99 protein-coding genes (1 of these 99 cut by a window edge) are annotated in these 112,312 nt (G+C 75.3%); 56 read left to right on the top strand and 43 right to left on the bottom strand.

The window, feature by feature from the left end:
• Positions 1-249, top strand: the 3' end of a protein-coding gene (locus ACH4TG_RS37950) for a DUF6986 family protein (RefSeq protein ID WP_398247335.1). Its footprint begins 1,029 nt before the window's first position; 249 of the gene's 1,278 nt are visible here — the last part of the coding sequence; its start codon lies beyond the left edge, outside the window; the stop codon is at positions 247-249.
• Between the two features lie 34 nt (positions 250-283).
• A complete protein-coding gene (locus tag ACH4TG_RS37945) occupies positions 284-784 on the top strand; it encodes a GNAT family N-acetyltransferase (protein WP_398247333.1) in 501 nt (166 codons plus the stop codon).
• 65 nt (positions 785-849) lie between these two features.
• Here ACH4TG_RS37945 and ACH4TG_RS37940 read toward each other — a convergent pair whose 3' ends face one another.
• A complete protein-coding gene (locus ACH4TG_RS37940; RefSeq protein WP_398247331.1) occupies positions 850-1,839 on the bottom strand; it encodes a LacI family DNA-binding transcriptional regulator in 990 nt (329 codons plus the stop codon).
• Between the two features lie 195 nt (positions 1,840-2,034).
• Here ACH4TG_RS37940 and ACH4TG_RS37935 point away from each other — a divergent pair, with 195 nt between their 5' ends.
• Positions 2,035-3,024, top strand: a complete 990-nt coding sequence (locus tag ACH4TG_RS37935; RefSeq protein ID WP_398247329.1) for an ROK family protein — start codon at positions 2,035-2,037, stop codon at positions 3,022-3,024.
• 365 nt (positions 3,025-3,389) lie between these two features.
• Positions 3,390-4,424 (top strand): NUDIX domain-containing protein, encoded by a 1,035-nt coding sequence (locus tag ACH4TG_RS37930; RefSeq protein ID WP_398247327.1) that lies wholly within the window; start codon positions 3,390-3,392, stop codon positions 4,422-4,424.
• Between the two features lie 101 nt (positions 4,425-4,525).
• On the opposite strand, the gene ACH4TG_RS37925 is transcribed toward ACH4TG_RS37930, so the two are convergent.
• Positions 4,526-5,899, bottom strand: a complete 1,374-nt coding sequence (locus ACH4TG_RS37925; protein WP_398247325.1) for a dipeptidase — start codon at positions 5,897-5,899, stop codon at positions 4,526-4,528.
• A 219-nt stretch (positions 5,900-6,118) separates the two neighbouring features.
• On the opposite strand from ACH4TG_RS37925, the gene ACH4TG_RS37920 reads away from it, so the two are divergent.
• Positions 6,119-7,366 (top strand): geranylgeranyl reductase family protein, encoded by a 1,248-nt coding sequence (locus ACH4TG_RS37920; RefSeq protein WP_398247323.1) that lies wholly within the window; start codon positions 6,119-6,121, stop codon positions 7,364-7,366.
• Positions 7,367-7,399: 33 nt separating this feature from the next.
• Here the strand turns inward: ACH4TG_RS37920 and ACH4TG_RS37915 are convergent, their stop codons facing one another.
• A complete protein-coding gene (locus tag ACH4TG_RS37915; RefSeq protein WP_398247321.1) occupies positions 7,400-7,867 on the bottom strand; it encodes a nitroreductase family deazaflavin-dependent oxidoreductase in 468 nt (155 codons plus the stop codon).
• Positions 7,868-8,051: 184 nt separating this feature from the next.
• Here ACH4TG_RS37915 and ACH4TG_RS37910 point away from each other — a divergent pair, with 184 nt between their 5' ends.
• From ACH4TG_RS37910 to ACH4TG_RS37900, 3 genes are read left to right on the top strand one after another with little or no spacing between them, the layout of a single operon-like run.
• A complete protein-coding gene (locus ACH4TG_RS37910; protein ID WP_398247319.1) occupies positions 8,052-8,780 on the top strand; it encodes a TetR/AcrR family transcriptional regulator in 729 nt (242 codons plus the stop codon).
• Between the two features lie 59 nt (positions 8,781-8,839).
• Positions 8,840-10,246 (top strand): histidine kinase, encoded by a 1,407-nt coding sequence (locus ACH4TG_RS37905; protein ID WP_398247317.1) that lies wholly within the window; start codon positions 8,840-8,842, stop codon positions 10,244-10,246.
• Positions 10,243-10,908 carry a response regulator gene (locus ACH4TG_RS37900; RefSeq protein ID WP_398247315.1) on the top strand — a complete coding sequence of 222 codons (666 nt, stop codon included), beginning with the start codon at positions 10,243-10,245 and terminating at the stop codon, positions 10,906-10,908. The genes ACH4TG_RS37905 and ACH4TG_RS37900 overlap by 4 nt, the downstream gene beginning before the upstream one ends.
• On the opposite strand, the gene ACH4TG_RS37895 is transcribed toward ACH4TG_RS37900, so the two are convergent.
• Both ACH4TG_RS37895 and ACH4TG_RS37890 read right to left on the bottom strand, forming a co-directional pair.
• Positions 10,869-11,321, bottom strand: a complete 453-nt coding sequence (locus ACH4TG_RS37895) for a DUF6332 family protein (RefSeq protein ID WP_398247313.1) — start codon at positions 11,319-11,321, stop codon at positions 10,869-10,871. The two genes, ACH4TG_RS37900 and ACH4TG_RS37895, sit on opposite strands and share 40 nt — an antisense overlap.
• A gap of 143 nt (positions 11,322-11,464) precedes the next feature.
• On the bottom strand, positions 11,465-13,015 hold the full coding sequence (locus ACH4TG_RS37890; protein ID WP_398247311.1) for an MFS transporter: 1,551 nt from the start codon (positions 13,013-13,015) through the stop codon (positions 11,465-11,467).
• A gap of 85 nt (positions 13,016-13,100) precedes the next feature.
• On the opposite strand from ACH4TG_RS37890, the gene ACH4TG_RS37885 reads away from it, so the two are divergent.
• The gene (locus tag ACH4TG_RS37885) at positions 13,101-13,508 is read left to right on the top strand and encodes a MarR family winged helix-turn-helix transcriptional regulator (protein ID WP_398247309.1); all 408 of its coding nucleotides are present in this window, start codon (positions 13,101-13,103) and stop codon (positions 13,506-13,508) included.
• A 39-nt stretch (positions 13,509-13,547) separates the two neighbouring features.
• Here ACH4TG_RS37885 and ACH4TG_RS37880 read toward each other — a convergent pair whose 3' ends face one another.
• From ACH4TG_RS37880 to ACH4TG_RS37870, 3 genes are all read right to left on the bottom strand, one after another.
• Complete coding sequence (locus ACH4TG_RS37880) at positions 13,548-14,285, bottom strand: maleylpyruvate isomerase family mycothiol-dependent enzyme (protein ID WP_398247308.1); 738 nt, start codon at positions 14,283-14,285, stop codon at positions 13,548-13,550.
• 38 nt (positions 14,286-14,323) lie between these two features.
• A complete protein-coding gene (locus tag ACH4TG_RS37875) occupies positions 14,324-14,680 on the bottom strand; it encodes an SCO4225 family membrane protein (protein WP_398247306.1) in 357 nt (118 codons plus the stop codon).
• A gap of 146 nt (positions 14,681-14,826) precedes the next feature.
• Entirely contained in the window at positions 14,827-16,143 is a 1,317-nt protein-coding gene (locus ACH4TG_RS37870) for an MFS transporter (protein WP_398247304.1), read from the bottom strand.
• Positions 16,144-16,160: 17 nt separating this feature from the next.
• On the opposite strand from ACH4TG_RS37870, the gene ACH4TG_RS37865 reads away from it, so the two are divergent.
• The 4 genes from ACH4TG_RS37865 to ACH4TG_RS37850 all read left to right on the top strand — a co-directional run bounded on the left by ACH4TG_RS37865 (position 16,161) and on the right by ACH4TG_RS37850 (position 21,490).
• Entirely contained in the window at positions 16,161-17,396 is a 1,236-nt protein-coding gene (locus tag ACH4TG_RS37865; protein ID WP_398247302.1) for an ROK family protein, read from the top strand.
• Positions 17,397-17,670: 274 nt separating this feature from the next.
• Positions 17,671-17,979, top strand: a complete 309-nt coding sequence (locus tag ACH4TG_RS37860; RefSeq protein WP_398247300.1) for an SHOCT domain-containing protein — start codon at positions 17,671-17,673, stop codon at positions 17,977-17,979.
• Between the two features lie 122 nt (positions 17,980-18,101).
• Positions 18,102-18,878 (top strand): ABC transporter ATP-binding protein, encoded by a 777-nt coding sequence (locus ACH4TG_RS37855; RefSeq protein ID WP_398247346.1) that lies wholly within the window; start codon positions 18,102-18,104, stop codon positions 18,876-18,878.
• Complete coding sequence (locus ACH4TG_RS37850) at positions 18,875-21,490, top strand: ABC transporter permease (protein WP_398247298.1); 2,616 nt, start codon at positions 18,875-18,877, stop codon at positions 21,488-21,490. The genes ACH4TG_RS37855 and ACH4TG_RS37850 overlap by 4 nt, the downstream gene beginning before the upstream one ends.
• Before the next feature lie 182 nt (positions 21,491-21,672).
• Here ACH4TG_RS37850 and ACH4TG_RS37845 read toward each other — a convergent pair whose 3' ends face one another.
• On the bottom strand, positions 21,673-22,176 hold the full coding sequence (locus tag ACH4TG_RS37845; protein WP_398247344.1) for an ATP-binding protein: 504 nt from the start codon (positions 22,174-22,176) through the stop codon (positions 21,673-21,675).
• A 207-nt stretch (positions 22,177-22,383) separates the two neighbouring features.
• Positions 22,384-23,724, bottom strand: coding sequence for a PLP-dependent aminotransferase family protein (locus ACH4TG_RS37840; protein WP_398247297.1), 1,341 nt, complete (start codon positions 23,722-23,724; stop codon positions 22,384-22,386).
• A gap of 132 nt (positions 23,725-23,856) precedes the next feature.
• Here ACH4TG_RS37840 and ACH4TG_RS37835 point away from each other — a divergent pair, with 132 nt between their 5' ends.
• The 5 genes from ACH4TG_RS37835 to ACH4TG_RS37815 all read left to right on the top strand — a co-directional run bounded on the left by ACH4TG_RS37835 (position 23,857) and on the right by ACH4TG_RS37815 (position 28,347).
• Positions 23,857-24,690, top strand: a complete 834-nt coding sequence (locus ACH4TG_RS37835; RefSeq protein WP_398247295.1) for an alpha/beta fold hydrolase — start codon at positions 23,857-23,859, stop codon at positions 24,688-24,690.
• A 52-nt stretch (positions 24,691-24,742) separates the two neighbouring features.
• Complete coding sequence (locus ACH4TG_RS37830) at positions 24,743-25,501, top strand: molybdopterin-dependent oxidoreductase (protein WP_398247293.1); 759 nt, start codon at positions 24,743-24,745, stop codon at positions 25,499-25,501.
• Complete coding sequence (locus ACH4TG_RS37825; protein WP_398247291.1) at positions 25,482-26,135, top strand: cytochrome b/b6 domain-containing protein; 654 nt, start codon at positions 25,482-25,484, stop codon at positions 26,133-26,135. The genes ACH4TG_RS37830 and ACH4TG_RS37825 overlap by 20 nt, the downstream gene beginning before the upstream one ends.
• Positions 26,136-26,259: 124 nt before the next feature.
• Positions 26,260-27,675 (top strand): hypothetical protein, encoded by a 1,416-nt coding sequence (locus tag ACH4TG_RS37820; protein WP_398247289.1) that lies wholly within the window; start codon positions 26,260-26,262, stop codon positions 27,673-27,675.
• Positions 27,676-27,873: 198 nt separating this feature from the next.
• On the top strand, positions 27,874-28,347 hold the full coding sequence (locus tag ACH4TG_RS37815; RefSeq protein ID WP_398247287.1) for a hypothetical protein: 474 nt from the start codon (positions 27,874-27,876) through the stop codon (positions 28,345-28,347).
• 449 nt (positions 28,348-28,796) lie between these two features.
• On the opposite strand, the gene ACH4TG_RS37810 is transcribed toward ACH4TG_RS37815, so the two are convergent.
• Positions 28,797-29,648 carry a DeoR/GlpR family DNA-binding transcription regulator gene (locus ACH4TG_RS37810; protein ID WP_398247285.1) on the bottom strand — a complete coding sequence of 284 codons (852 nt, stop codon included), beginning with the start codon at positions 29,646-29,648 and terminating at the stop codon, positions 28,797-28,799.
• 253 nt (positions 29,649-29,901) lie between these two features.
• Between ACH4TG_RS37810 and ACH4TG_RS37805 the strand changes: the two genes are divergently transcribed.
• Complete coding sequence (locus ACH4TG_RS37805) at positions 29,902-32,226, top strand: hypothetical protein (RefSeq protein ID WP_398247283.1); 2,325 nt, start codon at positions 29,902-29,904, stop codon at positions 32,224-32,226.
• On the opposite strand, the gene ACH4TG_RS37800 is transcribed toward ACH4TG_RS37805, so the two are convergent.
• The 4 genes from ACH4TG_RS37800 to ACH4TG_RS37785 all read right to left on the bottom strand — a co-directional run bounded on the left by ACH4TG_RS37800 (position 32,196) and on the right by ACH4TG_RS37785 (position 36,932).
• Positions 32,196-34,607 carry a right-handed parallel beta-helix repeat-containing protein gene (locus tag ACH4TG_RS37800; protein WP_398247281.1) on the bottom strand — a complete coding sequence of 804 codons (2,412 nt, stop codon included), beginning with the start codon at positions 34,605-34,607 and terminating at the stop codon, positions 32,196-32,198. The genes ACH4TG_RS37805 and ACH4TG_RS37800 overlap by 31 nt on opposite strands.
• A 195-nt stretch (positions 34,608-34,802) precedes the next feature.
• Entirely contained in the window at positions 34,803-35,453 is a 651-nt protein-coding gene (locus ACH4TG_RS37795; protein ID WP_398247279.1) for a hypothetical protein, read from the bottom strand.
• 90 nt (positions 35,454-35,543) lie between these two features.
• The gene (locus ACH4TG_RS37790; protein WP_398247277.1) at positions 35,544-36,371 is read right to left on the bottom strand and encodes an MOSC domain-containing protein; all 828 of its coding nucleotides are present in this window, start codon (positions 36,369-36,371) and stop codon (positions 35,544-35,546) included.
• Between the two features lie 30 nt (positions 36,372-36,401).
• Positions 36,402-36,932, bottom strand: a complete 531-nt coding sequence (locus ACH4TG_RS37785) for a DUF6643 family protein (RefSeq protein ID WP_398247275.1) — start codon at positions 36,930-36,932, stop codon at positions 36,402-36,404.
• 202 nt (positions 36,933-37,134) lie between these two features.
• Between ACH4TG_RS37785 and ACH4TG_RS37780 the strand changes: the two genes are divergently transcribed.
• Positions 37,135-38,478: a TerD family protein gene (locus ACH4TG_RS37780; protein WP_398247273.1), complete on the top strand. Its 1,344-nt coding sequence runs from the start codon at positions 37,135-37,137 to the stop codon at positions 38,476-38,478.
• 76 nt (positions 38,479-38,554) lie between these two features.
• On the opposite strand, the gene ACH4TG_RS37775 is transcribed toward ACH4TG_RS37780, so the two are convergent.
• Positions 38,555-39,733: a glycosyltransferase gene (locus ACH4TG_RS37775; RefSeq protein ID WP_398247342.1), complete on the bottom strand. Its 1,179-nt coding sequence runs from the start codon at positions 39,731-39,733 to the stop codon at positions 38,555-38,557.
• A 247-nt stretch (positions 39,734-39,980) separates the two neighbouring features.
• Here ACH4TG_RS37775 and ACH4TG_RS37770 point away from each other — a divergent pair, with 247 nt between their 5' ends.
• Positions 39,981-40,757 carry a glutamate racemase gene (locus ACH4TG_RS37770; protein WP_398247271.1) on the top strand — a complete coding sequence of 259 codons (777 nt, stop codon included), beginning with the start codon at positions 39,981-39,983 and terminating at the stop codon, positions 40,755-40,757.
• Positions 40,758-40,802: 45 nt separating this feature from the next.
• Positions 40,803-41,351, top strand: coding sequence for a hypothetical protein (locus tag ACH4TG_RS37765; protein ID WP_398247269.1), 549 nt, complete (start codon positions 40,803-40,805; stop codon positions 41,349-41,351).
• 95 nt (positions 41,352-41,446) lie between these two features.
• Here ACH4TG_RS37765 and ACH4TG_RS37760 read toward each other — a convergent pair whose 3' ends face one another.
• Positions 41,447-42,523, bottom strand: coding sequence for an O-antigen ligase family protein (locus ACH4TG_RS37760; RefSeq protein WP_398247267.1), 1,077 nt, complete (start codon positions 42,521-42,523; stop codon positions 41,447-41,449).
• Positions 42,524-42,716: 193 nt separating this feature from the next.
• Between ACH4TG_RS37760 and ACH4TG_RS37755 the strand changes: the two genes are divergently transcribed.
• The 5 genes from ACH4TG_RS37755 (at position 42,717) to ACH4TG_RS37735 (ending at position 46,488) form a co-directional block, all read left to right on the top strand.
• Positions 42,717-43,223 carry an NUDIX hydrolase gene (locus ACH4TG_RS37755; protein ID WP_398247265.1) on the top strand — a complete coding sequence of 169 codons (507 nt, stop codon included), beginning with the start codon at positions 42,717-42,719 and terminating at the stop codon, positions 43,221-43,223.
• 162 nt (positions 43,224-43,385) lie between these two features.
• On the top strand, positions 43,386-44,345 hold the full coding sequence (locus tag ACH4TG_RS37750; RefSeq protein WP_398247263.1) for an ABC transporter ATP-binding protein: 960 nt from the start codon (positions 43,386-43,388) through the stop codon (positions 44,343-44,345).
• A gap of 1 nt (position 44,346) precedes the next feature.
• Positions 44,347-45,222 carry an ABC transporter permease gene (locus ACH4TG_RS37745; protein WP_398247261.1) on the top strand — a complete coding sequence of 292 codons (876 nt, stop codon included), beginning with the start codon at positions 44,347-44,349 and terminating at the stop codon, positions 45,220-45,222.
• A 10-nt stretch (positions 45,223-45,232) separates the two neighbouring features.
• The gene (locus ACH4TG_RS37740) at positions 45,233-46,024 is read left to right on the top strand and encodes an ABC transporter permease (protein ID WP_398247259.1); all 792 of its coding nucleotides are present in this window, start codon (positions 45,233-45,235) and stop codon (positions 46,022-46,024) included.
• Between the two features lie 179 nt (positions 46,025-46,203).
• On the top strand, positions 46,204-46,488 hold the full coding sequence (locus ACH4TG_RS37735; protein WP_398247257.1) for a hypothetical protein: 285 nt from the start codon (positions 46,204-46,206) through the stop codon (positions 46,486-46,488).
• A 131-nt stretch (positions 46,489-46,619) separates the two neighbouring features.
• Here ACH4TG_RS37735 and ACH4TG_RS37730 read toward each other — a convergent pair whose 3' ends face one another.
• The 3 genes from ACH4TG_RS37730 to dhaK form a co-directional block, all read right to left on the bottom strand.
• Entirely contained in the window at positions 46,620-47,084 is a 465-nt protein-coding gene (locus ACH4TG_RS37730) for a PTS-dependent dihydroxyacetone kinase phosphotransferase subunit DhaM (protein WP_398247255.1), read from the bottom strand.
• The gene (gene dhaL / locus ACH4TG_RS37725; protein ID WP_398247253.1) at positions 47,081-47,746 is read right to left on the bottom strand and encodes a dihydroxyacetone kinase subunit DhaL; all 666 of its coding nucleotides are present in this window, start codon (positions 47,744-47,746) and stop codon (positions 47,081-47,083) included. The genes ACH4TG_RS37730 and dhaL overlap by 4 nt, the downstream gene beginning before the upstream one ends.
• A 147-nt stretch (positions 47,747-47,893) precedes the next feature.
• Complete coding sequence (gene dhaK, locus ACH4TG_RS37720; protein ID WP_398247252.1) at positions 47,894-48,886, bottom strand: dihydroxyacetone kinase subunit DhaK; 993 nt, start codon at positions 48,884-48,886, stop codon at positions 47,894-47,896.
• A 287-nt stretch (positions 48,887-49,173) separates the two neighbouring features.
• Between dhaK and ACH4TG_RS37715 the strand changes: the two genes are divergently transcribed.
• From ACH4TG_RS37715 to crcB, 3 genes are read left to right on the top strand one after another with little or no spacing between them, the layout of a single operon-like run.
• Complete coding sequence (locus ACH4TG_RS37715) at positions 49,174-49,632, top strand: fluoride efflux transporter FluC (protein ID WP_398247340.1); 459 nt, start codon at positions 49,174-49,176, stop codon at positions 49,630-49,632.
• Between the two features lie 17 nt (positions 49,633-49,649).
• Entirely contained in the window at positions 49,650-50,012 is a 363-nt protein-coding gene (locus ACH4TG_RS37710) for a DUF190 domain-containing protein (protein ID WP_398247338.1), read from the top strand.
• Positions 50,009-50,383, top strand: a complete 375-nt coding sequence (gene crcB / locus ACH4TG_RS37705; RefSeq protein ID WP_398247250.1) for a fluoride efflux transporter CrcB — start codon at positions 50,009-50,011, stop codon at positions 50,381-50,383. The genes ACH4TG_RS37710 and crcB overlap by 4 nt, the downstream gene beginning before the upstream one ends.
• Positions 50,384-50,456: 73 nt before the next feature.
• Here the strand turns inward: crcB and ACH4TG_RS37700 are convergent, their stop codons facing one another.
• The gene (locus ACH4TG_RS37700) at positions 50,457-51,200 is read right to left on the bottom strand and encodes an SDR family oxidoreductase (RefSeq protein WP_398247248.1); all 744 of its coding nucleotides are present in this window, start codon (positions 51,198-51,200) and stop codon (positions 50,457-50,459) included.
• A gap of 1,021 nt (positions 51,201-52,221) precedes the next feature.
• On the opposite strand from ACH4TG_RS37700, the gene ACH4TG_RS37695 reads away from it, so the two are divergent.
• The 3 genes from ACH4TG_RS37695 to ACH4TG_RS37685 all read left to right on the top strand — a co-directional run bounded on the left by ACH4TG_RS37695 (position 52,222) and on the right by ACH4TG_RS37685 (position 56,905).
• Complete coding sequence (locus ACH4TG_RS37695; protein ID WP_398247246.1) at positions 52,222-53,088, top strand: oxygenase MpaB family protein; 867 nt, start codon at positions 52,222-52,224, stop codon at positions 53,086-53,088.
• A gap of 203 nt (positions 53,089-53,291) precedes the next feature.
• Positions 53,292-55,499, top strand: a complete 2,208-nt coding sequence (locus ACH4TG_RS37690) for a tetratricopeptide repeat protein (RefSeq protein ID WP_398247337.1) — start codon at positions 53,292-53,294, stop codon at positions 55,497-55,499.
• A 152-nt stretch (positions 55,500-55,651) separates the two neighbouring features.
• Positions 55,652-56,905 (top strand): alpha/beta fold hydrolase, encoded by a 1,254-nt coding sequence (locus ACH4TG_RS37685; RefSeq protein WP_398247244.1) that lies wholly within the window; start codon positions 55,652-55,654, stop codon positions 56,903-56,905.
• Positions 56,906-56,956: 51 nt separating this feature from the next.
• On the opposite strand, the gene cpt is transcribed toward ACH4TG_RS37685, so the two are convergent.
• The 6 genes from cpt to ACH4TG_RS37655 form a co-directional block, all read right to left on the bottom strand.
• Entirely contained in the window at positions 56,957-57,511 is a 555-nt protein-coding gene (gene cpt, locus ACH4TG_RS37680; protein ID WP_398247243.1) for a chloramphenicol phosphotransferase CPT, read from the bottom strand.
• Positions 57,512-57,612: 101 nt separating this feature from the next.
• Positions 57,613-58,602: a phosphotriesterase gene (locus ACH4TG_RS37675; RefSeq protein ID WP_398247241.1), complete on the bottom strand. Its 990-nt coding sequence runs from the start codon at positions 58,600-58,602 to the stop codon at positions 57,613-57,615.
• On the bottom strand, positions 58,599-59,045 hold the full coding sequence (locus ACH4TG_RS37670; RefSeq protein WP_398247239.1) for a carboxymuconolactone decarboxylase family protein: 447 nt from the start codon (positions 59,043-59,045) through the stop codon (positions 58,599-58,601). Before ACH4TG_RS37670 ends, ACH4TG_RS37675 begins: the two co-directional genes overlap by 4 nt.
• Positions 59,042-59,629, bottom strand: coding sequence for a DUF4865 family protein (locus tag ACH4TG_RS37665; RefSeq protein ID WP_398247237.1), 588 nt, complete (start codon positions 59,627-59,629; stop codon positions 59,042-59,044). The genes ACH4TG_RS37670 and ACH4TG_RS37665 overlap by 4 nt, the downstream gene beginning before the upstream one ends.
• Before the next feature lie 111 nt (positions 59,630-59,740).
• On the bottom strand, positions 59,741-60,319 hold the full coding sequence (locus ACH4TG_RS37660) for a TetR/AcrR family transcriptional regulator (protein WP_398247235.1): 579 nt from the start codon (positions 60,317-60,319) through the stop codon (positions 59,741-59,743).
• A 75-nt stretch (positions 60,320-60,394) separates the two neighbouring features.
• A complete protein-coding gene (locus ACH4TG_RS37655) occupies positions 60,395-60,967 on the bottom strand; it encodes an isochorismatase family protein (protein ID WP_398247233.1) in 573 nt (190 codons plus the stop codon).
• Positions 60,968-61,183: 216 nt separating this feature from the next.
• On the opposite strand from ACH4TG_RS37655, the gene ACH4TG_RS37650 reads away from it, so the two are divergent.
• Positions 61,184-61,423 (top strand): DUF397 domain-containing protein, encoded by a 240-nt coding sequence (locus tag ACH4TG_RS37650; protein ID WP_398247231.1) that lies wholly within the window; start codon positions 61,184-61,186, stop codon positions 61,421-61,423.
• A gap of 126 nt (positions 61,424-61,549) precedes the next feature.
• Here the strand turns inward: ACH4TG_RS37650 and ACH4TG_RS37645 are convergent, their stop codons facing one another.
• The gene (locus tag ACH4TG_RS37645; protein WP_398247229.1) at positions 61,550-62,245 is read right to left on the bottom strand and encodes a maleylpyruvate isomerase family mycothiol-dependent enzyme; all 696 of its coding nucleotides are present in this window, start codon (positions 62,243-62,245) and stop codon (positions 61,550-61,552) included.
• Positions 62,242-62,895, bottom strand: a complete 654-nt coding sequence (locus tag ACH4TG_RS37640; protein ID WP_398247227.1) for a pyridoxal 5'-phosphate synthase — start codon at positions 62,893-62,895, stop codon at positions 62,242-62,244. The genes ACH4TG_RS37645 and ACH4TG_RS37640 overlap by 4 nt, the downstream gene beginning before the upstream one ends.
• A gap of 48 nt (positions 62,896-62,943) precedes the next feature.
• Here ACH4TG_RS37640 and ACH4TG_RS37635 point away from each other — a divergent pair, with 48 nt between their 5' ends.
• The 3 genes from ACH4TG_RS37635 (at position 62,944) to ACH4TG_RS37625 (ending at position 67,269) form a co-directional block, all read left to right on the top strand.
• Complete coding sequence (locus ACH4TG_RS37635; protein ID WP_398247226.1) at positions 62,944-63,540, top strand: ABATE domain-containing protein; 597 nt, start codon at positions 62,944-62,946, stop codon at positions 63,538-63,540.
• A 364-nt stretch (positions 63,541-63,904) separates the two neighbouring features.
• Positions 63,905-66,610: an ATP-binding protein gene (locus tag ACH4TG_RS37630; RefSeq protein ID WP_398247224.1), complete on the top strand. Its 2,706-nt coding sequence runs from the start codon at positions 63,905-63,907 to the stop codon at positions 66,608-66,610.
• A gap of 158 nt (positions 66,611-66,768) precedes the next feature.
• On the top strand, positions 66,769-67,269 hold the full coding sequence (locus ACH4TG_RS37625) for a hypothetical protein (RefSeq protein ID WP_398247222.1): 501 nt from the start codon (positions 66,769-66,771) through the stop codon (positions 67,267-67,269).
• A gap of 92 nt (positions 67,270-67,361) precedes the next feature.
• Here the strand turns inward: ACH4TG_RS37625 and ACH4TG_RS37620 are convergent, their stop codons facing one another.
• Positions 67,362-69,371, bottom strand: coding sequence for an N-acetylmuramoyl-L-alanine amidase (locus ACH4TG_RS37620; protein WP_398247220.1), 2,010 nt, complete (start codon positions 69,369-69,371; stop codon positions 67,362-67,364).
• 258 nt (positions 69,372-69,629) lie between these two features.
• Positions 69,630-70,721 carry an aminoglycoside phosphotransferase family protein gene (locus ACH4TG_RS37615; RefSeq protein WP_398247218.1) on the bottom strand — a complete coding sequence of 364 codons (1,092 nt, stop codon included), beginning with the start codon at positions 70,719-70,721 and terminating at the stop codon, positions 69,630-69,632.
• Between the two features lie 227 nt (positions 70,722-70,948).
• On the opposite strand from ACH4TG_RS37615, the gene ACH4TG_RS37610 reads away from it, so the two are divergent.
• A complete protein-coding gene (locus tag ACH4TG_RS37610; RefSeq protein WP_398247216.1) occupies positions 70,949-72,448 on the top strand; it encodes a hypothetical protein in 1,500 nt (499 codons plus the stop codon).
• A 156-nt stretch (positions 72,449-72,604) separates the two neighbouring features.
• Here the strand turns inward: ACH4TG_RS37610 and ACH4TG_RS37605 are convergent, their stop codons facing one another.
• On the bottom strand, positions 72,605-74,053 hold the full coding sequence (locus tag ACH4TG_RS37605; RefSeq protein ID WP_398247214.1) for a PP2C family protein-serine/threonine phosphatase: 1,449 nt from the start codon (positions 74,051-74,053) through the stop codon (positions 72,605-72,607).
• Between the two features lie 449 nt (positions 74,054-74,502).
• Here ACH4TG_RS37605 and ACH4TG_RS37600 point away from each other — a divergent pair, with 449 nt between their 5' ends.
• The 4 genes from ACH4TG_RS37600 (at position 74,503) to ACH4TG_RS37585 (ending at position 79,551) form a co-directional block, all read left to right on the top strand.
• The gene (locus tag ACH4TG_RS37600; RefSeq protein ID WP_398247213.1) at positions 74,503-75,975 is read left to right on the top strand and encodes a HEAT repeat domain-containing protein; all 1,473 of its coding nucleotides are present in this window, start codon (positions 74,503-74,505) and stop codon (positions 75,973-75,975) included.
• Between the two features lie 102 nt (positions 75,976-76,077).
• On the top strand, positions 76,078-77,199 hold the full coding sequence (locus ACH4TG_RS37595) for a glycosyltransferase family 4 protein (RefSeq protein ID WP_398247211.1): 1,122 nt from the start codon (positions 76,078-76,080) through the stop codon (positions 77,197-77,199).
• Positions 77,196-78,377 carry a glycosyltransferase gene (locus ACH4TG_RS37590; RefSeq protein WP_398247209.1) on the top strand — a complete coding sequence of 394 codons (1,182 nt, stop codon included), beginning with the start codon at positions 77,196-77,198 and terminating at the stop codon, positions 78,375-78,377. The genes ACH4TG_RS37595 and ACH4TG_RS37590 overlap by 4 nt, the downstream gene beginning before the upstream one ends.
• A 208-nt stretch (positions 78,378-78,585) precedes the next feature.
• Positions 78,586-79,551, top strand: coding sequence for an SGNH/GDSL hydrolase family protein (locus tag ACH4TG_RS37585; RefSeq protein WP_398247207.1), 966 nt, complete (start codon positions 78,586-78,588; stop codon positions 79,549-79,551).
• Here ACH4TG_RS37585 and ACH4TG_RS37580 read toward each other — a convergent pair.
• From ACH4TG_RS37580 to ACH4TG_RS37570, 3 genes are all read right to left on the bottom strand, one after another.
• The gene (locus tag ACH4TG_RS37580) at positions 79,443-80,330 is read right to left on the bottom strand and encodes a biotin-dependent carboxyltransferase family protein (protein WP_398247205.1); all 888 of its coding nucleotides are present in this window, start codon (positions 80,328-80,330) and stop codon (positions 79,443-79,445) included. The two genes, ACH4TG_RS37585 and ACH4TG_RS37580, sit on opposite strands and share 109 nt — an antisense overlap.
• Positions 80,327-80,959, bottom strand: a complete 633-nt coding sequence (locus ACH4TG_RS37575; protein ID WP_398247203.1) for an allophanate hydrolase subunit 1 — start codon at positions 80,957-80,959, stop codon at positions 80,327-80,329. Before ACH4TG_RS37575 ends, ACH4TG_RS37580 begins: the two co-directional genes overlap by 4 nt.
• An 88-nt stretch (positions 80,960-81,047) precedes the next feature.
• Entirely contained in the window at positions 81,048-81,809 is a 762-nt protein-coding gene (locus ACH4TG_RS37570) for a LamB/YcsF family protein (RefSeq protein ID WP_398247201.1), read from the bottom strand.
• Positions 81,810-82,044: 235 nt separating this feature from the next.
• Here ACH4TG_RS37570 and ACH4TG_RS37565 point away from each other — a divergent pair, with 235 nt between their 5' ends.
• The 3 genes from ACH4TG_RS37565 (at position 82,045) to ACH4TG_RS37555 (ending at position 89,584) form a co-directional block, all read left to right on the top strand.
• Positions 82,045-83,574 (top strand): hypothetical protein, encoded by a 1,530-nt coding sequence (locus tag ACH4TG_RS37565; protein WP_398247199.1) that lies wholly within the window; start codon positions 82,045-82,047, stop codon positions 83,572-83,574.
• 117 nt (positions 83,575-83,691) lie between these two features.
• On the top strand, positions 83,692-84,573 hold the full coding sequence (locus tag ACH4TG_RS37560; RefSeq protein WP_398247198.1) for a hypothetical protein: 882 nt from the start codon (positions 83,692-83,694) through the stop codon (positions 84,571-84,573).
• A 148-nt stretch (positions 84,574-84,721) separates the two neighbouring features.
• A complete protein-coding gene (locus tag ACH4TG_RS37555) occupies positions 84,722-89,584 on the top strand; it encodes a hypothetical protein (protein ID WP_398247196.1) in 4,863 nt (1,620 codons plus the stop codon).
• Between the two features lie 9 nt (positions 89,585-89,593).
• Here the strand turns inward: ACH4TG_RS37555 and ACH4TG_RS37550 are convergent, their stop codons facing one another.
• Positions 89,594-90,013 carry a hypothetical protein gene (locus ACH4TG_RS37550; protein ID WP_398247194.1) on the bottom strand — a complete coding sequence of 140 codons (420 nt, stop codon included), beginning with the start codon at positions 90,011-90,013 and terminating at the stop codon, positions 89,594-89,596.
• A gap of 176 nt (positions 90,014-90,189) precedes the next feature.
• Here ACH4TG_RS37550 and ACH4TG_RS37545 point away from each other — a divergent pair, with 176 nt between their 5' ends.
• The 4 genes from ACH4TG_RS37545 to ACH4TG_RS37530 all read left to right on the top strand — a co-directional run bounded on the left by ACH4TG_RS37545 (position 90,190) and on the right by ACH4TG_RS37530 (position 94,360).
• Positions 90,190-92,835, top strand: a complete 2,646-nt coding sequence (locus tag ACH4TG_RS37545) for a nitrate- and nitrite sensing domain-containing protein (protein ID WP_398247192.1) — start codon at positions 90,190-90,192, stop codon at positions 92,833-92,835.
• Positions 92,832-93,254 (top strand): roadblock/LC7 domain-containing protein, encoded by a 423-nt coding sequence (locus tag ACH4TG_RS37540; protein ID WP_069464826.1) that lies wholly within the window; start codon positions 92,832-92,834, stop codon positions 93,252-93,254. The genes ACH4TG_RS37545 and ACH4TG_RS37540 overlap by 4 nt, the downstream gene beginning before the upstream one ends.
• A 35-nt stretch (positions 93,255-93,289) precedes the next feature.
• Positions 93,290-93,682 (top strand): DUF742 domain-containing protein, encoded by a 393-nt coding sequence (locus tag ACH4TG_RS37535; protein WP_398247190.1) that lies wholly within the window; start codon positions 93,290-93,292, stop codon positions 93,680-93,682.
• A 66-nt stretch (positions 93,683-93,748) separates the two neighbouring features.
• Positions 93,749-94,360 (top strand): GTP-binding protein, encoded by a 612-nt coding sequence (locus tag ACH4TG_RS37530; protein ID WP_398247188.1) that lies wholly within the window; start codon positions 93,749-93,751, stop codon positions 94,358-94,360.
• Positions 94,361-94,414: 54 nt separating this feature from the next.
• Here the strand turns inward: ACH4TG_RS37530 and glpK are convergent, their stop codons facing one another.
• Both glpK and ACH4TG_RS37520 read right to left on the bottom strand, forming a co-directional pair.
• Complete coding sequence (gene glpK / locus ACH4TG_RS37525) at positions 94,415-95,959, bottom strand: glycerol kinase GlpK (protein WP_398247186.1); 1,545 nt, start codon at positions 95,957-95,959, stop codon at positions 94,415-94,417.
• Positions 95,960-96,057: 98 nt separating this feature from the next.
• Positions 96,058-96,423: an Mpo1-like protein gene (locus tag ACH4TG_RS37520; protein WP_398247184.1), complete on the bottom strand. Its 366-nt coding sequence runs from the start codon at positions 96,421-96,423 to the stop codon at positions 96,058-96,060.
• 103 nt (positions 96,424-96,526) lie between these two features.
• Here ACH4TG_RS37520 and ACH4TG_RS37515 point away from each other — a divergent pair, with 103 nt between their 5' ends.
• From ACH4TG_RS37515 to ACH4TG_RS37505, 3 genes are all read left to right on the top strand, one after another.
• A complete protein-coding gene (locus ACH4TG_RS37515) occupies positions 96,527-97,429 on the top strand; it encodes an NUDIX hydrolase (RefSeq protein ID WP_398247182.1) in 903 nt (300 codons plus the stop codon).
• 86 nt (positions 97,430-97,515) lie between these two features.
• Entirely contained in the window at positions 97,516-98,454 is a 939-nt protein-coding gene (locus ACH4TG_RS37510) for a hypothetical protein (RefSeq protein ID WP_398247180.1), read from the top strand.
• Positions 98,435-99,742, top strand: a complete 1,308-nt coding sequence (locus ACH4TG_RS37505; protein WP_398247178.1) for an adenylosuccinate synthetase — start codon at positions 98,435-98,437, stop codon at positions 99,740-99,742. Before ACH4TG_RS37510 ends, ACH4TG_RS37505 begins: the two co-directional genes overlap by 20 nt.
• On the opposite strand, the gene ACH4TG_RS37500 is transcribed toward ACH4TG_RS37505, so the two are convergent.
• The gene (locus ACH4TG_RS37500; RefSeq protein WP_398247176.1) at positions 99,667-100,467 is read right to left on the bottom strand and encodes a M15 family metallopeptidase; all 801 of its coding nucleotides are present in this window, start codon (positions 100,465-100,467) and stop codon (positions 99,667-99,669) included. The genes ACH4TG_RS37505 and ACH4TG_RS37500 overlap by 76 nt on opposite strands.
• Positions 100,468-100,566: 99 nt before the next feature.
• On the opposite strand from ACH4TG_RS37500, the gene ACH4TG_RS37495 reads away from it, so the two are divergent.
• Positions 100,567-101,166 carry an NUDIX domain-containing protein gene (locus ACH4TG_RS37495; protein WP_398247174.1) on the top strand — a complete coding sequence of 200 codons (600 nt, stop codon included), beginning with the start codon at positions 100,567-100,569 and terminating at the stop codon, positions 101,164-101,166.
• Here the strand turns inward: ACH4TG_RS37495 and ACH4TG_RS37490 are convergent.
• Positions 101,133-103,511, bottom strand: a complete 2,379-nt coding sequence (locus ACH4TG_RS37490) for a glycoside hydrolase family 31 protein (protein WP_398247173.1) — start codon at positions 103,509-103,511, stop codon at positions 101,133-101,135. The genes ACH4TG_RS37495 and ACH4TG_RS37490 overlap by 34 nt on opposite strands.
• A gap of 269 nt (positions 103,512-103,780) precedes the next feature.
• Between ACH4TG_RS37490 and ACH4TG_RS37485 the strand changes: the two genes are divergently transcribed.
• The gene (locus ACH4TG_RS37485) at positions 103,781-105,820 is read left to right on the top strand and encodes an acetoacetate--CoA ligase (protein ID WP_398247172.1); all 2,040 of its coding nucleotides are present in this window, start codon (positions 103,781-103,783) and stop codon (positions 105,818-105,820) included.
• A 90-nt stretch (positions 105,821-105,910) separates the two neighbouring features.
• On the opposite strand, the gene ACH4TG_RS37480 is transcribed toward ACH4TG_RS37485, so the two are convergent.
• The gene (locus ACH4TG_RS37480) at positions 105,911-107,239 is read right to left on the bottom strand and encodes an aminotransferase class I/II-fold pyridoxal phosphate-dependent enzyme (protein WP_398247171.1); all 1,329 of its coding nucleotides are present in this window, start codon (positions 107,237-107,239) and stop codon (positions 105,911-105,913) included.
• Between the two features lie 53 nt (positions 107,240-107,292).
• Here ACH4TG_RS37480 and ACH4TG_RS37475 point away from each other — a divergent pair, with 53 nt between their 5' ends.
• Together ACH4TG_RS37475 and ACH4TG_RS37470 are read left to right on the top strand one after the other, a co-directional pair.
• Positions 107,293-108,612, top strand: coding sequence for an MFS transporter (locus ACH4TG_RS37475; protein WP_398247170.1), 1,320 nt, complete (start codon positions 107,293-107,295; stop codon positions 108,610-108,612).
• 40 nt (positions 108,613-108,652) lie between these two features.
• Complete coding sequence (locus tag ACH4TG_RS37470) at positions 108,653-109,669, top strand: hypothetical protein (protein ID WP_398247169.1); 1,017 nt, start codon at positions 108,653-108,655, stop codon at positions 109,667-109,669.
• Positions 109,670-109,840: 171 nt separating this feature from the next.
• On the opposite strand, the gene ptsP is transcribed toward ACH4TG_RS37470, so the two are convergent.
• Positions 109,841-111,511, bottom strand: coding sequence for a phosphoenolpyruvate--protein phosphotransferase (gene ptsP / locus ACH4TG_RS37465; RefSeq protein ID WP_398247168.1), 1,671 nt, complete (start codon positions 111,509-111,511; stop codon positions 109,841-109,843).
• Between the two features lie 9 nt (positions 111,512-111,520).
• Positions 111,521-111,970: a PTS glucose transporter subunit IIA gene (locus ACH4TG_RS37460; protein ID WP_398247167.1), complete on the bottom strand. Its 450-nt coding sequence runs from the start codon at positions 111,968-111,970 to the stop codon at positions 111,521-111,523.
• Positions 111,971-112,312 lie beyond the last annotated feature (342 nt).

The raw sequence follows: 112,312 nt of genomic DNA, 5'->3' as shown, positions 1-112,312 counted from the left end.
ACCCGCTACGCCGCCGTCTACGCCTTCTACCGCGAGGGCGCGGCTGCCGCGTCCGCCCGCCTCGCCGCCTATGTCGCCAAGGCCGGCGGCGCCGTGATGGACGAGCCCGCGACCGCCCGCGCCCTCAGCGGCTACCTGCTGCGCGGCCTCGACTGCGGCGCCCTCACCCCCGGCGAGGTGACCGCCGCCACCGGCCTCGCCCTTCCCGCCCTCCGCGCCCTCGCCGGGCGCCCCGAGCCCACCGGCTGATTCGGGCCCGCAGCGGGCATGTGATGCTGGCGGCATGACCGACGAACCTGAGGTGGCGGTCGTCCGCTGGCCGGGGGAGGGGCCGTGCGCCGACGCCGGACCGGCCGGGCTGCTGGCCGAGTACCACCTGCAGACCCAGGCCGAGAAGGGCCAGGCCGTCGCCGGCGCGGCCGCGCTGCCCGACCGCTACCGGGCGGAGGTCCTCGACCCGCGGGCCGCCTTCGCCGACGACGCCGTGCTGCTGGCGCTGAGCGGCGGGACCGCCGTCGGCTGCGTGGTGGTGACCGCGCCCTCCGGCGGCGCGTGCGAGATCAAGAGGCTCTGGACGGCTCCCGCCTTCCGCGGCCGCGGCATCGCGTCCCACCTGGTGGAATCCGCGCTCGCGCACGCCGCAGGCACCGGCGCTGGCACGGTGCGGCTCTCCGTCTGGCAGTGGCGGACCGGCGCCGTCGCCCTGTACCGGCGCCTGGGCTTCACCCCCGCCCGCTCCTGGGACGAGCGGGACCAACTGGTGTGCATGGAGCGGCCGGTGTGACCAACGGGTGCGACCGGCCCGGCACGGCGTACCGGCCGTGCACCGCGCGAGGCACGGCCGGACCGCTACGACGCCGGGGGGATCTCGCCGGAGCCGCGGGGGATGAGGCGGGCGGGGAGTTCGGTGCGGGTCGGGGAGTCGCTGGCCATGCCGTCGAGCCGGCGGAAGAGGAGCTGGGCCGCGGTGCGGCCCAGGCCCGGGGCGTCCTGGGCGACGACGGTGACCGGCGGGCTCAGCAGGTCCGCGAGTTCGAAGTCGTCGAAGCCGACGAGGGCGATCGGCCGGGGCAGTCCGGACAGCACGCGCACCGCGGTCACGGTGACACGGTTGTTGCCCGCGAGCAGCGCCGTCACCGGTTCCGGGCCGGACAGCATGTGGTCGAGCGACGCCCGCACCCGGTCCGGGGTCGTCGGCCCCATCGCGTACCAGTCGTCCCTGACCGGCAGCCCCGCGGCGGCCATCGCCTCCCGGTAGCCGCGCAGTCGCTCGGCCGCGGTGTGGATGCCCGGCTGGTCGCCGATGAAGCCGATCCGGCGGTGGCCGTGCGCGATGAGGTGGGCGACGCCGTCGCGCACGCCGCCGGCGTTGTCGGTGAGGACGACGTCTGCGTCCAGGCGCCCGGCCGGCCGGTCCACGAAGACCGTGGCGACGCCCGCCTCGATCTCCGGGCTCAGATAGCGGTGGTCGTCGCTGGCCGGCACCACGATCAGGCCGTCCACCCGCCGTGCGCAGAACGCCAGCACCAATTCCTGCTCGCGCCGGGGGTCTTCGGCGCTGGAACCGGTGAACAGCAGTGCCCCGTGCGCCCGCGCCACGTCCTCCACGGCCCGGCTGAGCGGGGCGTAGAAGGGGTCGGCGAGGTCCTCGAGGACCAGCCCGATGCTGGACGTGCGCCGGGTGCGCAGCAGCCGGGCGCTGTCGTTCCGACGGAAGCCGAGCGCCTCGATGGCGGCCTGGACGCGGGCCACCGTGTCCGGTGTGACGCCCGCCTCCTCGTTCACCACACGGGAGACCGTCTTCAGTCCGACGCCGGCGCGGGCGGCGACATCCTTCATCGTGGGCCGGGGGGTACGTCCAGGTGTTTGGGTCACGGTCGTAGTATTCCCTGCGGCAAGACATGGACAACGTTGTCAGAGTCAGGTGAGACTACTCCTGGGGCCGCACCTTGCGGAACCCTTGGGGTCGACGACCCCGACGGCGCCGGACGAGTGCGGCACAGGACGACAGACGACGAAGGAGACCACCGAGCGATGCAGCCCCCCCACGGCGCTACCGGTCCACATGTGGCCGCACTGGACATCGGCGGTACCAAGATCGCCGGTGCGCTCGTCGACAGCGAGGGGCGGCTGCTGGCGCGGGCCCTGCGGCCGACGCCCGCCTCGGAGGACGGTGAGACGGTGCTGCGGGCGGTGACCGAGGTCCTGGCGGAACTCGGTGCTGCGCCCCAGTGGGAGGGCACCGTCGCCGTCGGCATCGGCAGCGCGGGCCCGGTGGACGCCGCACACGGAACGGTCAGCCCGGTGAACGTCCCCGGCTGGCGGGAGTTCCCGCTCGTGGCCCGGGTCTCCGAGGCGTGCGGCGGGCTGCCCGTCGTGCTCACCGGCGACGGGGTCGCGATGACCGCGGCCGAGCACTGGCAGGGTGCCGCCCGCGGCTACGACAACGCGCTGTGCATGGTGGTGTCCACCGGCGTGGGCGGCGGGCTGGTGCTGGGCGGCGCGCTGCTGCCCGGGCCGACCGGCAACGCCGGCCACATCGGGCACATCAGCGTCGACCTGGACGGCGACCCGTGCCCGTGCGGGTCGCGCGGCTGCGTCGAGCGGATCGCCTCCGGCCCCAACATCGCCCGCCGCGCGCTCGATCAGGGCTGGCAGCCGTCGGCCGGGGCGGCGCCCACCGCCGCGGCCGTCGCGGAGTCGGCGCGGGCCGGCGACCCGATCGCCCTCGCCTCCTTCGACCGCGCGGCCCAGGCGCTGGCCGCCGCCATCGCCGCGACCGCGACCCTCGTCGAGATCCACGTGGCGGTGGTCGGCGGCGGCGTCGCCAACGCCGGCCCGATCCTCTTCGACCCGCTGCGCGAGCACCTCACCCGGTACGCCACGCTGTCGTTCGCCGCGGGCGTCGACGTCGTCCCGGCCAAGCTGGGTACCGACGCGGGTCTCGTCGGTGCCGCGGCGGCCGCGGCGCAGGCGCTGCACATCGAGGGCTTCACCCTCCGGCCCCTGACCCCCGCTCCCTGACTCCCGCTCCCTCCTCCTGACGGGGGATCGACGCCCGCTTCCCGACGACGGCTCCGGCCGCCGGTCCTTGACCCGCTGTCACCCGGGACGCCGCCCCGCGCTCAGGGGGCGGGCCCGGGCGGCGTGCTGCCCGCTGACGGGGTGGCGGCCCGGGCCGGCTCACCGTCAGCGCCGGGGGCCGCCCGCCGGTGCCCCGCCGGGGGTGCCGGTGCCGCGTTCACACGACCCGCCCGCGGCGTCGCGGTTCGGCATGCCCGGGAGCGGGGACGCCGAGGGAGGACCGCCCGAAGGGGCCACCGGCGCAGGGCGTTTGGTGGGGGCGCGGATCCGGGCAATTCGTAGGGGTCTACGGAGAAGGGGGCACCGTGATCATCTGGGTGAACGGGGCGTTCGGCGCGGGCAAGAGCAGTGCGGGTCGCGCACTGCTCGATCTGGTACCGGAGAGCACCCTGTACGAACCCGAGGTGCTGGGCTGCAGCCTGCGCAGGCTGCTGCCCGAGAAGCGGCTCCAGGAGGTCACCGACTACCAGGAACTGCCCATCTGGCGGCGGCTGGTCGTGGAGACCGCCGCCTCGCTGCTGGCGGAGGTCGGCGGGGTGCTGGTGGCGCCCATGTCACTGCTGCGCCAGGACCACCGGGACGAGATATTCGGCGGGCTGGCCGCCCGCCGCATCGAGGTCCGCCATGTGCTGCTGGATCCGGGAGAAACGATCCTTCGATCATGGATCGCCGCCAGGACCGACCACCCGGACAACCCCGAGGCCGACGACGCGGCCCGCACGTGGGCCCTGGAGCGCATCGCCGACTACCGCGCCGCCCTGCCCTGGCTGACCGCGGACGCCCACCTGCTGCCCACCGCGGGACTGACCCCGGAGCAGACCGCGTCCCGGATCGCCGAGGCGGTCGGACGCGGCGCGGGCGCCTGCGGCATCGTGCAGACGCCCGAGCCGCGGGCAGAGACGGTGGCCGCCGGAGTGCTGCTCTTCGACGAGGACGACCGGGTGCTGCTGGTCGACCCCACCTACAAGCCCGGCTGGGAGTTCCCCGGCGGCGTCGTGGAGCGCGGGGAGTCGCCGGCCCGGGCCGGCTACCGCGAGGTCGCCGAGGAGCTCGGGATCGAGTTGACCCGGGGTCTCGAACTGCTCGTGGTGGACTGGGAACCGCCCAGACCCCCGGGCCACGGCGGCCTGCGGCTGCTCTTCGACGGCGGGCGGATGCCCCGGGCCGACATCGGCCGGCTGCTGCTGCCGCAGTCCGAGTTGCGTGACTGGCGGTTCGTCACCGAGGACGAGGCGGCGGGGCTGCTGCCGCCGGTGCGCCTCGACCGGCTGCGCTGGGCGCTGCGCGCCCGGGAGCAGGGCCGCCCGCTGAACCTGGAGGCCGGCCACCCCGCGGAGTGACCCGCGGGGCCCGGCACCGGCCGGCCCCGATGCGCGGGGCCGGCCGCGGCCCCCCACAGGGGCCGCACCGACCGCTCGCCGCCGTCCCGCCTGGCGGCGGGTCAGACCCCCTGGCCCGCCGACTGGGCGGCGGCGTAGCGCCGCAGGAACAGCGCCTCGGTGAGCGCGAGCTTCTCCAACTCCTGCGGCGAGACGCTCTCGTTGACCGCGTGGATCTGCGCCTCCGGCTCGCTCAGGCCGATCAGCAGGATCTCCGCCCGCGGGTAGAGGGTCGCCAGGGCGTTGCACAGCGGGATGGATCCGCCGTTGCCCGCGACGGCCATGTCCTGCCCGTACGCCTCCTGCATCGCCTCGGCCATCGCCGCGTACGCCGGGCTGGAGGTGTCCGCGGCGAACGCCTCACCGCTGCCGCGCTTGCCGACCTCGACCCGCGCTCCCCAGGGCGCCGCCGCCCGCAGGTGCGCGGTCAGGGCGTCGGCGGCGGCGGCGGAGTCCACACCCGGCGGGACCCGCACGCTGACCAGGGCGCCGGCCTGCGCCTGCACCGAGGGGGTGGCGCCGACGACGGGCGGGGCGTCGATGCCGAGGACGGTCACCGAGGGCCGGGCCCACAGCCGGTCGGAGATGGTGCCGGTGCCGACCAGCTCCACGCCGTCCAGCACCTTGGCGTCCCGCCGGAAGTCCGCCTCTTCGTAGGCGATTCCGGGCCACCGGCCGTCCGCGTCGAGCCCGTCGACGGTGGTGGCGCCGGTCTCGTCGCGCAGCGAGGCGAGCATCCGGATGAGCGCGGCCAGCGCGTCGGGGGCGGCGCCGCCGAACGAGCCCGAGTGCAGGTTGCCCTCCAGCGTGGTCACCCGCACGTCCATCAGGACCATGCCGCGCAGCGACGAGACGACGGTGGGCAGGCCGAGCCGGAAGTTGCCCGCGTCGCCGATGACGATGGTGTCGGCGGCCAGCAGATCGGGGTGCTGCTCGGCGTAGCGCTCCAGCCCGCCGGTGCCCTGCTCCTCCGAACCCTCCACGATCACCTTGACGTTGAGCGGGACACCGCCCTGCTCCTTCAGCGCCCGCAGCGCCGTGAGGTGCATCAGCACGCCGCCCTTGCAGTCCGCCGCGCCGCGCCCGTACCAGCGGCCGTCCCGCTCGGTCAGCTCGAACGGCGGGGACAGCCACGCCGACTCGTCCAGCGGCGGCTGCACGTCGTAGTGGGCGTAGAGCAGCACCGTCGGGGCGTCCGCGGGACCGGGCAGGAAGCCGTACACCGACTGGGTGCCGTCCGGGGTGTCGAGCAGCGCGACGTCCTGGAAGCCCTCGGCGCGCAGCGCGTCCGCGATCCAGGACGCGGCCTTCTCGCACTCGCTCTTCGGGAACTGCCGCTCGTCGGCGACCGAGGCGAACGCCACCAGCTCGGCAAGCTCGGTCCTGGCTCGCGGGATCAGCGCGGCCACGGTCTCGGACAGCGGAACGGACAGCATGGGAACTCCTTGCGCGGACAGACGGACACTCGGACGGGCGGTCTGCGCCGCCCGCCGGCGACCCGCTGGAATCCGGCGGGCGCCCGGGCCGTTGGGCATGGCAACGGCACGCAGCCGATGGTGCCACAGCGAGCCGTGGGCGACGGCGCATAGGATGCGCCTGAACAGCCATGACAGCACATGGCAGTCGAACGGGCCGGAGCGGGAGCGGAATCAGACGTGAGCGGTGAGCAGGAGGCGCAGGACAGCGGTACGGGGGACGGCGAGGCGTTCGCGGTCTGGGACGTCGTGGTGATCGGCGCCGGGCCCGCGGGGGCCTCGGCGGCGCACGCCGCCGCCCTCACCGGCCGGCGGGTCCTGCTGGTCGAGAAGGCCGAGCTGCCCCGGTACAAGACATGCGGCGGCGGGATCATCGGCCCGTCCAGGGACGCCCTGCCGCCCGGCTTCGAACTGCCGCTGCGCGACCGGGTGCACGCGGTCACCTTCAGCCTCAACGGCCGGCTCACCCGCACCAAGCGCTCCCGGCAGATGCTCTTCGGCCTGATCAACCGGCCGGAGTTCGACCAGGGCCTGGTCGACGCCGCCAGGGAAGCGGGCGCCGAGGTGCGCACCGGGGTGACCGTCCAGCGGGTGGAGCAGCACGGTCCCGGGGTGCCGGACCGCCGCACCGTCGCGGTCGTGGTCAGCACTGGAGGGGCCGAGGGCAAGCGCGAGGAGGTCGTCTACGCCCGCGCGGTGGTCGGCGCCGACGGCAGCGCCAGCCGGATAGGAGCCCACGTCGGTGTGAAGCTCGACCAGGTCGACCTCGGGCTGGAGTCCGAGATCCCGGTGCCCGCGTCGGTCGCCGAGGACTGGGCCGGCCGGGTGCTCATCGACTGGGGGCCGCTGCCGGGCAGCTACGGCTGGGTCTTCCCCAAGGGCGACTCGCTGACCGTGGGCGTGATCTCGGCGCGCGGCGACGGCAGCGCGACCAAGCGCTATCTCGACGACTTCGTCGCCCGCCTGGGGCTGGCCGGCTTCGAACCGAGCGTCTCCTCCGGCCACCTGACCCGCTGCCGGGCCGACGACTCGCCGCTGTCCCGGGGCCGGGTGCTGGTCTGCGGTGACGCCGCGGGCCTGCTGGAGCCGTGGACGCGGGAGGGCATCTCGTACGCGCTGCGCTCCGGGCGCCTCGCGGGGGAGTGGGCGGTGCGCATCGCCGAGGCGCACGACGCGGTGGACGCCCGGCGCCAGGCCCTCAACTACGCCTTCGCGGTGAAGGCCGGGCTCGGCGTGGAGATGGGCGTCGGCCGCCGCATGCTGACCCTGTTCGAGCGGCGTCCCGGCCTGCTGCACGCGGCGCTCACCAGCTTCCCGCCCGCCTGGCGGGCGTTCGCCGGGATCACCCGGGGCAAGAGCTCGCTGGCCGAACTGGTGCGCTCGCACCCGATCGCCCGCCGGGCGCTGGACGCCGTCGACCGCGCCTGACCGAGGGGCGGCCGGTTCCGCCGGCCGCCCGCCTCACTCGCCACGGGCCGGGGCGATCGCGAACACCGGGTGCTTGGGCGCGATCGCCAGCAGCTCCTCGTCCGTCGAGTTCGGTCCGACGCCGTCGAAGAACGCGCCCACTTCGGACTTCCACCGCCTGAGGTAGCCGCGCAGCACGGTGATCTTCTCCAGGTCGCCCAGCACCTCGGTGGCGGTGAACTCCTCCACGTTGCGGCCCAGTACGAGCCGGCCGCCGCCGGCCGCGCGCATGTTGTAGGTCCACTGGACGTGGCCGCGCGGGGCGACCAGGTAGCGCCGGCCGTCCAGCGTGAGCACGTTGACCGGGGTGCGGCGCCACTCGCCGCTCTTGCGCCCGCGGACCTCCAGGACCCGCGAACCCCAGACGCTCACGCCGCGCCGGGTCAGCCAGGCGACGCTGCGGTTGAGCACGTTCACGGTGAACCAGCCGGGCTTCTTGACGTGCGGGGCCTGCTCGGACATGACGACTCCTCGGTGATCTCGTTCGTGGCGGGCCCCTGCCGGGAACCGCATCGGCTCTGTGAGCACCATCTCCCTTTTGTGAGCAGTGCTCTCGCCTGAGAACAGTCTGCACGCCTGTGCGCTTAAAAGCAAGAGCGGTGCTCTCGTTGTTGGTCGTCGCTCTCCTCCGTGGCACACTGTTCTCATGAGTGTCATCCAGGGAGCCAGGGAACGCGCCAGGACGGAAGTCACCGCCGCCATCAAGGAGGAGGCGCGGCGGCAGCTGGCCGCCGAGGGCGCCGCCCGGCTCTCGCTGCGCGCGGTCGCCCGCGAGCTGGGCATGGCCTCTTCTGCTCTCTACCGCTACTTCCCCAGCAGGGACGATCTGCTCACCGCGCTCATCATCGACGCCTACGACGCCGTCGGCGCCGCGGCGGAGCGGGCCCTGGCCGCCACGGAGGGCGCGGCACCCGCGGACCGCTGGATCGGGGTGTGCCGGGCCGTGCGGGACTGGGCCGTCGACCATCCCCACGAGTACGGCCTCGTCTACGGCTCGCCGGTGCCCGGCTACGCCGCTCCCCAGGACACGGTCGCGTCGGCCGCCCGGGGGGCCCTGTCGCTGATCGCGGTGGTCCGCGACGCCCGGCGCGACGGCCTGCTCGGCCCCCCGCAGGGCCGCCCGCTCGCCGGGGAGGTCGGGGACGACCTCGCGGGTCTGGGGTCCCAACTGGCCCCCGAGCTGCCGGTGCCCACCGTCGCCGCGCTCGTCGCGGCCTGGGCGCAGGTCTTCGGCCTCATCAGCTTCGAGGTCTTCGGCCAGTTCAACGGCGTGGTCGGGACCCGCGGCCCGTTCTTCGACCAGTCCGCCGCCGCACTGGCCGCGCAGGTGGGCCTGGTGCCCGCGGGCGGCGCCGCGGTACTCCCGGCGAAGTAGCCGCCCTGTCCACGTACGGTGGACGCGCCCGTGACCTGCCGCGGTCTAGCGTGGGAGCCATGACCAACGAGGAGCGACCCGGGCCGCCGCGCCGCAGGTTCCCTGCCGCAGGACGCCCGGCGTGGTTCCCGGTGGTCGTGCTCGCGTTCATCCAGGTCGTCGGCTCCAGCGTCGCCGGACGCCACCAGACCGACCGGGTGGCGCTGAACGCCTTCGGCTACGTGCTGCTGCTCGCCGGGCCCGCCATGCTGCTCTTCCGCCGCCGCTGGCCCGTCGGGGTGGTGGCCGGCACCGGGGCGGTGACGCTGCTGTACGTCGTCCTCGGCTACCCGTGGGGCCCGGTCTTCGCGAGCCTGGTGGTGGCGATCTTCAGCGCCGTGGCCGCCGGGCGGCGCAAAGGGGTGCTGATCGTGGCCGCCGCGGTCTACGCCGGGCACGCCGTGGTGGGCCTGTGGCTCTACCGCTACCTGCCGCCCTCCGGCGACCACCGGGTCTCCTGGACGCAGTTGTCCGGAACGGCCGCGTGGCTGCTCGCGGTCCTCGCCGCGGCCGAACTCTTCCGGCTGCGCCGGGAGCAGATCGCCCGCGACCGGCGCGAGCGGGAGGAGGCCGAACGCCGCAGGACCGACGAGGAGCGGATGCGGATCGCCCGCGAACTGCACGACGTCCTGGCCCACAGCATCTCGGTGATCAACGTGCAGGCCGGTGTGGCGCTGGAGCTGATGGATGAGCAACCCGAGCAGGCGCGCACCGCGCTGACCACCATCAAGGCGGCCAGCAAGGAGGCGCTGGGCGAGGTCCGCCAGGTGCTCGGCACCCTGCGGGCGCCGGGCGAGGCGCCGCGCGCGCCGGCCCCCGGGCTCGACCGGCTGCCGGAGCTTTTGGAGCAGGCCACCTCCGCGGGCCTGACGGCGGACGTCGCCGTCGAGGGGACCCGCGTGCCGCTGCCCCCCGGGGTGGACCTGGCGGCGTTCCGCATCGTCCAGGAGGCGCTCACCAACATCGTCCGGCACTCCGGGTCGCGCGCCGCGCGCATCCGGCTCGCCTACCGGCGCGGCAGCGTCCAGGTGCAGGTGGACGACGACGGGCCGGCCGTCACCGGCGGCGACAGCGGGGGCGGCAACGGGCTGGTCGGCATGCGCGAGCGGGCGGCGGCGCTCGGCGGCGAGGTCGAGGCGGGGCGGCGCCCCGACGGCGGCTTCCGGGTACGGGCCCGGCTGCCCTTCACCGCCCTGGACGAGCATCCGTCGGCCTCCTCCGCACCCGGCGAGCATCCGTCGGCCTCCTCCGCACCCGGCGAGCATCCGTCGGCGTCCTCCGCACCCGGCGAGCACCGGCCGGCGTCGACAGAACCCGGCGAGCAGCGGGACGCCGCTGACCCTTCGGCGTCCGCCGGCGCCGGCCACCCCGCACCCGCGGACCCCTCCGACCCCGCCACCGAGATCACCGCCGAGGAGCGCCCATGATCCGCGTCGTGCTGGCCGACGACCAGGTCCTGGTCAGAGCCGGCTTCCGGGCCCTGCTGGACGCCCAGAGCGACATCGAGGTCGTGGGGGAGGCGGCCGACGGAGGGCAGGCGCTGCGCCTGGTGCGCGAACTGGCCCCGGACGCCGTGCTGATGGACATCCGCATGCCGCTGATGGACGGCCTCGCGGCGACCCGCGCCGTCACCGAGGACCCGGCGCTCGCCGGGGTCAAGGTGGTCATCCTCACCACCTTCGAACTCGACGAGTACGTCTTCGAGGCGATCAGGTCCGGGGCGTCCGGGTTCCTGGTGAAGGACACCGAGCCGGCCGAACTGCTGCGCGCGGTAAGGGCGGTGGTCGACGGCGACGCCCTGCTGTCGCCCGGGGTGACCCGGCGGCTGATCGCCGAGTTCGCGGCGCGCTCCAAGCAGCCGGCGGCGGCCGCGAACCTGGATCAGCTCACCGATCGGGAACGCGAGGTGATGGCGCTGGTCGGCATCGGCCTGTCGAACGAGGAGATCGCCCGCCGCCTGGTGGTCAGCCCGCTGACCGCCAAGACCCACGTCAGCCGGACCATGGTGAAACTGGGGGCCCGCGATCGCGCCCAACTGGTCGTGCTGGCCTACGAGTCGGGGCTGGTGCGGCCCGGCTGGCTCGGCTGATCGCGGGGCGGCCCGCCGTCACCGCCCTCGCGGCCCGGCTTCCCCCGCTGGGGCGGGACCCGGTGCGCGGCCGGCGGGGTGCTCGGCCCGCCGCCCTCGGCCTCGGGGCCTGCCGCGCCGGCGCCGGCCTCCCGGCCCTTCCCGCCGTCCCCGGCGCCGTTCAGCCACGGCAGCCGGTTCTGCCGGTCGAAGCGGCGCAGCGTGCGCGCCACCCAGCTGCAGAAGACCGCCGCCGCCAGCACCGTCGCCCCGGCGAAGCACTCCTTGCGGGCCTGCCCGTGCGCGGCGCCGAGCAGCACCGGAGCGGACACCGCGAGGAAGGCCCCCACGGCCAGGACGGCTCCGGCGAGCACGGCACAGGCGATCTCCACTGTGACGGCGTCGCGTTCGGCTCGTGTCCGGCCCCTGCGCATCCGTACCTCCCCGCCCCCGAGGTCGGTCCAGTCTTGCACGCGGCGGGCACGCCCGCGCGCGAGAAAACGGGCCGGCCCCGCGCGCTCCCTCCTCGCGCGGGGCCGGCCCGGCCTGCCTGCGGCAGGCGGATGGTGACGTTCCGTCAGTCGCGGGCCGCGACCTGCTCGGCGCGTGCCCCGGGCGCGCTCCCGGCCCCTTCCGCGGCGTCCGCCTCGTCGCCCGCGGAGGACGCGACGAGGATGCCGTAGGAGGGCCGGCGGCGGCGCAGTCCGGACACCGTGAGCAGCAGCCCGAACAGGCCGATCCCGGTGACCACCAACAGGCCGGGGCGGTAACTGTCCAGCACCGCCTGCTTGGTGGCCGCGTGGGCGCCGGCGCTGCTGGTGACGACCGCGGTGACGATGGCGAGGAAGATCGCGCCGCCCACCTGGAAGGAGGTGTTGAGCAGGCCGGAGACCATGCCCTGCTCCTCGTTCCTGACGCCGTTGGTGGCCTGGATGTTCAGGGACGGGAAGGCCAGGGCGAAGGCGCCGCCGAGCAGCAGCATCGAGGGCAGGATGACGGCCGCGTAGCTCGGGTGCAGGCTGATCCGCAGGAACAGCGCGTACCCGACGACGAGCAGGGTGAAGCCGACCGCGATCACCCGCGGGGTGCCGAACCGGTCGACGATCGGGCCCATCCGGGTGGACAGGATCGCGACGAGCGCGCCGGCCGGCAGGAACGCCAGGGCGGTCTGCATCGCGCTGTAGCCCAGGACGTTCTGCAGGTACTGGGTGACCAGGAACTGGAAGGCCACGTAGGAGCCGAAGAACGTGGCGCCGCCGAGGTTGGCGCGGACCTGGCCGGCGTCGCGCAGCACGCCGAGCCGGATCAGCGGGCTGGCCGAGCGCTGCTCGATGACCACGAAGGCGGCGAGCAGGGCCGCGACGCCCGCGAAGGAGCCGAGCGTGCGGGCCGAGGCCCAGCCGGCCTGGGAGGCGGAGACCACGGTGAACACCAGCAGCAGCATCGACGCGGTGCCGGTCACGGCTCCTGGCAGGTCGTAGCCGCGGCCCGAGGTCTTCTCGCGCGGGCTCCTGGGGATCAGCTTCAGGCCGGCGATCAGCGCGATCACGGCGACCGGCGCGGGCAGCAGCATGGTCCACCGCCAGCCGGCCTCGGTCAGGAAGCCGGAGAGCACCAGGCCCATCGAGAAGCCGGTGGCGCCGCAGCTGGAGTAGATGGTGAGGGCGCGGTTGCGGATCGGGCCCTCGGCGAAGGTGGTGGTGATGATCGACAGACCGGCGGGGGCGGTGAACGCGGCGCTCAGGCCCTTCACGAAGCGGGTGGCGATGAGCAGCGAGCCGGAGTCGACGAGGCCGCCGAGCAGCGAGGCGACCGCGAACACGGCGAGCGCGATCAGGAAGACCCGGCGCCTGCCGAGCAGGTCGGCGGCCCGGCCGCCGAGCAGCAGCAGCCCGCCGTAGCCGAGGATGTAGCCGCTGACGACCCACTGCAGCGAGGACGTGGACAGGTGCAGGTCGCTGCCGATGGAGGGGAGCGCCACACCGACCATCGACACGTCGAGGGCGTCGAGGAACAGCGCCGCGCAGAGCACCAGGAGGGTGCCCCATTGCAGGGCGGTCCAGCGGTCTTCGGCGCGGGCCGCGGCGGTGGGGGACGGTGAGGTGGACGGAGATGACGGAGAGGTCATGCGCCACAGACTACATGCACTTGCATCCAATGCAAGCGCATTTAATGCCTGTGCATGTGGGTCCGATTTCTGCTACCCTCGCGGCATGACCGGCGACAGGGACGAGCGGGCGCTCATCGCGGAGTGGCGGGAGATCCTCGCCGTTCACGCGCGCACTGCCTGCGAGATCGACCGTGCGCTGCACCGCTACGGGCTCGGCGCCAGCGACTTCGAAGTGCTCGACGTGCTCGCCGGCGGCGACGCCGAGGACGGCTGCACCTTCCGCGTGCAGGAGCTGGCCGACCGGGTGCACCTGAGCCAGAGCGCGCTGTCCCGGCTGGTCGCCCGGCTGGAGAAGGACGGCCTGGTCGACCGCGGCATCTGCAGCGAGGACCGGCGCGGAGTACGGGTGGCCATCACCGAGTCCGGTCGTGCCCGCTACGAGGAGGCCCGGCCCAGCCACCGCGCGGTGCTGGAGCGCATGCTGCCGAAGGGCGCCCTGGCCGCGCACTGACCTCCCGCTGACGGGACGGCCGGGGCAGGCCCCGGGAATTCAGATGACCGCCGAGGTCCGCTGCCAGAGGTCGACGAGCGCGTCGTCGCCCGCCACCGACAGCCCGTCGTACGGGCCGCGGTTCCACAGCGCCAGGTAGAGGGCCTCGGCCGGGCCGCCGATCGTGCAGTCCGCATCCCCCGGCACGCCCCGTTCCACCACCGGCGGCTGCGGGGACAGATGCACCAGCCAGTCGCCGCCGGGGTGGTCGTGCGCCAGCACCCGCAGCGTGCGCGGCCGGTCGGTGCGCACCTGGCTGCGCTTCCTGACATGGAATCCGGTGAGCAGCTCGTCCACGCCGTCGGCCGCGAACACGGTCTCCACCGGGGAGCGTTCGGCGCCCACCGCGGACTGCGCGTCGACGCGGTGGACGGTCGTCTCGTGCGCCTGCCGGCGCGCCCAGAACGCCAGCGGCGAGGGCGCCGGCAGGAAGGTCCAGCACTCGGTGTCCGCCGGGGCCGCCTCCAGCGTGCCGACCAGGCCGGAGTGCATCGTCCGGTACCAGCCGACCAGGGCGTCGTCGTCCGGCGCGGACTCGTCCCATTCCACCGGCGCCGTCCTGCGTTCGGCCACGAAGGCCGCGGCCCAGCGGTGCACCGCCCCGGTGTGCCGCACCAGATCCCTGACCTGCCACTGCGGGCACGGCGGGACGGGCGCGTCGAGGCCCGAGCGCTGTGCCGCGTCGGCCAGCAACTGCCCCTCGCGGCGCAGGGTCGCGATGAACGCCTCGGTCTCCATGGCGCGCATTCTCGCAGGTGCGGGGCCCGGGCGGGAGATCACCGGGCGGCCACGCGCCTCCGGCGCAGCCGCGCCGCGTATCCCAGCAGCACGGCGTTGATCCCGGCCGAGACCACGGCGGCGGCCACCGTGATCGCCCAGCCCGACCAGCCGTACGCCGTGACCTGCTCGTTCGTCCCGCCGGCCGAGGTCATCAGGCTGAACAGCAGCGGCGTCCACGGCAGGGTGAGCATGAGGAGCAGCATGCCGGCCAGTGACGCGTGGCCGTGCGAGATCACCGCGGTGTCGAGCAGCATCAGCAGCAGCGCGGCGCCCACCACGGTGAGGTACACCCGACAGACGCGCTCCCGGTGGAAGGGACTCGTGGCGGTGACGGCCCAGGACGGTATCTGCATCGCTCCTCCTCAGGTCACGGGGCGGCCCCTGGGGGCGGGCCGCCGGCGTGGTCCACCAGCATGCCGCCGCGGCGGCGGGCGGGCGCCTGTGATGTTCGTCAAATCCGCCCGCGGTGCCGGAGGAGCCCGGCCCGCGGCGGCGGACCTCAACCCGTCGGCCGGGCCCCGCTGTTGCGTACCGCGTAGGCGATCACCGCGGCCACGGCCGCCAGCGCGGCCACCGTGGTCAGCGCGGTGGGCAGGCCGAACGCGTCGGTGAGGAAGCCGATCGAGGGCGGGCCGAGCAGCAGCCCGCCGTAGCCGAGGGTGGACGCCGCGGCGACCCCGCTCGGCCCGGTCAGCTCCCCGGCCCGCGCGATGGCGGTCGGGAACAGGTTGGCCAGGCCCAGCCCGGTCAGCGCGAAACCGACCATGACCAGCGGGAGATACGGCGCGAGCGCCCCGACCAGCATGCCGGTGCACGCGGTGAGGCCGCCCAGGACCAGGGCCCGGGTCTGCCCGAGCCGTTCGAGCAGGGCGGTGCCGGACAGCCGGCCGAGCGTCATGGCCAGGGTGACCGCCGAGTAGCCGGCCGCCGCGATCCCCGGGCCGCCGTGCAGGTCCTGCTGGATGTGCAGCGGGCCCCACTCGGCGAGCGCGCCCTCACCGTAGGCGGTGCAGCCGGCGATCAGGCCGAAGACGGCGACGAGCAGGCCGGTGCTCTGGGCGCGGGTCCGAGCCGGGGCCGGGGACGCCGCCACCGGGGCTTCGGCCGCGGCGCGATCGGTGGCCTCGTCCCGGCCGGCCCGCGCCGCGGGTCCGGTCCGTCCGGCCTGCCTGGTGCTGATCGGTTCGCCACCGGGCCGCCGCAGCGGATGGGCGAGCAGCACCCGGCCGGCGGCGGCGACGGCGACCAGTCCGATCGGCGTGAGCAGCAGGAGGTGGGTGGCGGGGGAGAGGTGGGGGGCGAGCAGGCCGCCGATGCCCGAGCCGAGCAGGCCGCCCAGGCTGTAGGCGGCGTGGAAGCTGGACATCACCGGGCGGCGCAGGGCGGCGACCAGGTCGACGGCGACGCTGTTCATGGCGACGTTGAGGCCGCCGTAGGAGATGCCGAAGCAGAGCAGGACCAGCCCGAGGGCCAGCGCCGAGTGGGTGCGCGGGGGCAGCGCGATGCTCACCGCGAGCATGGCGCCGGTCACCACGGTCACCCGCTCGCTGCCGAAGGCGCGGCACAGCCGCCCGGTGAGCACCATGGTGGCCACGGCGCCCGCGGACACGCCGAGCAGCGCCAGGCCCAACTGCCCGGCGGAGGCCCCGACCTGGTCCTTGATCGCCGGAATGCGGACGACCCAGCCGGCGAACAGGAAGCCGTCGACGGCGAAGAACCCCGTGAGGGCGATCCGCAGGCGGCGAAGGGCTGGATCTGTGGCGGGTATGTGGTGGGATCGGGACAGCACTGTCCCTATTTTGTTTAGCGTCGGCACAAAGTGAGAATAGAGGGGTGACACAGATTCGGACAAGGCTTGAGCGAGGCCGGGGCGCACTCGGCCCCGCGCTCTCCCTGGTGCACACCGGCCGTGCCGCGACCCGCGCCGTGCTCACCGCGGAACTCGGTGTGACCAGGGCAACAGCCGGCGCGGTCGCCGCGGAGCTGGAGGCGCTCGGTCTCATCCGGGTCGACACCCGGCCCACCGGGCCGTCCGGCGCGCAGGGCCGGCCCTCGCACCGGCTCGCGGTGGCGCCCGGCGGTCCCGTCGCGCTCGCCGCCCAGGTGCACGCCGACGGATTCCGCGCCGCGCTCGTCGGGCTCGGCGGTGAACTCGTGGCCACCGCCCCCGGCTGCATGACCGTGCCCGCCGACCCGGCGCACGTGCTCGGCGCGGTCGTCGACGCCGGCGCCGAACTACTGCGCGCGTCGGGCCGGGTGTGCGTCGGGGCCGGACTCGCCGTGCCGTCCGCGGTCGCCGAACCCGACGGCACCGCGCTCAACCCGCTGCACCTGGCCTGGCCGGCCGGTGCGCCGGTCCGCGAGGTGTTCGCCGACCGGATCGCGGCGGCCGGCATCCTCGGGCCCGACGGCGACCCGGTCCCGTCCTTCGTCGGCAACGACGTCAACGTGGCGGCGCTGGCCGAGCACCGGCACGGCGCGGGGCAGGGCGCCCAGCACCTGCTCGTGGTCGCCTCGGGGCACCGCGGTGTCGGCGGCGCCCTGGTCCTCGACGGCCGCCTGCACACCGGGAGTTCGGGCCTGGCGCTGGAGGTCGGCCATCTGACGGTGGAGCCCGACGGGCGGCCCTGCCACTGCGGCAGCCGGGGCTGCCTGGACGTCGAGGCCGACCCGCTGGCCTTCGTCGAGGCGGCGGGGCGCACGCCCGGCCCCGAGGTCTCGCTGCTGGAGCAGGGGCGCGACCTGCTCCGCGAGGAGTACGGCGACCCGGCCGTCCGGGAGGCCGCGCACGTGCTGATCGACCGGCTCGGGCGCGGCCTCGCCGGGCTCGTCAACGTCCTGAACCCCGACCGGATCCTGCTCGGCGGCCTGCACCGGCACCTGCTGGACGCCGACCCGGAGCGCCTGCGGGCGGTCGTCGCGGACCGCAGCCTGTGGGGGCGCAGCGGCAGCGTTCCGCTGCTGGCCTGCGCGCTCGACCACAACAGCCTGGTCGGCGCGGCCGAGTTGGCGTGGCAGCCGGTGCTGGACGATCCCCTCGCGCTGCTCGGCGGGCAGCCCGCTTCCTGACGCCGTGCTCCCTCCGGGCGGGTGCTCCGGGCCGTCCCCGGGCCCCCGGCCCGGTGGTGGGCCGGTCGCGCGGTTCCCCGCGCCCCTTCGGCCGGTTGCCGCTGCCGGTCGGGTGCTCCCCGCCCGGAGGCTGCGCGGGGAGCAGGGAGCGGGGAGCGCGGTACTCCCGCCGGAGCAGCACAGGTGCCGCTGGCCGTACGACGACGTGAGGAGGCGCGAGAGCCAGGCTCGGAGGTGTCGGAGAGTCCGGCACCGAACGAGGAGATGACGAGCGATGACCACCCTGGCTTGGCACGACGGCGGGCCCGGCCCGTGGATCCTGTTCTTCCCCCTGATCTGGGTCTTCGCGGTGGCAGCGGTGATCACCGTGCTGCGGCGCACCGGCTGGCGCGGCCGCGGCGGACCGTGGAACCAGCGCTCCACCACCGCGGGCGAGCACTCGCCGCTCGCCGTGCTCGGACGGCGGTTCGCCTCCGGCGAGATCGACGAGGAGGAGTACTGGCGGCGGATGTCCGTGCTGGAGGAGCACTTCGGCCGCGACGTACGCGGTGACCTGCGCGGTGGCAAGGGAGGCCGGGCATGAGCCGCCCGACCGGCTCCGCCGGCCCCGCCGGATCCACGGGATCCACCGGCACCGCCGGCCTGTCTGCCGGCCTCTCCGGCGGCCGCGATGCCGCGGACGCGGCCGCCCCGCCCGGGAGCGCGATGGCGGCGCGCGTCGTCGACGCCGCCAAGGTCTACGGCACCGGCGACGCCGAGGTGCGGGCACTGGACGGGGTGACGGCCGGCTTCCCCGCCGGCCGGTTCACCGCGATCATGGGCCCCTCGGGCTCGGGGAAGTCCACCCTGATGCACTGCGCCGCCGGGCTCGACACCCTGACGTCCGGCACCGCCTACATCGGCGGCACCGCGCTCGGGGAGCTGAACGACCGGCAGTTGACGCTGCTGCGGCGCGAGCGGATCGGCTTCGTGTTCCAGTCCTTCAACCTGGTGCCGACGCTGACCGTCGCCGAGAACATCACGCTGCCGATCGATCTCGCCGGCCGCCGCCCCGACACCGCGTGGGTGGACGCGCTGATCGACGTCGTCGGCCTCGGCGAGCGGCTGCTGCACCGCCCGAGCGAGCTGTCCGGCGGGCAGCAGCAGCGGGTCGCGGTGGCCCGCGCACTGGCCGGACGGCCCGACGTGGTGTTCGCCGACGAGCCCACCGGCAACCTCGACTCCCGCTCCGGCGGCGAGGTCCTGGACCTGCTCGGCCGGGCGGTGCGGGAGATGGGCCGCACCGTGGTGATGGTCACCCACGACCCCGGCGCGGCCGCGCACGCCGACGAGGTGGTCTTCCTCGCCGACGGGCGGCTCGTCGACCGGATGGCGGCACCGACCGCCGAGCGGGTGCTGGACCGGATGAAGGCGTTCGACGGACGGCAGGCGAGCCGGCCGGGTGACGGCCGCGCACGCAGCGGGGGAGGCTCCGCGTCATGAGCGGCACCACCACCGGCACCGCGACCACCGCCACCGGCGGCAGAGGTGCCGCCCCGAGCGGCGGCACCCGCACCTCCCTGCGGCTCGGCTGGGCCGGACTGCGGGCCCACAAGCGCCGGTTCGCCGGCACCTTCGTCGCGGTCTTCCTCGGAGTGGCGTTCCTGGCCGGCACGATGGTCATGGGCGACACCCTCAGAGCGAGCTTCGGCACCCTGTTCGCCAACGCCAACAGCGGCACCGACACGGTCGTGCGCGGTGCGGACGAGATCAGCGACGGGCAGGGCCCGGGCGCCCGCGAGCCGGTGCCCACCGGCCTGGTCGCCACCCTCCGCAAGGTCCCCGGCGTGGCCGCCGTCGCCCCCGACATCGAGGGCGCCGGCCAACTGGTCTCCCACGACGGCACGTCGCTCGACACCAGGGGACCGACGGTGGCCGGCAACTGGATCGGCGACCCCCGGCTCAACCCGTACACCCTGGTCGAGGGGCACGCGCCGGCCGCGCCCGGCCAGGCCGTCATCAACCGCGACGCGGCCGACAAGGCCGGCCTGAAGGTGGGCGACAGCACCCTGCTGCGCACCCCCGACCCGGTGCGGATCACCATCGTGGGCATCGCCACGTTCGGCGGGGGCGGCGGCCAGGGCGAGACCACGTACACCGGGCTGACCACCGGCGACGCGGAACGCTATCTGATGCCCAGGCCCGGCGAGGCGACCACCATCAAGGTGCGCGCCGCGTCCGGCATCAGCGAGCAGCAGCTCACCGACCGCGTCGCACGCGCCCTGCCCCCGCACTACGAGGCGATCACCGGCACCAAGGCCGGCGACGAGACCGAGAGTGCCACCGCCGGCGCCTTCCTGACCGTCTTCACCAGCCTGCTGGTGGTCTTCGCCGGCATCGCGCTGCTCGTCGCCACCTTCAGCATCCACAACACCTTCCAGATCGTCGTCGCCCAGCGCACCCGGGAGAACGCGCTGCTGCGGGCCCTGGGCGCGAGCCGCCGCCAGGTGCTCGGCTCCACGCTCGCGGAGGCCGCGGGGGTGGCGGCCGCCGCCTCGCTCGCCGGGCTGCTCGGCGGGATCGGCATCGCCGCCGCGCTGCAGGCGCTGTTCCCGGCGGTCGGGTTCCCGTTCCCGAAGAGCGGCCTGGTGATCCACCCGGCCGCCCTGGCCGTCCCGCTGGCCGTCGGCCTGCTGGTCTGCACCGGCTCCGCGCTGATGCCCGCCCTGCGGGCCGGCCGCACCGCGCCGCTCGCCGCGCTGCGCGACAGCGCCGTGGAGAGCCCGCGGGTCCCGCGGCGGCGGGCCGTCGCCGGCGCGGTCACCGGCGCGGTGGGCATCGCGCTGACGGTAGCCGGCGTGGGCGGGCACGCGCTGCCGCTGACCGCCGCCGGCGCGGTGCTCACCCTGGCGGCGTTCGTGGTGCTCGGCCCGGTCGCCTCCCCGGTGGCCGTGCGCCTGCTGGGCGCGCCGGTGAGCCGGCTGCGCGGGGTCACCGGGGGACTGGCCCGGCGCAACGCGCTGCGCAGCCCCAAGCGGACCGCGGCGACCGCGGCCGCGCTGATGATCGGCGTCGCGGTGGTGTCGCTGTTCGCCGTCCTGGGGGCGTCGATGAAGGCGACCCTGAACCGCACCGTCGACCGGTCGTTCGCCGGCGACGTGGCGATCAGCACGCCCGTGTACGGGGCCGGGGGCAGCGGGCTCAGCCCCTCGATCGCGCCCACCGTCGCGGCCCTGCCGGAGGTCCGGGACGCGGTGGGGCTCGGCCGCGGCGCCGCGGAAGTGGACGGCCACGGCCGCCGGTTGACGATCACCGACCCGGCCGCATTGTCCCGGCTGCTCGACCTGGGCACGGTGGACGGCGACCTGGCGCACCTGGGCACCCGCGCCATCGCCGTCTCCCGCTCCGAGGCGGGCAAGCACCACTGGACGACCGGCTCCCGCGTCACGCTGGCCTTCGCCGACGGGCAGCGGCAGCCGTTCACCGTCGGCGCGGTCTACGGGCAGGCCGACCTCGCGGGCGACTACCTGATGACCCGCGCGGCCTGGGCCCCGCACCACCTCCAGGACCGCGACACCCTCGTGGCCATCGACTTCCGGCACGGCGTGTCCGCGGCGGCCGGCAAGGCGGCCGTGGAGAAGGCGGTGGTGCCCTTCGGGTCGCCGGACGTGCAGACCAAGAGCGAGTACGCGGCCTCCTCGGCGGCCGGCATCGACACCTTCCTGACCCTGGTGTACGCGCTGCTGGCACTCGCCGTGCTGATCGCGCTGCTGGGCATCGCCAACACCCTCACGCTGGCGGTGCACGAGCGCACCCGGGAGCTGGGCCTGCTGCGGGCGGTCGGCCAGACCAGGGCGCAGCTGCGGGCGATGGTGCGCTGGGAGTCGGTGGTGGTCGCCGCGTTCGGCACCGCGGGCGGTCTGGGGCTCGGCGCCTTCCTCGGCTGGGCGCTGGTGCGGGCCTCGGACACCACGGGGACCGGGGCGTTCGCGATCCCGCCGGTGTCGCTGGCGGTCGTGCTGCTGGTGGGCGTCGCCGCCGGTGCGCTCGCCGGCTGGCGCCCGGCCCGCCGGGCGGCCCGGCTGGACGTCCTGCGGGCCATCGCCGCGGACTGAACGGGCACGTACCCGGCCGACGCCGGCCCGCGGGTCGTTCGCCCGGGCTTCCTGCTCCCTCGTTCCGCGGACGGCCTCGTGCCTCGGCCGGCCACTCCGCGCGGTCGGGCGTCACCCCGCGGACAAAAACCGGCCGCCGCCTCCCCTCGAAGGGGAGGCGGCGGCCGGTCGGGGTGACCGGGTCAGGCGACGGAGGCCGCGACGGCGATCCGCTCGGGTGCGATCCGCTCGACCGGTACGGCCGCGGCACGCGGCGGAACCGGGGCGGGCACCGTGACCGGGGTGCGGAGGACGAACCACACCACCTTGCCGCCGTCCTCCGGCAGCAGGTCGGTACCCCAGTTGTCGCTCATCGCCTCGACCATCGCGAGACCGCGCCCGGTGGTGGCGGTCGGCTCCACCGGCTGCATGTGCGGCAGCCGCGTGTCGTGGTCGGCGACGGCCACCGTGAGGCGGTCGGCCGCCAGAGTCAGTTTCACCGCACACTGCTTGTCGGGCTTGGCGTGCCGGTGGACGTTGGCGAGCAGTTCGCTGATGCCGGTCGACGCCGCGTCGATGAGCGGGTCGAGGCGCCAGTAGCGCAGCTGGGCGGACACGATCCGACGGATCTGCTGGATCCTGTACGGGTGCGCCTCGAGTTCGAGGGCACACTCACGGGCCGCTGGATCGGCTTGGTCGGCTTGCATGATCACGGCTGCGACTCCCTCCGCGGCATGGGCCGGGGACCGCGTCTGTCGCGGGCGGGCCAGGTGCCGCTCCGATGGGAACATCTGAGCGAGAATGCGTAGAGTGACTGCTGCAGTACTCCGTGATGCGTCTCCAGAGTGAACCCCCGCGACACGGACCGCAACTCGTCGCGTACGGCGTGCGACCTGGGGGCCCTTCCGCCCTGTTCACTCCGGTGCCACATCGTCCGGGGCGGTGCGGGCCAGGCCCGCCAGAGTGGTCAGGGCCCGGCGCAGGATCGCGGGCGGCGGGGAGGCCAGACCGACCCGGACCGCGTTGGGCGCGCGGTGCGGACCGACGGTGAAGGAGGCAGCGGGGGTGACCGCGATACCGCGGCGCGCCGCGGCGGCCACGAAGGTGTCGGCCCGCCACGGCTCCGGCAGATCCCACCAGCAGAAGTAGGCGCGCGGGTCGGTGCGCAGCGGGAAGCCGGCCAGGGCCTCGGCGGCGAGGCGCTGGCGGTCGGCCGCGTCGGCCCGCTTGGCGGCCGCGACGGCGGGCGCCGTCCCGTCGGTGAGCCAGCCGGTGGCGGCCTCCAGGGCGAACCCGGTGGTGGTCCAGGCGCCCGACCGCAGGGCGGCCGTCAGCCGGTCGGCCAGGTGCGGCGGGGCGACCGCGAAGCCCAGGGTCAGGCCCGGTGCGAGCCGCTTGGACAGGCTGTCGGCGAGGATCACGTGCCCGGGGGCGTACGCGGCCAGCGGCGGTGGCGCGTCCTCGTGCAGGAACGACCAGATCGCGTCCTCGACGGCCACCAGGCCCGACTCCCGCAGCGCGGCGGCCAGCTCGGCGCGGCGCCCGTCCGGCATGGTCACGCCCAGCGGGTTGTGCAGGGTCGGCTGCAGGTAGACCGCGGACAGCGGGGCGTCCCGGTGGGCCGCGAGCAGGGCGTCCGCGCGCAGGCCGTGCGCGTCGCAGGCCAGCGGCACCGGCACGATGCCCAGCCGGGCGGCCAGCGCCTTGACCACGGGGTAGGTGAACGCCTCGACGCCCAGACGGGCGCCGGCGGGTACGAGCGCGGCCAGCGCCCCGGCGATGGCCTGCCGCCCGTTGCCCGCGAAGAGCACCGCCGCCGGGTCGGGCGACCAGCCGGCGCGGGCGAGCGTCGCGGCCACCGCCTCGCGGGCCGCCGGCGTGCCGGCCGCGCCGGCCGGGCGCAGGGCGGCGGCCAGCACGTCCGGCCGCGCGAGCCGGGCCAGGCCCGTGCCGAGCAGCTCCGACTGCCCTTCCACCACGGGGTAGTTGAGTTCCAGGTCGATACGGGCGGGGGCGGGTTCGGCCAGTGCGGGGCCGGCGGCGGGGGACGCCGCGCGGACGAAGGTGCCCCGCCCCACCTCCCCGACCACCAGTCCGCGCCGGGTGAGTTCGCCGTAGACCCGGCCCGCCGTCGAGTCGGCGATGCCGTGCCGGCGGGCGAACGCCCGCTGGGTGGGCAGCCGGTCGCCCGGCCGCAGCCGTCCCGCGGTGATGTCCGCGGCCACCGCGTCCGCCACCCGCCGGTAGTCCCGCACGGCCCTGCTCCCTCCGCCCCGGCGGCCGCTTTGGTGCGCGGCCACGATTGCACCGAGGTCAATATAGGGATTGCACCGACAAAGAGCCATCCCTAGCATCGAGTTACCGGACGCGAGAGAGGATGTGTGCAGGTGGGCGGCGTGCAGCTGAACGGGATCACGGTGGCGTACGACGACACGGGGGAGGGCGGGCGGGAGCCCGGCGGCACGCTCGTGCTGGTGCACGGGCACCCCTTCGACCGCAGCATGTGGGAGCCCCAACTGGCGTCGTTCGGCGGCCGGTTGCGGGTGATCGCGGCGGACCTGCGCGGCTACGGGCAGACCACCGTGGTGCCCGGGACCACCCTGCTGGAGACCTTCGCCCGGGACACCGCCGCGCTGCTGGACCACCTCGGCGTGCGGCGCGCCACCCTGTGCGGGCTGTCCATGGGCGGGCAGATCGTGCTGGAGTTCCACCGGCTGTTCCCCCAGCGGGTGGCCGGGCTCGTCCTCGCCGACACCTTCGCCCAGGCCGAGACGCCGCAGGGGCGCGCCGACCGCAACGCCCGCGCGGACGCGCTGCTGCGCGAGGGCATGGCCGGGTACGCCCACGAGGTCCTGGACTCCATGGTCGCCCCGGCCACCGTCCGCGAGCTGCCGGACGTCGCCGCGCACGTGCTCCGCATGATGCTGGCCGCCCCGCCGGAAGGAGCCGCCGCGGCGCTGCGCGGGCGGGCCGAGCGGCCCGACTACACCGCGATGCTCCCGCGGATCGCCGTGCCGGCCCTGGTCGTCGTGGGCAGCGAGGACGTGTTCACGCCCGTCGCCGACGCCCGCTTCCTGCACGAGCGGATCCCCGGCGCCCGCCTCGCGGTGGTCGACGGCGCCGGGCACATGCCGAACCTGGAGCGCCCGGCGGAGTTCGACGCGGCACTGGCCGGCCTGCTGGACGCCGTCGCGGCGGCCGAAGATGTGACGAAACCCTGACGGCCTGGCCCCGGCTCTGGCCGCCGGGCCCGCCACGTGCTCGAATCGAGGCATGGACACCAGCACCACCGCGGCGGCGCCCGCCGGCGAGCCCGACCCCGAGCAGGGCCGCGGCACCCCCGTGGGACGGCGGGTCGTCCTCGGCATGCTGGGCCTCGGCGCGCTCGGCGTCGGCGTGGGCGGCGCCGTCCAGGGGAAGCTGGACGACGTGCTGGCCTCGGTCAGCGCCAAGGACCCCACCGGAGTGACCGGACTGCTGCCCGGCGGCGGCGGATTCCGCTTCTACTCGGTCTCGGACTCCATCCCGCACCGCGGCGAGAGCGACTACCGGCTGCGGATCGACGGGATGGTCGACCGGCCCGCCTCCTACCGGCTGGCGGACCTGCGCGCCCTGCCGCAGACCCGGCTGGTGCGCGACGTGCAGTGCGTCACCGGCTGGCGGGTCCCGCACACCGCGTTCTCCGGCGTCCGGCTGTCCACGCTGCTGGAGGCGGCCGGCGTCACGGCCGGCGCCACCGCGCTCAGCTTCACCTGCTTCGACGGCGTCTACACCGAGAGCCTGACCCTCGACCAGGCCGGACGCGCCGACATGATCGTGGCGCTGACCATGAACGACAAGCCGGTCAGCGCCGCCCACGGAGGACCGGTCCGCCTGTACGCGGCACCCATGTACTTCTACAAGTCCGCCAAGTGGCTGTCCGGCATCACGGTCACCAAGGACGTCCGACCCGGCTACTGGGAGCACTACGGCTATGACGTCGACGGATGGGTGGGCAGGTCGAACGGCCGCCATGATGACCCGACTTCATGAGTCCCGGGCCGCCGAGGGAGTGCGCCGCTTCACCCGCGCCGAGACCTGGGTGCACCGCACGCTGAACTGCCTGATGGCGGTCTGCGTGGGCACCGCGGCCGTGCTGTACCTGCCGCCGCTCGCCGAACTCGTCGGCCGCCGGCGGCTGGTGGTCACCGTCCACGAGTGGTCGGGCATCCTGCTGCCGGTCCCCGTCCTGGCCGGGCTGGTCTCGCGCGCCTTCCGGGCCGACGCGGGACGCCTCGGCCGGTTCTTCCCGCACGACTGGCGCTGGCTGCGCGCCCTGGTCCGCACCCGCAGGCGGCAGCCGAGCCTGGCGGGCAAGTTCAACGCCGGGCAGAAGCTCTTCGCCGCCTTCGTCGTCGGTGCGGTCCTCGTCATGATCGGCACCGGGCTGCTGATGTGGTTCCCGCGGCTGTCGCCGCTGGTCTGGCGGACCGGGGCCACCTTCGTGCACGACTGGCTGGCACTGCTGATCGGCGTCGTGATCACCGGCCATGTGTGGCTCGCCGCCCAGGACCCCGAGGCGCGCCACGGGCTGCGCACCGGCCATGTGTCCACCTGGTGGGCCCGCCGCGAGCACACCCTGTGGCACGCCGAGAGCGACGACGGGCGGCGGGCCGAGGAGAGATAGGGCTTCAGGGGCGGGCAACGCCCCTTCGGGCCGCGGCACTTCGGGGCGGTTCCGTTACATCCAGGACACCGCGCGGCCGCCGGCACGCCACTGCCGCTTCGCCGCCCGCTCCTAACGTCCCACCATGACGACGTCTCAGGAGACGACGGAACGGCCGGCGGCGCCCGCGGGGGAGCAGGGCGCAGCACCTCTGACCACGGCGACCGCTCCCAGACCCGAGGCGTACCGGGCGAAGCCCGGACCGCGCCGCCCGGCGGGTCCGCGGCGGCTCGGCATCAGGGCGGTGACCGCGCTGGTGCTGATCGGCACGCTCTGCGCGCTCGCCGTCGTCGCCGGCGTGACCGTCCGCGACGACACCGCCCAGTTGCGCACCACCGTGGCCGAACGGGCCGAAGCCGCTGCCCAGTTGCGGTTCGCGCTCGCCGACCTGGACGCCCAGCGCGCCGACACGCTGGCGCCCGGAACCTCGGCCACCGACGCCGAGGTCACCGTCGGCAACCAGCTCAACGCCCTGATCACCGCACAGCAGCGCCGCACCCAGATCAGCGACCTGCTCCGGCAGCTCGGCGGCGACCGGGCACAGGGCGACCGGGTGCGCAGCCTGCTCGACGCCCTCGGCCGCTACGACGACCTCAGCGGGCGCGCCGCATACGTCGACGAGCAGTCGCCGGCCAGGAACGCCGGCCACCCGCCGAGGTTCGCGGTCGCGCTGAACGTCTCGGCCGGGCAGATCATGCGCGACGACCTGCTGCCCGTCGCCACCGAGCTCTCCTCGGTGTACCTGCGGCAGGCCGAGTCCCAGCAGGCGCGGGCCCACGACGCCGCCGTGCGCTGGGCCCTGGTCCTGGGCCTGCTCGGCGCCGTCACGCTCGCCTTCCTGCTGTGGTGGCAGCGCGAACTGGCCCGCGACTACCGGCGGTCGGTGAACCCCGCGGTGGCCCTGGGCACCGCCGCGGTGATCGCGGTGACGCTCGCCGGCACCCTGGCGCTCACGGCCGGCGCCTCGAGCGTGGACGGCGCGGTCGCGCGGGGGCTGCGCCCGTGGACCCGGCTCGCCGAGGCCCGGGCCGTGGCCGCGGAGGCGGCCGCCGCGCAGAGCCGCTGGTTCGTGCACGACGCGGCCTTCGGCGCCGGCGACCAGGCCCAGTTCGGGCAGCTCACCGAGCGGCTGGACGCCCTGCTGGCACCCGGCAGCCAGGCCACCGCCGCCGAACGCCCCGCGTACCAGGACGTCCTCACCCGGTACGGCCACTTCCGGGCCGACGACACCCGGCTGCGGTCGCTGAAGGCCTCGGGGAACATCGACGAGGCGGCCGCGGTGCTGACCGAAGTGGGGCGCGGCGACGTCGCGTTCGACTTCTGGGACTTCGCCACCACCCTGGACGGCCTGGCGGAACGGCAGTTGGCCGACTTCACCGCGCAGGTCTCCGACGCCCACGCCTCGCTGGACGGCTGGCCCGCGCTGCCCGCCGGGGCGCTCGGCATCGCCGGGGTGATGGTGCTGCTCGGGGTGCGGCCGCGCCTGGCCGAGTACCGCTGAGGGCGCGCCCCCGCCCGGCGGGATGCCGCCGGGCGGGCGTCCCGGCCGCCGGCCCCGCACCACCATGTGTGGGGCCGCACACAAGCGGACTTGTGGGGTCATGCGTTCGACGGGTAATAGTGGCGGAGCCGAAGATCCATCCGTGGGGGAGTCGCGCAAGCCGTCGTCCCCGGCCAGGACGAGACGAGAGCGCGTACCGTGACCACCGATTCCTCCCCGCTCCCCGAGGGCGAGCCGCCCGTCCCGGACGACGTGTGGGACCGGTTCCTGGGCGACACCGAGCGCGACATCCGCGCGACGGCGCCCAAGGAGCCGTCCGCGCGGGCCCGGATCGTCGCCCGGCGACTGCGCGAGGACGACGCGCGGGCCGCCGAGGCGGAGAGCGCGCGGCGCCGCTTCGGGCGGCGTCGCCGCCCCGCGTCCGCCGCTCCCACCGCCTGGCGGACGACCACCACGGACGCCGGCGAGGCCCGGCTGGCCCGCAGGCGGCTGGTGCGCAGCACGGCCTGGGTGATCCTGGTGGTCCTCGTCGTGCTGGTCGCGCTCGCGCCCGGCCGCGCATGGTCCCTGGTCAGCGGAGGCGGCTGGAAGAACGGCGGCGCGAGCGCGCCCGGGCCCATCGCGCCGGCCCTCGCTCCCGTGACGCCCGCTTCCGCGGGGCCGGTTGCCTGAGCCACTGGCGGTGGACCGCGGCGGCATCCGGGGTGCCCCCGGGGGCGCGTTGCCGTCCGCCGCGCCGCGGTGGCTTGTCGCGCGGTTCCCCGCGCCCCTGCGGTAACCGGGGTGGTCCCGGGGGCACGCCGCCGTCTGGCGCGCCGCGGTGGCTGGTCGCGCACTTCCCCGCGCCCCTGCGGTAACGGGGGTGGTCCCGGGGGCGCGTTGCCGTCTGGCGCGCCGCGGTGGCTTGTCGCGCAGTTCCTCGCGCCCATGCGGTAACGGGGGTGGTCCCGGGGGTGCGTCGCCGTCTGGCGCGCCGCGGTGGCTTGTCGCGCAGTTCCCCGCGCCCCTGCGGCAGCCGGGCGTGCCCCGAGCCCACATTGCCGTCTGCTGGTCTCGTCGTGGCTGGTCGCGCAGTTCCCCGCGCCCCCGCGGCAGCCGGCGGTGGCTTGGGGGGAGGGCTGTCAGGTGTCCGTGGGGGTGCCGTTGGACTCGGTGGGGGGTTCGCCCGCCACGATGAGGTGGGCCAGGTGCTCGGCGATCTCCTCGCGCAGCACCTCGGGGATGCCCGCGTCGGTCACCAGGGTGTCCACGTCCTCCAGCGACGCGAACGAACTCAGGCCCACCGTCCCCCACTTGGTGTGGTCGGCGATGACCACCACCCGCCGGGCCGAGCGGACGAACTGCCGGTTGGTCTCCGCCTCCGCCAGGTTCGGCGTGGACAGGCCGGCCTCCACCGAGATGCCGTGCACGCCCAGGAACAGCAGGTCGAAGTGGAGCGACTGGATCGCCCGGTCGGCGACCGGGCCGACCAGCGTCTCGGACGGGGTGCGCACCCCGCCGGTGATCACCACGGTCGCTGTCGCCTCGCCGTGGTTGTTGCCCGGCCGGCGCTGCCCGGACTGGAACACGTCCGCCACCCGCACCGAGTTGGTGACCACGGTCAGGTCCGGCACCTCCAGCAGGTGGTGGGCCAGGGCGAAGGCGGTGGTGCCGCCGGCCAGGGCGATCGCGCTGCCGGGCGGCACCAGCGCGGCCGCGGCCCGTGCGATGGCCTCCTTGGCCCCCAGCTCCAGCGCGGACTTCGCCTCGAAGCCCGGCTCGTGGCTGCTGGCCTCGACCACCGGCACCGCGCCGCCGTGCACCTTCTCCACCACGCCCTGCCGGGCGAGCGCGTCCAGGTCGCGGCGCACGGTCATGTCGGAGACGTTCAGCCGCCGGGTCAGCTCGTTGACGCGCACGCCGCCGCGCCGCCGCACCTCGTCCAGAATCAGGGCCCGCCGCTGCTCCGCGAGGAGGTTCTGGTTGTCACTCACCCGTGACCCCGTCCCGTTTCGTGTCGTTGTGGTCAGTGCACTCGGCGCGCAGGCACCGCGCCAGGCGCCGGAGTGCTGCGGGTCATCCTTCCACGGGGGACCCCGCCAGGTGTACGCCGCATGACCGGTCCGTGGACGGGGGCGACCGCCGGCAGCCCGGACCCGCCCCGTCCTGACCGCCCGCCGAGCGGGGATTCGCGGGTGCGTGACGCGGGCACGAACCGCTCAGAGAACACGAGGAACGGGGGCACCAGTGGCCACGGACCTGGACACCGGAGCGCGCACCGCGACTCCCCTCGCCCTGGAACTGCTCGTCCACGGAGTGGGCGGCACCACCCCCCAGCAGATGCTCGGCGACCCGCACACCGTGCGCCTCGCCGGCGACGACACCGCCGGCATCCACCGCCGCTCCCGCGACGCCGACGCCGAGGAGCACCCCGAGCAGCGCGGCGACGAACCGGTCCAGGAGGCGTACTGCTGGTCCAACCTCACGTCGGGCAACGGCAGCCGGGCCCTGTGGCTGCTGCTGCTCCCGTTCATGGTCACCAACCTGGCGCACTGGATGCGCCCGCCGACCCGGCGCACCCGGCTGGCACGCGGCTACGAGGTGATCGTGCGGCTGCTCGCGCTGACCCTCACCGTGCTGCTCGTCGCCGCGGTCTGCGAGGTCGCCCTGGACATCGTCGGCTGGCAGTGCGCCGGCCGGGCCGGCTGCGCCCGCGGCAGGACGTGGCTCGGGTTCGCCTCGGCCGAGCACGGCGGCTGGTGGAGCCAGCCCGGTCGGCGCCTCGCCCTGGCCGCGGCCGCGCCCGTGGCGCTGACCGGCTTACTGTGGTGGCTGTCCCACCGCACCTGGTACGCCTACGAGTCGCAGCGCCCCGCCATCAGGCCCGGACCGCCCCCGCCGGGCACGCCGCCGCTGGCCCTGCCCGGCTTCTGGTACGGCCGCCGGTCCGTCGCCCGGCTGCGCACCGCCCACACCGCGGCCGGACTGCTCACCGTCACCACCGCGCTGTGCGTGCCCGCGCTCGCCTTCGACACCGAGCACGGCGACCCGGCGCTGCGCGCCGCGGGCTGGACCCTGGTGGGCGTGCTGGCCGCGCTGGCGGGCACCGCGGGCGCCGTGGTCTGCAACGCCGACCGCACGCTGGGCGGCCTCGACGACACCCCCGACCTGCGCACCACCCGGGTGCTGCTCGCCGGTTCCTCCGGCACGCTCGTCGCGGCCGCCGTCTACGGGGCCTGGAGCCGCCCGGGTTGGGCCTCCGAGGGGCGGCTGCCGTCCGCCCAGGCGTTCTCCGCGGTCACCATCTGCCAGGGCGGCCTGATCGCCGCCCTCGCGCTGTGCGCGGTGCTGCTGCACCGGGCCCCGCCCGCGGACTTCGAGGACTGCGGGGTGGCGCTGCGCGGCCTGGCGGGACCGGCCGTCGCCCTGCTCGGCTGCGCCCTCGGCGGGGTGCTGACCGGCGGTGTCGCCCAGCGCTGCGCGGCCTGGCTCGACGGCGGCCCCACGTCCGGTGGGCACGGCGGCCCGCTCGTCGGACCGCCCGCGGTCCTCACCTGGGAGGCGTCCGTCATCCCCGCCGTGCTGGCGCTCCTCGCGCTGGGCGCCGCGGTGCTCGCCGCCCGGCTGCGCCGCCGCGAGCACGCGCTGCGGCACGAGGTCGAGCAGATGTACCCGCACGAGGAGCACCACGCCTCGCGGACCCGGCTGATCGCCCGCGCCGTCGCCCGCGCCGGACTCACCGACTCCGCGCCGATGCTCGTCGCCGTGGTGTGCGCGGCGGCCTTCGCGCTCGGCGGCGGAGCGGTCGCCGGGGCGTGGGCCGGCGGCGGCACCCCGGACGAGGTGGCCGCCGGCGCTCCGGGGGTGCTGCGGGCGCTGGCCGGCACCGCCCAGTACCTCGGCTCGTGGCTGGTGGGCGCCGGCGTGGTGGCGCTCGTCGCGCTCGGCCGCCAGGCGTACCGCGACCCGTCCGCCCGCCGCACCGTCGGCATCCTGTGGGACGTCGGCACCTTCTGGCCGCGCGCCGCCCACCCGTTCGCGCCCCCCTGCTACGCCGAGCGCGCCGTGCCCGACCTCAGCTGGCGGATGGCCTCCTGGACCCAGTCCACCGGCGGGCGGATCATCATCTCCGGGCACTCCCAGGGCAGCGTGCTGGCCGCCGCCGCGGTCTGGCAGCTCGACCCCGCCGTGCGCGGCCGGGTCGCCCTGCTCACCTACGGCTGCCCGCTCGCCCGCCTCTACGGCCGCTGGTTCCCCGCCCACTTCGGCACCGCGCGGCTGCGCGACCTCCACGACGACATGCACGTCTGGAGCAACCTGTGGCGGCGCACCGACCCGATCGGCGGCCCGGTCGGCCTCGGCGCCCCGCACGACCCCGTCGACTGCGGGCCGCTGCTCGACCCGGCCGCCTACGGGCGCAGCCCGGCGCACCCGCTGCCCGAACCCGTCCTGGGGCACTCCGACTTTCAGGCCGACCCGGCGTTCGCCGAGCAGCGGGCCCTGCTGCTGGCCCGGCTGCCCGAGGCCAAGGGCGTGCCCGCTCAGGGCAGTTCGGGCAGATCCTCCGGGTAGAGCAGCTGCAGCTCCTCGTGCGTCGGCTCGTCGATGTGGGCCAGCCGCACCGCGTGCCGCTCCACCATCGCCTCGAACGTCTGCCGTGCGGTACGGCCGTTGCCGAACGCCGGTCCCTTGGGCAGCGCGGTGAAGAACTTCAGCAGCGCCTCACCGGTGTCCTCACCGAGCTGGTACTCGTGGTCGGCGGCCTGCGCCCGCACGATCTGCAGCAGCTCCGCCGAGGTGTAGTCGCCGAAGGTGATGGTCCGTGAGAAACGCGACGCCACACCGGGGTTGGACGCCAGGAAGCGCTCCATCTCCGCGGTGTAGCCGGCGACGATCACCACCACGGCCTCGCGGTGGTCCTCCATCAGCTTCACCAGCGTGTCGATCGCCTCGCGCCCGAAGTCCCGGCCGGCGTCCTCCGGGGCCAGCGCGTACGCCTCGTCGATGAACAGCACGCCGCCGCGGGCCCGGTCGAACGCCTCCTGGGTGCGGATCGCGGTCGAGCCGATGTGCTCGCCCACCAGGTCGACCCGGGCCACCTCCACCAGGTGCCCGCGCTCCAGCACGTCCAGCGACGCCAGGATCTCGCCGTACAGGCGCGCCACCGTCGTCTTGCCGGTGCCGGGGGAGCCGGTGAAGACCAGGTGCCGCCGCGGGGACGCCGCCTTGAGGCCGGCCTTCTCCCGCCGCCGGCCCACCGAGATCAGGTCTATCAGCGTGCGCACCTCGCGCTTGACGCCGTCCAGCCCGACCAGCGCGTCCAGTTCGCCGAGCACCTCGTCGCCCGCCCGCGCCGGGGCCTTCGGCTCCGGCGCGGCCTCCGGCCGCTGACCGGGCACGCCGCCCAGCAGGCCGTAGGACTGCGTGGCGGGCTGCGTCACCGGCGGCCCGGCGGGCACGGCAGGGACCGGCACCGGGACCTCCTCGACGGCGGCCCGGTCGCTGGTGCAGTCCTCGGTCACCGGGCCCGGCTCGGCGAACTCGTAACCCCCGCGCGCGCAGCGCTCGGTGCGGCACCGGGTGAGCGTGGAGCGGCAGCCGTCGATGACATGGAAGCCGTAGCCGCGGCTGCCCGTCACCCGGCAGCCGGTGAAGGTGCCGCGGCCCTCCGCGGACACGTACACCCCGGCCTCCGCCGCGTCGGTGACCGTGCAGCGCTCCAGCGTCGGGTCGGCGCCCTTGGTGACGATCACGCCCGTCTGCGCGCCGTCGATGGTGACCTGGGCGAGGGTGCCGCCGCTGCCGTGGTCGCGGAACCACGCGCCGGTCGACGCGTCGCGGATCCGGCAGTCGTCCAGCTGCACGCTCGCCCCGTCGCTCACCGACACCGCGGTGTTGCGGATCTGCGCGAAGTCGCTGTCCACGACGTCGGCCCGCGAACCGCGGTCCAGCACGAACAGCGCGTCCGGTACGTCGTGCACCCGGCAGGCGTCCAGTATCGCCACGGCGCCGTCGCTCACCCAGACCGCCGGGTAGTCGCCGGTGCTGTCGTGGATCTCGCAGTGGTCGGCGTCCGCGCGGGTGCCCGGGTCCCACACCGACAGGCCGTTGCGGCCGAAGCGGTGGACCGTGGAGCGGGTGAGGGTGAGCACCGAACGGGCCCGCAGGTCCACGGCGTTCTCCGGTATGTCGTGGATCTCGCAGTCGGCGAGCGCGAGCACCGCGTCGGTGTCCAGCGCGACGCCGTCGCCGGTGGTGCGGTGCACCCGGCAGTCGGTGAAGCTGCCGGTGGCCCGGGCGGACACCTGCACACCGGTGCCGCGGACCTCGAACACCTCGCAGCCCACGGCCTCCAGCGAGGTGCCCTCGCCGGTCACGGACACGCCCGCGCCGGAGGAGTGGTGGACGCGGCAGCGCTCCAGCCGGGGGCCGGCCCCGCCGCGCACCGAGACGCCGCTCTGGCCCGCGGCGACCACCTCGCACTCCTCGAACAGGCCGCCGGCGCCGTCAAGCACGCTGATGCCGAGACCGGCCGGGTTGTCGACGGTGCAGCGGCGCACGGTCGGGCGCGCGCCGTCCCGCACCTCCAGGCCCACGGCCGAGTGGGTGTTGAGGCGCAGCCCGGACAGCTCCGGCGCGCACGCCTCCACCAGCAGGGCGGCGGCGGAGGTGTCCTGGCCCTCCACCACGAGGTCGTGCACGGCACCCGAGGAGCGGAGGGTCAGCGCGACGCCGGAGGCCGGGGCGATCCGCACCGTGCCCGGGCCCTCCGCGCAGCGGAGCGTCACCGCCCGGTCGACGACCACGTTCTCCCGGTAGGTGCCCGGGGACACCGACAGCACGTCACCGTCGCTCGCCGCCGCCAAGGCGTCGGCGAGCGTGTCGTACTCACCTGTGCGGCGGCGCCACCGCGAACCGCTCGGGTTGGTGACCTGCACCACGCCATGTGCCATCGGGCTGCTCTGCCCCCACCTCTTGCGTCGGCCGACCGGGGATCAACCGTAGCGCGACCTGGCACCTCCGGTTGCCACCGTCTCGCCTCCCGGCGCCCCGGCCGTCGTGGGGACGGCTCCCACCGGGGCCTGCCTGGAGGCCGGCCGTGCCCGCTCGCCCGTGCGAGGCGTCACCCGTCCCGGCGGGCGGCGGGCTCAACCGCCCGCGCCCGTACGGCCCCAGTCCTGGCCGACGCGGGCCCACTCGCGCTCCCAGGAGTCCATGCGGCGCAGCATCAGGCGCCAGAGCAGGATCTGACGGAGCATCAGCAGCAGGCCGCCGGCCGCGGCGGCGGCCGCGACCCCGGCCAGCGCGGCGTGTGTCACGGCGGTCGGGGAGTCGAGCGGGGCCGGCACGATCGCGCCGTGCCGGTCGGTCCACAACCGGACCGTGTCGTTGTGCCACACCTCCAGGTCGGCCGGGACCATCGCGGTGTGCTTGCTGTGGTCGGGCCCGGTCCACACGAGCACGTCGCCGTGGCGGGCGTCCTGCTCGGCGGTGACCGCGGGCCCGTCGGCGGCCGCCGCCGTCTCCGTGCTGCGGGCGCTGCTCGCGGGCGCCACCGTGGCGGTCACCAGGGTGCGTTGGGCGTGCTGCACCCGCACCACGTGCTGCAGGGCGCGGTCCACGGACCGGCCGGCCCACCAGCCCAGCAGCGGGAGCAGGCACAGCAGAAGGACGGTCACCAGCCCGAGCCACGCCTCGGCCAGGTCGCTGCGCCGGCGCAGCGGATTGCGCCGCCACTGCCAGCCGAGCCGGCGGACGGTCGTGCGGCGACGTGCCGGCCGGCTCGCGAAAGCGCCCACGACGGCCACCCCCTTCACCCGTGCACCGCCGGTGGGCGGCGCTCCCCAAGCAGGAGTCCGCGCGCCCCGCGGTTGTGACACGGAAGCGCGCTACTCCACCACGCTCAACGGGTCACCGACTGACAGGGTTCCGCGGTTCTCGGGAATCAGGTTCTGGCCGAAGAGCAGCTTCGTGTCCACGTTGCGGTGCCGGCCGAGCGTGCGCAGCGGCTCCTTGCCGCGGGCACCCGTGGCCTGGTCGGTGGTGGTGACCACGCACCGGCCGCAGGGCTTGGCCACGCGGAAGGAGATCTCGCCGATCCGCACCCGGCGCCAGCCGTCCTCGGCCCACGGCGCAGTGCCGTCGACGACGACGTTCGGGCGGAACCGGTTCATCGGCAGCGGCCCCTCCTCCGCCCGGTCGCCCGCCGCGATCAGCGCGTTGAGGGCGTCCAGCGAGGCGGTGGTGGTGACCAGCAGCGGGTAGCCGTCGGCGAGGCTCACCGTCTCGCCCTGCTGCGCGTACCGCGGGTCCACCGGCCGCCGGAAGGCGGGATCGTCGAGGTGCACCAGCCGTACGGGCACGCCGAGATAGCCGCTGAACCAGCGGTCCGCCTCCTCGCCGGCGGGCAGCACCTCGACCTTGTCGGCGAACAGCCGCACCGTCTCCAGCGCCGCCGGCTCCGGCACCGGCACGCGCAACGGCCCGTGCCCGGGCGCCGACAGCCGCAGTCCCGAGTCCCCGTCCCGGACCGCGGCCACCAGGGCCAGGCTCGGCTGTTCCCGCTGGGTGACGGCCTTGTGCGTCCCGGCGTCGACGAGCATCCAGCGGCGGTCCCCCGCGAGCCCCCACGGCTCCACGACCGCCTTCCCCGTGCTGGTGCCGCGCAGCGACTTCACCGGGTACACGTGCAGCGCGCTCACTCGTGGGATGGTCATGGGCCCATCCTCGCAGGCGCCGCGGTGAGGTCAGCCCTGGTAGTAGCCGCCCTGGGCCGGCGGGGCGCCCAGCCCCAGGTTCCGGCGCGGGTACTGGTCCTCGGGGTGCCCGGGCATCTGCCGCGGCTGCATCGGCCGCGGCGGGACCGGGCGGGCCGCCTCGTAACCGCCGGGCTGCTGCTGCTGCGGGTGGCCGCCGTTGCCGTAGCCGTTGTACGCCGGGCGCGGCGCCTGCTGCGGGATGTACGGCGCCGGCGGCTGCGGCTGGCCCATCGACGGGTAGCTGTTGTGCACCGGTTGCGGCTGCGGGTGGTGCTGCTGGGCCGAGGGGCCGGACGGAAGGGCGGGCAGCGCCGGGAGAGCCGGCAGATTGCTGCCGCCGCCATAGGAGTTGTAGCCGGTGGAGTCGTACGGGGTGTACGCCGACGGCACTCGGATGGGGGCGATCTGCGGGGTGCCGCGTTCGGCGACGAGGCTGTCGTAGATCGGGGTGTCCGGAAAGGACGCAGACGAGGGGTAGCCGCCGTAGCCGCCACCGTACGAACCGCGGGGGGTGGTCATGAGCCATAAGTTAAGCCCACGATGTGGTCGTTGGGGAGACCGATTAGAAGGTTGTTTGGCGTGCAGCGAGTGACCTTCGTTCATCAATCTGAGCGAATCCTCGGAAAACGGTCACCCTTTCATGGTGTGATCAGGTAAAACGCGCCGCCGGGGGTGCTGTGGGGACCGAGGTGCGCAGGGACGGGCAGGGGAGGGGCACGCGATGGCGTTGCGCAGGGGGGAGAACGCGCCGCTGCCGACCGCCGTGGTGCGGTTGGAGTTCGGCAGATCCGCAGGTGGCGGCGGTCCGCGCACGGACCTGTGCGCCCTGCTGCTGACCGGGGATCGGAAGGCCCGCGGCGCCGCGGACTTCGTCCACGCGGCAGCTCCGGTGCACGGCTCGGCCGCGGTCCGGTACGAGGGGTCCGCCGATGACGGCGGGCAGGCCGTCGACAGCCTCACCGTCGACCTCGCCGCCGTCGGGCCCGCCGTGGAGACGGTCCTGGTCGTGGCCCGCAGCGACGGCGGGCCGTTCGGCGCCGTGCCGGGCATGTGGGTGCGGGCCCTGGCGGGCGGCGCGGAGGTGGTCCGCCACGACTGCGCGGACGCGTCCCGCGAGACGGCCTACGTGCTGGGCGAGTGCTACCGGCGGGGCGGCGGCTGGAAGTTCCGCGCGGTCGGCCAGGGCTACGAGAGCGGGCTCGCCGGGCTCGGCGCGGCGTACGGGCTGGCGCCCGACGCACTGCCCGGCCTTCCGCCACTGGCAGCCCCAACTGCCGCACCGGACACGGCCGTTGCGAGGCCCACCGGCCATGGTGACGGTTCCGGTGGCGGGTCCGGCGCTGTTGCCGGTCGTGTTGCCGGTTCCGGGGGCGGTGCTCCCGGCGCGTCCGGCGGTCCGGCCCCCGTCCTGCCTCCGCCCCCGCCCCCGGCTGCGGCCGCGGCTCCGCCTGCCGCCCCGCCACCGGTCCGGCTGTCGAAGGTCACGCTCACCAAGCAGGCGCCGGCCGTCTCGCTGGCCAAGCAGGGCGCCACCTCGGGGGCCCTGCGGGTCGCCCTCGACTGGGAGGCGCCGCAGCGCAGATGGGGCCAGCGGCCGGTCGACCTCGACCTGTGCGCCCTGTTCGAGCTGTCCGACGGCAGCAAGGGCGTGGTGCAGTCGCTCGGCGGCGCGTTCGGCGCCCTCGACCGGCCCCCGTTCATCCTGCTCGACGGCGACGACCGGTCCGGCGGCACCGGCGAGCACCTCACCCTCAACATGGACCGGGCGGCGTACTTCCGGCGCGTCCTGCTCTTCGTCACGATCTACCGGGGCGCCCGCAGCTTCGCCGGGCTCGACGCCCGGGTCACGCTGCGGCCCGAGCGCGGCGCCGACGTCGACTTCACCCTGGACGAGTGCACGGTCGAGTCCTCGGTGTGCGCCCTGGCCCTGCTGGTCCGCGAGGGCGAGGAACTGGTGGTCCGCCGCGAGGCGCGGTACCTGGTGCCGCGGCGCGGCGTCAGCCCGCAGCGCACCGTCGACTACGCGTACGGCTGGGGGCTCTCCTGGACGCCGGGCCGCAAGTGAGCCGGCACCGGCCCTGCCGCGCACGGCCCGGCGAGCCGGCCGGACGGCGTCGGGCCGCAGCGCCGGCCGGCGGGGCTCAGGCCGGGGTGTCGTCCGGCTGCGCGTCCGGGCGCGCGTAGGTGCGGCCCTTCCACGCGGCGCCGCGCCCGCGGTAGTGCTGCACCGCCGAGTCCACCGTCATCAGCAGGTACAGGGCGGCGGTGTACGGCAGCAGCGGTGCCAGCCACAGCGGTTGGCGGTAGTAGCGCAGCATCGGCAGGTAGGTGCCGGTCATCACCGCCCACGCGGCCAGGCCCAGTGCCGCGAGCGGCCAGGCGCCGGCCAGTGCGCCGCCGAGCGCGGCGGCCGGCGGCACCAGGTAGATGAGCGCGAGCCCCAGCACGGTGCCGGCCAGCACCGCCGGGTTGTGCCGCAGTTGGGCGTAGGCGCTGCGCGAGACCATCCGCCACAGCTCGCCGAGCCCCGGGTACGGGCGGACGCTGTCCACCCGGTCCGCCAGCCCCAGCCAGATCCGCCCGCCGGAGCGCTTCACGGCGCGGGACAGCGCGACGTCGTCGATCACTGACTGCCGGATCACGTCCGGCACGCCGGCGGCGGCCGCGGTGGAGGACCGCAGCAGCACGCAGCCGCCGGCCGCGGCGGCGGTACGGGAACCGGCGCGGTTGATCCAGCGGAACGGGTAGAGCTGCGCGAAGAAGTACACGAACGCCGGCACGATCAGGCGCTCCCAGCCGGTGGTGACCCGCAGCCGGGCCATCTGGGACACCATGTCGAGGTCGGCGGTGGTCGCCGCGGCCACCAACGCGCGCAGGCTGTCCGGCCGGTGCGCGATGTCGGCGTCGGTGAGCAGCAGGAACTCGGCACCGGTCTGGTCGCGCGCCTGGGCGATGCCGTGGCGCACCGCCCACAGCTTTCCGGTCCAGCCGGCCGGCGGCTCGCCCGGCGAGGTCACGGTCAACGGCAGCCCGCCGCCGGCCGCGTGCAGGGCGCGGGCGACGTCACCGGTGCCGTCGGAGCTCCCGTCGTCCACGAGGAAGACCGCGGCCTTCCCCGGGTACTCCTGCGCGAGCAGCGAGGGCAGGCTCATCGGCAGCACGTCCGCCTCGTCCCGCGCGGGGACGACCACGGCCACGTCGGGCCACTCCTGCGGCTCCCCGCCGGTGCGCGGCAGCCGCACGTCCGTCCGCCAGAACCCGCCCTGCCCGGCGAGCAGCCACACCCAGGCGCCGAGCGCCACCCCTGCCACCACGATCATCCCGTCCACGCCCCGCAGTCTGCCCCACCCCCGCCCCCGCCGGGAGGCACGGCACCCCCGCAACAGGGCCGGACCTGCCGCGTCGTGCCGGAGCGGGGCCCCGGGCTCCGCCCGCGGTGCCCTCCGGGTGCGTGGCCGGCACGGCGTCGCACCGTGACCGCGCCGCGCCGTCCCCGCTGAGCCGGTCCGTTCGCGGACCCGCCCCGGCGCGCCGGCCGGGCCGGAGCGACCGCATATGGTGGTGGGCGTGAAGATCGGGCTGGTGGATTCGGGGATCGGGTTGCTCGCCGCTGCCGCGGCGGTGCGCAGGTTCCGCGCGGACGCGGACCTGGTGCTGGCGTCGGACCCGGAGGGCATGCCCTGGGGACCGCGAAGCGCGGAGGACGTGACGGACCGCGCGCTGGCCTGCGCACGGGCCGCCGCCGCGCACGGGCTCGACGCGCTGATCGTCGCCTGCAACACCGCCTCCGTGCACGCCCTGCCCGCCCTGCGGGACGCGTTCGAGCCCGGGCTGCCCGTCATCGGCACCGTGCCGGCGATCAAGCCCGCCGCGGCCGTCCACCCTTCGGTGGCGATCTGGGCCACCCCGGCGACCACCGGCAGCCCCTACCAGCGCGCCCTGATCGAGGAGTTCGGCAACGGCGCGGAGATCACCGAGGTGCCGTGCCCCGGCCTCGCCGACGCGGTGCAGGGCGCGGACACCGTGGCCGTCGCGGCCGCGGTCGCCGCGGCTGCGGCCCTCACCCCGGCCGGCGTCGGTGCGATCGTGCTGGGCTGCACCCACTACGAGCTGGTCGGTGAGCGGATCGCCGCCGCCGTCCCGGGCGCCGCCCTGTACGGCTCCGCCGACGCGGTCGCCGCCCAGGCCCTGCGCAGGCTCGGCGCCGACGCGGTGCCCGAGCCCGCCGCGGCCCGCCCCGGCACGCTCGACGTGCTCCTCAACGGCCGCCCCGCCCCGCTCCCCGGCGTCGCCCTGGCCTACCCGGAAGGCGCACTGCTGGCTGCGACGCCCGCCACAGCTTGACGCGAGAGGCTGGCGAACCGCGGCCCCTTGAGTACGCTGCCAGACATGACGCACGCTCCTCGGCCGGCGAACCGTGCGCCCCAGGTGTGGACGGGCCGGGCCAGTAACCGCATGCAGTGGCTGCTCGCCGGGGCAGGCGCCGCCTGCCTCGCCCTGGGCATCCTGTTGGCCGTCAACGGCCCCGGCACCTCGGGTCTCGCACCCCTGGTGATGTCCGTCGTGGGCTGCCTGGCCGTGGGCCTGCTGGTGCTCTTCGGCACCATCGCCTTCACCCATGTGCACGTACGCATCGACCGCGACGCGGTCCAGGTGCGCTGCGGCCACATCGGGGTGCCGCGGCGCCGGATCCCGATGGAGGACGTGAGCGGCGCGCAGCTCGCCCCGCTGATCAGCCCGCGCGCCTGGGGCGGCTGGGGCTACCGCTGGCGGCCGGAGAAGGGCACCGCGGTGGTGGTGCGGCGCGGTCCCGGTGTGGTCATCGACCTCGGCACCGGGCACCGGTTCACGGTCACCGTCGACGACGCCGAAGGCGCCGTCCAGACCATCCGCGACCTGCTGCGGGTGCGCACCCGCGCGTCGGGCGACGGCGTCTGAGCCCTGGCGCGTCCGAGCCTCAGGTGGAGCGCAGGGCGCGCCCTTCCCGCAAGGGGGCGGCCGTCACCGAAGCCTCCCGGGCCGCCGGCCGCCTCTCACGGCTCCGCGGTCAGCGGCTGGGACGTCGCCATGCCGGCGAGGAACCCGGCTCCCGCGGTGACCACCGCGTAGCTCAGGACGTGGTCGACCGTGGCCATCATGGCCAGCCCGGTGAGCGCCGCCCCCGCCGTGAGCACGACCGGTGTCGGACGTGACGAGCGCCACAGCGCGCACAGCACCCAGCCGTAGGCCGCCGCGAGCAGCACCACCCCGGGGACGCCCTGCTCCGCCGCCAGCTGCAAGGGGGCCGACTGCGGCGACGGGGACGAGGGTGCCCCGGACGGCGGAAGGCCGCTGCTCTCGTCGCCGAACCGCTCGGGGCCGACCCCGCGCAGCGGGTGGTGCTCGGCCAGGGTCACGGCCTCGTGCCACAGCTGCACCCGCGGCTGGGTCAGCTGGCCGGTCAGGGACTCGGTCAGGCCGGACGGCAGGGCATCCACGGCCACCGCGTAACTGGTGCCGGCGGCCAGCGTCGCGGCGAGCGCCAGGCCGGCCAGCCCGAGCAGCCGGTGGTTCCGCATCCGGGCGGCGGCCAGCGAGCACAGGGTGACCGCGATCCCCGCGGCGAAGGCCGCCGCCGAGCCCAGGGCGAGCGCGGTCACCGCCGCGCCGGCGCCGACCACCCGCAGGGCGGTGCGGCGGACCCGGCCGGAGCAGGACCAGGCCGCGCAGCAGGCCGCCCCGGTGGCGAGCACGAGCAGGGCCGCGTCCGCGTTGGGGTAGCCGAGCGGCGGCGCGGCCGGGTGCGCCGCAAGGCGCGACGGCGGGACGAGGACCAGGGCCAGGACGGCGAGCGCCGCGGTGGCGGGCGCCAGCGCGGGCAGCAGCGCGCCGAGGATCCGGCCGGCCGCGTATCCCGCGGCGACGGCGAGCAGCGCGAGCAGCGTCCCCTCCGGCCGGGCCGGCCGTCCTGCCGCGGCGACCAGCGCCCAGACGGCGCAGCAGGCCATGACCGCGACGCCGGCCGCGTCGGTGGCCGCGCCGCGGGGGTGCAGGCCGGGCAGCGGCGCGCCGGCGGCACCGTCCCGGCCCGCCTGTGCCGCGTCCGGCGGATCGCCGGCCGTCGTGTCCATCCCCCGGTACCCCCTGCCGCCACGCGGGCGCGACGGGGTGCCGTCAGGCCCGCGTTCCCGCGTGGGCGCTCTGCTTCCGGGTCACCGTAACCGGTGCGGGGCCACCCTGTGGATATGTTGTGCAGGAACCTCGCCGCACATGTGAAACCTGGTGCTGATGTGGTGTTCACCCTCCATCTCGTAGGCTCTGCGCATGGCGACTCCCCAGTTCATCCAGGACATCCGCGCCAAGGCGGGGGACACCCTGCTGCTCCTGCCCGGCGTGGTCATGGTGGTCTTCGACGACCGCGGCCGGGTGCTGCTCAACCGGCGTGCGGACAACGGCAAGTGGGCCCTCATCAGCGGTATCCCCGATCCCGGTGAGCAGCCGGCCGAGGCCGCAGTGCGCGAGATCCACGAGGAGACCGGCGTGTCCGCGGTGGTCGAGCGGGTCCTCAGCGTCTTCACCAACGAGCGCGTGGTGTACCCCAACGGGGACCGGGCCCAGTACATCGACATCGTGCTCCGCTGCCGGGCGCTGTCCGGCGAGGCCCGGGTGAACGACGACGAGTCGCTGGAGGTCCGCTGGTTCGCCCTCGACGAGCTGCCCGCGCTGGGCCCGATCGCCCGCGGGCGGATCGAACTGGCGCTGCGCGACGAACCCGCCTGGTTCGCCCCGGCCACCGCTCCCGGACTGGACGACCCGGGCTTCGCGCCCTGAGCCGCAGGTCCTCCTCGGGGGTCTCCGGCTAGTTTCGTCATCAAGTCCAATCCTTGCGTGAAAACTGATTGAGTATTGCGCCCTCCTCTGATGGGATGCCTCTGCTTCGGCGCGTCGTGACGCGCGCCGGAGCCCGGTCCATCGCACACGGGGAGGGCGCAGATGTCCGAGGCCGCAGCCGCAGCACCGCTGATCGAGGCGGTCGACCTGCGGAAGGTGCACGCGCCGCGCGGCGAGGGCGCGCCCACCGAGGCCGTCGCCGGCATCGACTTCCGCGTACTGCGCGGCGAGGCCTTCGGCTTCCTCGGCCCCAACGGCGCCGGCAAGTCCACGACCATGCGGATGATCGGGGCCGTCTCGCCGGTGTCCGGCGGCCGGTTGCGCGTGCTGGGCATGGACCCGGCGGTCCACGGCGCGCGGATCCGCGCCCGGCTCGGCTCGGTACCCCAGGACGACACCCTGGACACCGAGTTGACGGTCCGGGAGAACCTGCTGGTGTACGGCAGGTACTTCGGGCTGCCGCGCGCGGTGGTGCGCGAACGCGCCGTGCGGCTCCTGGAGTTCGCCCGCCTGGAGGACAAGGCGGACGAGCAGGTGGAGGCGCTGTCCGGCGGAATGCGCCGCCGGCTGACCATCGCCCGCTCCCTGGTCAACGACCCCGAGATCCTGCTGCTCGACGAGCCCACCACCGGCCTGGACCCGCAGGCCCGGCACCTGCTGTGGGAGCGGCTGTTCCGGCTGAAGCAGCAGGGCGTCACCCTGCTGCTCACCACCCACTACATGGACGAGGCCGAGCAACTCTGCGACCGGATCGTGGTGATGGACCACGGCCGGATCGTCGCCGAGGGCAGCCCCGCCGAGCTGATCGCCCGCCACTGCACCCGCGAGGTACTGGAGTTGCGCTTCCCCGACGGCCGGCACCCGGAGTTCGCAGAGCGGTTCGCGGCGATCGGCGCGCGGCGCGAAGTGCTGCCCGACCGGCTGCTGGTGTACGCCGACGACGGCGAGGCCGCACTGGCCGCCGTGCACGCCACGGGAGCCGCACCGCAGACCGCCCTGGTCCGCAGGGCCGGCCTGGAGGACGTGTTCCTGACCCTGACCGGCCGGACGCTGGTGGACTGACATGACGACGGCACTCCCCGCCACCGAAGGCGGCACCGCACCACCCCACCCGCCCGGCGGCCGGCCGCGGCAGGGCGGGGCGGCACTGCTCGACACCCTGGCGGCCCGGCTGCCCGCCCTGCGGGAGTTCGGCTACTGGATGCGTCGCTACCGGCGGACCTGGCGCGGGTCCGTGGTCATCAGCGTGGTCAACCCGCTGCTGTTCCTCACCGCGCTCGGCGCCGGCCTCGGCAAGCTCGTCGACGCCCACCACAGCGGGCAGTTGGCCGGGACGCCGTACCTGCACTTCCTCGCGCCCGGCCTGCTGGCCGCCTCCGCGATGCAGAACGGCTTCATCGAAGGCGCCTTCCCGGTCGTCCAGTCGGCCGGGCCGCAGGGCAACTACCCCGCGGCGGCGGCCACTCCGATGCGCCCCGGCGACATCCTCGCCGGGCACCTGCTGTTCGTGGCCTTCCGGGTCCTGCTGAGCGGGATGCTCTTCCTCGCCGTCGTCACCGCGTTCGGCGTCGTCGGCCCGCTCCGGGCGCTGCTGACCGCCGGGCCGGTGCTGCTCACCGGGCTCGCGTTCGCCGCGCCGCTGATGGCCTGGGCGGTCGCCGTCGACCGGCAGAGCCGGCTCAACGGCCTCTACCGGTTCGTGGTGATGCCCCTGTACATGTTCTCCGGCACCTTCTTCCCGATCGGCCAACTCCCCGGCTGGGCCCGGCCGATCGCCGAGTGCACGCCGCTGTACCAAGGGGTGGCGCTGACCCGCGTCACCGCGCTGGGCACCCTGCACCCAGGCGCGGCCGCGGTCCACCTCGCCTACCTGCTGGCGCTCGCCGCCGCCGGCACCGCCTGGGCCGGCCGCCGGTACGTCCGCCGGCTGCACCGCTGAAAGGAGCGACGTGCTCACCGCGCTGCTGAGGAAGCCGGGCCTGGCCGGCCCGGTCACCCTGGTCGAACGCAACCTCGTGATCCACCGCCACACCTGGTACCTGCTGCTCGCCGAGGTCTTCGAGCCGCTGCTGTACCTGCTGTCGATGGGCGTGGGCATCGGCGCCCTGGTCGGCCACGTGCCGGGCCTCGGCGACCCCTCGGTCAGCTACGTCGAGTTCGTCGCCCCCGCGCTGCTGGCCACGGCGGCGATGAACGGCGCCATGAACGAGACCACGTTCAACCTCTACGCCAAGCTGAGGATGCTGCACACCTACGACTCGATCCTGGCAACGCCGCTGCGGGTCAGGGACGTTGCGGTCGGCGAGGTGCTGTGGGCGCTGCTGCGCGGCACGGCCGTCACCGTGGTGTTCGGCGCGGTCGTCGCGGCGTTCGGCCTGGTCCACTCGGCCTGGGCGGTGCTGATGCTGCCCGGCGCGCTGCTCATCGCGTTCGCCTTCGCGGCCGCCGGGCTGGCCGTCGTGACGTACCTGCGCAGTTGGCAGGACTTCCAGCTGATCCAACTGGTGATGCTGCCGATGTTCCTGTTCGCCACCACCTTCTACCCGCTGGGCGTCTACGCCCGCCCGGTGCAGGTGCTGGTGGAGTGCCTGCCGCTGTACCAGAGCATCGAGCTGATCCGGGAGCCCGCCCTCGGCACGGTGGACGCCCGGGTCGCGGTCGCCGCGGGCTACCTCCTGGTCCTCGGCGCCCTGGCCACCGTCCTGGCGCTGCGGCGGCTGGAACGCACCCTCGTGCGGTGATCCGGCGGGAGTGCGAGCGGTGTCCCTGGGCGCGGCGAGCCCGCCACGGCGGCCGTTGCGGATGACGGCCGCGCGAGCGGTGCTGACGGACTCTCAACCCCTCGATGGCCTGCGGACTTTGTCAGTGCTTGGCGGTAAAATCGAGAGTGTTCGAGAGGGTTGGCCGACGCCTCTGGAGGATGCCGATGGCTGCTGCCGTACTTCCCCTGCCGATGTCCCTGCCGATGCCGATGTCGTTGCCGAAGAAGCCGTTGCCGGCCGGGCTGCCGCGCGAGTGGTACATCGCGCACAACCGCCGGCTGAAGACGATGCGCCTGGTCATAGCCCTGCTCGACTCGGGGGTCTACGAGCCGGCCCAGGCCGGCAACCGCCGGATACGCCTCACCGCCGAGCTGATCGGCGTGCACCCGCCGTCCGACATCACCTGCCGCATGGTCCGCGCCCTGCTCGCCTACGGGCGCTGACCGCCCGCTCGCACCGGGCCCCCTCCGCCGGCCACGGCGGAGGGGGCCCGTTCACGTGCCCGCCGGCCCAAGGGCGTACGGGCGTTACGGGCGCCGGACCCCGCGGTCGCCGGCACGAGCGGTGCCGGCCGTCAGGCCTTGCGGTAGTCGTACGCCTCCCCGGCCGCCGCGGCGACCGCGTCGATGTCCGCCCCGGCCGAGGCGGAGACCACCGCGGCGACCGCCCCCTCCAGGAACGGAGCGTCCACCAGGCGTGCCCCGGACGGCAGTTCATCATCCGCCAGCAGCGCCTTGACGGTGAGCACGGCGCTGCCCAGGTCCGCGATGACCGCCACGCCCACGCCGCGGTCGACCGACCGGGCGGCGGAGGCGATCAGGTCGGAGCTGGTGCCGAGGCCGCCGTCCGGGCCGCCGCCGGCCGGGGCCACCGGCACCTCGGCGGCGCCCCCGGTCAGGCCCGCGGCCAGCTCGGCCACCGACCGGGCCACGGACGCGCTGTGCGAGACCAGGACGACACCGACCAGGGGAGCGGACGACCCCGCGCCCCGCGGGTCGGATGACGGGGAGGGGGAGCCGGGAGCGGCGGGCGGGGTCATGCGCCGACCTCCCGGGCGGTGTCCGCGAACGCGGTGACCAGCAGGGCGGACGACGTCGCGCCCGGGTCCTGGTGGCCGATGCTGCGCTCGCCGAGGTAGCTGGCCCGGCCCTTGCGGGCGCGCATCGGCGTGGTGGCCTCGGCCCCCTCGCCGGCCGCCGTCGCGGCCGCGGCGAGGGCGTCCGCGGTGCCGCTGCCCGCGTCCAGGGCCTTCGCCAGCGCGTCGACGGCCGGGATCAGCGCGTCCAGCATCGTCTTGTCGCCCGGCGCGGCACCGCCCAGCTGGCCGACGCCCTCGACGCCGGCGCGCAGCGCGTCCGCCAACTGCGCCGTGGTGACCGCCGGTTCGTCACCGAGCGCCTTGCCCGCGCGGCGCAGCAGGGTCCCGTACAGCGGGCCGGAGGCACCGCCGACGGTCGAGATCAGCTGCCGGCCCACGGCCACCAGCACGCCGCCCGGCGTGTCCGGCGGCTCCTGCTCGACCGCGGTGCGCGCGGCGACGAAGCCGCGGCGCATGTTCGTGCCGTGGTCGGCGTCGCCGATCGGGGAGTCCAGCTGGGTCAGGGCGGCCGCCTCGCGGTCGACGGCGGTGGTCGCCGCGTCCAGCCAGCGGCGGACGAACGCCGCGTCGATCGGGGAGCCGCCTTCAGGGAGCGCGTTCATACGGTGCCTTTCCGCGGGTGCCGTGCGGGTCGAGCCGGTCGGGCCGGTCGTGCGGCCTGCGGGCCGCGGGGGCGCGCAGGCACGGCGTGCAGGTCGTGCGGTGGAACGGGGTGGTGCGCGGTGGTGCGGTGCGGACCGGCGCGGAGCTCAGGCGCCCCAGCGCAGGCCCGGCGTCGCCACCGGCGCGTCGTACAGCCGCAGCAGCTCCTCGTCGACCTGGCAGAGCGTCACCGAGCAGCCCGCCATGTCCAGCGACGTGACGTAGTTGCCGACGAGCGTACGGGCCACCGACACCTTGCGCTCGGCCAGCACGCGGTGCACCTCGGCGGCGAAGCCGTACAGCTCCAGCAGCGGGGTCGCCCCCATGCCGTTGACCAGCGCCAGCACCGGCGCGTCCGGGCGCAGGTCCTCCAGGATCGCGTCGACCGAGAAGTCGGCGATCTCGCCGGACGTCATCATCGCGCGCCGCTCACGCCCCGGCTCGCCGTGGATGCCCACGCCCAACTCCAGCTCGCCCTCCGGCAGATCGAAGGTCGGGCCGCCCTTGGCGGGGGTGCTGCACGCGGTCAGCGCGACGCCGAAGCTGCGGGACGACTCGTTGACCTGGCGGGCGAGCGCGGCGACCCGGTCCAGGGGTGCGCCCTCCTCGGCGGCGGCGCCGGCGATCTTCTCCACGTAGAGCGTGGCGCCGGTGCCGCGGCGGCCCGCGGTGTAGAGGCTGTCGGTCACCGCCACGTCATCGTTGACCAGCACCTTGGCGATCTGGACGCCCTCGTCCTCGGCGAGCTCGGCGGCCATGTCGAAGTTCAGCACGTCACCGGTGTAGTTCTTCACGATGAACAGCACGCCCGCCCCGCTGTCCACCGCGGCGGCCGCACGGGCCATCTGGTCGGGCACCGGGGAGGTGAAGACCTCGCCGGGACACGCCGCGTCCAGCATCCCCCGCCCGACGAATCCGCCGTGCAGCGGCTCGTGCCCCGACCCGCCGCCCGACACCAGACCGACCTTGCCCTCGTAGGGCGCTCCCTTGCGGACGATCAGCCGGTGCTCGACGTCCACGGTGAGATCCGGATGGGCCGCGGCGAACCCGCGCAGGGCGTCGGGTACCACGGTCTCGGGGACGTTGATCAGCATCTTCATGAGAAGTACCTCCTGGTGGGACGGGTGCCGCACGGAGACCTGCACATCTTCCAGTATCGGTCGGCGAGTGACACCCGTCACGGACGCCGGGCGCAGCGCGGCCGTGGGACGCGGCCGACCGGGTAAGATCGGCGGTGCGGGCGCCCTGCGGCGCGCCGCGCGGCGGTGGGGCCCGCCGTACCCGAACCGCGGCATTCCGGCCGCCAACGGTCCCTGCTTGCGAGAGGCACGCTTCGGCATGCCCTGTCCTGCGAGTAGGAGAGCCCGTGGCCGACTCACCGACCCCGATGGTCGACGACCCCCTGCACCCGAAGTCCTCGCTGCCCGCCCAGCGCCGCCTGCGCCGCCCCGGCCAGGGCCCGGTGGTCGCCGTGGTCGCGGCCGGCGGCGCGATCGGCGCCTGCGCCCGGTACGGCGCGGCGCTCGCCTGGCACACGGCGGCCGGCACCTTCCCCTGGACCACCCTGGTGGTCAACGCCGTCGGCTGCGCGGTCATCGGCGTGTTCATGGTGGTCATCACCGACGTGTGGGCCGCGCACCGCCTGGTGCGGCCGTTCTTCGGCACCGGCGTCCTCGGCGGGTTCACCACCTTTTCCACGTACGCCACCGACGTGCAGCGGCTGGCCGACGGCGGGCACCCGCGGACCGCGCTGGCCTACCTCGCCCTCACCGTGGTCGCCGCACTGGGCTCGGTGTGGGCCGCGGCGACCGCGACCCGCCGCGTCGTCGCCTGGAGGCAGAAGTGAGACTCACCGGCCCCGCAATGCGCCTGACCGTCCTGATCGGCGAGAGCGACACCTGGCACCACAAGCCGCTGTTCACCGAGATCGTGCACCGCGCCCACCGGGCCGGACTGGCCGGCGCCTCGGTCTTCCACGGCGTCGAGGGCTTCGGCGCGTCGTCGCGGATCCACACCAGCCGGCTGCTGTCGCTCAGCGAGGACCTGCCGGTCGCCGTCGTGGTGATCGACACCGAGGACCGGATCCGCGCGTTCCTGCCGGAGCTGGACGAGCTGGTCACCGAGGGCCTGGTCGTCCTCGACCCCTGCGAGGTGATCCGCTACACCGGGCGCGGCGGATCCGGCGGCGCTGCCGCCGGCGGGCAGGACGGGGAGGGGCAGCGGTGAACTGGCTGCTGGTGATCGCCGGAGCCATGGTCGGCGCCCCTCTGCGCTACCTCACCGACCGCACCGTCCAGGGCCGGCACGACAGCGTCTTTCCTTGGGGCACCTTCGCCGTCAACGTGGTGGGCAGCGCGATCCTGGGCCTGCTGCTCGGCGCGGCGAGCGCGGGCGCCGCGTCCCCGCACGTGCAGCTGCTCATCGGGACGGGGCTGTGCGGGGCGCTGACCACGTACTCGACGTTCTCCTACGAGACGCTGCGGCTCGCCGAGGACGGAGCCGGGTTCTACGCGGCGGCCAACGTGATCGGGAGCGTGGCCGCGGGGCTCGGGGCCGCCTTCACCGGCGACGCGATCGCGCAGGCGATCTGGGGCTGACGGGCGGGCCCAGGGCCGCCGCGGGCGGCGGTCGGCCGGGCACGTGGTCCGTGCCGGCGCCTCGGCGGGGTGGTCAGCGGGGGGCCTCGTCGAGCCACTCGTCCCAGGTCTGGGTGCCGCGGGCGCCGGTCTCGGTGGGCAGCAGCCCGCCGTTGGCCATCGCGGAGAAGACCGCACCCGGCAGCCGCGGTGACAGCACGAGGCGGCGGCTGCCGCGGGCCCGCAGCAGCCGGCGCATCAGGTCCGCCATGTCCTCCACCCGGGGTCCGGCGAGCTGCGGGGCCATGCCCTGGGGCGGGCCCTCGGCCACCTGCACCAGAGCCTCGGCGACCTCCCGCACCGCGATCGGCTCCGTCGCCATCGGCGGCACCAGCACGAGCGGGCCGGGGGTCCGTTTCAGCAGTTGCTGCGGCAGCTCGTGGAACTGCGTGGCGCGGACGATCGTCCACGGCAGCGGGCCGGTGCGCACGACCTTCTCCTGGAGCAGCTTGGCCCTGTAGTAGCCCATGGCGACCTTGTCGATGCCGACGATGGACAGCAGCACGTGGTGGCGGACGCCCGCCCTCTCGCCTGCGGCGAGCAGGTTCTGGCCGGCGGTCGCGAAGAAGGACTCGGCCTTCCTGCGGCTCAGGGTCTCGATGTTCGACACGTCGATCACCGCGTCGACGCCCTCCAGCGCGGCGTCCAGGCCGCGGCCGGTCAGCAGGTCGATGCCGCGGGAGCGGGCGATGATCACTGGTTCGTGGGAGCGGCGGGTCAGTGCTTCGGCCAGGGGGTGTCCGGCTGTGCCCGTCCCGCCTGCTACCGCGATGCGCATCGCTCAGCATCCTCTCGCCGGGCTTTTGGGCGACGCTCGGCGTCGCCACCAGTTCTCCTGGCCGTGACGGTGCGGCCACTTGTCACCTTCGCACACTCCCTGCCTGCGCGGCGCGGTACGTGGCCACCGTCCGGGTGCGCCTTTCGATCCGCCGGGTCCGGGGTGCGTTCTGCCCCTTGGGCGCCATCGCCGTGTGCCGCCTCGTCGTGGTTTGTCGCGCAGTTCCCCGCGCCCCTGCGGGGTCCGGGCTGCCTCTCGCTGCGCGTGGCCGTCTGCTGGTCTCGTTGTGGCTTGTCGCGCTGGGGGTACCTCCCAGGCGAAGCGCTGGGGGACCTCGCGCCCCTGGCGGTGCACCTTCGGTGGGTGGGGTCGGGGCCGCCACGGGAGTGTCTCCTCGGAACTGTGCGTGCACCTTTTTCCGTGAAGTGGGCCGGGTGGATGCACAGTTCCTGCGGGGACACTCCCGCACCGTCCCCTCCCGGGCCGGCCCCGTCTGCGGGAGGAATGGGCCTAGGGTCACCCATGGGGGCGCGGGGAACTGCGCGCTCAGCCATGCACGCGCGTCGCAGACGGCGAGGTACCCCCGGGGGCACCCCGGTTGCCGAGGGGCGCGGGGAACTCCGCGCCCAGCCACCCACGCACCGAGCACCCGGCAACGCACCCCGGGGGGCAGCCCGGATTCCCGCCCCGGAGGGGCGATGCTCCAGGAGTGCGGGGAACTCCGCGCCCAGGCGGGTGGGCCGGTCGACGGCAACGCGCCCCCGGGGGCAGCCCGAGTTCCGAAGGGGCGCGGGGAACTGCGCGACCAGCCACAACGTGCCGGGCACCCGGCAAGGGACCTTCGGGGGCAGGGCGTGCCCCGCGGTGAGGCGGATGCCGGCGGCGGCGCTCCGGGGGCGTCCCGGTTCGTGGCCGGACCGGCGGGCCGGTGGGCGGGGGGCCGCGCCGGATGGCGGGTGGCTGGGATGGGGCTCCGCGAGGGGAGGGCCGGAGACTACGGTAGGCACCGAGGGAGGCAGGGATGCGTGACGCGGACCCCGGGCTCTTCGGGCCCGACTCGGTGACATGGCAGATGCACGGCGACCCCGTCATGTGGATCGCCGGCGTGCGCGCCCTGTACCTGCAGGCCCTGCACCCGCGCGCGGTCCGCGGCGTCACGCAGAACTCCGACTTCCGCAAGGACGCCTGGGGGCGCCTGCTGCGCACCGCCTCCTTCGTCGGCGAGATCACCTACGGCACCACGCTCGCGGCCGAACGCGCCGGCGCCCGGATCCGCGGCATCCACCGCCGGCTGTCCGCCGTCGACCCGGACACCGGGGAGCGGTACGGGGTGGACGACCCCGACCTGCTGCTGTGGGTGCACTGCGCCGAGATCGACTCGTACCTGCACGTCGCCCGCCGCTCCGGCTTCCCCCTCACTGACGCGCACGCCGACGCCTACGTCGACGAGCAGCGCGAGGCCGCCCGGCTGGTCGGCCTGGACCCGGCGGACGTGCCCGCCGACAGCACGGAACTCGCCCGCTACTTCGAGAAGGTCCGGCCGGACCTGGCCGCCACGCCCGAGGCGTTCGAGGTGGTCCGCTTCCTCAAGTCCCCACCGGTACCGCGGCTGCTGCTGCCCGCCCGCCTGGCGCTGTGGCAGTCCGTCGCGGGCACGGCGTTCGCCGCCCTGCCGCCGTTCGCCCACGAGCTGTACGGCCGTACGCCGCCCTCGGAGGCGTCGGTCGACCGGCGGCTGCGGGCCGGCGGGCGGCTGCTGCGAACCATACCGGCGACGCTGCGCTGGCAGTTGCCGCCCGGCCACATCCTCAAGGCCGTCGGGCGCCTGGGGCCCGGCACGCACCCCTCCGCGCGCCGTCTGCCCGCCTCCGCGACCGTTGTGCCCTGATCCGCTGTCCCCCCTTCGGGCGCTCGCGGCCATACTGGACCCGGGGAAGCACCGAAACGTACCGGGGGCGGCGGCGCGCAATGGCGGCGGGACAGGCAGGGCATCCAGACCATCAACGTCAACATCCACACTCAGCACAGGCCGGACGTCCCGGGGAACCGGACGCGAAGGCGGAGGCCGTGAACGCCGGTCCGGGCGCCGGCATGTCCGCGTCGTCCGGCAACGGCACCGGCGGCGGCACCTCAGGCAACGGCGCCCTCGTACAGAACCGCTACCGGCTGCACGAACTCATCGGCCGCGGCGGCATGGGCGAGGTCTGGCGCGCCCTCGACGAGTCCCTGGGCCGGCGGGTGGCCGTGAAGTGCCTGAAGCCCACGGCCGGGCACACCGGCGACGCCGGCTTCACCCGCATCCTGCAGGAGCGGTTCCGCCGCGAGGCCCGGGTGGCCGCGTCGCTGCAGCACCGCGGCATCACCGTCGTCCACGACTTCGGCGAGCACGACGGCGTGCTGTACCTGGTGATGGAACTGCTCGACGGCCGCAACCTGCTGCAGGTCCTCGACGACGCGCAGCGCCACCCGCTGCCCGTCCCGGACATCACCGACATCGCCGAGCAGGTCTCGGCCGCGCTCGCGTACACCCACGAACAGGGCATCGTCCACCGGGACCTGAAACCGGCCAACATCATCCGGCTCACCGACGGCGCGGTGAAGATCTGCGACTTCGGCATCGCCCGGCTCGGGCACGACATCGGCTTCACCTCCCGCCTCACCGGCACCAACATGGCGATGGGCACGCCGCACTACATGTCGCCCGAGCAGATCGACGCCTCCGAGGTCGACCACCGCAGCGACCTGTACTCGCTGGGCTGCGTGCTCTACGAACTCGCCACCGGCGCACCGCCGTTCGACCTCGGCGACCCGTGGTCGATCCTGGTCGGGCACCGCGACACCCTGCCCGAGCCGCCGCGCGTGAAGCGGCCCGAACTCCCCGCCGACCTCGAACGCCTCATCCTGGACCTGCTCGCCAAGGACCCCGAGGCGCGGCCCCAGGACGCCGCGGACGTCGGCGGGCGGCTCAAGGCGATGCGCGCCGCCGGGGTGGCCGCGGCCGCCGCCGGGCGCCGGGCGGCCAAACTGCCGGACTGGGCGCGCAACCTGCGCACCGGTTCGCTCGCCAGGTCCACCCGCGTGCAGCGGCCGTCGGCCGTGCCGCATCACGAACTCACCGGCGCCTGGTCCACCCGCACGATGGCCGCCGCGGCCGGCCCCGAGGTGCTCGACGCGCTCGCCGCCCGCGAGGCCGAGGCCGCGGACCTGGGCCGGGTCGGCAACTGGCAGCAGGCGTACGACCTGCACATCGCGGTGTGCGCGGAACGCGACCGCGTCCAGGGCGCGGAGCACCCGGCGGCGCTGGCCGGCCGCCACGAGGCCGCCTACTGCCTGACCCGCCTCGGGCGCACCGAGGAGGCCCTGCGCCTGTACCGGTGGATAGCCGAGGTCCGCGGCCGGGTGCTCGGCCCCGACCACCCCGACACGCTGGCCGCCCGGCACCAGGCGGCTTTCGAACTCGGCCGCCTGGACCGGCACATGGAGGCCCACCGGGAGTACGCGGCGGTGCTCGCCGCGCGCGAGCGCACCGCGGGGGCGGACGACCCCGACACCCTGCAGTGCAAGCACAACCTGGCGGTGAACCTCGGCCAGTTGGGCCGGGCCGACGAGGCGTACTCCACGGCCGCCGCGGTGGCCGTCACCCGCACGGGTGTGCTGGGCGGCGACCACCCCGACACCCTGCTCACCCGGGTCGAGGTCGGCTACGCGCTCGGCCGGCTCGGCCGCTGGGGCGACGCCCTGGACACCTACCGCGAGGTCGGCGAGATACGGGCCCGCGTGCTGGGCGGCGACCACCCCGACACGCTGGCCGCCCGCTACGAGGCCGGGATCTGCCTCGGCCGGCTCGGCCGCAGCGACGAGGCGCTCGTGCTCTTCGAGGACCTGGTCGCCGCCCGCACCCGCACGGCCGGCTCCGCCGACCCGGAGACCCTCCGCGCCCGGCACGCGCTGGGGGTGAGCCTGGGACTGGTCGGCCAGTGGGACCGTGCGCTGGCCGAGGCCCGCGAGGTCGCCGCCATCCGGGAGCGGGTGCTCGGCCCGGCCGACCCGGACACGCTCGCCGGCAAGCGGGAGACCGCGGTGGCCATGGGCTGGCTCGGGCGCTGGTCCGGGGCGCTCACCGTCTACCGGGAGGTGGCCGACGCCCGGGAGCGCCTGCTGGGCCCCGCCCACCCCGACACGCTGGTCAGCCGCACCGACGAGGCGCACTGCCTGGAACACCTCGGCCGCACCGAGGAGGCGCGGGCGCTGCGCGGCCGGATCGCCGCCCTGGCCGCCGACGGCCCCGAGCAGCTCTGACCGGCTCCGATCGCGTGGCCCTCTCCGCGTGCGGGGCCAGGGCCTCGGTGCACCGGGCGGAGAACGCGGGGCCGTGAGGGGCGCGACGGGCCGCGGTTGGGCCCTGGGCGAACCTCCGCATGCGCCGTGGCCTGCGCGGTTAGGCTCGGCGCATGGGTGAGGTCTCCACGTACGAGGTGAACGGCGTGCTCCTGGCCTGCGAGGCCGGTGGCCCGCAGGACGGTCCGCCGGTGATGCTGCTGCACGCGCTGGGGGAGGACCGGAGTTCGTGGCGGGCGGTCGCCGCCGCGCTGGCCGCCGACGGATGGCGCACGCTCGCGGTGGACCTGCGGGGGCACGGCGAGAGCGGCCACCCGGGCGCCTACGCGTTCGAGTCGATGCGGGACGACGTGCTGGCGCTGCTGGACGCGCTGCACCTGGACACCGTCACGCTGGTCGGGCACTCGCTGGGCACCATCGTCGCCTCGCTGGTCGCCATGGACCGGCCGCAGGCGGTGCGGCGGATGGTGCTCGAAGAGGGGCCGATGCCCTTCCCGGCCGATCCGCCCCGGCCCGTGCCCGCCGCGCCGGACGGCCCGACGCCGTACGACTGGCGGGTGGTGCCCGCCGTCGCCGTGCAGCGCAACGCCCCGCCGCCGCGGCACCTCGACGGCCTCGCCGAGATCACCGCGCCGACCCTGGTCGTGGCAGGCGGCCCGCGCAGCCACGTCCCGCAGGACCAACTGGCCCGGGTCGCGGCGGCGATCCCCGGCGCGCGGCTGACCACCATCGAGGGCGGGCACATGGTCCACGACGAGCGGCCCGCCGAATTCCTCACCGCCGTACGGGAGTTCCTCGGCCGGCCGCCGATGGCCGACCCCGAACCGCCGGCGCCGTTCGTGCCGGTCCGCGTCACCGCCGGTGAACTGCGCGCACAGGCAGCCGGCTTCGCGACGCTGCTGGCCGACGCCGTGGCATCGGGCGCCTCCGTCGGCTTCCACGGCCCCCTCGACGCCCGCACCGGCGCGGCCTGGTGGGAGGCGCTCGCACCGGCCGTCGCCGCAGGGCACGTCGAGATCTGGGCGGCGTACGACCACGAGGCGACGGTGTGCGGCGCCGTCCAGGTGCACCGCCCGGACTCGCCGAACGCCGGCCACCGTGCGGAGATCGCCAAGCTGCTGGTGCGCGGGGACGCCCGCCGCAAGGGCCTCGGCCGGATGCTGCTGCGGACCGCCGAGGCGTCCGCCTGGGGCGACGGGGTGCGGCTGCTCATCCTCGACACGCAGACCGGCAGCGCCGCCGACCGCCTCTACCGGGCCGAGGGCTGGACGCCGATCGGCACCGTTCCGGACTACGCCGCAGACCCGCAGGGAATGCTGCGGCCCACCACGTTCTTCTTCAAGTCCCTTCCGGACACGGTGATCTGACGCCGGGACGACCCAGGTTCCCGTCGACGCCCCCCGGCCCGCGGCGCGCGGTCAACGGGTGACGCGGGCGGCGATGTCCCGGGCGCAACCGGCTGCGTCGCGGCGGCTGGTGTCGACCTCCATGTCGTACTGGACGCCGCGGTGCACCAGTTCGGCCTGGAGGCCAGCCATCCCGGTGACGCGGTCGCCGCGGGCCGCCTCGCGGGCCGCCGCCACGTCGGGGTCGCAGCGGACCGCGACCCAGAGCACGTCGAGCCCGGCCAGCGCGCCCTGCCACCGCGCCTGCGAGTGCGGGCCGCCCAGGAACACCTCGTCCACCACCACCGGCACCCCGGCCCGGACCATCGCGGCCACGCCCAGCGCCCATGCCTCGTCGAGCCGCCGGAACTCGTCGCCGGTGACGACCCCGCCGTCCTCGGTGAACCCGATGCCGCCCCCGTCGGAGTCCTCTGCGCCGGTGACCCGCAGCCGCTCGGGCATGGCGTCGACCAGCGTGTCGACGCCGAACGTCAGCCACGCGTCGGGCAGCAGGTCCTGCAGGAGGCGGGCGATGGTGCTCTTCCCCGAGCTGGAACCGCCGTTGAGCATGATCACTTGGGTGGGCATGGGGGCCACGGTAGGCGGAGCCGCGGGAACGGGCCAGCGAATACCGGTCCGCCGCCCCCGTGGCGGCGGTGCGGCGCCGGCCCGGCCCCCGCGGGCGCCGCCTACGGCCGGCGCCAGTCCACGGCGAAGGCGCGGGCGGGGTTGTCGACGAACACCGCCCGCGCCGTCTCCTCGCCGAGGGCCGCGGCGATCCTCGGCCGCAGCACCCGCAGCAGGAACGGGACGCCGGGACCGCCCCCGGTGGCGGCACGGCCCGGCGCGGACGTGGTGTCCCCGCCGAGCAGCAACTGCCCCGCGTGCCCCGCCGAGGCCAGCTCCTCCAGGCACTCCAGCAGCCGCCAGTCGGTGGCGTGATGGGCCCGCGACGGGCCGTCGAAGGCCAGGAAGGCACCGGAGGCGGCGAGTTCGCGGTGGATGGCGGAGTCCGGGAAGCGGTTCAGATGGCCGAGCACGATGCTCGTCGCCGGCACCCCCAGCGCGTCGTGCAGCAGGGTGAGGACGTCCACCGCGGCGGTGCCCATCTCGTGGTGGACGCCGATCGGCGCCCCCGTCGCGTGGTGGGCCTCGGCCGCGGCCGCCATCACCCGCCGGGTGTACGCGTCCAGGCCGTGGAACAGGCCCGCCACCTTGATCATCCCGGCTCTGGCGGTGCCGCGCGGGCCCCCGGGGTCGTCGCCGTCGAGCAGGCCCTCGGTCAGCTCGGCCGTGAAGAACGCGGCCAGACCGTGTTCGCCCAGGCCGTCGAGGCGCCCCAGCACCTCGGGGTCGTAGTGCGCGGCCTGGTGCAGTCCGGTCGCGGCGATCACGTGCACCCCGGCCGCGCGGGACACGGCGGGCAGCGAGGCGGCCATCCGGCCCAGGCCGAACGGCGTCCACTGCGCGAGCGCGGCACCGCCGAGGGCCCGGAAGGAAGCGAGTTCGGCCTCCGCGGCCGCCGGATCGTCCAGTTCCTGGCCGGCCAGCATCGGCACCGCGAAGAACAGGTGGTCGTGCGCGTCGCAGACCCCCAGCTCCGCGGGCGCGATGTCACCGAGGACCGTGCGGACGGCCGGGGAGGCGGGCGCGGCGGGGGCGGTACGGGTGGTGCTCATGCGGGGTCCTCCGGGAGGCCGGTGTCCAGGTCGGCATCGACACCGGTGTCCGGGCCGGTGTCCAGGTCCGCGAAGGCGGCGGCGGCCACGCGCAGTCCGGCGAGCGCCTTGGGCACGCCGACGTACGGCGCCAGGTGCACCATCACCTCGACGATCTCCCGCGGGGCGACCCCGATCCGCAGGCTGTTGCGCACATGGTCGTCCACCTGCGGCTCCACCCCGCCCAGCGCGGTGAGCGCGGCCAGCGTCGCGATCTGCCGGTCCCGCAGGGCCAGCCCCTCGCGCTGGTAGGTGCCGCCGAACAGGCACGTGACGATCCAGTCGGGGAAGCCGGGCGCGAGGCGTTCGAGACCGGCCAGGGTGCCCTCGATCGTCTCCGGCCCGGCGAGTTCGCCGAGCAGCCGGTAGCCGGCCTCGCGGTCGACCGGCGCCGGCCGGCTCACCACTGCCGCCCGGCGGGGAGGGAGTCCAGTTCCGGCCTGGACAGGTGGAGCACCCGGTAGCGGTCGGCGCCCGGCTCGTCCGGTGCCGCGTCCTGCCAGAGCGTGAAGTGGACCAGTTCCCAGTGCCGCGGGTCGACCGCGAGTGCCGCGGAGTGCACGCCCGGCGCGGCGGCCCGGTCGGCCAGCGCCGTCACCGCCTCGGCGATCACGGCCCCGGGGTCGGCCGCCGGATCGACGGGCCGCACCCGGCGGGACGCCGCCCGGGGCACGGCGTCGACCGCGGGGCCGCGCTCGAACGCGAGCCCCGTCCAGTACTCGACGGCCGGGCGGCCGAAGTCCGCTGCGAGCGCCTGGAATCCGGGGCCCCACAGGAAGCTGTTCATGCCCCGCGCGGTGTTCCACAGATAGAAGGGCGCGTACTGGTTCACAGGTGAGCCGTCCGTACCGCGCTCGCGCACGAGGTACGCCTTGAGACCGAGCCCCGGGAAGGCGTCGAGGAGGTGGCCCTTGGCGGCCACGCGCCGGTGGATGATCCCCATGTCGTAGTCGGCGGGCAGGGTGATGCGGTAGTTCATGGCGTGCACGGGCGGACTCCCTCGGGGCGTCGGGGACTTGCGTGCGGCTCTCGACTGCCGCGGGCTGTCAGGCGGTTCGACGGGACGCGGGCGGCCAACGGCCCCGCCCCGCCGGGAGGTTCAGGGGCGGGCCGCGGCGAGCAGGGCGACGGCGCCGCGCACGGCCCGGTCGAAGGGCTCGCGCGAGCCGGCGGCCCTGGCCAGCACGTAGCCGCCCTGGACCACGGCGGCCACCGTGGCGGCGGTGTCGGACGGGTCGAGTTCCGGGGCCAGTTCGCCGGCGGCGACGCCCTCGGCGATGATCCCGGCGAGGCGCTCGCGCAGCCATGCGAAGGTCTCGTCGACCGGCCCGAGCAGCTCCTCGCTCCCGATCACGTCCGGGTCCATGGCCATCCGGCCGACCCGGCAGCCGCGCAGCGGGTCGCGTTCGCGTTCCAGGTAGCCGCCGATCCGGGCCACGGGCGAGTCCCCCTCGGCGAGTACGGCGTCGGCCTGGGCCCGCAGTTCCGCCGCGCTGCGCCGCATCGCGGCGACCGCCAGATCCGGCTTGCCCCGGAAGTGGTGGTACATGCTGCCCTGGCCCGCGCCCGCCCGCTCCTGGATGGCCTTGGGGCTCGTGCCGACGTAGCCGCGCTCCCAGAGGAGTTCCTGCGTGCTGGTGATCAGGCGTTCCGCGGTGTCCATGGCAGCAGTGTACATACTAGTAGGTACAGAAGGCGCGGAAGAAGGGGCGGCGGGATCGTCCCCCGCCGCCCCGGACCCGACCGGGTGCGGTCAGGTCCCGGCGAAGTACACGTCGGCCGACCGCACCACGGTGCCGAAGCGGGGGAAGTCCAGGCGCACGGAGGCGTCGTGCTCGGCCGCGGTCAGCGCGGACATGGCGTCCTCGGCGAAGACCAGCCGGTAGTCGAGATCGGCGGCGGCGCGGGCGGTGGACTCCACGCCCATGTTCGTCGCGATCCCGGCCACCACCAGGGTGGTGACCCCGCGCTGCCGCAACTCGTCGTGCAGGCAGGTGTCGTGGAAGGCGCCCACGGTGTGCTTGACCACCACCGCGTCGGCCGCCTGCCCGACGGCCGCGACGAGTCCGCTGCCCGCCGGCTGCTCCGGTACGCCGGGGCGCTGCACCCGCACCGCCACCACCGGGGCACCCGCGGCGCGGAAGGCGCGGGCCAGGCCCAGCGAGGTGTCGAGGACCTCGGGGCCGGGGTGCGGGGCGAGCGGTAAGGCCACGATCCGTTCCATCAGGTCGATCAGCACCAGGGCGGTGCGGGCGGGATCCAGACCGGGGGCGAGAGGCGACTCGCGCCCGGCGCCGGCCCGGCTGAAGTGATCATGATCGGTCATGATCGCGACCCTACCCGGACCGCCGGAACGCCGTCCGGTGATCCAACAGGCCGACGAAACAAGGGAGTTGGCGGATCCAGGCACGGTCCGTGCCGCCAGTGCCGGGCCGTCCCCCTACCCGAAAGAGCGGTGTCGCGGGCGGCTTCGCGCAACTTGCGCCCGCCGGCGCTGCGGCGGATAGGCTGGACGGAGCGACGACGTGGGAGGAGAGCGGACGTGGCCGAAAGCACCATCGGGCAGCCGTTGGCCAACGGCAAGAAGCCGCAGATCGATCTGACCGGCGTGGAGTGGCTGTCCAGCAGCCAGGGTTCGGGCGACGTCCAGATCGCCTTCGTTGAGGGGTACATCGCCATGCGCGACGGCCGCAACCCCGACGGCCCCGCCCTCATCTTCACCCCCGCCGAGTGGCGTGCCTTCGTCCTCGGCGCGCGCGACGGCGAGTTCGACCTCACCTGAGGCTCCCGCGGGCGTCCCCCAGGGGTGGGCCCGCGTTGCTCGACCCGGACGAGGGGTCCCGTCCCGGCGCACCGCAACCGCCGGGACGGGGATCCCGTCCGTGAACTCCCCGTTGTGCGCGTGGTGTTACGGCCAGGGGCCGAGTTGGGGCAGCGGGTCCCCGCCCAGCGGGGCCGACGGGTGGCGCCCGGCCAGCCATGCCGCGAGATCCGGCAGTGTGCCCGTCACCTTCACCGGAGTGCCGCCGCCGTGCCCGAAGACGGCTTCGCCGTCCTGCGTGGTGAGCGTCAGCCGGACGTCCGGCGGGATGCGCACGGCCAGGAACTCCAGCACGTGCCCGCTGAACTCCGCGGACCAGTCGGCGAAGGCGGGGCCGAGGTCCAGGTCCACGGTGTGGATCTCCAGCTCGCGCCACCAGGCGAGGCCCGCGTCCAGCAGGACGCCGTCCCGGTAGCGCACCGGCCGCGCCCAGTCGCCGGCGCCCAGTGCCGCCCACGACGCCTCGACCTCGTCCATCGCGGCGGCCAGCGCCGCGGTGAACTGCGGTGCGCTGCGCCGGTGTCCCGCCTCGATCGCGGCGTCGCGGGCGGGCCGGCCGCCGTCGTACACCTCGATCCGCTGCCCGCGCTGCGCGTAGCGCGCCTGCCGGGCCAGTGCGAGTCCCACACCCTCGATGTGGCTGAGCACATGGCCGCGGCTCCACCCGGGCAGCGGGCTCGGTGCGCGCACGGCCTCCTCGGTCAGGCCGGGCAGCAGGGCCCTGAGCCGGTCCTGGCCGGCGGCCAGGGCGCGTTGCAGCGCCGCCGGTTCGGTGGTGGTCACGGCCACAGCAGTCCTCGATCCCAACCGTCGTCCGTGCGGACGTAGTTGACACGTGTGTGGCGGCGCTCGCGATCGCCCTGCCAGAACTCCACGCTGCGGGCGCGCAGCGTGTACAGCGTCCATTGCGGGGCGACCAGGCCGGGGTCGCCCGTGATGCGCTCGGTCGCGGCGGCCACCGCGGTGTCGCGCTCGGTGAGGTCCGCCAGCGGCTCGCTCTGCCGGCCCAGCAGGGCCTCGGCGCGGGCCGCTGGGGAGCGGGCCAGGAAGTCCGCGGCCGAGTCCTCGGCGGTGGCCGGTGTGACGTCGCCGGTGACCCGGACCTGACGGGCGGACTGCGGCCAGTAGAAGGTGAGCGCCGCGGCCGGTCGGGCCGCGAGGTCGCGCCCCTTGCGGCTGCCGGAACCGGACGCGAACTGCCAGCCCTCGCGGGAGACGTCCTTCAGGATCAGCACCCGGGCGGTCGGCGCGCCGTCCGGGCCCGCCGTGGACAGGGTCATCGCATGCGGTTCGCGCACCCCCTCCCGCAGTGCGGCCAGCAGCCATTCGGTGAACAGGTCGTGCGGGTCGGCCGGGAGATCGGTGAGGTCGAACACCGGCAGCTCACCCGAGAACACCTCGATGCCGCGCAGGATTTCGCGGAGGTCGGACACGGACACCCCCTCGCTGTTAATGGTGTGTGCTGACGATACCATTAGTCCATGGCAGCTGATCATCTGGCCGTGGCCCTCGCGGTCACCATCCGGCACGACGGGCACGGCGGGGTCACCGACGACCTCGCCGAACCCGCCGGGCTCACCCGCTGGGCGCGCGAGCACGCGTCCGCCCTCGTCCCCGCGGGCTACGAGGCGGACGCCGGGGCGCTGGCCGCGGTCGTCGCGGTGCGGACGGCCGTGCGCGCGCTGTTCGCCCGCGCCGTGCTGCCCGGGCCGCCGAGTTCGGCGGACGCCGGACGGCTGCCGGACGCCGAGGCGGCCCTCGCCGCGCTCAACGCGGCCGCCAGCCGAGTGCCGCTCGTGCCGCGCCTGGACTGGCCGTCAGGGGAGCCGCCGCGGGCCGGGTTCGAACCGGCAGGTGCGGCACGTCCCGCCGACCGCCTCGCGGCGGGCCTGGCCCATGCGGCCGCCACCTTCCTCGCCGGGCCCGACCGCGCGCGGCTGCGGGCCTGCCCCGCCCCCCGGTGCGTGCGCTACTTCGTGCAGGACCATCCGCGCCAGGAGTGGTGCAAGCCGGCGTGCGGCAACCGGGCGCGCGTCGCCCGGCACCACGCCCGCCACCGGGTGCCGGACTCCGGCTGACCCGCGGCGGTCACGCCGTCCGGCACGCCCGCCTCCCAGCACGCGGGACCCCGGCCGCCGGGTCCGGCGCAGCCTCTGGCGGGCCCCCGGACGGCCCCTTTGGCGACGCTCCGGGGCCGAGGGGGGGCGCACGTGGGGCGCATGGGGGGGAAGGGCGCGGGAGCGCAGTGGTGGGGGAGAAGGGAGCCGTGGGAGGGTCGGGGCCGAGCCGTGCCGAGCCGCCTTCTGCCAGGGGCGAACCGGCACGGCTGTTCCCCCTTACACGCCGCACCCGACGGCGTACGCTGTGAGGCCACCGGACAGATGTCCGTACGGCAGGGGCGTGCGCCCGGCGCACGCGGCAGCCGTCGGCAGGGGGTGACGTATGGCGCAGCGCGAGGCGCGCAACCGGCGTGCGCTGCTGGAGCGCGAGGCCGAACTCGCCGCGGTGGACGATGCGTTGGCCGCTCTCACCGGGACCGACGGCCCCGCCCGCGGCGGGCTGCTGGCCATAGCGGGACCGGCGGGACTCGGCAAGACCAGCCTGATGAACGAGGTCCGCACCCGGGCCGCGGCCCGCGGCTGCACCGTGCTGTCCGCCCGCGGCGGCGACCAGGAGCAGCAGGTCGCCTTCCATGTCGCCCGGCAGTTGCTGCAGCCCCGGCTGGCCGGCGGCACCGACGCCGAAGTCCGCGAGACGCTGGGCAGTTGGTACGGCATCGTCGGCCCCGCCCTCGGCCTGTGCACCGCCGACGGTCCCGCCCCCGACCCGCAGGGCCTGCGCGACGGCCTGGACTGGGTGCTCACCCATCTCGCCGTGCACCTCGCCCCCGCCGTCCTGGTGCTGGACGACGCGCACTGGGCCGACCCGCAGTCGCTGAACTGGCTCGCCGCCTTCGCCCCGCGCGCCGACGAACTCGACCTGCTCATCGTCGTCGCCTACCGGCCCGACGAACTCCCGTCCGGAGCCGACGCGTTCCGCGGGCTGCCCGGCCGGGCCGGCCACCGTCCCATCGGCCTGGAGCCGCTCACCGAGGCGGCCATCGGGCAGCTGGTGCGCGACTCGGTCGGCGCGCACGCCGACGACGCGTTCTGCCGCGAGTGCTGGGCGGTCACCGCCGGAAACCCCTTCGAGGCCGTCGAGTTGACCGCCAAGGTGCTCGACCGCGGGCTGCGCCCCGACGGCACCAGCGCCTATCTGCTGCGCGACCTGGCCGCCGCGGTCAAGGGCGCCGGGCTGATCACCCGGCTGGAGCGGCTCGGCCCCTCCACCGTCCGCCTGGCCTGGGCGGCGGCGGTGCTCGGCACCGAGGTCCAGCCGGCGCTGGCCGCCACGGTCGCCGGACTCGGCCGGGAGACCGCCGCCGACTGCGCCGACCGGCTGCGCGAGGCCCGCATCCTCACCGGCAGCCGCACCCTGGAATGGGTCCACCCGCTGATCGCCACCGCGGTCTACCGGGCGATCCCCGACGCGGTGCGGGTGGCGCTGCACGGGCAGGCCGCCTGGGCGGTCGTCGACGCCGGCCTCGGCCCGGCCGCCGCCGCCCGGCACCTGCTGGAGACCCACCCCGAGGGCGACCCGTGGGTGGTCCACCAACTGCGTTCCGCCGCACGGGAGATGCTGCGGGCCGGCGCGCCCGAGGCGGCCCGCAGCCATCTGGCCAGGGCGCTGCGCGAACCGCCGCCGCCCGACGAACGCGCGGCCGTGCTGTACGAGTTGGGCTGCTCCTCGCAGCTGCTGGAGCCGTCCACCACGGTCAACCACCTGCGCGCCGCCCTGGAAGAGCCGATCGACGACCCGGAGCTGCGGGACGGCATCCTGTTCCGGCTCTCCCAGTGCCTCGCCCACAGCGACCGGCTCAGCGAGGCCGCCGAGGTGGTGGGCGACGCCGCGCGCACCGCGACCAGCGCGCGCACCCGGCTGCGCATGCAGTCCGAGCAGTTCATGTGGGACGCCTTCCGCGCCGACGAGCCCGACTCGCCCAGCCGTTCGCGGCGGCTGACCCGCCTCGCGGACCGGCTCACCGGCCGCGACCTCACCGAGCGCTACATCATCGGCCTGCGCGCCTGGGACGCCACCCTGCGCGGCGAGCACACCTCCACCGTCCTGCGGCACGCCGGCCGCGCCCTGGAGGGCGGGCTGCCGTGGGCGGACGACAGCCGCGGCTTCGAGGTGCCGGTGCTGGTGGCCATGACGTATGTCTACGCCGACCGGCCCGACCGGGCCGAGGAGCTGTTCGAGACCGGTATCGCCGACTTCGAGCGCGAGGGCTGGCGCGGCGCTCACCTGTCGTTCGGCTACCTGCTGCACGGCTACCTGCGGTACCGCTGCGGCCGGCTCGCCGAGGCGGAGGAACTGGCCCGCGACGGGCTGCGGCTGGCGGACCGCGTCGGACGCGGCACCCCGGTGCAGTGGTACTCCGTCGCGGTGCTCGTCCAGATCCTGCTGGCCCGCGGGCGCACCGAGGAGGCCACGGCGCTGGCCGCCGCGTACGACTTCCGCAAGCCGTTCCCCGCGGCGGTCACCTTCCCCGACGCGCAGGCCGTGCACGGCGAACTGCTGCTGGCCCGCGGGCTGCACCAGGAGGCCGTGGCCGAGCTGTCCTCCGTCGGGCGGCGGCTCGACCCGCGCGGGATGCGCAACCCGGCGTGGTGCCCGTGGCAGCTCGACCTGGCGCTCGCCGAAGCGCACGACACGCCTCAGCAGGCCCGGGCGACCGCCCTGGACGCGGTGGCCCGCGCCCGGCAGTTCGGCGCGGACTCCTCGATCGGGCACGCGCTGCGGGTCGCCGCCGAGGTGGTCGGCGACACCGACGAGGGGCTGAAGCTGCTGGCCGAGGCGGTGCGGCGGCTCACCGGCTCGCCGTCGGCCTACCAGCTCGCCTGCGCCCTGGTCGCGCACGGCGCCGCGCTGCGCCGCACGGGCGCCACCGCGGCGGCGGTCGCTGAGCTGGACCGCGGGCTGGCGGCCGCCGTCCGCTGCGGCGCCGACGGCCTCGCCGAGCGCGCCCGCGCCGAGATCGCCGCCCTCCTCCCGCGGCAGGCCACCGCTCCCCGCACCGCCCCCGCGGTGGGCCGCCCCGGAGCGTGACCCGCCCGCGCGCGGCCGCCCGCCCGCCGTGCGGGCCCGGCGTGCGCGCACACCGCTCCTGACGCCGCTCGCGCACCCCGTCCGCGCACGCCCTCCCAGCAGCAGTTGCGGGCGATCGGCCGGTCCCGCCGGCCTGCGGGAACCCGTACGATGGCGACATGTCCTTCCTCCGCCGCCGTAGTGCAGCCACGCCCACCGGGCCGGACTTCGACGTCCTCGCGATGGACCCCGGTGACTGGCCCGGCGACCTGGGCGCCGGACTGCTGCCCGGCCCCGACGGCAGCTGCCAGGGCATCTACCTGCGCTACGACCTGTTCGGCGGCCGCGGCCCCGCGATGCTGATCGGCAACCTGCCGCCCGGCTCGCCCGCCCGCGAGCTGGAGGACGGCCAGGTGCCGTTCGAGGTCGCCCAGCTGCTCGCCGCGCTCGGCAACGACGAGCCGGTCGAGGTGACCGAGATCGAGGACACCCCGGTGTGGCACGCCGACGGGCTGCTCGTCGTGCGCCGGATCAAGATCTCCGAGTCGCGGGTCGCCTGCGCGCAGTTCGACCGCAGCGACGGCGTGCAGGTGACCATCGCCACCTGGGACCGGCCCATCACCGACGACCTGTACCAGCTGCTGAAGCCGCTGCCCGCGGCCATGTTCCAGGCAGGCTGAGCCGCGGAGCGTCCCCCCGGCGCACCAGGGGCGCCACCGGAGGGATCCGGTGGCGCCCCTGTTCCGTGCCCGTCCCGCGGGTCAGCCGCGCGTCAGCGCGGCGCACCCACCGTCGACGGCTGCAGCGTCACGTCGCTCGCCTTGACGTACTCGATCCGGTGTCCGAGCTGGATCTCGTAGTAGAGCTCCTTGCCGCGCACCACCTGGTGGCCCTGCGACGTGTCGTACGTGACCGCGTAGTAGTACTCGCCGGGCACCACGTTGCCGACGACGTACCGCTGGCCGGCCAGGATCTGGTACGGCATGGGCAGGATGCTCTGGACCGGGACGCCCGCGGGGTACGCCGACGCCTCGGGGTAGGCCCGGCCGTAGACCGGGACGCTCGCCAGACCCGCCTTCGGGGTGACGACCAGGCCGGCGGAGTCGACGGCCGTCCGGTTGCCCTTCGGGTTGTAGAACCACGCCTTCTGGCCGAGGTACCAGATCGCCGTCCAGTCGCCCTGCCGGTCGGCCACCGCGTACTGCTGGCCGGTGGAGGCCCGGGCGCCCACGTCGTTGACGCCGGTGGTGCTGGCGCCGTTGGCGCCGTGCAGGCCGATGTCCTTGACGAGCGGCGCGTCCGTACTGGGCGCGGTGTACAGCCGTACCGCCTCGGAGCCGTAGGCCGGGCAGGTGTCGCCGGCCGTGACGCAGCCCGTGTACAGCGGCTGGTTGGTCTCGAAGTCGGGGTCGATCGTCACGACGCCGCCCTGCGGCCCCGCGGTCGGGTGCAGGGGAGCGCCGAGCAGCTCCATGTAGTGCGCCCAGTCCCAGTACGGGCCGGGGTCGGTGTGCATGCCCGAGATGTAGGCGGGGGCGATGCCGGGCACGTTGTCGTGGCCCAGGATGTGCTGGCGGTTCAGCGGGATGTCGTACTTCGCCGCCAGGTAGCGCACCAGCCGGGCGGACGAGCGGTACATCGCCTCGGTGTACCAGGTGCCCGGATCGACCAGGAAGCCCTCGTGCTCGATGCCGACGGACTTGGAGTTGACGTACCAGTTGCCCGCGTGCCAGCCGACGTCCTTGGTCAGCACGTGCTGGGCCACATGCCCGTCCGAGGACCGGATGGTGTAGTGCCAGGCCAGGTACGTCGGGTCCTGGACCAGCTGCATCGCCGTGTCCCAGTAGCCCTCGGTGTCGTGGATGACGATGGTGTCGATCTTCTGGTCGGCCGGGCGGTTCGCCTTGTCGTAGTTGCCGTAGTCACCGGGGTCCGTGCCCAGGGACTCGTACGGCGCCGGCACCCACTCGCAGCCGAGCCCCGGCGGGCACTCGGTCCCCGCGTCGTTGCCCTTGACCAGGCCGATCCGCGCCGCCTGGCCGGCGGCGGGCGCCAGCGCCGGGTCGGCGGCCAGCTTCACCTGCTCGCCGCTGTCGGTGGTCCTGGCCTGGCCCTGCTTGATGACGTCGAAGACGTCGTCCGCGAACGAGGCGGCGGTCTGCGCGTCGCTCGCCCCCGAGTAGCGGGCGACGGCCGCGTACCAGTCCGCCGGGTCGGCGCTGAGCGACTCGCCGAGGGACTTCTGGGTGTCGGCCAGCAGCGCGGCGCCGCCGCTCACATTGACGGCCGCGTCGTCGCGCAGGCTGGCCGCGCTGGAGCCGGTGAGCGTCGCGGCCCGGTCCAGGGTGGTGAGGTCGGCGGGCAGCGCCGCGACGTCCGGGGCCTCGGCGGTGGCCTTGGTGATCAGCGGGCGGGAGTTGTCACCGCGTCCGTCGTCACCGCCGTCGCCCAGGGCCTCGTGCGGGAACTGCGCGATCGCGGTGCGCGCGTCCGTCAGGTGCATCGGGCCGTAGCCGCCGGTGACGCTGGGCATGCCCTGGTGGCTGTCCCAGCGCGACTCCATGTAGGAGACGCCGAGCAGCACGCTCTGCGGCACGTGGTACTGCTGCGCGGCGGCGGTGAACGCCTGCTGCAGCGAGCCTGCGGCGCCGTCCTGCGCGGGCTCGGCCGCGTGCGCGGTCCCGAACACGGGCAGCAGGGCGGCGGTCGCCGCGACGGCGGTCACGGTCCGCGGCAGGCGTCGCCCGCGTCGTCTGTCGTTCGGGGGAGCGGATCCTTGCACAGCAGCCTCCTCCTAGGGGGTACCGGTCGATCGGCACCCCACAGGTATCGGCTCGCGGATCATCCGTCAACTACCTGTATACGACGGTGTCTTCCCACGTCAGCGCCGCTTCAGCCAACTTTCCGCGGGCGGCGCCGCCGACCAGCCGCGCGTCACTGGTGTGGACCACTGGCCCCCGTGCCGCGCGTTTCCGCACCCCGTCCCCAACCGGTCCGTCCGCGGGCCGCGCCGAGGGCCCGGCCGCGGGGCCGGGCACCCTCAGCGGGTGCCGACGGCCGCGCGGACGGCCCGGCGGGCCAGCCCGCAGTCGTCGTGCAGGCGGCGCAGCAGCAGGCGCTGCTCCTCCCCGGCCTCCGCGGCGCCCGGCGCGATCGGGCCCGGCGCCCGCATGGTGCGCTGCACCGCGGTCTCGTAGGTGCGGATCTCCCGGGTGAGCACCAGCATCAGGTTGACCAGGAAGGCGTCGCGGGCCGCCGGGCCCGCCGCCTGCGCCTGCTGGCTGATCTGCCGGCGCGCGGCCGGGTCGTCGCCGAGCACCGACCACAGCACGGCCAGGTCGTAGCCGGGCAGGTACCAGCCGGCGTGCTCCCAGTCGACGAGCGAGGGCCCGGCCGGCGACAGCAGGACGTTCGACAGCAGCGCGTCCCCGTGGCAGAACTGGCCCTGCACATGCGCCAGTCCGTGCAGCAGCTTCTGCAGGTCGCCCATGTCCCGGTCGGTGAGCAGGCCGAGTTCGTGGTAGCGGCTGATCCGCGACGGGTAGTCGATCGGCGCGTCGAAGGCGCCGGCCGGTGGCCGCCACAGGGCGATCCGGGAGTACGCCTGCAGGGCGGCGCGCACGTCGCCGCGGGTGGGTGCCTGCGCCGGGTGGCGCTGCGGGCTGACCACGCGTCCGGGCATGCGCTCCATCACCAGGACGCAGCTGTCCGGATCGGCGGCGATCAGCCGCGGCACCCGCACCGGCGGGCGGTGCCGGACGAACGTGCGGTAGGCCGCTATTTCGTGGCGGAAACGTTCCGCCCACGCCGGCGACTGGTCCAATAGGCATTTGGCCACGGCTGGCGCCCGCCCGGAGGTGCCGATCAGCAGGGCGGTCCTGCCGCCGCGGCGCAGCAGCTGCACAGGGGTGAACTCGGGGCAGATCCGCTGCACCGCGGCGACCGCGGTGCGCAGCTGGGCCCCCTGAGGGCCGGTCAAGTCGAGTCTCCCGCTGAGGGGATGGGAGCCCGTTGCGCCGCCCCGCCGGAGGGCGGTCGCGGGGCGCCGGATCGGCTGCCGGAGGACCGGCTCCGCGACGCTGGGGAACGCGGGCCGGGGCGGGGCGGACACGGAGGACGATGCCGAATACATGAGAGGAAGCAGTTCCCTTCGTGTGCCTACGACTTCGGGACGCCACTCCCGGCCCGGCACCGCACCCTGGGGAATGCGGTACCGGAGGCGGGGTGGCGCTTTCCTACCTGACACCCGGGCGCGGGTGGCAGACCATCTGGCGGACCCTGGCGAACCCTGGCGAATAGTCGCGGGGCGATTGTCGGGGGGAATAGTCTCAACAGTGCCGAGGAACCTGGGGGCTTGACGTGAACGACGAAGCGAACCCGGCCAACACCAGACTCGCGGACCTGTTCGGCCTCACCGGTTGGTCCAAGGGCGAACTCGCACGGCTGGTCAACCGGCAGGCGGCGGCCATGGGCCACCCGCAGCTGGCGACCGACACCTCGCGGGTGCGCCGCTGGATCGACACCGGCGAGTCGCCGCGCGAGCCCGTGCCGAAGGTGCTGGCGGCGCTGTTCACCGAGCGCCTCGGCCGTGTCGTGACCATCGAGGATCTCGGGTTCGACCGGCGCCGGCAGACAGGCAGGAAACCTACTGGAGACGGCCTTCCCTGGCCGCCGGAGCGAACCGCCGCGGTCCTCACCGAATTCACGGGAATGGACCTCATGCTCAACCGACGCGGTCTGGTGGGCGCGGGCGCCGCGCTCGCCTCCGGCACCGTTCTCAGCACAGCCATGTACGACTGGCTCCACACCGACCCCGCCCTGGCGGCGGACGCGCCGGTGCTCGACGATCCGATGGACGCCGAGCCCGCCGCGTACGACCGCTACGAGGCGGCCCCCATCGGCTCCCAGGAGATCGAGTCGCTGGAGCGCTCCGTGGAGGTGTTCCGCGCCTGGGACGCCTCCCGCGGCGGCGGTCTGCAGCGCAAGGCCGTGGTCGGCCAGCTCAACGAGGTGGGCGGGATGCTCTCCTACCGCCATCCTCCGCACCTGCAGCGCAGGTTGTGGGGCGTGGCCGCCAACCTCGCGGTGCTCGCCGGCTGGATGTCGCACGACGTGGGCCTGGAACCCACCGCCCAGAAGTACTTCGTCATCGCCGCGCACGCCGCGCGCGAGGGCGGCGACCGGCCGCGCGCCGGCGAGGCGCTGTCCAGAGCCGCCCGGCAGATGGTCCACCTGGGCCGGCCGGACGAGGCCATGGACCTGATGAAGCTGGCCGTGTCCGGTTCCGGCGAACAGGCCCTGCCGCGCACCCGGGCGATGCTGCACACGATCGAGGCGTGGGCGCAGGCGTCCATGGGCCGCGGCCAGGCGATGCGGCGCACCCTCGGCGAGGCCGAGGACCTGTTCGCGAGCGACAGGCGCGACGTGGATCCGCCGAGTTGGATGCAGAACTTCGACGAGGCGGACCTGCACGGCATGCAGGCCCTGGCGTTCCGCACCCTCGCCGACCACGACCCCGCGGCCGCCGCGCAGGCGCAGATCCACGCCAAGCAGGCGATCGAACTGCGCAGCGGCGGTCACGAGCGCTCGATGATCTTCGACTACCTGTCGCTCGCTTCCGCCTGCTTCATCGCGGACGACCCCGAACAGGCCGACACCTACGCCCGGTTGGCACTGCTGACGATCGGTCAGACGTCGTCGCACCGCACCTGGGACCGGCTGCGCGGGATGTACCGGCTCACCGGCCGGTACGCCGGCGACCCGCGCATCCAGGACCTGCGCCAGGAGATCGAGACGGCGCTGCCCAAGAAGCGGGGCAAGGGCAGGGCGCCCGGCGGAGAGGGTGTCATGCCGGCCTGAGCGGCCGTCACGGGACAGCTCCGGCCAGCCGCCGAACCGGCCGGGTCTGTCCCCGGGTGGATCGTTCATCAGCACTGCCCGTCCTCGACGGAGAACCATCACCGGAGGACGCCGGCGGCCGCCCGCGGGATCGGGCCGGCGGCCGCCTGCCGCCGGTCAGCCGATCCTGGCGATCAGCACACAGGCGTCGTCCTCGCGCTCCGGCACCCCGAACTCCTCGGCCACCATGCGCAGGCAGTCCTGCGCGGACCTGGCCTCGGCGAACAGCGGTGCCATCGCCAGCAGTTGGCGGACACCGTCCTCCGGGTCGGCCGAGTCCAGGATGCGCCGCGGGATCAGCCCGTCGGTGTGGAGCACCAGCAGGTCGCCCATGGCGAGCTGCTCGCTCGCCTGGGCGTACGCGGCCCCGGACGTCGCGCCGAGCAGCACGCCGTCAGGGGTGTCCAGTACGCGGCCCGTCCCGTCGCGGAACAGCAGCGGGGCGGGGTGCCCGGCCTGGGACCAGTTCAGCACGCGGCTGCGCGGGTCGTAGCGGCAGCACAGCGCGCTGCCCAGGGCGGGCTGGGGGGATGTGTCGAGCAGTTCGTTGAGCCAACCCATCAGCGGGCCCGGTTGCAGGCCCGCGACGGCCATCCCGCGCAGGGCGCCCAGCAGCATCGCCATGCCGGAGGTGGCGGCGACCCCGTGTCCGGTGAGGTCGCCGACCGTGAGCAGCGTGGCCCCGTCGGGCAGCTGCATCGCGTCGTACCAGTCGCCGCCGATCAGCGCGCTGGTCGCGGACGGAAGGTAGTGCGCCGCGAGGTCCATGGTCACCGGCCCGCCGTCCTGCGGGAACTGCAGGGTGCCGCGCCACGGGGGGAGCACGGCCTCCTGCAGTTCGACCGCCAGCCGGCGCTCGGTCTGGGCGATCTGCCGCTGGCGCTCCAGGGAGTCACGGGTCTCCCTGAGCGTCCGCTGGCTGCGCCGCAGATCGCTGACGTCGCGGATCACCGCCCACATCGAGACGGTGCCGCCGTCGGCACCGAGCACCGGCTCGCCCACCATGTGCACCGTGCGGACCGAGCCGTCCGCCCGCACGATGCGGAACTCCCCGTCGATCGGCCGCCCGTCCACCAGGCACCCGGTCACCTTCTCGGTCATCAGCTGCTGGTCCTCGGAGAACAGCCATGAGGGGAGTTCGTCCAGGGTCAGCGGGCCGTCCTCGGGGGAGCGGCCGAAGATGCGGTACAGCTCGTCCGACCACTGGGCGTCGTCGGTGAGCAGGTCCCACTCGGCGCTGCCCGCGCGCCCCAGCGTGCCGACCGTGGCCGCGTCCGGGGCCCGGTCCCGCAGCGGGACGTCCAGCAGCAGGCCGTCCTCCGGGTCGGCGTCGAAGCCGTCCCTGAGCTGTCCCAGATGGGTGCCGAGGTCGTCGAGCTGGTGCACGGCCAGGTCGCACAGGGCGCGCTGCCAGCGCAGCTGCGGGTCCTCCGCGGTGGTCCCGGTGTCCCGCAGGACGGCGTCGACCCGTGTCCTGAGCTGGCGCGCCTGGGAGATCAGCGCGTCCACGGTGCCGGGGTCCGGCGACGGTGCCGCGGAATGATCCGCGTGCGTGGGGGACGGCATGACGCACTCCGAACGTGTCTGCTGGCAGGCGCTGGTCCGGCCGCGAACGGCCTCGGCGAGCAAAGGAGCCGGTAACGACTGTTGCACAGCGAGCGATGGGCCGTAAGGGTTTCCGCGATACCCGATCCGGTGGTGCTTCGGGCATATGCCACTTGCCAGCTCCGTCCGGGTGGCCTCCCGGACGCCTGTGCGTCACCCCGTGCCGCCCCGGCGTCCGCTTCCCCGTCCGTGCGCGGTGCCGCCGCGGACCGTGCTCCGCCCCTGGTTGTGGGCTTCCACCAATGCCCCGGGAGCGACATCCCGCCCCCGAATCGGTAGGCTGCGGCCGCCCGTCCCCACGGAATCCCCCGCTCCAGTCCGGCATGAACGCCTGCTGGCCGGTAAGGATGCCGGGCACCGGCAGCGGAAATCCCGTTGCCATGGAACCCCCCGCACCGGATGCTGACCTCATGTTCGACCCAGACATAGCGCCCAGCGGCACCCTTCTCGGCCTCCTCCAGCGAGGACGCGGAGACGGGCCCCTGCATGCCCTGGCGGCCGACCGGGCAGAGGCCCTGGCCGCCCTGGAGCAGTGCGTGCTGCGCGACCCCCGGCTCGACTGGCGGGTCGAGTCGCGCTCCCTCTACTACGCGCGCCTCTACTCCGACCTGGAGGGGCCGCTCGACGGGATCGAACAGCATCTCTTCCACCCCGACGACCTCGTCGCCGGGGACGAGCACCGCTGCGGCCTGGCCCTGTCCGTGCTCGGCCACCTCGCCGGCTACGGCCGCCGCGACGCGCTGCGGCTGCTGCGCCGCTACGCCGCGACCGGCGGCTGCTGGCAGTGGGCCCTCGACGAACTGGCACTGCGTGACGACGAGGCCGGGCTGCGCGCCCTGGGCCCCGCCGTCGTCGGCCGGTTCCCGCGCACCCCCGAGGGGGACGCGGACCTCGCCCGGGCCGTCCGGGAGGCGTACGAGCCCCGGCCCTGGCAGCTGTGGGCCGAGGACGCCGCCCACCCCGGCACCGCCGAGCGGGTACGCAAAGCCGGCGAGCAGGGCTCCTTCGACCGCTGGCAGCGGCAGATGCGGCCCGCGGGTCCCACCCCCGGCTGGAGCGTCGCCGCGGTGCTCGCCTGGGCCGAGGAGGGCCTGGCCGCCTATCCGTCGGTCGAGCGCGACCAGCCCGCCGCCCGCTGCCTGGCCGCCGTCGCCGGGCCCGAGGACCGGCCGGAGCTCGTCGAGGCCGCCCGGCGCGGCCCGTCGGCCGCCCGCGCGGCCGCGCTGCGCCACCTCACCGACCGCCGCGACCCCGACCGCCTCGACCTCATCGAGGCCGCCGCGACCAGCACCGACGAGCGCGTGCAGCGGGCCGCCCTGGAGTCGTTCGAGCGGCTGCGCGACGAGGAGGCGCTGACCCGCGCCCGCGTCTGGGCACGGCGCACCGACGCCCTCGGCTCCGCCGCCGCCCGCTCCCTCGCCCGGCACGGCGGCGCCCAGGACGCCGACCTGGTGCTGGCCGCGCTGCGCCGCATCGTGCAGACCGGCGGCGCCGACGCCGAAGGGCTGGACGCCCTCGTCGAAGGCGTCGGCAGGATCGCCGAGGGCGCCACCGGCGGCGAGGACTGCAGCGAGGGGCAGCTGACCGCCTGCCGCGCCGCCCCCGTGCTGCGGCACGTCTACCGCGAGACGTCCTCGTCGCAGTTGCGCGGCCTGACCGCCCAGGCGCTGGCCGCCGCCGACCCCGGGTTCGGCGCCGGATTCGCCGTCGAGTGCCTGTGGGACTGCGAGGAGGCCACCCGCGAACTCGCCGCGCACCGGGCCGCGTCCGGAGACGTCCGGGTGCTGGCGCAACTGCGCCGGCTGGCCGCGGACCCGGCCGAGGAGGCCGAGGTGCAGACCGCGGTCCGCGGCCGACTCAGCTCCGGGGGTTCCGCCAGGTGAACCGGGCGCCGGGGCGACCTGGGGAGTAACGCTCACGGGCCGTTCCCCTCGGGGAAAGATCCACGTGGCCCTGACAACTCCCGGTACGGCGACAACGACCGTATGAGAGTCGCCATCGTCACCGAGTCCTTCCCCCCGGACGTCAACGGAGTGGCCCACTGCGCGCTGCGCACGGCCGAGCACCTGGTCAGGCGCGGGCACGAACCGCTCGTGATCGCCCCCGCAGGACCGCACGAGAACGACCCCGGGCAGGACCCCTGCCCGGTCGTCCGTGTCCCCTCCCTCCCGCTGCCGGGCTACCCGCAGGTGCGGGTGGCGCTGCCCGGCCGCCGCACCGCCGCCGCGATCGCCGCGCACCGCACCGAACTGGTCCACCTCGCGAGCCCCTTCGTGCTCGGCGTGCGCGGGCTGGCCGCCGCCACCCGGCTGCGGATCCCGGCCGTCGCGGTCTACCAGACCGACCTGGCCGGATACGCCCGCACCTACCTCAACGCCGGGGAGGCCGCGGCATGGCGGCGGATCCGCGGCGTCCACGCCGCCGCCGCGCGCACCCTCGCCCCCTCCAGCGCCTCGGTCACCGCCCTGACCGGACAGGGCGTGCCCCGCGTCTTCCTGTGGCCGCGCGGCGTCGACTCGGTCCGCTTCCACCCCGCCCGCCGCGACCTGGCGCTGCGCCGCGAACTCGCCCCGCGCGGCGAGCTGATCGTCGGCTACGTGGGCCGGCTCGCCGCCGAGAAGCACGTCGAACTCCTCGCCGAGACCTGCGTCCTGCCCGGCGTGCGGGTGGTCGTGGTCGGCGACGGCCCCAGCGCGCCCGGCCTGCGGGCCGCGCTGCCGGGAGCGGTCTTCCTCGGCCGCAGGACCGGAGACGACCTCGCCAGGATCTACGCCTCCCTCGACGTGTTCTGCCACACCGGCCCTTTCGAGACCTTCTGCCAGACGGTCCAGGAGGCGATGGCCAGCGGGCTGCCCGTCGTCGCCCCCGCGGCCGGCGGCCCGCTCGACCTCGTCGACCACGGCAGGACCGGCCTGCTGGTGCCGCCGCTGGACCAGACCGCCCTGCGCAGCGCCGTCCAGCTGCTGCACCAGAACGCGCGGTTGCGGGTCCGCTACGGCACGGCCGGGCGGGCGGCCGTGGCCGACCGCACCTGGGAGGCCGTCGGCGACCAGCTCCTGGACCACTACGCCCAGGTGCTCGGCGAGCGAACGGCGGCCGTGGCATGACCGGCACCGCCCTCCCCGCTTGCACACCGGACCACGGGCTGCGCATCGTCCGCGTGGCCAACTTCGTCACCCCCGTCTCCGGCGGGCTGCGCACCGCGCTGCGCCACCTCGGCGAGGGCTACGCGGCCGCCGGGCACGAGCCGGTGCTGGTCATCCCCGGGCCGCGCGCCAGCGACGAACTCACCCCGCAGGGACGGGTCATCACGCTGCCGGGTCCGGAGATCCCCGGCAGCGGCGGCTACCGGCTGCTCGCCCGCCGGGCGCGCGTCGAGGCGCTGCTGGAGTCCCTCGCGCCCGACCGCCTGGAGGTCTCCGACCGCACCACGCTGCGCTGGACCGGCGAGTGGGCCCGGCGCCACCGCGTCCCGGCGGTCATGGTCTCCCACGAGAGCGCCGACGGCGTCCTCGGCACCTGGGGCCTGCCGTCCGGCGCCGCGCGCCGCGCCGCCGACGCCCTCAACCGCCGTACCGCGCACGCCTACACCAAGGTGGTGTGCACCACCGCCTGGGCCGCCGCCGAGTTCGAGCGCATCGGCGCCCGCAACGTCGTCCGCGCCCCGCTCGGCGTCGACCTCGACGGCTGGCACCCCGGCGGCCACGACCCGGCCGTGCGCCGGCAGTTCGCGCAGGACGCCCAGTTGCTGCTCGTGATGTGCTCGCGGCTGTCGCCCGAGAAGAAGCCCGACACCGCGCTGGAGGTGCTGGCCCACCTGCGCGCCTCGGGCGTCGACGCGGTCCTCGTCGCCGCCGGCGACGGGCCGCTGCGCGCCCGGCTGACCACGCATGCCCGCGCGGCCCGGCTGCCGGTGACCTTCCTCGGCCACGTGCCCGACCGCGCGGTGCTGGCCGCGCTCCTGGCCGGCGCCGACGTCGCCCTCGCCCCCGGGCCGGTGGAGACCTTCGGGCTCGCCGCACTGGAGACGCTGGCCTGCGGCACGCCGGTCGTGGTCAGCTCCCGGTCCGCGCTGCCGGCCATCGTCGGCACGGCCGGGGCCGCCGCCGACACCGTCGGGGAGTACGCCGCCGCGGTCCGGCGGCTCACCGACGTGCCCGAGCCGGTCCGGCGGGCCCGCGCCCGCGCCCAGGCCGAGCGCTACACCTGGCCCGCCGCGGTCGACGCCTTCCTCGCCGCCCACGACGCGGCCCGCCTCCCCGCCGCCACGGAGCCGTCCCGATGACCGGCCCTCGCCGCGCTGGCTGCGTCCGCCTGGTCACCGTCCTGCCTGGACGTACCGGTGATCGGCCGGCATCCGGGGGCGCGGGGGAGGGCGGGCGTGGCGGAGGCGTCCTCGGCCCCGGGCGCGGCGTTGCCCGCATCCGCCTGGTCGGCGGCGTACCCGGGCGGACCGGAGTCGGGCCGGCGTTCGGGGTCGCGGGCGGTGCGCGGTGAACTCCGGGCCCGAGGGGCTGCGGTTCGCCGTGCTGGGGGACTCGCTCAGCGAGGGCGTCGGGGACCCGCTGCCGGGCGGCGGCTGGCGGGGCTGGGCGGGCCTGCTCGCGGAGGCGCTCGGCGAGGACGTCGTCCTGCTCAACACCGCACGCAGCGGCGCCCTTTGCGGCGACGTGGCGGGGCCGCAGCTCGCCGCCGCCCTGCGGCACCGCCCTCACCTGGCCTCGGTGCTGGTCGGCGGCAACGACACCCTGCGCGGCGGTTTCGCGATCGACCGGGTCGCGGCCGAACTGCACACCACCATCGGCGCGTTGCGCGCCACCGGCGCCGAGGTGCTGACCGCCTGCCTGCCCGACCCCGGCACCGTGCTCGGGCTGCCGTGGCCGCTGGCGCGCCCGCTGGGCCGCCGGATGCGGGCGCTCAACGACACCGTGCACGCCCTGTCCGCCCACCACGGCACGATCCACCTGCACGCCGCGGCACATCCCTGGTCGACCAGCCCGGGCAGCCTCAGCGCCGACCGGCTGCACCCCAGCGAGGCCGGACACCGGGTGCTGGCACGGGACTTCCACGTCCTGCTGGCCGCCGCGGGCCTCGCCACCGGACCCGGGCCCGGACTCGGCACCGACGGCCCGCCGCCCGGCCGCGCCGCCTCGGTGTGGTGGATGGCGACCCGCGGCACCCGCTGGGTCGCGGACCGCTGCACCGACCTGCTGCCCGACCTCCTGCGGCTGGCCTGGGCGGAGTACCGCAGCCAGGCGCGCGGCACCGCCGTGCTGCTCGACGCGGCCTCGGACGAGGCCACGGCCGCCGCGCTGGCGTCCCTGGGCCTGGCCCCGGCGCCCGTGGCCGACTACACCAGGCGCGGCGCCCGCACCGGCACGAAACGGATCCTGCTGCCCGGCGCCGACTGGGCCGCCGCGGGCAGCGAGGTCTCCGGCACGACGCCGATGACCGGGTAGCCGCCGGTGGTCGGGTGGTCGGCCAGGAACACCACGGGGCGCCCGTCCGGCGGCACCTGGACGGCGCCCGGCACCATTCCCTCGCTGGGCAGTTCACCCGTGCGGGCCCTGGCCAGCACCGGGCCCTCGGTCCGCAGGCCGATCCGGTTGGAGGCGGCGGAGACCCGCCAGCGCCCGGCGGCCAGCGTGCCCCAGGCGTCCTGCGTGAACCAGTCGTCGCGCGGGCCCGGCACCACCGGAAGCACCAGGTCGGCGCCGGGCGCGGCGTACGGCTGGGGGTCGGCCGCCGCGCTGGGGCCCTGCGGCGCGCCCACCGGCAGCGCGTCGCCGTCCGCGAGGGGCGCGGGACCCAGCCCCGACAGCAGGTCCGTCGACCGGCTGCCGAGCACCGGCGCGACCGCCACGCCGCCGGCGACCGCCAGGTAGGCGCGCAGGCCGAGCGTCGCCGGGCCCACGTCCACAACCGCGCCCGCGGGCACCCGAACCGGAGCGCCCCAGGCCGCCGGCCGCCCGCCGACCCGCACCGGGCACGCCGCGCCGGTCACCGCGACGACCGCGGCCCGTTCGGCCACGAGCGCGCAGCCGCCCACCGTGGTCTCCAGCACGGCCGCCCCCGCCGCGTTGCCGACCAGCCGGTTCGCCAGCAGGAGCGCCGGGGTGTCCAGCGCACCCGACCGCGGCACGCCCAGATGCGCGAACCCCGGCCGGCCCAGGTCCTGGACCGTGGTGAGCGGCCCGGCCCGTACGACCCGCAGCACCGCGGGCCCGGCGGCGCTCACCGGACCGCCACGAAACGCACCGAGGTCCCCGGCGCCAGCAGGGCCGCGGGCTCGCGCGCGGCGTCCCACAGCGGCGCGTCCGTCGTCCCCACGATCTGCCAGCCGCCCGGCGACGCGCGCGGGTACACGCCGGCGTACGGACCGGCCAGTCCGACCGAGCCGGCCGGGACCCCGGTGCGCGGAGTGTCCCTGCGCGGCACGTGCAGTTCGGGCGGCAGCCCCGTCAAGTAGCCGAACCCCGGGGCGAATCCGCAGAACGCCACCCGCAACGGCGTACCGGTGACGATCCGGACGACCTCGCCGCCGGTCGTCCCCCACAGCGCCGCCACGTCCGCCAGGTCCGGCCCGTCGAAGCGCACCGGCAGCTCCACCACCGCGCCCGGCCGGGCCACGACCGGCGGCAGGTCCCAGCCGGCGACCTCGGCCGCGAACGCCCGCGGGTCCGCCACCCCCGCCACCAGCACCGTGCGCGCCGCGGGCACGATCTCGGTGACGCCCGGCAGTTCGCCCGCCGCCCGCCGCCGCAGCAACTCCGCGTGCAGCGCCGCCGCCCGCTCCCCGTCCCCTACCTCGACCAGCACCGCCGACAGGCCGGCCGGCAGCACCCGTATCGCCGGACCCGCGCTCATCGGAACGCCTCCACCCGTATGCCGCGGCGAGTGCCCGTCGGTACTCCTCCACCCGTACGCCGGCGCCGGCTTGCGCCGATGGGCGCGCTCATCCGAACGCCTCCACCCGCAGCCCCGCCTGCTCCAGCGCCCGCCGCACGCCGGCGGCCAGCAGCGCGGCGCCCGGCGTGTCCCCGTGCACGCACAGCGACCGGGCCCGCACCGCGACCGGCTCGCCGGTCACCGCCGCCACCTCGCCGTCCCTGGCCAGCGCGACCGCCCGGGCGACGACCGCGTCCGCCTCTTCGACCACCGCGCCCGGCTGGGAACGCGGCACCAGGGTGCCGGCCGCGGTGTAGGCGCGATCCGCGAACGCCTCTCCCACCTGCGGGAGTCCGGCGCCGGCCGCGGCGGCCAGCAGTCGCGAACCCGGCAGTCCGAGCACCGGCAGCTCTCCGGCCAGCCGCACGCCGGCCACCACCGCGGCGGCCTGCTCCGCGTCGTGCACCACGCGGTTGTAGAGCGCGCCGTGCGGCTTGACGTACGCCACCCGCGAGCCGGCGGCGCGCGCGAACACCTCCAACGCGCCGATCTGGTACGCCACCTCGGCCGCCAGCTCGTCCGGCGGGACGTCCATGGCGCGCCGCCCGAACCCCGCCAGGTCCCGGTACGACACCTGCGCGCCGATCCGCACGCCGCGCGCCGCCGCCAGCTCGCAGACCCGGCGCATCGTCGCCGGGTCGCCCGCGTGGTAGCCGCACGCCACGTTGGCGCTCGTCACGACCGTCAGCAGCGCCTCGTCGTCCGTCAACCGCCAGCGGCCGAAGCCCTCGCCGAGGTCGGCGTTGAGATCGATGACCGTGTCCGCCATGATGATCCGCCCGGTGTCGTCCTGCGGGTGCCGTCCCGCGCCTGCCGCTGGTGTGCGTGCGGCGCCGCCACGCCGGTACTCCGCGGATCGGTCCGCACGTCGCCCGAAATCATCCCAGGTGCCTCGGTCCGCGCCCCCGGCGGGCACGGTGCCGCCGGGTCCGGGCGGCCGCCCGGACCGCGGGCGCATTGCGGGAGCCTGACCCGCCCCGTGCGGATCCGTGCCGTTTCGTGTGATGTCGGTGTCACCGCCTAGGGTGTGGGGCGTGACCACCACCGTCCCGTACGCGCCGCACCCCCTGCCGGGAGCCCCGCGCCCCGCGCCGGGCCCCGCGGCCGACGAGGGCCTGGCCCGCAGGCTGAAGGCCCTGGCCTGCACCGCGCCGCTGCACGACCTCGACGCGCGCAAGGCCAACCTGGCCGGTGAGTACTCGGTGTACGCGATGGCCGAGGTGGCGCTCGCCGCCATCGACCTGGTCACCCTGAACATGGACTTCGACACCGGCGCGGACCACGACCAGATAGTGGCCAGGCTGCTGCCGCGGGTCGCCGCGCAGGCCCCCGTCCGGGCCCACGCCGAGCACGAGCGCGTCGCCCGCTGGGTGCTGGAGAACCTGATCAACGTCGGCAGCGCGGACCGCGGATTCCGCGCGGTCTACGGCACGTTCGGCGCGGACGGCGGGTACGTCCGCCGCGACTACGACTTCAAGCTCATCGAGGAGGTGCCGGGCCCCGGCGGCAGCGTCTACCTGCGCACCACCGACGAGGCGGTCAACGTCCTGGTCGGCGCCCTCGACACCGACGTGACCAGCGCCCAGATCGCCGCCGAGGTGAAGCTGGAGGTGCTGATCAGCCGCGGCCGGCTGGCCGACGCGCAACTCGCCGCCGAGCAGGCCCGGTACCGCACCGTGCAGTACGCCGAGACGCTGCGCCGCACCCTGGAGGCCACCCGGCGCAACGTCCGCGCCGTCGACTGGCTCCGCCAGGTGCCCGACATGATCGCGGAGGCGCTCGACCACGTCGCCGACCGGTACCGCCACGAGAACGCGATCCTCACCAACATCCGCAAGGCGCGCGACGAGGCGGAGGACCCCGAGCACAAGCGGCGGGCCGCCGAACTCGTCGACATCGTCAAGGACTGCATCCGCCGCCACACCCAGCTGCAGTCCCGCCTCCTGGAGGCCGGACCGCTGTTCCGCGCAGAGCAGGACCGGCAGGCGTTCGCCGCGCCCCCGGCCCGCGCAGGACTCGACCTGTACGGGCAGCTGGTCGCCCCGCTGCTGCCGCTGCCGGTCGAGCAGGCCGCCCGCGTCACCGACGCGTTCTTCGCCCGCGGCACCGGGCTGCGCACCCCGGCCGCGGTCCGCGTCGGCGACCTCGTCGACCTGCTGCTGACCCCGCCCGTCGAACGCGAGCACCTCGGCGCCGAGATGCCCGAGCCCGACCTGGTGGCCACCCCCGACGACTCCCGGTTCTCCGACGAGCAACTGGAGTCCGCGCTGGAACTGCTGGAGCTGCCGCCGGACGCCCCGCGCCGGCTGTCCGGCCTGCTCGCCGAGGCCCGGCGCCGCGACCCCGACCTGCCCTACCTCGTCGCGCTGCTGGCCGTCCACGCCGCGTCCCCGCCGGTCGGCACCGCCCACCGGCAGGGCGAGCCGCAGCTGCTGTTCGCCGTCGACGACGGCACGCCCCTGGACGACCCGGAGTTCGGCGGCGCCGACCTCATCGTCGGCATGGCGCGGCTCACCGGCGCGGTCGCCCCGTGACCGCCCCGAACAGGACCGCGGACAGGACCGCGGGCGGGCCCCCGAGCAGGACGGGCGGCAGCGGCGGACAGCGCGCCGGCAGGCAGTGGAGTCGAGCGGAGTTGAGGAGTGCGGGACGTGAATGAGGCGCGGGAGGAAGCCGCCGAGCCCCAAAAGCCCGAGGGCGCGCGGCCGGCGCCGACCGCCGGCGACGTGGCGGACGCCGCGCGCCTGGTCGGGTACGGGCTCCAGCCCAGGCTGCTGCCCGCGCGTGACGCCGAGTACGCGGAGCTGATCCGGCGGCACCGCGAGGACCCCGGATTCGCCCGGCTCGCCGACGCGGTGGCGGCCGGCCTCGGCCTGATCGTGCTGGAGGTCTCCCCGCGGGCCGGCATGGCCGTCGCCGCGGCCGAGGACTCGGTCTTCGCCGTCCGCATGGGCGACTACGCCCGGCGCGCCGCCTCCGACACCGGCGACCGGTTCCTGCACGGCCTGGCCCATCTGGCCGCCGCCGCGCTGGCGTTCCCCCGCCCCGAGGACCTCGCCGACGACGGCTACATCGGCCGCATCACCGTCCACGGCGTCGACGCGTTCGTCCGGCAGGCGTGCCGCCGCCTGGAGGAGCGCGCCGACGAGGCGGGCGAGAACACCGACCCGGCCAGCGACGCCCCCGGCCTGGAGGCGGCCTGGCGGGTGTACGTGCGGCGCAGCGCCACCGGCGCCACCAAGGACGCCCGGCGGCTGGCCAGTTCGACCACCGGCATCATCGGCAAGGCCGTCGCTTTCCTGGTCGACTCCGGGTTCCTGCAGCGCACCGGCGACGAGCACGGAGGCACCTACCGCACCACCGCCCGCTACCAGTTGCAGGTACGGGACATGGCGGGCGGCGCGGCCATGGCCGAACTCCTCGACCTGGGCGTGGTCCCGGTGAGCGACGGCACGGCCAGCCTGGCCCCCGCCGCCGACGACGACCTGCTGGCCGACGACGCGGGACTGCCGTTCCACGCCGCCTCGTCCTGACCCGGGCCGGGCCGTCCTGCCCCGAACGTCCCCTGCCGAACCGCCCGTTCCGACCCCGCCGAGTACGACCCCGACCCGACCGCAGACCCTGGTCCCGACCCCGCTGATCCGCCCGTCGCCCCCGACCTTCCGAGCACGAGAGCCTTGCATGTACGAGCTTTCCCGAGTCCGCCTGTACTCCATCGGGCCCGCGGGCGCGCGGTACGCCGACACCGTGCTCGACCTGCGGGGCGTCGGCGAGCCGGTGCCGCATCCCGCGCCCGCGCAGGGCGAGTTCTTCGCGGACGAGCCCGCCGGACCGCCGCGCCGGCCCGCCCCGGCCGGCGTGCTGTTCCTGGAGAACGGCGGCGGCAAGTCCGTCCTGCTCAAGCTGATCTTCTCGGTGATGCTGCCCGGCCACCGCAACACCCTCGGCGGCGCCAGCTCCGGCGTGCTCAGGAAGTTCCTGCTGGCCGAGGACTGCGGGCACGTCGCCCTGGAATGGCAGCACACCCTCACCGGTGAGCTGGTGGTCGTCGGCAAGGTCAGCGAGTGGCGGGGCCGCCAGGTCTCCTCCGACCCGCGGAAGTTCGCCGAGGCCTGGTACTCCTTCCGGCCCGGTCCCGGGCTCAGCCTGGACTCGCTGCCGGTCGCCGAGACCACCGCGGTCCGGCCGGTGGCCGAGGGGACCTCCGGCGCGCGCGGCCGGCGCCGCACGATGAAGGGCTTCCGGGACGCGCTCACCGAGGCCGGCAAGGCGTACCCGCACCTCGACGTGGTGTGGGAGGAGATCCACGACCGCTGGAACGAGCACCTCGGCGACCTCGGCCTGGACCCCGAACTCTTCCGCTACCAGCGGGAGATGAACGCCGACGAGGGCGAGGCCGCCGGCCTCTTCGCGGTCAAGAAGGACTCCGACTTCACCGACCTGCTGCTGCGCGCGGTCACCGACACCCGCGACACCGACGGGCTGGCCGACCTCGTCCACGGCTTCGCCGGCAAGCTCGGCCGCCGCGCCGAACTGACCGCGGAGCGCGACTTCACGGCCGGCTCCCTGGACCTGCTGGAGCGCATCGTCGAGAACGCCGCGGCGCGCGACCGGGCCCGGGCGGTCCACGCCCAGTCCGAGCGCCGCACCCGCGGCCTCACCCACCGGCTCGCGGCCCGCGCCCGGCAGGAGCGCGCCCGGGCCGGCGAGCTCGCCCAGCACATGGCCCAGGCCGCGCACGCCGTCACCGACGCCGAGCAGGCCCGCGGCGGCAGCGCCGGCATCGCGGCCGAACTCGCCTACCGCCACGCCTCGCTGGCGCTGGCCGCGGCCGAGAAGGGGGCCGCGGCACTGCGCCGCGAACTCGGCGACGCCCGCACGCTGCACTCCGCGTGGCAGGCCGCGGAGACCGTGCTGCGGCACCGCGCCGCGGGCGACCGGCTGGCCCGCGTCACCGAGGCCATCCGCGAGGCCGAGCGGGACGCCGCCCCCGCGCTCGCCGCCCGCACCCAGGCCGCGACGGCCCTGGTCCGCGCGCTGCACGCGGCCGCCGCGCGCGCCGAGCAGCAGGCCGACGAGGAGGAGGAGCGGTCCGCCGTCCTCCAGGGGCAGTCGGAGACCGCGCACCGCGACGCGACCGCCGCGGCCACCGAGGCCGAGCGCGCCCGCAGCGAGAGCGGTCACCTCACCCAGCGCCTGGCCGAGGTCGAGCAGGAGACCGCCGAGGCGGTACGGGCCGGCTGGCTCGACGACACGGCGCCGGACGCCGACCCGGCGCGGGCCGCGCTCGCCGCCGCCGATGCGGAGAAGACCGCGGACACCCTGGCACGCGCCGCCGCGGAGGCCGCCGCGGCCACCGCGACCCGGGCCCGCGACACGGCCTCCGCCGAGGCCAGGGCCGAACTCGCCGCGGCCCGCGCCGCCGACGCCCTCGCCACGGCGGAAGCGGCCCAGTCCGCCGCGACCGTCGCCGCCACGGCCCTGGCCGCCGACCCGCGCCTCGCCGCGCTCCTCGGCCTCCCCCCGGCCCCCGGGGCGTCCGCGGGCACCCACCCGGCCACCGCCATCCCGTCCCCGCGCGCGACCGCGGGGGACGACGACCCGGTGCCCGGCGCGGGGTCGACGCCCGCGGGTGCGCTGGGCGCCCCGCCGGCCGGCGGCGCGGCCATGGGCGTTCCCGCCGGGCGCGGGACGGCGCTGGCCCCCGCGGAGCTGGACGGGTTCGCGGAGGAACTGCGCGAGCTGCTGGACGAGTCGGTGACGACCGCCGAGCGGCAGCTGTTCGAGCTGCGGACGGCCGCGGCGGACGACGCGCGGATCCTGGCCGCGCTCGGCGACGGCGGGCTGCTGCCGCCGGGTCCCGACGTGCTGGCCACCGTCGAGTTCCTCGGGGAGCACGGCATCCCCGCGCTGCCCGGCTGGCGCTACCTCGCGCAGGCCGTCGACCCGGCCGACCACGCCGTCGTGCTGGCGGCCAGGCCCGAACTCGTCGACGGCGTCGTGGTGACCGACCCCGACTCCTACCTGCGGGCGAAGGAGGTGCTGGGGCAGGCCGCGCTGCTGCCGCGCTCCACGGTGGCCGTCGGCACGGCCGCCGCCCTGCTGGCGCCGCCGCCCGGAGCGGGCACCGCCCCCGACCTGTTCCTCGTCCCGCCGAACCCGGCGATGCACGACGAGGTGGCCGCGGACGGCGAGCGGCAGGAGCTGCGGGCCCGCGCCACCGCCCGCGAGGAGGACATCCGGACCCTGGCCGCCCGCCTCGCGCACGACAGGACGCTGCTCGCCCGCCTCGCCTCGTGGCGTTCGACCTGCCCCGAAGGCCGGCTGGCCGAGCTGGAGGCGGACGTCGCCGCGGCCAGGGACGGCGCGGAGCGGACCCGGGCCGCACTCGCCGAGGCCCGCGCCGAGCGGGCCGAGGCGGAGGCCGCCGCGGCCTCGGCCGCCGCCGAGAGCGACACCCGCCGCGGCGCCGCCGAGCAGGCCCGCCGCCGCGCCGACGCCCTCGCGGGTCTGGCGCACCGGCTGCGCGAGCGGGCCAACTGGCAGCGCAGGAGCCGCGAGCTGGCCGCCGACGCGGCGGAGGCCGAGGCCCGGGCCGAGGCGTGCCTCGCGCTCGCCCGCGCCGCCGACGAGGACCGCCGCGCGGCCCAGCGCGCCTCCGACGACGCCCGCCGCACCGCGCGGGTGCTGCGGGCCGAGCGCTCCGAGATCGCCGGCGCGCCGGAGGACACCCCGGAGAACGCGGCCGCCGGCCCCGCCGCGCCGCAGGCCCTGCCGGCGCTCCGCGAGGCGTACCGGGCGGCGTCCCAGGTGTACGAGAAGGTCGGCGTCGGCGCCGACCTGCGGGCCGAACAGGCCCGCGCGGAGAGCACGGAGAGCGCGGCCCTCACCGAACTGGAGCGCCTCACCAACAAGGTGCGCAGTCGCGCCGCCCAATTGCTGGAAGGACCCGACGGCGCCGACGGCCCGGCCCGGCAGGCCGCGGCCGCCCGCGCCGACCAGCTCGTGCAGACCCTGGAGTCCCGGCAGTCCGCCGCGAGCGAGCAACTGGGCCGGCTGCGCGGCGAGGCGGAGCGCCACGCGCCCGCCGACGGCGGCGCCCACGCCGAGCTGCCGGAGGAGCTGACCCCGCGCGACGCCGACCACGCCCAGCAGCTGCTGCGGGCCGCCAACGGCGAACTCTCCTCCCGTACCGAGGCCCTGGAGCAGGCCAGGGCGGCGCACGCGGACGTGGTCCGCGACCACCGCGCCGCCGAGGACGCGGCGGGCGGTTTCGACGAGCTCGCGGCGATGCTCCGCGACCTGCTCAGGGACACCGGCCAGCACCCCGACGAGGAGGAGCCCGAGCCGTACCAGGGCAACCCCGAGGAGGCCCGGCAGGCCGCCGCGGAGGCCCGCCGCGGCCTGCGCGGCTGCGCCGCCGACCTGTCCACCGCGGAGACCCAGTTGCGCGAGGCCGGCGACGTGCTGGTGCGGCACGCCAACGCGGTCCGCTACGAGCAGGTCCGCACGCCCGCCCGGCAGCAGATCCGCGAGCTGCCCGCGGCCGCGCTGCCCGACCACGCGGCCTCCTGGGCCGCGGCGTTCGCCCCCCGGCTGCGCGTGCTGACCGACGAGCTGGAGCAGCTGGAGCGCAACCGCGACAGCATCGTGGACCGGCTGCGCGGGCTGGTGGAGTCCTCCCTGGCGACGCTGCGCTCGGCCCAGCGGCTGTCACGGCTGCCCGAGGGCCTCGGCGAGTGGTCCGGCCAGGAGTTCCTGCGGATCCGGTTCGAGGACCCCGACCAGGCGGTGCTCACCGAGCGGCTCGGCGAGGTCATCGACGAGGCGACCAGGGCCGCGGTGCGCAAGAACTCCGACCTTCGCCGCGACGGCATGACGCTGCTGCTGCGCGGGGTCGCGGCGGCACTGGAGCCGCGCGGCGTGGCCGTGGAGATCCTCAAGCCGGACGCGGTGCTGCGCGCCGAGCGGGTGCCGGTCGGGCAGATGGGCGACGTGTTCTCCGGCGGGCAGCTGCTCACCGCCGCGATCGCCCTGTACTGCACGATGGCCGCGCTGCGCAGCAACGACCGGGGACGGGACCGGCAGCGGCACGCCGGCACGCTCTTCCTGGACAACCCGATCGGCCGGGCCAACGCCACGTACCTGCTGGAGCTGCAGCGCGCGGTGGCCGACGCGCTCGGTGTCCAGCTGATCTACACCACCGGCCTGTTCGACACCACCGCTCTCGCCGAGTTCCCGCTCGTCGTGCGGCTGCGCAACGACGCGGACCTGCGGGCGGGCCTGAAGTACATCAGCGTGGAGGAGCACCTGCGGCCGGGCCTGCCGGTGGCGGACCCGCACGGGGAGCCGGTGCACGGCGAGATCACCGCCACCCGGATGTTCCGGCGACCGGCCGACGCGCCCGCGGAGGCACCGGTGGCCGCGCCGGCCGACACACCGGCCGGCGCGCTGCCGGGTGCACCGGCAGGACGCGCGGCGGAATTGCCGGTTCAGACGCCCTCGGGCGGGGCCGGTCAGCCCGCGGCCCAGGCGGAGGTGTAGCCGCCGGGGCTAGACCCCGTGCACCCGCGGTATCCGGAGCCGGCGGCCGGACGGCTCGCGGGACGGTCTGCCCGCGGAGCGCCGGGCGGTCCGCCGGGCGGCCCGGCGCGCCCTGCGGCGGTCCCTGCGCAAGGTCCGCGCCACGCTGCTGGGGCTGGACACCACGCCGTTGCGCTGGTTCCACACCTGCCGGGTGACCCACACGTCCAGCACCGACCAGGTGGCGACGACGCAGGTGAACACGGTGAACAGCAGCATGGGCGCGGACAGCCAGGACTCCCCGAGAGCCAGCAGCACGTCGACGACGGTCTCCACCAACGCCAGTGCCGTGATCAGGACGGCCCGTACCGCCGCCGCACGGACCGGATCAGGCATCCGCGGGGTGCCGACGGGGTCGTACTCCCATACCGATCGGCGTTCGAACTCCATGCACCGTGCCTGCCCCAAAGTTTCCGCCTCCATTCCGGTGCCGCGCGGCGGTACCTTTCGCCCAGACCAGCCCAACTCCACAGACGGACTTTCGAGTTACGACTGTGACAGTAGTAGGCTCACGCCGTTTAAACGCGACAGACGAACCCCGTTTCGGGGGAGACGTTGGGGAGGCCATGCGCTTTCGCGGTACGACGATCCGCCGGAAGATCGTGGCGCTGCTGCTCATCCCACTGGTGTCACTCACCACCATCTGGGCATTCGCCGCCACGCTCACCGGTCGCGCGGTGTTCGGCCGTCCGAACATCCAGCGCGTGACGAACAACATCGGCTACCCCACGAACGAGGTGGTGAGCAGCCTCCAGCAGGAGCGCCGGGTGGCATTGGTCTATGTGGCCAACACCCGCGACTCGCAGGCGCGGATCGCCTACAACAAGCAGGAGCAGACAACCGACGCGGCGGTCGCCAAACTCCGTACACAGCTCACGGCCTCCGGTATCCGCAAGGATCTCAACAGCCGCGCGAACAGCCGGCTGGATGTCTTCCTGAACACCGTCGAGGGTCTCACGTCGCTGCGGCAGCGGATCGACAACGGCCGTATCACCCGCAATGACACGTACGACGCGTACAATTCGCTCCTCGATCCGGCCTGGCTCTTCTACGCCGACGTGCTGCCGCTGACCGATGTGACCCAGGACGGCCAGCGCCGCGCGGGCCTCAACCTCAGCCGTGCGCGCGAGGACCTGAGCCGCCAGGACGCGCTGATGGCCGCCGCGATCAGCACCGGCCACATGAGCAAGGCGGAGTTCACCTCCTTCACCTTCGCGGTGGCCCAGGAGCGCGGCGCCTACGACGACAACCTGCCGGTCATGGACAGCAAGCTCCGTACGGCGTACGACGTGTACTGGCAGGGCGACGGCGGCAAGAGCCTGCGCAAGGTGCAGGACGCGGTGGTCGCCTCGGGTGCCGACAACGCGGCCCTGACCGCGAGCCACCTGCAGTGGCAGACCGTCGCCGCCAGCGCGTTCGACGACATCGGCCGGATCAACGCCACGTCCACGGCGTCGTTCTACAAGAAGGCCCGGTCGCTGCCCACCACGCTGCTGGTGGAGACCTCGGTGGTGGCCGGCCTCGGCCTGATCGCGGTGGTCGCCACCCTGATCGTGTCGGTCCGCATCGGCCGCAGCCTGATCCGCGACCTGACCGGCCTGCGCCGCGAGGCCCAGGAGGTCTCCGGCACCCGCCTGCCGCGCGTGATGCGGCGGCTGGCGTCCGGCGAGCAGGTCGACGTGGAGACCGAGGTACCGCGGCTGCAGTACGCCGACGACGAGATCGGCCAGGTCGGCAAGGCGCTCAACACGCTGCAGCGGGCCGCGGTGGAGGCCGCCGTCCGGCAGGCCGACATGCGCAAGGGCGTCTCCGACGTCTTCGTCAACCTGGCCCGCCGCAGCCAGGTGCTGCTGCACCGGCAGCTCACGCTGCTGGACGCCATGGAGCGGCGCACCGAGAACTCCGAGGAACTGGCCGACCTGTTCCGCCTGGACCACATGACCACCCGCATGCGGCGGCACGCCGAGGGCCTGGTCATCCTCTCCGGCGCGGCGCCGTCCCGGCAGTGGCGCAAGCCCGTCCAGCTGATGGATGTGGTGCGCGCCGCCGTCGCCGAGGTCGAGGACTACGAGCGCATCGAGGTGCGCCGGCTGCCGCGGATGGCCGTGACCGGCTCCGCGGTCGCCGACCTCACCCACCTGCTCGCCGAACTCATCGAGAACGCCGCGGTGTTCAGCCCCCCGCACACCCAGGTGCGGCTGCACGGCGAGCCGGTGGCCAACGGCTTCGTGCTGGAGATCGACGACCGCGGCCTCGGACTGACCCCCGACGCGCTGCTCGAGGCGAACCTCCGGCTGGCCGAGACCCCCGAGTTCGAGCTGTCCGACACCGACCGGCTGGGCCTGTTCGTGGTCAGCCGGCTGGCCCAGCGGCAGGGCGTGCGCGTCTCGTTGCGACAGTCCCCGTACGGCGGCACCACCGCGGTGGTGCTGATCCCCTCGGCGCTGCTCAACGAGACCGGCGACGACACGGGTTCGAACCGGATCGAGGACCTCACCGACCCCGTGCCGGCCGAGCGCGGCGGCGACCCCGAACACACCTTCCGCCAGTGGGGGATGGACGGGGTCGGCGACGAGTCGCAGAAGGAGCACGTCGCGCACCCGGACGAGCCGTCCGCGCTGCCGGCCGAGGACCCCGAACTGGACGGCCCGCTCCCGCGGCGCCGGCGCCGGGCCGCCCCGGTGCTCGTCACCGACAACGGGCGGCAGGTCGGCGGTGGCCGGCACGGCCGGCACAGCGCCCCGCCGCAGCCCGAACCCCCCGCCGCACCGCAGGGCGTCCCGGCCTACCAGCCGGAGGCCGCCGCGCCGATCCCGCCGTTCCCGGCTCCCCGCTCCGGCGGGGGACCCGGGCTGCTGCCGGGCGGCGCGGGCGGACCGGCGATCCCCGGACCGTCGGGCCCCGCGGGTCCCGGGAACCCGGCGGGACCGCAAGGAGGGACGGGCCCCCTCCTGCCGCGCCGGGTCCGCCAGGCCAGCCTCGCGCCCCAACTGCGCGAGATCCCCACCGACTCCGGCCCGAGCGCCGACGGCGCAGGCGCCCGTGAGCGCTCGGCGGACGAGGTGCGGGACCGGATGGCCGCTCTCCAGCGCGGCTGGCAGCGGGGACGGCAGACCGCCGACCCCGAGCCCGGCCAAGGTCCCTATCCCGGATCCGGCGACCAGCCGTCGACATCGGTACCGCGAACGACACCTGAGGGGAACGGTCGATGACCGCACCATCGAGCCCTACACGTGAGCTGAGCTGGCTCCTTGACGATCTGGTCACCCGCGTGGCCAGCATCCGCAAGGCCCTGGTCCTCTCCGGGGACGGTCTGGCCATCGGCGCCTCCGACGGGCTGACCCGTGAGGACTCCGAGCACCTGGCCGCCGTGGCCTCCGGCTTCCACAGCCTGGCCAAGGGCGTCGGACGGCACTTCAAGGCCGGCAGCGTCCGGCAGACCATGGTCGAACTCGACGACGCCTTCCTGTTCGTGACCGCGGCGGGTGACGGCAGCTGCCTGGCCGTGCTCACCGACGCCGAGTCCGACGTCGGCCAGGTCGCGTACGAGATGGCCCTCCTGGTCAAGCGGGTAGGAGCCCACCTGGGCACCGCCCCGCGGCACGACGGCGGCACGCTGCTCAGCGGCTGACCGAAGAGTTGGCGCGAATGACGGGGTGACGGGGAATGACTTCAGAGTCGGACCGGTGGTACGACGATGCGGCAGGGCCGGTGGTGCGGCCCTACGCGATGACGCGCGGCCGGACCAGCCATGCCGCCGACGCGAAGATCGACCTGATCGCGCTGGTGGTGACCCGGCACGAGGTGGGCGACCACGCGGCTCTGGACGACCACACCCTGTCGCCCGAGCATCTCGACATCGTCGAGCGCTGCCAGTTCCAGGCGATCTCGGTGGCCGAGCTCGCCGCCGACCTCGACCTGCCGGTCGGGGTCGTGCGGGTGCTCGTCGGCGATCTCCTGGAGGGTGCGCACGTGCAGATCCACAAGCCGGTGCCGCCGGCCGAACTGCCCGACGAGAGCATCCTGCGCGAGGTCATCGCCGGTCTTCGCGCGCTGTAGATTCACCGGGTGCGGCAACGCACCGACGCACCAAGTCCCTAATGACTGCAGGGAAGTAGAGAGACCATGGCCTTCGCGCGCTCCGACCGCCGTCGCACGACGCCCGCCGCAGAACCGGTGGCGCTCAAGCTGCTGGTGGCGGGCGGCTTCGGGGTGGGCAAGACCACGCTCGTCGGCGCCGTCAGCGAGATCCGCCCGCTGCGCACCGAGGAGGCGCTCAGCGAGATGGGCCGCCCGGTCGACGACACCGCGGGCGTGGAGGCCAAGACCACCACGACCGTGGCGATGGACTTCGGGCGGATCACGCTCCGGGACAACCTGGTGCTGTACCTGTTCGGCACGCCCGGTCAGGACCGCTTCTGGTTCCTGTGGGACGAGCTGGCGCAGGGCGCGCTCGGTGCGGTGGTGCTCGCCGACACCCGGCGGCTGGAGGACTGCTTCGCCGCGGTCGACTACTTCGAGCGCCGCGGCATCCCGTTCGCGGTCGCCGTCAACTGCTTCGACGGCGCGCAGCTGCACGACCCGGAGAACGTGCGGGACGCCCTGGACCTGGACCAGGGGGTGCCGGTCGTGCTGTGCGACGCGCGGCAGCGCGAGTCGGCGAAGGACGTCCTGATCAGTGTGGTGGAGCACGCGGCCAGGGTGGCGGAGAGCCGCAAGCCCGCCGCCACCACCTGACCCCCGCCTCGGTGCGGCCGCTGCCCCCGACCGCCGGCCGGGGGCAGCCGGCTGTCAGCGGGCGGCGGCCGCGGCGACCGTCTGCTCGTCCTCGTCCATCCAGCCGAAGCTGCGCTCGACGGCCTTGCGCCACCGCCGGTATTCGCGGTCGCGGGTGGCGGTGTCCATCCGCGGCGTCCACTGCGCGTCGCGCTGCCACTGGGCCCTGAGGGTGTCCAGGCCGTCCCACACGCCGGTGGCGAGCCCCGCGGCGTACGCGGCACCCAGGCTGGTGGTCTCGGCGACGACCGGACGGGTCACCGGCACGCCGAGCACGTCTGCCTGGTGCTGCATCAGCAGGGAGTTGGCGGTCATGCCGCCGTCGACCCGCAGCGAGGTGATCGGCACGCCCGAGTCCTGGCGCATGGCGTCCACCACCTCGCGGGTCTGCCAGCTGGTGGCCTCCAGCACCGCCCGCGCCAGGTGGGCGCGGGTCACGTAGCCGGTCAGGCCGGTGATCACGCCCCGCGCGTCGGCTCGCCAGTAGGGCGCGTACAGGCCGGAGAAGGCCGGCACCACGTAGGCGCCGCCGTTGTCGGGCACGCTCGCGGCCAGTGCCTCGATCTCCGCGGCGGACCTGATGATCCCCAACTGGTCGCGCAGCCACTGCACCAGGGCGCCCGTGACGGCGATGGACCCCTCCAGGCAGTACACCGGGCGGTCGGTGCCGAGCCGGTAGCCCACGGTGGTCAGCAGCCCGCTCTTGGACGCCACTGGGCGGTTGCCGGTGTTGAGCAGCAGGAAGCTCCCGGTGCCGTAGGTGTTCTTGGCCTCGCCGGGGTCGAAGCAGGTCTGGCCGAAGACGGCGGCCTGCTGGTCGCCGAGCGCGGCGGCCACCGGCACCCCGGCCAGCCGCCCGGTGGCCGTGCCGTAGACCTCGGCCGAGGACGTGATGCGGGGGAGCACCGCCTCGGGGATGTCCATCGCGGACAGGATCGCCGGGTCCCAGTCGAGGGTGAGGAGGTTCATCAGCAGCGTCCGGGAGGCGTTGGTGACGTCGGTGACGTGCACCCCGCCGTCCGGGCCGCCGGTGAGGTTCCAGATCAGCCAGGAGTCGACGGTGCCGAAGGCGATCTCGCCGTGCTCCGCACGGCGCCGCAGCCCCGGCACGTGGTCGAGCAGCCAGGCCACCTTCGGCCCGGAGAAGTAGCCGGCGAGCGGCAGCCCGGTGGCGTCGCGGAAGCGGTCCTGCCCGTCGATGCCGCCGAGTTCGGTGCACAGCGCGGCGGTCCTGGTGTCCTGCCAGACGACTGCGTTGTGCACCGGCCGGCCGGTCGCGCGGTCCCACAGCACGACCGTCTCGCGCTGGTTGGTGATGCCGAGTGCGCTGAGCTGGTCCGGGCGCAGCCCGGCCCTGGCGAGCGCGCCGGCCGCGACCGCCTGGACCTTCGCCCAGATCTCCGTCGCGTCGTGCTCCACCCAGCCGGGCCTGGGCAGGATCTGCCGGTGCTCGCGGCGGTCGGCGCCGGCGATGCGGCCGCGGGAGTCGAAGACGATGCAGCGGGTGGACGTCGTGCCCTGGTCGATGGCGGCTACGTAGCGCGGGTTCTGGTCGCTCATGTCAACGCTCCCCTGCCCGGTGCGAGTGTGCGGGAAGTGTGATGCCGCGATGACGGAGCGTCAAGAAGACCGGCGGATTCCGTGCGCAGGGCCGGAGTTCAGTCCTCGCCGTCCCCAGTGCCGTGCTCGGCCAGCCACTTGGCGGCGGTGTCGGCCAGCTCCGCGTCGCGGCCGGCCAGCATCGCGGTGATCATCCTGACGTCGCCGCGCAGCGACCACGCGGGGTGCCCGAAGGTCGCCGGGTTGTTCTTCTCGATGAGGAAGTGGGCCGGCCAGGCGGTGCCGTAGCCGATCACGGGCAGGGCCGCCGCGTACCGCAGGCGGCCGCGGGCCAGCCCGTAGCCGGTCACCGCGAGGCCGGTCAGCGTCCCCGCCAGATGCACCCAGCGGGTGGCCGCCTTGGAGTGCATGGCCACGTAGTAGGGCCAGAACTCCTCGAAGGAGGAGAAGGTCTGCTTCGTCATTACCGCACAGTAGCGCCGGGTCTGGACGTTGTCAGGGGGTCGTGGTACGTTCTTCTCGTCCTGAGAAAGACTCAAAGTGAGAACAACATGCGATGGAGGTCCGGTGGACGCACGGCAGCAGGAGAAGGAGTTCCTCGCGGCGTACGACCCGAGGGCCTTCGACCCCATCGCCGTGACCGTCGACGTGGTCGCGCTGACCCTGCGGGAGGGCGGGCTGCACGTGCTGGCGGTGCGCCGCGGCGGGCAGCCGTTCGCGGGGGAGTGGGCGCTGCCCGGCGGCTTCGTCCGCGCCGGGCGGGAGTCGCTGGACGAGGCCGCGGCGCGCGAACTCGCCGAGGAGACCGGGCTGGACGCCGCCGCGCTCGGCCGCGTCCACCTGGAGCAGCTCGCCTCGTACGGCCGGCCGGACCGCGATCCGCGGATGCACGTGGTGTCGGTGGCCTACCTCGCCTTCGCCCCGCACCTGCCGGACGCCACCGCCGGAGGGGACGCGGCGGGCGCCGACTGGCTGCCTGTGCAGGCAATCCTTCCCGCCGGGCAACCGGAAACGGGACCTTCGCGTCCCATCGAACAGGGTCGGCGGACCGGGACCTACGGGGGTGGTACCGGCCGCCGGCCCGTTCCCTCCGACGTGCTCGCCGAGCCCGCCGCTCCCGCTCCCGGCGGCCACGGCTTCGCGTTCGACCACGACCGGATCGTGGCCGACGGCCTGGAACGCGCGCGGGCCAAGATCGAGTACACCCCGCTGGCCACCGCCTTCCTCGGCGAGACCTTCACCATCAGCGATCTGCGGGCGGTCTACGAAGCGGTCTGGGGCGCACCGCTGCACGCGGGCAACTTCCACCGCAAGGTGCTGTCGGTGCCCGGGTTCGTGGAGTCCACCGGCGAGACCGGCTCCCGGCCCGGCAGCCGCGGCGGGCCCCGCGCCCGCCTCTACCGGGCCGGCGACGCCCGGCTGCTGCACCCGGCGCTGCTGCGCCCCGACCGCGAGGCGGCCGTGCGCTGAGCGGACCGCCGGCCGGCGCGCACACCACGCACCCGCAAGGACCGACGCACAGCACCACGACACCAACGAATCCACAGGGGGACACCATGGGCAGCGGACGCTGGTCCAGCGACGTCTACGACGCCGCCGCACGCTACCGCGCGGCATCCGGCCAGGACGCCTTCGCCTACAACGACCACATCAGGGCCTCGGCGCCGCGCCGCACCTGGCGGGCGCACCCCTCGCTGGACCCGCACGGCCTGACCGTCCGGGAGAGCCGCGACTCCGCCGAGCACCCGGCCTCGCTGGCCATCGCGGTGCTCTTCGACGTCACCGGCTCGATGGGCGGCGTCCCGCGGGTCCTGCAGACCAAGCTGCCCGACCTGTTCGGGCTGCTGCTGAGCAAGGGCTACGCCGCGCACCCGCAGATCCTCTTCGGCGCCGTCGGCGACGCGACCTGCGACCGGGTGCCGCTGCAGCTGGGGCAGTTCGAGTCCGACAACCGGATGGACGACGACCTCGGCAACATCCTGCTGGAGGGCGGGGGCGGCGGCCAGATGACCGAGTCCTACGAACTCGCGCTCTACGCCATGGCCCGGCACACCTCCCTGGACTGCCACGAGAAGCGCGGGCGCCGCGGCTACCTCTTCCTGATCGGCGACGAGATGCCCTACGGGAAGGTCAAGGCCCGCGAGATCCGTGCGGTGCTGGGCGAACCGGCCGAGCGGGACATCCCGGTCACCGAGATCATCGCCGAACTCCGGCGCACCTTCCACGTCTTCTACATCCTCCCGGCCGGCGCCTCCTACGCGGGCAACCCCGAGGTGCTCGGGGTGTGGCGTCGGCTGCTCGGCCAGAACGTCATCGAACTCGACGACCTCGACGCGGTCTGCGAGACCATCGCGCTGACCGTGGGCCTCGGCGAGGAGGCCATCGACCTGGCCTCCGGCCTGGCCGACCTCGCCGACATCGGCTCCGACGCCGGAGCCAGCGTGGCCCGGGCCCTGCGACCGGTGGCGGACGACCGTGCACACCGTCGTCGCTGACCTCGGATACGGCGACGCCGGGAAGGGGTCGGTCGTCGACCGGCTGTGCCGCACCGGGGAGTTCGGCGCCGTCGTGCGCTTCAACGGGGGCGCCCAGGCCGCCCACAACGTGGTCACCGCCGACGGCCGGCACCACACCTTCGCGCAGTTCGGGTCGGGCACGCTGCGTGGCGTGCCCGGCCACCTGTCCCGGTTCGTGTGCGTCGACCCGCTGGCCCTGGCCGCCGAGGCCGACCACCTCAGGGCCCTCGGCGTACCGGACCCGTACGGCCTGCTGAGCGTCGACCGCCGGGCCCTGCTCACCACGCCCTACCACGCCGCCGCCAACCGGCTGCGCGAGCAGGCGCGCGGCGCGGACCGGCACGGCTCGTGCGGCATGGGCGTCGGCGAGACCGCCCGGTACGCGCTCGACCACCCGCAGGACGCCCCGACCGCGGGGGACTGCACCTCGCGGCCGCGGCTGCTGCGGCGGCTGCGCCTGCTGCGGGACCGGCTCGCGGACGAACTCGGCCCGCTGCCGGCCCCGCCGGTCGAGGACTGCGCCGACGCCTGCGCGGCCTTCGCCCGCACCGTCGCGCTCACCGGCGAGCAGTACCTGCGGGACCTGGCCAGGAAGGGCCCGCTGCTCTTCGAGGGCGCCCAGGGCGTGCTGCTCGACGAGTGGCACGGCTTCCACCCCTACACCACCTGGTCCACCACGACCTTCGCCAACGCCGAGACGCTGCTGGCCGAGGCGGGCGATCCGGGCTCCGCACGGCGGCTCGGCGTCGTCCGCACCTACACCACCCGCCACGGCCCGGGCCCGCTGGTCACCGAGAACACCGAACTGGCCCCGCTGCTGCCGGAACCGCACAACGGGCACGGCCGCTGGCAGGGCGCCTTCCGGATCGGCCACTTCGACGCGGTCGCGCACGCCTACGCCGTCGAGGTGTGCGGCGGCGTGGACGCCCTCGCCGTCACCCACCTCGACGCCGTGGCCCGCTGCCGGTCGCTGCGCATCTGCCGCGGCTACGGCATCGACGGCGGGCTCGTCGAGCGCCTGGCGCCCGGGCCGCCGCGCGACCTGGCCCACCGGGCCGAGGTCACACGGCGGTTGCTGCGGGCCACGCCCGCGCTGTGGGAGACCCCGGGCCGTGCGCACGGCGACTGGATCGCGGCCCTGGGCCAACTGCTGGGCGCGCCGGTGCTGCTGACCGCCACCGGCCCGGCCCGTCAGGAGCTGAGGGACCTGCGGTCGATGGGGAAGTCGAAGTATGTGTCGGGGAAGGGCTCGCCGTTGAGCGTGTAGTGCCACCACTCCTCGGGCAGGTTGGTGAAGCCCTGCGCCTCCATGGCGTCCTTCAGCAGCAGCCGGTTGGCGAGCTGGACTCCCTGGATACGCGGGTCGAGGGTGTGGGCGAGGGTGTCGAAGCAGTCGAACCCGGTGCCCATGTCGATCGAGTTGTCCGGGAAGCGCTGGTCCTGCGGTCCGTAGCAGGCGTGCAGCGGCTCGCCCGGCTGGTAGGGGCGGGTGGGCCGGGCGGGCAGCCGGACGACGGTGAGGTCCATGGTGCTGCCGCGGCTGTGCCCGGACTTCTCGGCGATGTAACCGTCCGCGAACAGCCGGGTCTTGTCGACGAGCGGGTAGAACTCCGCCTTCATCCGCTGGTCGGCCAGGTCCTTCGCCCACGCCACGAAGTCGTTCACCGCGCGCTGCGGGCGGTAGCAGTCGTACACCTTCAGCGAGTAGCCGCGGTGCAGCAGTCCGGACTGCACCCGGTGCAGCGCCTGGGCCGCGGGGCGGGTCAGGATGCACATCGGCTTGCGGTAGCCGTCCACCGGGGCGCCGGTGAAGTTGTGCGGGGTGATGTACCGGATCTCCTGGATGATCGTCGGATCGACGTCGTGCAGGGCGACGAACTGCGGCGGCGCCTTGGGTTCCGGCCGGGCCTGGGCGGGCCCGCCGGCGACCACCGCGATCAGGGCGGCGACGGGCAGGGCGAGGGCACGCAGGAACATGATCGGTTTCGGCATGCCCACCATTGTTCATGCTCCGTCAACAGGGCAAGTTCCGGCCGGGATCGGCGCGGCCGTGCGCCACCCGTGCGCAGCACGATCGGCTACAGTCCCGACGTGCCCGCAGCCGACTCCTCCGCCGACCGCGCCGCCGGCCCCGCCGCGCCGGGGTCCTTCCGCCGTACGCCGGTCAGGGACTCCCACTGCTCCGCCTGCGGGGGCCGCTACCCCTCCGGCGCCGGCTGGCCCCGGCAGTGCGCCGAGTGCGGGAGCTGGGCCTACCGCAACCCGCTGCCGGTCGCGGTGGCCCTGGTCCCGGTCCGCGATGCGGCGGGAACGGCGCTGGTGGTGATCCGCCGCACCATCGAGCCCAGCCGCGGGCTGCTGGCGCTGCCCGGCGGGTTCATGGACGTCGGCGAGAGCTGGCAGCAGGCCGTGGTGCGCGAACTCGCAGAGGAGACCGGCATCCGCGCCGACGCCGGCGAGGTGGCCCTGGCCGACGCCCTCACCGACGAAGCCGGCGGCTACCAGCTGCTGTTCGGGCTGCTCCCGGAACGCCCCGCCGCCGCCCTGCCGCCCTCCGTCGCCACCGACGAGACCGAGGGCCACCAGCTCCTGCGCGAACCGGAGGAGCTGGGCTTCCCGCTGCACACCCTCGCGGTCAGCCGCTGGTTCGCCGGCGGCTACCCGTCCGCGCCGCGCACCCGGACCCGGTAGCGCGGCTCGCCCCCGCCGTCGGCCTCGACGACCACCTCGCCGTCCACCCAGCGGGACACGAACCGCTCCATGCGCGGCGGCGCCCAGCCGACGGGGTCGCCGGTGAACACCACCCCGCTGCCGGTCCGTCCGGTCCGCGGCGCCCACACCTCCAGCTCCGTGGTGCCGTCCTCCGCGGCCACCGGCAGGACGGCACCCGCCCGCGCCAGCACCGGGATCCGCCCCAGCGGCGCGTCCAGCAGCACCTGCCCCGGGCCGCGGTGCGCCGCGCCGGTCGCGGTGTCGTACCACAGGCCCCGCGGCAGCCGCACCGCCCGCTCCACGGACCCGGGTTCCATGACCGGCGCGACCAGCAGCGCGTCACCCAGCAGGAACGCGTCGCCGCACTCCCGCAGCGCCCGGTCGCCCGGCGCGCTCCACCACAGCGGGCGCACGTACGGCGCGCCGGTGCCGCGGGCGACGTGCGCCAGCGTCTCCAGGTAGGGCATCAGCCGGGTGCGCCCGGCCAGCGCGGTCCTGGCGTGCTCCAGCACCTGCGGGCCGAACTCCCACGGCTCGCGCTTCCCCGCGTCGATCGCCGAGTGGGTGCGGAACAGCGGCAGGTACGCGCCGAGTTGGAACCAGCGCAGATAGAGTTCGGGCGACGGCGTGCCGGTGAACCCGCCGATGTCGGGACCCGAGTACGGCACCCCGCACAGGCCCATCCCCAGCACCAGCGCCAGCGACGCCCGCAGTCCCTCCCAGCCGGTGGCCACGTCGCCCGACCAGGTGCCGCCGTAGCGCTGCATCCCGGCCCATCCCGAGCGGGAGAACAGGAACGGCCGCTCCTCCGGCCGCAGTTCGCGCAGACCCTCGTAACCGGCCCGGGCCATCGACAGCGCGAAGACGTTGTGCGCCTCGCGGTGGTCACCGCCGCGCCCCTCCAGGTGGTGGCGGGCCGAACGCGGCAGCGACGGATCGCCGAACGGCGCGAACGACACCGGCTCGTTCATGTCGTGCCACACCCCGGAGAAGCCCTGCGCCAGCCGTTCCGCGTACAGCCCGCCCCACCAGCGGCGGACCTTGGGGTCGGTGAAGTCCGGGAAGACGGCGTTACCCGGCCACACCACGCCCTCCACCTCGCGCCCGCGTGCGTCGCGCACGAACGCCCCCGCCGCCAGGCCCGAGTCGTACTCCGCGAGCCCCGGCTCGGCCTTCACCGCCGGGTCCACGATCGACACCAGCCGCACCCCCTGGTCCTCCAACTCCCGTGCGAGGCCCGGCAGATCGGGGTAGGCGGCGCGGTCCACGGTGAACACCCGGTGCCCGTCGTAGTGGTCGATGTCCAGATGGACCACCGACAGCGGCAGACCGTGGCTGCGGTATCCGGCCACGACCCGCCGCACCTCCCGGTCGCCGCCGAAACCCCACCGCGAGTGGTGGTACCCCAGCGCCCAGCGAGGCGGCAGCGCGGGCCGGCCGGTCAGCGCCGTCCACGCGGACAGCACCCGGGCCGGGGTGCCGGCGATCACCCAGTAGCGCAGCGGCCCGCCGTCCATCCGCACCTCGCAGCCGCCCGGCTGGTCGTGGCCGGAGCCCTCGCCCTCCTCGCCGTCGCGCAGCGTCACCTGTCCGTCCCAGGTGTTGTCGTGGAAGACCAGATGGCAGCCCGCGTCGGCGACGACCAACTGCACCGGCATCGTGATGTACAGCGGGTCGTCGCCCGGCGTGAAGGCACCGCCCGGGTCGGTGTTCCACAACCGGTAGGTGCCGGCCGCCAGCCGGGGTCCCGCCGCGCGCCCGCCCAGCCCGTAGACCCGCGCGTCGGCCGGGGTCTGCGAGCGCTGTACCCAGCGGGGCCCCGCGCCGTCGGGCCCGGTCGCGTCCCACCACCGCGGTGGCAGCTCGCGGCGCAGCAGCAGGCCGCCGGGCGTGCGGATCTCCACCGCGCCGTGCCGGGAGACCAGCACCGTCACCCGCTCGGACACCACCCGCCAGCCGTCCTTGTCCGGTTCCAGCAGCGCCCGCGTGTCCGCCGGCGGCACGCCGCCGCCGGTCCCGCCGTGCGGCGCGCCCGCGGGCGCCAGCGCGTACGACGGCTCGGGCTCCGCGCCGTCCCAGCCGCAGAACACCGCTCCGCCGACCGCGACCCGCACCAGCAGCCGCGAGCGCCCGAACTGCACCAGGCCGCCGCCCGGCAACGGCTGCGCGTCCACGGCGGCACCGGGCACCCGGGCCCGCTCGGGCCCGCGCCGCGGCAGATCGCGGGCGTCCAGCCGCCGGGTCCGCCAGGCCGCGCGGGCCGCGCGCAATCCACTGGCGGAACCCGCCATCCGTACCGACCGCAGCAGGTCACGAGCATCCATACCGTCAAGCCTTTCATCGCTTCCGGCCGCGGCGCCGCCCGTTCAGGCAGCGTTCACCTGGAGGAGACCCGCGACCCATGGCGAGTACGGCGCCGCGCCCGGGGCCGCTCTGGCGCGGCAGACGATCACATGGCATCGTCCTGCCCAGCCCCCGCGGCGGGAGACCCCCGCCCGGGAGCCGGCCGACCGCGCAGCCCGCCGACCCGGGCGGGACCGCACGCCGGCCGACCCTGCAGACACGCAACGACGCGTACCGTCCGGGAGCCGCCATGACCACCACGCCCGAGCCCGTCCCCAGCCCGGAGCCGGCCGCCGTGCCCCAGCCGCTGTGGACCCCCGGCCCGGAACGGATCGCCCGTGCGCAGGTCACCCGCTTCCACGACCGGGCGGCCCGGGACCACGGCGCGCCGCCTCGCGACACCGGCGACCCGCTCGCCGCCTACACCGCGCTGCACGCCTGGTCGGTGCGCGAACCCGAGGCGTTCTGGCGCGCCCTCACCGAGTGGTTCGACGTGCGCTTCGGCGCCCCCTACAGCCAGGTCCTCGCCGACCCCGCGATGCCCGGCGCCCGCTGGTTCCCCGGCGCCACCGTCAACTACGCCGAGCACGCGCTGCGCCCCGCGCTCGACCCCGCCCGCGCCGACGGGCCCGCGCTGCTGCACCTCGACGAGAGCCAGCAGATCGGCACCGTCAGCTGGGCCGAACTCAGCCGCCAGGTCGCCTCGCTGGCCGCGGCCCTGCGGCGGCTCGGCGTCGCCCCCGGCGACCGCGTCAGCGGCTATCTGCCCAACATCCCGCAGGCCGCGGTGGCGCTGCTGGCGACCGCCGCGGTCGGCGCCGTGTGGACCTCCTGCGCACCGGACTTCGGCGCCCGCAGCGTCCTGGACCGCTTCCAGCAGGTGGAACCCGTCGTGCTGTTCACCGTCGACGGCTACCGCTACGGCGGCAGGACCCACGACCGCACCGGAGTCGTCGCCGAAATGCGCGCCGGGCTGCCGTCGTTGCGCGCCACCGTGCACATCCCGCTGATCGGCACCGCCGCCCCCGAAGGCGCCCTGGACTGGGACCAGCTGACCGCGGACGCCCCCGAACCGTCCTACGAGCAGGTGCCGTTCGACCACCCGCTGTGGGTGCTGTACTCCTCCGGCACGACCGGGCTGCCCAAGGCCATCGTGCAGTCCCAGGGCGGCATCCTGCTGGAGCACCTCAAGCAGACCGGCCTCCACCTCGACCTCGGCCCGGGCGACCGGTTCTTCTGGTACACCTCCACCGGCTGGATGATGTGGAACTTCCTGGTGTCCGGGCTGCTCGCCGGCGCCACCGTGGTGCTCTACGACGGCAGCCCCGGCCACCCCTCCGTCGACGCGCAGTGGAAGGTGGCGGAGCTGACCGGCACCACCGTCTTCGGCACCTCCGCCGCGTACGTCATCGCCTGCCGCAAGGCGGACATCCACCCCGGCCGCGACCACGACCTGTCGGCCGTCAGCTGTGTGGCCACCACCGGCTCCCCGCTGCCCCCGGACGGCTTCCGCTGGCTGCACGACGAGGTGAAGCAGGACCTGTGGATCGCGTCGGTCAGCGGCGGCACCGACGTGTGCAGCTGCTTCGCCGGGGGAGTGCCGACCCTGCCGGTCTACATCGGCGAGCTGCAGGCGCCCTGCCTGGCCACCGACCTGCAGGCGTGGGACGGGCAGGGCCGGCCGGTGGTCGACGAGGTCGGCGAGCTGGTCGTCACCAACCCGTTGCCCTCGATGCCCATCCGGTTCTGGAACGACCCGGACGGCACCCGCTACCGCGAGAGCTACTTCGAGATGTTCCCCGGCGTGTGGCGGCACGGCGACTGGATCACGCTCACCTCCCGCGGCACCGTGGTGATCCACGGGCGCTCCGACTCCACGCTCAACCGCCAGGGCGTGCGCATGGGTTCCGCGGACATCTACGAGGTCGTCGAACGCCTCCCGGAGATCCGGGAGTCGCTCGTCATCGGGATCGAACAGCCCGACGGCGGCTACTGGATGCCGCTCTTCGTGCAGCTCGCCGAGGGCGCGGAGCTGGACCAGGGGCTCGTCGACCGGATCAGGGCAGCGATCCGCAGCCAGCTGTCGCCGCGGCACGTGCCCGACGAGGTGATCGCGGTCCCCGGCGTCCCGCACACTCTGACCGGCAAGCGCATCGAGGTCCCCATCAAGCGGCTGCTGCAGGGCACCGCCCTGGACAAGGCGGTCAACCCCGGCTCGGTGGACGACCTGGGCGTCCTGCGCTTCTACGAGCGGCTCGCCACCGAACGCTCCGGCGGCGGCCGCCCGTAGCGGCACCCGGCCCCGGGGCGACCCGGGGCCGACCGCCGCCGCCGACCCGCAAGCGGCCGTCAGGGGCCCGCGCACGGCACGGCTGACGCGTCAACCTCCGTACGTGCTCGCACTGTCGGCCAGGACGGCGGCGAAGTCCCCGGCCAGCCGTACCGCGTCGGCCGGCTCCAGGTCGGCCGTCGTGATCCGCACCCCGGGCGCGGCGGCGATCCGGAACCGGGCGCCGCCGGCCACCCACCAGCCGTGCGAGCGCAGGCCGTTGACGACCGCAGACTCGTCGCGCACCGGGACCCACACGTTCATCCCGCTCACCCCCCGCGCCTCGACGCCGTGCCCCGCCAGCGCCTCGACCAGCGCCTGCCGGCGCCGCGCGTACGCCGCCCCGGCCGCCCGCACAAGCGCCTCCGTCGCCGGGTCGGACATCAGCCGGACGACGGTCTCCTGCAGCACATGGCTCACCCAGCCCGACGTCAGCAGCAGCCGCCCGTCGTGCCGGGCCAGCGTCGTCGGATCGCAGGCCATCGCCGTCCACCGCAGGTCGGTGCCCAGGTGCTTGGACACGGTGCGGACGTGCGCCCAGCGGGCCGGGGCGTCCGCGCCCGCGGTGGTCAGCGAGTGCAGCGGGCCGCCCGCGGTGTCCGCGCTGTGGTCGTCCTCCACCACCAGCACCTCCGGCGCGCCGGCCAGCACCGCGAGCAGCTCCTCGCGACGCGCCAGCGTCACCCGCGAACCGTAGGGGTTCTGCGCCCGTGGGCAGAGCACGACCGCCCGCGCACCGCCCCGCAGCGCCGACCGCAGCCCCTCCGGGCGCATCCCCGCGTCGTCCACCGCGACCGCCAGCGTGCGCAGCCCCAACGCCGGTACCAGGTCCAGCAGATGGTGGAAGCCGGGGTCCTCCATCGCGACCGCGTCACCGGGCCGCAGCTCAACCGACAACAGGCGGGCGATGCAGTCCAGCGCGCCGTGCGCGAACGTCACGTGCGTGTCCGGCACGCCGTCCCGCCGGAACCACGCCTTCGACAGCCGCTCCAGCTCCGGCATCCGCGGCGACGCGCGGTGCGAGCGGGCGCCGGGCGACAGCCGCCCCGGCGGCACGAGTTCGGGCAGGAACGCCGGGTCCGGGTGCCCGCCCGCCAGGTCGCGCAACCCCTCCGGCACCCGGGGCGGCCGCCGCGACGCCACCGACGGCGCCGGCGCCACCACCGTGCCGCCCCGCCCCCGGGTCACCACGATCCCGCGCTGCCGCAGCTCCTTGTACGCGGTCGCCACGGTGCCCGGGCTCACCCCGAGCGCGTCCGCCAGCGCCCGCACCGGCGCCAGTGCTTCGCCGGGCCGCAACCGGCCGTCGGTCACCGCCTGTTCGGCCGACGCGGCAATCTCCCTGGCGGTGCCCCCGGCGATCCCATATTGTGTCGTCACAGAAGTGATTCTGTACCAATACAAAAGAACCGGCAAGACAGGGACGTGATGCCGTGCAGCGGACAGCGGGAATCCGGCGGATCGCCTCGATACCGCCCCTGCCCGGCGGCCAGGACGGCCGCCGGATGCTGTGGATCAACCTCGTCGACAAGACCGGCTCCGGGCTGTGGGTGTCCGTCACCGCCCTGTACTTCGTGGTGGTCGCCGGGCTCAGCCCCGGCAGCACCGGCCTGCTGCTCGGTATCGGCGGCGCGTTCGGCATCGCCGGGGCGCCCGTCGCCGGCCGGCTGGCCGACCGCCTCCCGCTCACCCGCGTCCTGCTCGGCATCCAACTCCTGCGCGCGGCCGCCGGATTCCTGATGCTGCCCGCCCACGGCTTCTGGCAACTGCTGCCGCTCGTGGCCGCCGCCAGCTTCGGCGAGCGCTCGGCCTCCGTCCTCACCAAGCTCTTCGCGGCCCGCGTCGCCGGCCCCGACCGGGCCCGCTACCAGGCCGTCCAGCGCACCGTCGTCAACATCGGCTACACCATCGGCGGCCTCGCCGCCTCCGCCGCCCTCGCCTTCGGCAGCACCGCCGTCTACCGCCTGCTGCTGCTCGGCGACGCCCTCTCCTTCGTCCTGGTCGCCGTCCTCGTCGCCCGCTGCGCCGAACCGCCCTCGGCCACCAGGACCGTCGTCACGCACACCGGCGCGGGAGCCCTCGCCGCACCCGCCCACCCGGCGGTCAGCAGCCCCTGGCGGGACCGCGGCTACCTCGGCTACGCCGCCCTGGATTCGGTGATGTTCCTCTACGGATGCGCGCTCAGCGTGGGCCTGCCGCTGTGGATCATCACCCGCACCACCGCACCGCACGGCCTGGCCGCCGCGGTGTTCGTGATCAACACGGTCATCGTGGTCGCCTGCCAGGTCAGGCTCTCCCGCCACGGCCGCACCCCCCGAATCGCCGCCGACGCCCTGCGCCGCGTCGGCGTCTGGTTCCTGATCTGCGGGACCGCCACCGCGGCCGCCGTCGTCCACGCCCCCTGGGCCGCCACCCTCGCCGTCCTCGGCTCGGCCGTCGCCCTCACCGTCGTCGAGATGATCCAGTCCGCGATCTCCTGGGAGCTCTCCGTCTCCCTCGCCCCCGCCGACGCCCAGGGCGCCTACGTGGGCGTGCACGGCCTCGCCCAGTCCACCGCGCGATGCGTCGGCCCGCTGCTGATGACCTCCGCCGTCATCGCCTGCGGCCCCGCGGGATGGCTGGCCTTCGGCGCCGTCCTCGCCTGCGCCGCGCTCCTGCAGCGGCACCTCGTCCTCCGGCGGCTCGGCGCCCTGCGTCCCGCCGCCGCGGAACCGGCACTGTCAGTGGCTCCCGTTACGGTGAGTGAGCACTAGGAAGCACAGGGGCACACTGTCCCGGACCCAGGGGGAGACCATGGCCCGCACCACCACCCGCCGCAGCAGCGCCCACCGCCGCCACGACCGCGCCCGCAAACGCCACGACCCGCGCCGCACGGGGCCCGCGGGCCGCACCGAGCAACGGCGCGCGCTGCGCGCCGAAGCCCCCACCGTGCTCGGACTGCTCGTCGACGACGGCGACTTCACGGCCATGACCGGCTACCGCAGCTTCCCCTTCACCGACTACGGCCGCTACCTGCACCACGTCGACGCCGTGCTCCACAGCCTGCACGCCCGGGGCACCCACGTCGCCGTCACCCGCTTCGACCCGGACGCCTACGCGGACTACTGCGACGGCACGCGCCAGCCACCGGACACCCCCGCCAGCCGCACCCGGTACACCGCGGAAGCCACCACCGCGGGTCCCAGCGTCCCCTACCGCCGCCAGCCCCTCGACTCCCTGCGCGGAGCCCTCGTCCGCGAAGCCGAACGCCGTGCCACCTGGGAACGCGCCACCGACCTGCTCATCGACGCCGGACGCTGCCCCGACTGCGGGGACGAACTCGTCCACTGCGCCTTCGACCGGGCCTCGCACACCCTGATCCGCGTCGTCGAAGCCCTCGGCCCCGGCCACCACCACCTCGTGGCCAGCCTGCCGATGGAGGACGGCCCACCGCTGCTCGCCGCCGCCCGCGTCCACGCCGAGCAGGACGGTGAGGACAGGGAGGGCGGCGACCGCGGTGACCGCGCCGCCGGCGACGGCGAACTCCGGGTGGAGGACGCCGAGGCCCTCGTCCTGTGCACCGTCATCGCCGCCGGCGCCGCCACCGCGCACCCCGGCGGCCTGGTCGTCCGCACCACCGGCCCCGACGGCACCGACACCGTCCGCGGCTGGACCCTGCGCGGCGGAGAACCCCACCCCCTCGGCGAACCCGAGGTGTTCAACGCCTACTGCACCGACCCCGACACCGGCGACCCGGTACCGCCCGAACCCGGCGTCCGCTACGCCGCCGGCCTCCCGCTCCCCCCACCCCTGCCAGGCGACCTCGCCTGACCCCGACGGCGAGCGGGCGGCGGACGACGCCGCACGACGGACGACGCCGCACGACGGACGACGCCGCACGACGCCGTACGACGCCGTACGACGAACGATGCGCGAGGCAACGGCGAGGGGCGCCCCACCGCACGGTGGAACGCCCCTCATCCGGACCCGGACGGGCCCCGGTCACTCGCCGGACAGCACGCCCTGCGCGGCGCGCCGCGCCTCCTCGGCACTGTCCGTCGCACGGGCCGCGGCCGCCGCCCTCTCGCACTGCGCCAGCGTGTACGTCGCCAACGTCGCCCGCACATAGGGGATGGACGCCGCACCCATCGACAGGCTCGTCACGCCCAGACCCGTCAGTACACAGGCCAGCAGCGGATCGGCCGCCGCCTCACCGCACACCCCGCAGCTCTTGCCCTCGGCCTTGGCGGCCTCGGCCGCCAGCGCGACCAGGTCCAGCAGCGCCGGCTGCCACGGGTCCTGCAGCCGCGACACCGCACCCACCTGCCGGTCAGCGGCGAAGGTGTACTGCGCGAGGTCGTTCGTGCCGAGCGACAGGAACTCCACCTCCTGGAGCACCGAACGCGCCCGCAGCGCTGCGGACGGGATCTCCACCATCGCCCCGAACTTCGCGGCCAGCCCCGCCTCACGGCAGGCGTCCGCGAACGCCTTCGCGTCGCTGCGGTCCGCCACCATCGGCGCCATGACCTCCAGGTACACCGGAAGCCCCTCCGACGCCCGGGCCAGCGCCCGCAACTGACCCTGCAGCACCTCGGGGTGGTCCAGCAGCGACCGCAGCCCGCGCACACCCAGCGCCGGGTTCGGCTCGTCGGCCGGGGTCAGGAATTCCAGCGGCTTGTCGGCGCCGGCGTCCAGGACCCGCACCACCACGCGGCCCTCGGGGAACGCCTCCAGCACCTGCCGGTACGCCTCGACCTGCTTGTCCTCCGACGGCGCCTTCGCCGAGTCGTCGAGGAAGAGGAACTCGGTGCGGAACAGGCCCACGCCCTCGGCACCCGCGGCCACCGCCGCCAGCACGTCCGCGGGACCGCCGACGTTGGCCAGCAGCGGCACCTTGTGCCCGTCCGACGTCGCACCCGGGCCCGAGGACGCCGCCAGCGCGGCCTTCCGCTCGGCAGCGGCCGCGGTCAGCGCGTCCTGCTTCTCCTGGCTCGGCTGCACGAACACCTCACCGGTGCTCCCGTCGACCGCGATGACCGTCCCCTCGGCCAGCTCGCACGCACCCGGCAGCGCCACGACCGCCGGCACGCCGAGCGCCCGCGCGAGAATCGCGCTGTGGCTGGTCGGCCCGCCCTCCTCCGTCACGAACCCCAGGACCAGCGTCGGGTCCAGCAGCGCCGTGTCGGCCGGCGCCAGATCCCGGGCGATGAGCACGTAGGGCTCGTCGCTGTCCGGTACGCCCGGCATCGGCACGCCCAGCAGCCGCGCCACGATCCGGTTCCGCACGTCGTCCAGGTCCGCGACCCGGCCCGCCAGGTACTCACCGGCGCCGGCGAGCAGCGCGCGGTACGAGGCGAACGCGTCGTAGACGGCCCGCTCCGCCGTGCTGCCCACGGCGACCCGCCGCTCGACGTCCGCCATCAACTCGGGGTCCTGCGCCATCAGCGCCTGCGCCTCGAGCACGGCCTGCGCCTCGCCGCCGGCCAGATGCCCGCGCGCGCTCAGATCCGCGGCGACCGCCTCGACCGCCTGCCGCGCCCGGCCCTGCTCGCGCACCGCCTCGTCCGGCCGGATCTGCTTGGCAGGCGGCTCCAGAACAGCGGTGCCCATGTGCCGAACCTCGCCGACCGCCACACCGTGGCTGACACCGACGCCTCGCAGCGTTGTCTCCATCGCTCTATTTCACTTCCAGTCGAAGAGGGTGCCGCCGGCCACGACCTCGCCGCTCTCCAGGACGTTCTTCAGCGCGTCGGCCGTCGCCTCCAGCGCCACCACCGGGCACACCGGAGACTTCCCGGCCTCCTCCACCGCGGCGGGGTTCCACTTCACGATCGCCTGCCCGCGCGTCACGTTGTCGCCCTTCGACACGAGCAGTTCGAAGCCCTCGCCGTTGAGCTGCACGGTGTCGATGCCGAGGTGGGTCAGCACTCCGTGGCCCTCGTTGTCCACGACGACGAACGCGTGGGGGTGCAGCGAGACGATGACACCGTCGACCGGGGACACCGCCTCGCCGGGCTCCCGCACCGGGTCCACCGCGGTGCCCGGGCCGACCATGGCACCGGAGAACACCGGGTCCGGCACAGCCTCGAGCCCGATGACCCGGCCGGCCAAGGGCGATGAAACGGTCGTCATGAGAAGCCTCCTCAAGTGCGGAGATCCAGACGCCGTCACTGACTGTCACGGGACGGCGAGCCGCGAGAGCAGCCTAAGTCATGTCAAGTGCGGATTCCGTCCGGCACCCGCCGCGTCCTGGACCGCACCCCCGATTTGCTCCGGGGGAGGCCGTCCAGTACCTTGGCACAACCGCCTCGACGAGACCCGCGGAAACGCATGTTCTCGCAACGGGGTTGGTAATTCCGACCGGAAAGCATCTGCTAAGGTCGGAACACAACGAAGGGAAAGCCCGGAGGGGCCTGAAAGGGCCGCTGAAGGCAGCTTCCGTTCCTTGAGAACTCAACAGCGTGCCAAAAGTCA

The sequence above is a fragment of the Streptomyces sp. NPDC020917 genome (assembly GCF_044333795.1).
GTDB lineage: Bacteria > Actinomycetota > Actinomycetes > Streptomycetales > Streptomycetaceae > Actinacidiphila.
The sequence above is the reverse complement of the archived record's forward strand: the minus strand, read 5'-3'. Positions and strand labels throughout refer to the sequence as shown.

What these genes read in the sequence shown, in the direction of transcription:
- ACH4TG_RS37735 (WP_398247257.1), top strand. Translation starts at nt 46,204, where the DNA reads ATGCCGATGGCTGCTGCCGTACTTCCCCTGCCGATGTCCCTGCCGATG.
- ACH4TG_RS37830 (WP_398247293.1), top strand. Translation starts at nt 24,743, where the DNA reads ATGGACACCAGCACCACCGCGGCGGCGCCCGCCGGCGAGCCCGACCCC.
- ACH4TG_RS37945 (WP_398247333.1), top strand. Translation starts at nt 284, where the DNA reads ATGACCGACGAACCTGAGGTGGCGGTCGTCCGCTGGCCGGGGGAGGGG.
- ACH4TG_RS37540 (WP_069464826.1), top strand. Translation starts at nt 92,832, where the DNA reads ATGACCGCACCATCGAGCCCTACACGTGAGCTGAGCTGGCTCCTTGAC.
- ACH4TG_RS37750 (WP_398247263.1), top strand. Translation starts at nt 43,386, where the DNA reads ATGTCCGAGGCCGCAGCCGCAGCACCGCTGATCGAGGCGGTCGACCTG.
- ACH4TG_RS37765 (WP_398247269.1), top strand. Translation starts at nt 40,803, where the DNA reads ATGACGCACGCTCCTCGGCCGGCGAACCGTGCGCCCCAGGTGTGGACG.
- ACH4TG_RS37485 (WP_398247172.1), top strand. Translation starts at nt 103,781, where the DNA reads ATGACCACCACGCCCGAGCCCGTCCCCAGCCCGGAGCCGGCCGCCGTG.
- dhaK (WP_398247252.1), bottom strand. Translation starts at nt 48,886, where the DNA reads ATGAAGATGCTGATCAACGTCCCCGAGACCGTGGTACCCGACGCCCTG.
- ACH4TG_RS37520 (WP_398247184.1), bottom strand. Translation starts at nt 96,423, where the DNA reads ATGACGAAGCAGACCTTCTCCTCCTTCGAGGAGTTCTGGCCCTACTAC.
- ACH4TG_RS37615 (WP_398247218.1), bottom strand. Translation starts at nt 70,721, where the DNA reads ATGTATTCGGCATCGTCCTCCGTGTCCGCCCCGCCCCGGCCCGCGTTC.
- ACH4TG_RS37555 (WP_398247196.1), top strand. Translation starts at nt 84,722, where the DNA reads ATGTACGAGCTTTCCCGAGTCCGCCTGTACTCCATCGGGCCCGCGGGC.
- ACH4TG_RS37660 (WP_398247235.1), bottom strand. Translation starts at nt 60,319, where the DNA reads ATGTACACTGCTGCCATGGACACCGCGGAACGCCTGATCACCAGCACG.
- ACH4TG_RS37905 (WP_398247317.1), top strand. Translation starts at nt 8,840, where the DNA reads ATGACCAACGAGGAGCGACCCGGGCCGCCGCGCCGCAGGTTCCCTGCC.
- ACH4TG_RS37630 (WP_398247224.1), top strand. Translation starts at nt 63,905, where the DNA reads ATGGCGCAGCGCGAGGCGCGCAACCGGCGTGCGCTGCTGGAGCGCGAG.
- ACH4TG_RS37590 (WP_398247209.1), top strand. Translation starts at nt 77,196, where the DNA reads ATGACCGGCACCGCCCTCCCCGCTTGCACACCGGACCACGGGCTGCGC.
- cpt (WP_398247243.1), bottom strand. Translation starts at nt 57,511, where the DNA reads ATGCCCACCCAAGTGATCATGCTCAACGGCGGTTCCAGCTCGGGGAAG.
- ACH4TG_RS37890 (WP_398247311.1), bottom strand. Translation starts at nt 13,015, where the DNA reads ATGACCTCTCCGTCATCTCCGTCCACCTCACCGTCCCCCACCGCCGCG.
- ACH4TG_RS37530 (WP_398247188.1), top strand. Translation starts at nt 93,749, where the DNA reads ATGGCCTTCGCGCGCTCCGACCGCCGTCGCACGACGCCCGCCGCAGAA.
- ACH4TG_RS37550 (WP_398247194.1), bottom strand. Translation starts at nt 90,013, where the DNA reads ATGGAGTTCGAACGCCGATCGGTATGGGAGTACGACCCCGTCGGCACC.
- ptsP (WP_398247168.1), bottom strand. Translation starts at nt 111,511, where the DNA reads ATGGAGACAACGCTGCGAGGCGTCGGTGTCAGCCACGGTGTGGCGGTC.
- ACH4TG_RS37690 (WP_398247337.1), top strand. Translation starts at nt 53,292, where the DNA reads ATGTCCGCGTCGTCCGGCAACGGCACCGGCGGCGGCACCTCAGGCAAC.
- ACH4TG_RS37860 (WP_398247300.1), top strand. Translation starts at nt 17,671, where the DNA reads ATGACCACCCTGGCTTGGCACGACGGCGGGCCCGGCCCGTGGATCCTG.
- ACH4TG_RS37845 (WP_398247344.1), bottom strand. Translation starts at nt 22,176, where the DNA reads ATGCAAGCCGACCAAGCCGATCCAGCGGCCCGTGAGTGTGCCCTCGAA.
- ACH4TG_RS37600 (WP_398247213.1), top strand. Translation starts at nt 74,503, where the DNA reads ATGTTCGACCCAGACATAGCGCCCAGCGGCACCCTTCTCGGCCTCCTC.
- ACH4TG_RS37490 (WP_398247173.1), bottom strand. Translation starts at nt 103,511, where the DNA reads ATGGATGCTCGTGACCTGCTGCGGTCGGTACGGATGGCGGGTTCCGCC.
- ACH4TG_RS37625 (WP_398247222.1), top strand. Translation starts at nt 66,769, where the DNA reads ATGTCCTTCCTCCGCCGCCGTAGTGCAGCCACGCCCACCGGGCCGGAC.
- ACH4TG_RS37915 (WP_398247321.1), bottom strand. Translation starts at nt 7,867, where the DNA reads ATGTCCGAGCAGGCCCCGCACGTCAAGAAGCCCGGCTGGTTCACCGTG.
- ACH4TG_RS37910 (WP_398247319.1), top strand. Translation starts at nt 8,052, where the DNA reads ATGAGTGTCATCCAGGGAGCCAGGGAACGCGCCAGGACGGAAGTCACC.
- ACH4TG_RS37685 (WP_398247244.1), top strand. Translation starts at nt 55,652, where the DNA reads ATGGGTGAGGTCTCCACGTACGAGGTGAACGGCGTGCTCCTGGCCTGC.
- ACH4TG_RS37710 (WP_398247338.1), top strand. Translation starts at nt 49,650, where the DNA reads ATGCGCCTGACCGTCCTGATCGGCGAGAGCGACACCTGGCACCACAAG.
- ACH4TG_RS37775 (WP_398247342.1), bottom strand. Translation starts at nt 39,733, where the DNA reads ATGATCGTGGTGGCAGGGGTGGCGCTCGGCGCCTGGGTGTGGCTGCTC.
- ACH4TG_RS37850 (WP_398247298.1), top strand. Translation starts at nt 18,875, where the DNA reads ATGAGCGGCACCACCACCGGCACCGCGACCACCGCCACCGGCGGCAGA.
- ACH4TG_RS37700 (WP_398247248.1), bottom strand. Translation starts at nt 51,200, where the DNA reads ATGCGCATCGCGGTAGCAGGCGGGACGGGCACAGCCGGACACCCCCTG.
- dhaL (WP_398247253.1), bottom strand. Translation starts at nt 47,746, where the DNA reads ATGAACGCGCTCCCTGAAGGCGGCTCCCCGATCGACGCGGCGTTCGTC.
- ACH4TG_RS37635 (WP_398247226.1), top strand. Translation starts at nt 62,944, where the DNA reads ATGGCAGCTGATCATCTGGCCGTGGCCCTCGCGGTCACCATCCGGCAC.
- ACH4TG_RS37785 (WP_398247275.1), bottom strand. Translation starts at nt 36,932, where the DNA reads ATGACCACCCCCCGCGGTTCGTACGGTGGCGGCTACGGCGGCTACCCC.
- ACH4TG_RS37605 (WP_398247214.1), bottom strand. Translation starts at nt 74,053, where the DNA reads ATGCCGTCCCCCACGCACGCGGATCATTCCGCGGCACCGTCGCCGGAC.
- ACH4TG_RS37790 (WP_398247277.1), bottom strand. Translation starts at nt 36,371, where the DNA reads ATGACCATCCCACGAGTGAGCGCGCTGCACGTGTACCCGGTGAAGTCG.
- ACH4TG_RS37820 (WP_398247289.1), top strand. Translation starts at nt 26,260, where the DNA reads ATGACGACGTCTCAGGAGACGACGGAACGGCCGGCGGCGCCCGCGGGG.
- ACH4TG_RS37595 (WP_398247211.1), top strand. Translation starts at nt 76,078, where the DNA reads ATGAGAGTCGCCATCGTCACCGAGTCCTTCCCCCCGGACGTCAACGGA.
- ACH4TG_RS37695 (WP_398247246.1), top strand. Translation starts at nt 52,222, where the DNA reads ATGCGTGACGCGGACCCCGGGCTCTTCGGGCCCGACTCGGTGACATGG.
- ACH4TG_RS37895 (WP_398247313.1), bottom strand. Translation starts at nt 11,321, where the DNA reads ATGCGCAGGGGCCGGACACGAGCCGAACGCGACGCCGTCACAGTGGAG.
- ACH4TG_RS37715 (WP_398247340.1), top strand. Translation starts at nt 49,174, where the DNA reads ATGGTCGACGACCCCCTGCACCCGAAGTCCTCGCTGCCCGCCCAGCGC.
- ACH4TG_RS37575 (WP_398247203.1), bottom strand. Translation starts at nt 80,959, where the DNA reads ATGAGCGCGGGTCCGGCGATACGGGTGCTGCCGGCCGGCCTGTCGGCG.
- ACH4TG_RS37745 (WP_398247261.1), top strand. Translation starts at nt 44,347, where the DNA reads ATGACGACGGCACTCCCCGCCACCGAAGGCGGCACCGCACCACCCCAC.
- ACH4TG_RS37900 (WP_398247315.1), top strand. Translation starts at nt 10,243, where the DNA reads ATGATCCGCGTCGTGCTGGCCGACGACCAGGTCCTGGTCAGAGCCGGC.
- ACH4TG_RS37755 (WP_398247265.1), top strand. Translation starts at nt 42,717, where the DNA reads ATGGCGACTCCCCAGTTCATCCAGGACATCCGCGCCAAGGCGGGGGAC.
- ACH4TG_RS37655 (WP_398247233.1), bottom strand. Translation starts at nt 60,967, where the DNA reads ATGACCGATCATGATCACTTCAGCCGGGCCGGCGCCGGGCGCGAGTCG.
- ACH4TG_RS37510 (WP_398247180.1), top strand. Translation starts at nt 97,516, where the DNA reads ATGGGCAGCGGACGCTGGTCCAGCGACGTCTACGACGCCGCCGCACGC.
- ACH4TG_RS37565 (WP_398247199.1), top strand. Translation starts at nt 82,045, where the DNA reads ATGTCGGTGTCACCGCCTAGGGTGTGGGGCGTGACCACCACCGTCCCG.
- ACH4TG_RS37880 (WP_398247308.1), bottom strand. Translation starts at nt 14,285, where the DNA reads ATGGAGACCGAGGCGTTCATCGCGACCCTGCGCCGCGAGGGGCAGTTG.
- ACH4TG_RS37855 (WP_398247346.1), top strand. Translation starts at nt 18,102, where the DNA reads ATGGCGGCGCGCGTCGTCGACGCCGCCAAGGTCTACGGCACCGGCGAC.
- ACH4TG_RS37535 (WP_398247190.1), top strand. Translation starts at nt 93,290, where the DNA reads ATGACTTCAGAGTCGGACCGGTGGTACGACGATGCGGCAGGGCCGGTG.
- ACH4TG_RS37925 (WP_398247325.1), bottom strand. Translation starts at nt 5,899, where the DNA reads ATGCTGTCCGTTCCGCTGTCCGAGACCGTGGCCGCGCTGATCCCGCGA.
- ACH4TG_RS37460 (WP_398247167.1), bottom strand. Translation starts at nt 111,970, where the DNA reads ATGACGACCGTTTCATCGCCCTTGGCCGGCCGGGTCATCGGGCTCGAG.
- ACH4TG_RS37500 (WP_398247176.1), bottom strand. Translation starts at nt 100,467, where the DNA reads ATGCCGAAACCGATCATGTTCCTGCGTGCCCTCGCCCTGCCCGTCGCC.
- ACH4TG_RS37760 (WP_398247267.1), bottom strand. Translation starts at nt 42,523, where the DNA reads ATGGACACGACGGCCGGCGATCCGCCGGACGCGGCACAGGCGGGCCGG.
- ACH4TG_RS37875 (WP_398247306.1), bottom strand. Translation starts at nt 14,680, where the DNA reads ATGCAGATACCGTCCTGGGCCGTCACCGCCACGAGTCCCTTCCACCGG.
- glpK (WP_398247186.1), bottom strand. Translation starts at nt 95,959, where the DNA reads ATGAGCGACCAGAACCCGCGCTACGTAGCCGCCATCGACCAGGGCACG.
- ACH4TG_RS37470 (WP_398247169.1), top strand. Translation starts at nt 108,653, where the DNA reads ATGGCCCGCACCACCACCCGCCGCAGCAGCGCCCACCGCCGCCACGAC.
- ACH4TG_RS37940 (WP_398247331.1), bottom strand. Translation starts at nt 1,839, where the DNA reads ATGAAGGATGTCGCCGCCCGCGCCGGCGTCGGACTGAAGACGGTCTCC.
- ACH4TG_RS37545 (WP_398247192.1), top strand. Translation starts at nt 90,190, where the DNA reads ATGCGCTTTCGCGGTACGACGATCCGCCGGAAGATCGTGGCGCTGCTG.
- ACH4TG_RS37730 (WP_398247255.1), bottom strand. Translation starts at nt 47,084, where the DNA reads ATGACCCCGCCCGCCGCTCCCGGCTCCCCCTCCCCGTCATCCGACCCG.
- ACH4TG_RS37935 (WP_398247329.1), top strand. Translation starts at nt 2,035, where the DNA reads ATGCAGCCCCCCCACGGCGCTACCGGTCCACATGTGGCCGCACTGGAC.
- ACH4TG_RS37780 (WP_398247273.1), top strand. Translation starts at nt 37,135, where the DNA reads ATGGCGTTGCGCAGGGGGGAGAACGCGCCGCTGCCGACCGCCGTGGTG.
- ACH4TG_RS37570 (WP_398247201.1), bottom strand. Translation starts at nt 81,809, where the DNA reads ATGGCGGACACGGTCATCGATCTCAACGCCGACCTCGGCGAGGGCTTC.
- ACH4TG_RS37800 (WP_398247281.1), bottom strand. Translation starts at nt 34,607, where the DNA reads ATGGCACATGGCGTGGTGCAGGTCACCAACCCGAGCGGTTCGCGGTGG.
- ACH4TG_RS37885 (WP_398247309.1), top strand. Translation starts at nt 13,101, where the DNA reads ATGACCGGCGACAGGGACGAGCGGGCGCTCATCGCGGAGTGGCGGGAG.
- ACH4TG_RS37825 (WP_398247291.1), top strand. Translation starts at nt 25,482, where the DNA reads ATGATGACCCGACTTCATGAGTCCCGGGCCGCCGAGGGAGTGCGCCGC.
- ACH4TG_RS37675 (WP_398247241.1), bottom strand. Translation starts at nt 58,602, where the DNA reads ATGAGCACCACCCGTACCGCCCCCGCCGCGCCCGCCTCCCCGGCCGTC.